116 protein-coding genes, 1 rRNA gene and 2 pseudogenes (1 of these 119 running past the window's edge) are annotated in these 114959 nt (G+C 54.7%); 37 read left to right on the forward strand and 82 right to left on the reverse strand.

Annotation, left to right across the window (positions count from 1 at the left end; all coding sequences use genetic code 11):
- Together G7Y44_RS02970 and G7Y44_RS02975 are read right to left on the reverse strand one after the other, a co-directional pair.
- Nucleotides 1–201, reverse strand: a 16S ribosomal RNA gene (locus tag G7Y44_RS02970); the annotation flags it as partial.
- A gap of 415 nt (nucleotides 202–616) precedes the next feature.
- Nucleotides 617–1711 (reverse strand): DNA/RNA non-specific endonuclease, encoded by a 1095-nt coding sequence (locus G7Y44_RS02975; protein WP_241159159.1) that lies wholly within the window; start codon nucleotides 1709–1711, stop codon nucleotides 617–619.
- Nucleotides 1712–1847: 136 nt separating this feature from the next.
- Here G7Y44_RS02975 and G7Y44_RS02980 point away from each other — a divergent pair, with 136 nt between their 5' ends.
- The 6 genes from G7Y44_RS02980 (at nucleotide 1848) to G7Y44_RS03005 (ending at nucleotide 10017) form a co-directional block, all read left to right on the forward strand.
- Nucleotides 1848–2285, forward strand: a complete 438-nt coding sequence (locus G7Y44_RS02980) for an acyl-CoA thioesterase (RefSeq protein WP_165046183.1) — start codon at nucleotides 1848–1850, stop codon at nucleotides 2283–2285.
- Nucleotides 2286–2517: 232 nt separating this feature from the next.
- Nucleotides 2518–3540, forward strand: a complete 1023-nt coding sequence (locus tag G7Y44_RS02985) for a helix-turn-helix transcriptional regulator (protein WP_165046182.1) — start codon at nucleotides 2518–2520, stop codon at nucleotides 3538–3540.
- Between the two features lie 236 nt (nucleotides 3541–3776).
- Complete coding sequence (locus G7Y44_RS02990; protein ID WP_241159160.1) at nucleotides 3777–5060, forward strand: carboxylate--amine ligase; 1284 nt, start codon at nucleotides 3777–3779, stop codon at nucleotides 5058–5060.
- Between the two features lie 164 nt (nucleotides 5061–5224).
- Nucleotides 5225–7075, forward strand: a complete 1851-nt coding sequence (gene asnB / locus G7Y44_RS02995; protein WP_165247437.1) for an asparagine synthase (glutamine-hydrolyzing) — start codon at nucleotides 5225–5227, stop codon at nucleotides 7073–7075.
- 12 nt (nucleotides 7076–7087) lie between these two features.
- Nucleotides 7088–8689, forward strand: coding sequence for a Mur ligase family protein (locus tag G7Y44_RS03000; RefSeq protein WP_206214388.1), 1602 nt, complete (start codon nucleotides 7088–7090; stop codon nucleotides 8687–8689).
- Nucleotides 8690–8760: 71 nt separating this feature from the next.
- Nucleotides 8761–10017 carry a glycosyltransferase gene (locus G7Y44_RS03005; protein WP_165247439.1) on the forward strand — a complete coding sequence of 419 codons (1257 nt, stop codon included), beginning with the start codon at nucleotides 8761–8763 and terminating at the stop codon, nucleotides 10015–10017.
- A 194-nt stretch (nucleotides 10018–10211) separates the two neighbouring features.
- On the opposite strand, the gene G7Y44_RS03010 is transcribed toward G7Y44_RS03005, so the two are convergent.
- Complete coding sequence (locus G7Y44_RS03010; RefSeq protein WP_165247441.1) at nucleotides 10212–11672, reverse strand: S1C family serine protease; 1461 nt, start codon at nucleotides 11670–11672, stop codon at nucleotides 10212–10214.
- 186 nt (nucleotides 11673–11858) lie between these two features.
- A complete protein-coding gene (gene ilvA / locus G7Y44_RS03015; protein ID WP_165247443.1) occupies nucleotides 11859–13070 on the reverse strand; it encodes a threonine ammonia-lyase in 1212 nt (403 codons plus the stop codon).
- 321 nt (nucleotides 13071–13391) lie between these two features.
- On the opposite strand from ilvA, the gene G7Y44_RS03020 reads away from it, so the two are divergent.
- Nucleotides 13392–14024 (forward strand): adenylate kinase, encoded by a 633-nt coding sequence (locus G7Y44_RS03020; protein ID WP_165046177.1) that lies wholly within the window; start codon nucleotides 13392–13394, stop codon nucleotides 14022–14024.
- Nucleotides 14025–14219: 195 nt separating this feature from the next.
- Here the strand turns inward: G7Y44_RS03020 and G7Y44_RS03025 are convergent, their stop codons facing one another.
- Nucleotides 14220–15677, reverse strand: a complete 1458-nt coding sequence (locus G7Y44_RS03025) for a sodium/proline symporter (RefSeq protein WP_165046176.1) — start codon at nucleotides 15675–15677, stop codon at nucleotides 14220–14222.
- Between the two features lie 121 nt (nucleotides 15678–15798).
- Here G7Y44_RS03025 and G7Y44_RS03030 point away from each other — a divergent pair, with 121 nt between their 5' ends.
- Nucleotides 15799–16707: a LysR family transcriptional regulator gene (locus tag G7Y44_RS03030; RefSeq protein WP_165046175.1), complete on the forward strand. Its 909-nt coding sequence runs from the start codon at nucleotides 15799–15801 to the stop codon at nucleotides 16705–16707.
- Nucleotides 16708–16884: 177 nt separating this feature from the next.
- Here the strand turns inward: G7Y44_RS03030 and G7Y44_RS03035 are convergent, their stop codons facing one another.
- The 3 genes from G7Y44_RS03035 to G7Y44_RS03045 form a co-directional block, all read right to left on the reverse strand.
- Complete coding sequence (locus tag G7Y44_RS03035) at nucleotides 16885–17304, reverse strand: amino acid-binding protein (protein WP_165046174.1); 420 nt, start codon at nucleotides 17302–17304, stop codon at nucleotides 16885–16887.
- A gap of 5 nt (nucleotides 17305–17309) precedes the next feature.
- A complete protein-coding gene (locus G7Y44_RS03040) occupies nucleotides 17310–18611 on the reverse strand; it encodes a phenylacetate--CoA ligase family protein (RefSeq protein WP_206214389.1) in 1302 nt (433 codons plus the stop codon).
- Between the two features lie 163 nt (nucleotides 18612–18774).
- The gene (locus tag G7Y44_RS03045) at nucleotides 18775–19995 is read right to left on the reverse strand and encodes an LL-diaminopimelate aminotransferase (RefSeq protein WP_165247447.1); all 1221 of its coding nucleotides are present in this window, start codon (nucleotides 19993–19995) and stop codon (nucleotides 18775–18777) included.
- Between the two features lie 581 nt (nucleotides 19996–20576).
- Between G7Y44_RS03045 and G7Y44_RS03050 the strand changes: the two genes are divergently transcribed.
- A complete protein-coding gene (locus tag G7Y44_RS03050) occupies nucleotides 20577–20759 on the forward strand; it encodes a hypothetical protein (RefSeq protein ID WP_165046172.1) in 183 nt (60 codons plus the stop codon).
- Between the two features lie 68 nt (nucleotides 20760–20827).
- On the opposite strand, the gene G7Y44_RS03055 is transcribed toward G7Y44_RS03050, so the two are convergent.
- The 44 genes from G7Y44_RS03055 to G7Y44_RS03265 form a co-directional block, all read right to left on the reverse strand.
- Nucleotides 20828–21877 (reverse strand): GH25 family lysozyme, encoded by a 1050-nt coding sequence (locus G7Y44_RS03055; RefSeq protein ID WP_165247449.1) that lies wholly within the window; start codon nucleotides 21875–21877, stop codon nucleotides 20828–20830.
- 5 nt (nucleotides 21878–21882) lie between these two features.
- Complete coding sequence (locus tag G7Y44_RS03060) at nucleotides 21883–22158, reverse strand: phage holin (protein WP_165247451.1); 276 nt, start codon at nucleotides 22156–22158, stop codon at nucleotides 21883–21885.
- Between the two features lie 21 nt (nucleotides 22159–22179).
- The gene (locus G7Y44_RS03065) at nucleotides 22180–22509 is read right to left on the reverse strand and encodes a hypothetical protein (protein WP_165247453.1); all 330 of its coding nucleotides are present in this window, start codon (nucleotides 22507–22509) and stop codon (nucleotides 22180–22182) included.
- Between the two features lie 58 nt (nucleotides 22510–22567).
- Complete coding sequence (locus G7Y44_RS10475) at nucleotides 22568–22681, reverse strand: CD1375 family protein (RefSeq protein WP_256367723.1); 114 nt, start codon at nucleotides 22679–22681, stop codon at nucleotides 22568–22570.
- Between the two features lie 2 nt (nucleotides 22682–22683).
- Nucleotides 22684–23010, reverse strand: coding sequence for a hypothetical protein (locus G7Y44_RS03070; RefSeq protein ID WP_165247455.1), 327 nt, complete (start codon nucleotides 23008–23010; stop codon nucleotides 22684–22686).
- Nucleotides 22982–24199 carry a reverse transcriptase domain-containing protein gene (locus G7Y44_RS03075; protein ID WP_165247457.1) on the reverse strand — a complete coding sequence of 406 codons (1218 nt, stop codon included), beginning with the start codon at nucleotides 24197–24199 and terminating at the stop codon, nucleotides 22982–22984. Before G7Y44_RS03075 ends, G7Y44_RS03070 begins: the two co-directional genes overlap by 29 nt.
- A 335-nt stretch (nucleotides 24200–24534) precedes the next feature.
- Nucleotides 24535–26238 carry a hypothetical protein gene (locus G7Y44_RS03080; protein ID WP_165247459.1) on the reverse strand — a complete coding sequence of 568 codons (1704 nt, stop codon included), beginning with the start codon at nucleotides 26236–26238 and terminating at the stop codon, nucleotides 24535–24537.
- A gap of 13 nt (nucleotides 26239–26251) precedes the next feature.
- On the reverse strand, nucleotides 26252–26902 hold the full coding sequence (locus G7Y44_RS03085) for a BppU family phage baseplate upper protein (RefSeq protein ID WP_165247461.1): 651 nt from the start codon (nucleotides 26900–26902) through the stop codon (nucleotides 26252–26254).
- Nucleotides 26902–27168, reverse strand: coding sequence for a hypothetical protein (locus tag G7Y44_RS03090; RefSeq protein ID WP_165247463.1), 267 nt, complete (start codon nucleotides 27166–27168; stop codon nucleotides 26902–26904). Before G7Y44_RS03090 ends, G7Y44_RS03085 begins: the two co-directional genes overlap by 1 nt.
- On the reverse strand, nucleotides 27161–28264 hold the full coding sequence (locus G7Y44_RS03095; protein WP_165247465.1) for a hypothetical protein: 1104 nt from the start codon (nucleotides 28262–28264) through the stop codon (nucleotides 27161–27163). Before G7Y44_RS03095 ends, G7Y44_RS03090 begins: the two co-directional genes overlap by 8 nt.
- Nucleotides 28264–30444: a hypothetical protein gene (locus tag G7Y44_RS03100; protein ID WP_165247467.1), complete on the reverse strand. Its 2181-nt coding sequence runs from the start codon at nucleotides 30442–30444 to the stop codon at nucleotides 28264–28266. The genes G7Y44_RS03095 and G7Y44_RS03100 overlap by 1 nt, the downstream gene beginning before the upstream one ends.
- A gap of 12 nt (nucleotides 30445–30456) precedes the next feature.
- Nucleotides 30457–33510 carry a tape measure protein gene (locus G7Y44_RS03105; RefSeq protein WP_165247469.1) on the reverse strand — a complete coding sequence of 1018 codons (3054 nt, stop codon included), beginning with the start codon at nucleotides 33508–33510 and terminating at the stop codon, nucleotides 30457–30459.
- Nucleotide 33511: 1 nt separating this feature from the next.
- Nucleotides 33512–33841 carry a hypothetical protein gene (locus G7Y44_RS03110; RefSeq protein ID WP_165247471.1) on the reverse strand — a complete coding sequence of 110 codons (330 nt, stop codon included), beginning with the start codon at nucleotides 33839–33841 and terminating at the stop codon, nucleotides 33512–33514.
- Nucleotides 33842–33867: 26 nt separating this feature from the next.
- A complete protein-coding gene (locus tag G7Y44_RS03115) occupies nucleotides 33868–34230 on the reverse strand; it encodes a hypothetical protein (protein WP_165247473.1) in 363 nt (120 codons plus the stop codon).
- A gap of 27 nt (nucleotides 34231–34257) precedes the next feature.
- Complete coding sequence (locus G7Y44_RS03120) at nucleotides 34258–34851, reverse strand: phage tail tube protein (RefSeq protein WP_165247475.1); 594 nt, start codon at nucleotides 34849–34851, stop codon at nucleotides 34258–34260.
- 31 nt (nucleotides 34852–34882) lie between these two features.
- Nucleotides 34883–35248: a hypothetical protein gene (locus G7Y44_RS03125; protein ID WP_165247477.1), complete on the reverse strand. Its 366-nt coding sequence runs from the start codon at nucleotides 35246–35248 to the stop codon at nucleotides 34883–34885.
- A 16-nt stretch (nucleotides 35249–35264) separates the two neighbouring features.
- Complete coding sequence (locus tag G7Y44_RS03130) at nucleotides 35265–35555, reverse strand: hypothetical protein (RefSeq protein ID WP_165247479.1); 291 nt, start codon at nucleotides 35553–35555, stop codon at nucleotides 35265–35267.
- Nucleotides 35548–35883, reverse strand: coding sequence for a hypothetical protein (locus tag G7Y44_RS03135; protein WP_165247481.1), 336 nt, complete (start codon nucleotides 35881–35883; stop codon nucleotides 35548–35550). The genes G7Y44_RS03130 and G7Y44_RS03135 overlap by 8 nt, the downstream gene beginning before the upstream one ends.
- Entirely contained in the window at nucleotides 35883–36278 is a 396-nt protein-coding gene (locus tag G7Y44_RS03140; RefSeq protein ID WP_165247483.1) for a Gp19/Gp15/Gp42 family protein, read from the reverse strand. Before G7Y44_RS03140 ends, G7Y44_RS03135 begins: the two co-directional genes overlap by 1 nt.
- 4 nt (nucleotides 36279–36282) lie before the next feature.
- A complete protein-coding gene (locus G7Y44_RS03145; protein ID WP_165247485.1) occupies nucleotides 36283–36495 on the reverse strand; it encodes a hypothetical protein in 213 nt (70 codons plus the stop codon).
- A 12-nt stretch (nucleotides 36496–36507) separates the two neighbouring features.
- Nucleotides 36508–37392, reverse strand: a complete 885-nt coding sequence (locus tag G7Y44_RS03150) for a phage major capsid family protein (protein WP_165247487.1) — start codon at nucleotides 37390–37392, stop codon at nucleotides 36508–36510.
- Nucleotides 37393–37406: 14 nt separating this feature from the next.
- Nucleotides 37407–37901 carry a hypothetical protein gene (locus tag G7Y44_RS03155; protein ID WP_165247489.1) on the reverse strand — a complete coding sequence of 165 codons (495 nt, stop codon included), beginning with the start codon at nucleotides 37899–37901 and terminating at the stop codon, nucleotides 37407–37409.
- 198 nt (nucleotides 37902–38099) lie between these two features.
- Entirely contained in the window at nucleotides 38100–38267 is a 168-nt protein-coding gene (locus G7Y44_RS03160) for a hypothetical protein (protein ID WP_165247491.1), read from the reverse strand.
- Between the two features lie 10 nt (nucleotides 38268–38277).
- Nucleotides 38278–39339, reverse strand: coding sequence for a VG15 protein (locus G7Y44_RS03165; protein WP_165247493.1), 1062 nt, complete (start codon nucleotides 39337–39339; stop codon nucleotides 38278–38280).
- Nucleotides 39314–40738: a phage portal protein gene (locus tag G7Y44_RS03170; RefSeq protein WP_165247495.1), complete on the reverse strand. Its 1425-nt coding sequence runs from the start codon at nucleotides 40736–40738 to the stop codon at nucleotides 39314–39316. Before G7Y44_RS03170 ends, G7Y44_RS03165 begins: the two co-directional genes overlap by 26 nt.
- The gene (locus tag G7Y44_RS03175; RefSeq protein WP_165247497.1) at nucleotides 40738–42231 is read right to left on the reverse strand and encodes a hypothetical protein; all 1494 of its coding nucleotides are present in this window, start codon (nucleotides 42229–42231) and stop codon (nucleotides 40738–40740) included. The genes G7Y44_RS03170 and G7Y44_RS03175 overlap by 1 nt, the downstream gene beginning before the upstream one ends.
- Complete coding sequence (locus G7Y44_RS03180; protein WP_165247499.1) at nucleotides 42170–42571, reverse strand: hypothetical protein; 402 nt, start codon at nucleotides 42569–42571, stop codon at nucleotides 42170–42172. The genes G7Y44_RS03175 and G7Y44_RS03180 overlap by 62 nt, the downstream gene beginning before the upstream one ends.
- Before the next feature lie 198 nt (nucleotides 42572–42769).
- Nucleotides 42770–43066: an HNH endonuclease gene (locus G7Y44_RS03185; protein ID WP_165247501.1), complete on the reverse strand. Its 297-nt coding sequence runs from the start codon at nucleotides 43064–43066 to the stop codon at nucleotides 42770–42772.
- A 344-nt stretch (nucleotides 43067–43410) separates the two neighbouring features.
- Nucleotides 43411–43884 carry a hypothetical protein gene (locus G7Y44_RS03190; protein ID WP_165247503.1) on the reverse strand — a complete coding sequence of 158 codons (474 nt, stop codon included), beginning with the start codon at nucleotides 43882–43884 and terminating at the stop codon, nucleotides 43411–43413.
- A 269-nt stretch (nucleotides 43885–44153) separates the two neighbouring features.
- Nucleotides 44154–44597 carry a dUTP diphosphatase gene (gene dut / locus G7Y44_RS03195; RefSeq protein WP_241159161.1) on the reverse strand — a complete coding sequence of 148 codons (444 nt, stop codon included), beginning with the start codon at nucleotides 44595–44597 and terminating at the stop codon, nucleotides 44154–44156.
- Nucleotides 44594–44869: a hypothetical protein gene (locus G7Y44_RS03200; protein ID WP_165247505.1), complete on the reverse strand. Its 276-nt coding sequence runs from the start codon at nucleotides 44867–44869 to the stop codon at nucleotides 44594–44596. The genes dut and G7Y44_RS03200 overlap by 4 nt, the downstream gene beginning before the upstream one ends.
- Entirely contained in the window at nucleotides 44869–45558 is a 690-nt protein-coding gene (locus G7Y44_RS03205; protein ID WP_165247507.1) for a hypothetical protein, read from the reverse strand. Before G7Y44_RS03205 ends, G7Y44_RS03200 begins: the two co-directional genes overlap by 1 nt.
- Entirely contained in the window at nucleotides 45555–46007 is a 453-nt protein-coding gene (locus tag G7Y44_RS03210) for a Lar family restriction alleviation protein (protein ID WP_206214390.1), read from the reverse strand. The genes G7Y44_RS03205 and G7Y44_RS03210 overlap by 4 nt, the downstream gene beginning before the upstream one ends.
- 241 nt (nucleotides 46008–46248) lie before the next feature.
- Nucleotides 46249–46677, reverse strand: a complete 429-nt coding sequence (locus G7Y44_RS03215) for a single-stranded DNA-binding protein (protein ID WP_165247509.1) — start codon at nucleotides 46675–46677, stop codon at nucleotides 46249–46251.
- The gene (mihF, locus tag G7Y44_RS03220; RefSeq protein WP_165247511.1) at nucleotides 46674–46997 is read right to left on the reverse strand and encodes an integration host factor, actinobacterial type; all 324 of its coding nucleotides are present in this window, start codon (nucleotides 46995–46997) and stop codon (nucleotides 46674–46676) included. Before mihF ends, G7Y44_RS03215 begins: the two co-directional genes overlap by 4 nt.
- 2 nt (nucleotides 46998–46999) lie before the next feature.
- Nucleotides 47000–47248 carry a hypothetical protein gene (locus G7Y44_RS03225; protein ID WP_165247513.1) on the reverse strand — a complete coding sequence of 83 codons (249 nt, stop codon included), beginning with the start codon at nucleotides 47246–47248 and terminating at the stop codon, nucleotides 47000–47002.
- A 136-nt stretch (nucleotides 47249–47384) separates the two neighbouring features.
- Complete coding sequence (locus tag G7Y44_RS03230; RefSeq protein ID WP_165247515.1) at nucleotides 47385–48584, reverse strand: tyrosine-type recombinase/integrase; 1200 nt, start codon at nucleotides 48582–48584, stop codon at nucleotides 47385–47387.
- Nucleotides 48585–49055, reverse strand: a complete 471-nt coding sequence (locus tag G7Y44_RS03235) for a DUF3310 domain-containing protein (protein WP_165247517.1) — start codon at nucleotides 49053–49055, stop codon at nucleotides 48585–48587. It abuts the gene before it with no gap.
- Between the two features lie 289 nt (nucleotides 49056–49344).
- Nucleotides 49345–49551 carry a hypothetical protein gene (locus G7Y44_RS03240; RefSeq protein ID WP_165247519.1) on the reverse strand — a complete coding sequence of 69 codons (207 nt, stop codon included), beginning with the start codon at nucleotides 49549–49551 and terminating at the stop codon, nucleotides 49345–49347.
- 311 nt (nucleotides 49552–49862) lie between these two features.
- On the reverse strand, nucleotides 49863–50309 hold the full coding sequence (locus G7Y44_RS03245) for a Lin1244/Lin1753 domain-containing protein (RefSeq protein WP_165247521.1): 447 nt from the start codon (nucleotides 50307–50309) through the stop codon (nucleotides 49863–49865).
- A complete protein-coding gene (locus G7Y44_RS03250; protein ID WP_165247523.1) occupies nucleotides 50293–50652 on the reverse strand; it encodes a hypothetical protein in 360 nt (119 codons plus the stop codon). Before G7Y44_RS03250 ends, G7Y44_RS03245 begins: the two co-directional genes overlap by 17 nt.
- Nucleotides 50649–51047, reverse strand: coding sequence for a hypothetical protein (locus G7Y44_RS03255; RefSeq protein ID WP_165247525.1), 399 nt, complete (start codon nucleotides 51045–51047; stop codon nucleotides 50649–50651). The genes G7Y44_RS03250 and G7Y44_RS03255 overlap by 4 nt, the downstream gene beginning before the upstream one ends.
- 39 nt (nucleotides 51048–51086) lie before the next feature.
- Complete coding sequence (locus tag G7Y44_RS03260) at nucleotides 51087–51254, reverse strand: hypothetical protein (RefSeq protein ID WP_165247527.1); 168 nt, start codon at nucleotides 51252–51254, stop codon at nucleotides 51087–51089.
- Nucleotides 51241–51468, reverse strand: coding sequence for a DNA-binding protein (locus G7Y44_RS03265; RefSeq protein WP_165247529.1), 228 nt, complete (start codon nucleotides 51466–51468; stop codon nucleotides 51241–51243). The genes G7Y44_RS03260 and G7Y44_RS03265 overlap by 14 nt, the downstream gene beginning before the upstream one ends.
- 183 nt (nucleotides 51469–51651) lie before the next feature.
- Between G7Y44_RS03265 and G7Y44_RS03270 the strand changes: the two genes are divergently transcribed.
- Nucleotides 51652–52107 (forward strand): hypothetical protein, encoded by a 456-nt coding sequence (locus G7Y44_RS03270; protein ID WP_165247531.1) that lies wholly within the window; start codon nucleotides 51652–51654, stop codon nucleotides 52105–52107.
- 360 nt (nucleotides 52108–52467) lie between these two features.
- Nucleotides 52468–52659 (forward strand): hypothetical protein, encoded by a 192-nt coding sequence (locus G7Y44_RS03275; RefSeq protein ID WP_165247533.1) that lies wholly within the window; start codon nucleotides 52468–52470, stop codon nucleotides 52657–52659.
- 212 nt (nucleotides 52660–52871) lie between these two features.
- On the opposite strand, the gene G7Y44_RS03280 is transcribed toward G7Y44_RS03275, so the two are convergent.
- Together G7Y44_RS03280 and G7Y44_RS03285 are read right to left on the reverse strand one after the other, a co-directional pair.
- Complete coding sequence (locus G7Y44_RS03280) at nucleotides 52872–53144, reverse strand: hypothetical protein (RefSeq protein WP_165247535.1); 273 nt, start codon at nucleotides 53142–53144, stop codon at nucleotides 52872–52874.
- Nucleotides 53145–53164: 20 nt separating this feature from the next.
- A complete protein-coding gene (locus G7Y44_RS03285; RefSeq protein ID WP_165247537.1) occupies nucleotides 53165–53371 on the reverse strand; it encodes a helix-turn-helix transcriptional regulator in 207 nt (68 codons plus the stop codon).
- Nucleotides 53372–53503: 132 nt separating this feature from the next.
- Here G7Y44_RS03285 and G7Y44_RS10530 point away from each other — a divergent pair.
- From G7Y44_RS10530 to G7Y44_RS03310, 6 genes and pseudogenes are all read left to right on the forward strand, one after another.
- Nucleotides 53504–53677: pseudogene (locus tag G7Y44_RS10530) on the forward strand (helix-turn-helix transcriptional regulator); the annotation flags it as partial.
- A 42-nt stretch (nucleotides 53678–53719) separates the two neighbouring features.
- Entirely contained in the window at nucleotides 53720–54145 is a 426-nt protein-coding gene (locus G7Y44_RS03290; RefSeq protein WP_241159162.1) for a LexA family protein, read from the forward strand.
- Between the two features lie 12 nt (nucleotides 54146–54157).
- Nucleotides 54158–54661, forward strand: coding sequence for an NYN domain-containing protein (locus G7Y44_RS03295; protein ID WP_165044614.1), 504 nt, complete (start codon nucleotides 54158–54160; stop codon nucleotides 54659–54661).
- A gap of 240 nt (nucleotides 54662–54901) precedes the next feature.
- Complete coding sequence (locus tag G7Y44_RS03300) at nucleotides 54902–56044, forward strand: tyrosine-type recombinase/integrase (protein WP_165247541.1); 1143 nt, start codon at nucleotides 54902–54904, stop codon at nucleotides 56042–56044.
- Between the two features lie 195 nt (nucleotides 56045–56239).
- Nucleotides 56240–57340 carry a branched-chain amino acid aminotransferase gene (locus G7Y44_RS03305; protein WP_256367726.1) on the forward strand — a complete coding sequence of 367 codons (1101 nt, stop codon included), beginning with the start codon at nucleotides 56240–56242 and terminating at the stop codon, nucleotides 57338–57340.
- A 41-nt stretch (nucleotides 57341–57381) separates the two neighbouring features.
- On the forward strand, nucleotides 57382–57747 hold the full coding sequence (locus G7Y44_RS03310; protein ID WP_165044610.1) for a histidine triad nucleotide-binding protein: 366 nt from the start codon (nucleotides 57382–57384) through the stop codon (nucleotides 57745–57747).
- 32 nt (nucleotides 57748–57779) lie between these two features.
- Here the strand turns inward: G7Y44_RS03310 and G7Y44_RS03315 are convergent, their stop codons facing one another.
- Nucleotides 57780–58760, reverse strand: a complete 981-nt coding sequence (locus tag G7Y44_RS03315) for a DMT family transporter (protein ID WP_165247543.1) — start codon at nucleotides 58758–58760, stop codon at nucleotides 57780–57782.
- A 163-nt stretch (nucleotides 58761–58923) separates the two neighbouring features.
- Here G7Y44_RS03315 and ybaK point away from each other — a divergent pair, with 163 nt between their 5' ends.
- Nucleotides 58924–59403: a Cys-tRNA(Pro) deacylase gene (gene ybaK, locus G7Y44_RS03320; protein ID WP_165247545.1), complete on the forward strand. Its 480-nt coding sequence runs from the start codon at nucleotides 58924–58926 to the stop codon at nucleotides 59401–59403.
- 89 nt (nucleotides 59404–59492) lie between these two features.
- Here the strand turns inward: ybaK and G7Y44_RS03325 are convergent, their stop codons facing one another.
- The gene (locus G7Y44_RS03325) at nucleotides 59493–59966 is read right to left on the reverse strand and encodes an RrF2 family transcriptional regulator (RefSeq protein ID WP_371807454.1); all 474 of its coding nucleotides are present in this window, start codon (nucleotides 59964–59966) and stop codon (nucleotides 59493–59495) included.
- Between the two features lie 40 nt (nucleotides 59967–60006).
- Nucleotides 60007–61092 (reverse strand): HipA protein, encoded by a 1086-nt coding sequence (locus tag G7Y44_RS03330; RefSeq protein WP_165247549.1) that lies wholly within the window; start codon nucleotides 61090–61092, stop codon nucleotides 60007–60009.
- A gap of 408 nt (nucleotides 61093–61500) precedes the next feature.
- Between G7Y44_RS03330 and nifS the strand changes: the two genes are divergently transcribed.
- Together nifS and nifU are read left to right on the forward strand one after the other, a co-directional pair.
- Entirely contained in the window at nucleotides 61501–62724 is a 1224-nt protein-coding gene (nifS, locus tag G7Y44_RS03335; RefSeq protein WP_165247551.1) for a cysteine desulfurase NifS, read from the forward strand.
- 86 nt (nucleotides 62725–62810) lie between these two features.
- Nucleotides 62811–63248 (forward strand): Fe-S cluster assembly scaffold protein NifU, encoded by a 438-nt coding sequence (gene nifU, locus G7Y44_RS03340; RefSeq protein ID WP_441299685.1) that lies wholly within the window; start codon nucleotides 62811–62813, stop codon nucleotides 63246–63248.
- Between the two features lie 324 nt (nucleotides 63249–63572).
- On the opposite strand, the gene cysK is transcribed toward nifU, so the two are convergent.
- The 5 genes from cysK to G7Y44_RS03365 form a co-directional block, all read right to left on the reverse strand.
- Nucleotides 63573–64502, reverse strand: a complete 930-nt coding sequence (cysK, locus tag G7Y44_RS03345; protein ID WP_165247553.1) for a cysteine synthase A — start codon at nucleotides 64500–64502, stop codon at nucleotides 63573–63575.
- Nucleotides 64503–64672: 170 nt separating this feature from the next.
- Complete coding sequence (locus G7Y44_RS03350; RefSeq protein ID WP_165247555.1) at nucleotides 64673–65383, reverse strand: thiamine phosphate synthase; 711 nt, start codon at nucleotides 65381–65383, stop codon at nucleotides 64673–64675.
- Between the two features lie 141 nt (nucleotides 65384–65524).
- Nucleotides 65525–65821, reverse strand: coding sequence for a thiamine-binding protein (locus G7Y44_RS03355; RefSeq protein WP_165044594.1), 297 nt, complete (start codon nucleotides 65819–65821; stop codon nucleotides 65525–65527).
- A 369-nt stretch (nucleotides 65822–66190) separates the two neighbouring features.
- Entirely contained in the window at nucleotides 66191–67237 is a 1047-nt protein-coding gene (locus G7Y44_RS03360) for a type II TA system antitoxin MqsA family protein (protein ID WP_165247557.1), read from the reverse strand.
- Complete coding sequence (locus tag G7Y44_RS03365; RefSeq protein WP_165247559.1) at nucleotides 67215–67613, reverse strand: type II toxin-antitoxin system MqsR family toxin; 399 nt, start codon at nucleotides 67611–67613, stop codon at nucleotides 67215–67217. Before G7Y44_RS03365 ends, G7Y44_RS03360 begins: the two co-directional genes overlap by 23 nt.
- Nucleotides 67614–67844: 231 nt before the next feature.
- On the opposite strand from G7Y44_RS03365, the gene G7Y44_RS03370 reads away from it, so the two are divergent.
- The 3 genes from G7Y44_RS03370 (at nucleotide 67845) to G7Y44_RS03380 (ending at nucleotide 69419) form a co-directional block, all read left to right on the forward strand.
- Nucleotides 67845–68252, forward strand: coding sequence for an argininosuccinate lyase (locus G7Y44_RS03370; RefSeq protein ID WP_165247561.1), 408 nt, complete (start codon nucleotides 67845–67847; stop codon nucleotides 68250–68252).
- Complete coding sequence (locus G7Y44_RS03375; RefSeq protein WP_165247563.1) at nucleotides 68239–68652, forward strand: type II toxin-antitoxin system VapC family toxin; 414 nt, start codon at nucleotides 68239–68241, stop codon at nucleotides 68650–68652. The genes G7Y44_RS03370 and G7Y44_RS03375 overlap by 14 nt, the downstream gene beginning before the upstream one ends.
- A 137-nt stretch (nucleotides 68653–68789) precedes the next feature.
- Nucleotides 68790–69419, forward strand: coding sequence for a TetR/AcrR family transcriptional regulator (locus G7Y44_RS03380; RefSeq protein WP_165247565.1), 630 nt, complete (start codon nucleotides 68790–68792; stop codon nucleotides 69417–69419).
- Between the two features lie 148 nt (nucleotides 69420–69567).
- Here G7Y44_RS03380 and G7Y44_RS03385 read toward each other — a convergent pair whose 3' ends face one another.
- The 3 genes from G7Y44_RS03385 to thiM form a co-directional block, all read right to left on the reverse strand.
- Nucleotides 69568–70365 carry an ABC transporter permease subunit gene (locus G7Y44_RS03385; protein WP_165247567.1) on the reverse strand — a complete coding sequence of 266 codons (798 nt, stop codon included), beginning with the start codon at nucleotides 70363–70365 and terminating at the stop codon, nucleotides 69568–69570.
- Between the two features lie 197 nt (nucleotides 70366–70562).
- On the reverse strand, nucleotides 70563–71285 hold the full coding sequence (locus G7Y44_RS03390) for an ABC transporter ATP-binding protein (protein ID WP_165247569.1): 723 nt from the start codon (nucleotides 71283–71285) through the stop codon (nucleotides 70563–70565).
- Nucleotides 71286–71743: 458 nt separating this feature from the next.
- Nucleotides 71744–72574 (reverse strand): hydroxyethylthiazole kinase, encoded by an 831-nt coding sequence (gene thiM / locus G7Y44_RS03395; protein WP_165247571.1) that lies wholly within the window; start codon nucleotides 72572–72574, stop codon nucleotides 71744–71746.
- Between the two features lie 300 nt (nucleotides 72575–72874).
- On the opposite strand from thiM, the gene G7Y44_RS03400 reads away from it, so the two are divergent.
- The 3 genes from G7Y44_RS03400 to G7Y44_RS03410 all read left to right on the forward strand — a co-directional run bounded on the left by G7Y44_RS03400 (nucleotide 72875) and on the right by G7Y44_RS03410 (nucleotide 77104).
- Nucleotides 72875–74302, forward strand: a complete 1428-nt coding sequence (locus tag G7Y44_RS03400; protein WP_165044580.1) for an amidophosphoribosyltransferase — start codon at nucleotides 72875–72877, stop codon at nucleotides 74300–74302.
- Nucleotides 74303–74430: 128 nt separating this feature from the next.
- Nucleotides 74431–76596: a HelD family protein gene (locus G7Y44_RS03405; protein ID WP_165247573.1), complete on the forward strand. Its 2166-nt coding sequence runs from the start codon at nucleotides 74431–74433 to the stop codon at nucleotides 76594–76596.
- A 4-nt stretch (nucleotides 76597–76600) separates the two neighbouring features.
- Nucleotides 76601–77104 (forward strand): phosphatase PAP2 family protein, encoded by a 504-nt coding sequence (locus G7Y44_RS03410; protein ID WP_165247575.1) that lies wholly within the window; start codon nucleotides 76601–76603, stop codon nucleotides 77102–77104.
- Nucleotides 77105–77417: 313 nt separating this feature from the next.
- Here G7Y44_RS03410 and G7Y44_RS03415 read toward each other — a convergent pair whose 3' ends face one another.
- The 10 genes from G7Y44_RS03415 to G7Y44_RS03460 form a co-directional block, all read right to left on the reverse strand.
- Complete coding sequence (locus tag G7Y44_RS03415; protein ID WP_165044576.1) at nucleotides 77418–78470, reverse strand: inorganic phosphate transporter; 1053 nt, start codon at nucleotides 78468–78470, stop codon at nucleotides 77418–77420.
- Nucleotides 78471–78594: 124 nt separating this feature from the next.
- A complete protein-coding gene (locus G7Y44_RS03420; protein WP_165247577.1) occupies nucleotides 78595–79269 on the reverse strand; it encodes a methionine ABC transporter permease in 675 nt (224 codons plus the stop codon).
- An 11-nt stretch (nucleotides 79270–79280) separates the two neighbouring features.
- On the reverse strand, nucleotides 79281–80063 hold the full coding sequence (locus G7Y44_RS03425) for a methionine ABC transporter ATP-binding protein (RefSeq protein WP_165044572.1): 783 nt from the start codon (nucleotides 80061–80063) through the stop codon (nucleotides 79281–79283).
- 139 nt (nucleotides 80064–80202) lie between these two features.
- Entirely contained in the window at nucleotides 80203–81060 is an 858-nt protein-coding gene (locus G7Y44_RS03430; protein ID WP_165247579.1) for a MetQ/NlpA family ABC transporter substrate-binding protein, read from the reverse strand.
- 357 nt (nucleotides 81061–81417) lie between these two features.
- The gene (locus G7Y44_RS03435) at nucleotides 81418–82308 is read right to left on the reverse strand and encodes a DegV family protein (RefSeq protein WP_165044568.1); all 891 of its coding nucleotides are present in this window, start codon (nucleotides 82306–82308) and stop codon (nucleotides 81418–81420) included.
- A gap of 171 nt (nucleotides 82309–82479) precedes the next feature.
- Nucleotides 82480–82905 (reverse strand): 6-pyruvoyl trahydropterin synthase family protein, encoded by a 426-nt coding sequence (locus tag G7Y44_RS03440; RefSeq protein WP_165247581.1) that lies wholly within the window; start codon nucleotides 82903–82905, stop codon nucleotides 82480–82482.
- Between the two features lie 79 nt (nucleotides 82906–82984).
- Nucleotides 82985–84217 carry an acetate/propionate family kinase gene (locus G7Y44_RS03445; protein WP_165247583.1) on the reverse strand — a complete coding sequence of 411 codons (1233 nt, stop codon included), beginning with the start codon at nucleotides 84215–84217 and terminating at the stop codon, nucleotides 82985–82987.
- On the reverse strand, nucleotides 84214–84600 hold the full coding sequence (locus tag G7Y44_RS03450) for a LytR/AlgR family response regulator transcription factor (RefSeq protein ID WP_165044561.1): 387 nt from the start codon (nucleotides 84598–84600) through the stop codon (nucleotides 84214–84216). The genes G7Y44_RS03445 and G7Y44_RS03450 overlap by 4 nt, the downstream gene beginning before the upstream one ends.
- A 292-nt stretch (nucleotides 84601–84892) precedes the next feature.
- Entirely contained in the window at nucleotides 84893–85030 is a 138-nt protein-coding gene (locus G7Y44_RS10535) for a hypothetical protein (protein WP_371807455.1), read from the reverse strand.
- Entirely contained in the window at nucleotides 85015–85305 is a 291-nt protein-coding gene (locus tag G7Y44_RS03460) for a hypothetical protein (protein ID WP_165247585.1), read from the reverse strand. The genes G7Y44_RS10535 and G7Y44_RS03460 overlap by 16 nt, the downstream gene beginning before the upstream one ends.
- A gap of 132 nt (nucleotides 85306–85437) precedes the next feature.
- On the opposite strand from G7Y44_RS03460, the gene G7Y44_RS03465 reads away from it, so the two are divergent.
- Genes G7Y44_RS03465 through G7Y44_RS03475 form a run of 3 tightly spaced genes read left to right on the forward strand, consistent with a single transcriptional unit; the run spans nucleotide 85438 to nucleotide 92305 of the window.
- Nucleotides 85438–87201: a site-specific DNA-methyltransferase gene (locus G7Y44_RS03465; RefSeq protein WP_165247587.1), complete on the forward strand. Its 1764-nt coding sequence runs from the start codon at nucleotides 85438–85440 to the stop codon at nucleotides 87199–87201.
- On the forward strand, nucleotides 87198–89039 hold the full coding sequence (locus tag G7Y44_RS03470) for an Eco57I restriction-modification methylase domain-containing protein (RefSeq protein WP_165247589.1): 1842 nt from the start codon (nucleotides 87198–87200) through the stop codon (nucleotides 89037–89039). Before G7Y44_RS03465 ends, G7Y44_RS03470 begins: the two co-directional genes overlap by 4 nt.
- 5 nt (nucleotides 89040–89044) lie before the next feature.
- Nucleotides 89045–92305, forward strand: coding sequence for an N-6 DNA methylase (locus G7Y44_RS03475; protein ID WP_165247591.1), 3261 nt, complete (start codon nucleotides 89045–89047; stop codon nucleotides 92303–92305).
- 136 nt (nucleotides 92306–92441) lie between these two features.
- On the opposite strand, the gene G7Y44_RS03480 is transcribed toward G7Y44_RS03475, so the two are convergent.
- From G7Y44_RS03480 to G7Y44_RS03485, 3 genes are all read right to left on the reverse strand, one after another.
- Nucleotides 92442–93320, reverse strand: coding sequence for an IS3 family transposase (locus G7Y44_RS03480; protein ID WP_241159164.1), 879 nt, complete (start codon nucleotides 93318–93320; stop codon nucleotides 92442–92444).
- 17 nt (nucleotides 93321–93337) lie between these two features.
- On the reverse strand, nucleotides 93338–93460 hold the full coding sequence (locus tag G7Y44_RS10480) for a hypothetical protein (RefSeq protein ID WP_256367729.1): 123 nt from the start codon (nucleotides 93458–93460) through the stop codon (nucleotides 93338–93340).
- Nucleotides 93461–93775: 315 nt separating this feature from the next.
- The gene (locus tag G7Y44_RS03485) at nucleotides 93776–94666 is read right to left on the reverse strand and encodes a methyltransferase domain-containing protein (protein ID WP_165247595.1); all 891 of its coding nucleotides are present in this window, start codon (nucleotides 94664–94666) and stop codon (nucleotides 93776–93778) included.
- Between the two features lie 88 nt (nucleotides 94667–94754).
- Here G7Y44_RS03485 and G7Y44_RS03490 point away from each other — a divergent pair, with 88 nt between their 5' ends.
- Nucleotides 94755–96785, forward strand: coding sequence for an elongator complex protein 3 (locus G7Y44_RS03490; protein ID WP_165247597.1), 2031 nt, complete (start codon nucleotides 94755–94757; stop codon nucleotides 96783–96785).
- An 84-nt stretch (nucleotides 96786–96869) separates the two neighbouring features.
- On the opposite strand, the gene G7Y44_RS03495 is transcribed toward G7Y44_RS03490, so the two are convergent.
- Nucleotides 96870–97724, reverse strand: a complete 855-nt coding sequence (locus tag G7Y44_RS03495) for a formate/nitrite transporter family protein (protein WP_241159165.1) — start codon at nucleotides 97722–97724, stop codon at nucleotides 96870–96872.
- A 33-nt stretch (nucleotides 97725–97757) separates the two neighbouring features.
- A complete protein-coding gene (fdhF, locus tag G7Y44_RS03500) occupies nucleotides 97758–100469 on the reverse strand; it encodes a formate dehydrogenase subunit alpha (protein ID WP_165247686.1) in 2712 nt (903 codons plus the stop codon).
- Nucleotides 100470–101052: 583 nt separating this feature from the next.
- Between fdhF and hydE the strand changes: the two genes are divergently transcribed.
- From hydE to G7Y44_RS03535, 7 genes and pseudogenes are all read left to right on the forward strand, one after another.
- Nucleotides 101053–102105, forward strand: coding sequence for a [FeFe] hydrogenase H-cluster radical SAM maturase HydE (gene hydE / locus G7Y44_RS03505; protein ID WP_165247599.1), 1053 nt, complete (start codon nucleotides 101053–101055; stop codon nucleotides 102103–102105).
- Nucleotides 102106–102290: 185 nt separating this feature from the next.
- On the forward strand, nucleotides 102291–103745 hold the full coding sequence (gene hydG, locus G7Y44_RS03510) for a [FeFe] hydrogenase H-cluster radical SAM maturase HydG (protein ID WP_165247601.1): 1455 nt from the start codon (nucleotides 102291–102293) through the stop codon (nucleotides 103743–103745).
- Nucleotides 103746–103894: 149 nt separating this feature from the next.
- Nucleotides 103895–105115 (forward strand): [FeFe] hydrogenase H-cluster maturation GTPase HydF, encoded by a 1221-nt coding sequence (hydF, locus tag G7Y44_RS03515; RefSeq protein ID WP_165247603.1) that lies wholly within the window; start codon nucleotides 103895–103897, stop codon nucleotides 105113–105115.
- A 234-nt stretch (nucleotides 105116–105349) separates the two neighbouring features.
- Nucleotides 105350–105595 (forward strand): TM1266 family iron-only hydrogenase system putative regulator, encoded by a 246-nt coding sequence (locus G7Y44_RS03520; protein WP_165044535.1) that lies wholly within the window; start codon nucleotides 105350–105352, stop codon nucleotides 105593–105595.
- Between the two features lie 170 nt (nucleotides 105596–105765).
- The gene (locus G7Y44_RS03525) at nucleotides 105766–106446 is read left to right on the forward strand and encodes a helix-turn-helix domain-containing protein (RefSeq protein WP_165247605.1); all 681 of its coding nucleotides are present in this window, start codon (nucleotides 105766–105768) and stop codon (nucleotides 106444–106446) included.
- A gap of 208 nt (nucleotides 106447–106654) precedes the next feature.
- Nucleotides 106655–106804, forward strand: a pseudogene (locus tag G7Y44_RS10380) (type II toxin-antitoxin system HicA family toxin); the annotation flags it as partial.
- A gap of 20 nt (nucleotides 106805–106824) precedes the next feature.
- On the forward strand, nucleotides 106825–107226 hold the full coding sequence (locus G7Y44_RS03535) for a type II toxin-antitoxin system HicB family antitoxin (protein ID WP_165247607.1): 402 nt from the start codon (nucleotides 106825–106827) through the stop codon (nucleotides 107224–107226).
- Between the two features lie 61 nt (nucleotides 107227–107287).
- Here the strand turns inward: G7Y44_RS03535 and G7Y44_RS03540 are convergent, their stop codons facing one another.
- Complete coding sequence (locus G7Y44_RS03540) at nucleotides 107288–108664, reverse strand: ATP-binding protein (protein WP_165247609.1); 1377 nt, start codon at nucleotides 108662–108664, stop codon at nucleotides 107288–107290.
- Nucleotides 108665–108869: 205 nt separating this feature from the next.
- Nucleotides 108870–114959, reverse strand: the 3' portion of a protein-coding gene (locus G7Y44_RS03545; RefSeq protein ID WP_165247611.1) for an InlB B-repeat-containing protein. The gene runs 8031 nt beyond the window's last position; the window shows 6090 of its 14121 coding nt (coding positions 8032–14121); its start codon lies beyond the right edge, outside the window — the gene reads right to left on this strand; it ends in the stop codon at nucleotides 108870–108872.

The following is a 114959-nucleotide window of genomic DNA, read 5'->3' on the forward strand; positions in this document are numbered from 1 at the left end:
CATAAAGCATGCGCTTTGCGTGGAGTATCCGGTATTAGCCTCGGTTTCCCGAGGTTGTCCCGAAGCAGAGGGTAGGTTGGCCACGTGTTACTCGCCCGTTCGCCACTCTATCAGCGCTAAAAAGCGCGTTTCCCGTTCGACTTGCATGTGTTAGGCACGCCGCCAGCGTTCATCCTGAGCCAGGATCAAACTCTCCGTTGAAAGAAAACGCATGAGTGTATGTGTATATATGCTCATGCGCCTGTTCATTTCTTTTCCCACGTACTGTTTGGTTGTATCCTTATATATCATCTGGCGTCCGCAAACGAAGAACTCATTTATCGTCTTCGAAATGTCTGCCTCACAGTATCCGGTTCTCAAGGTCCCTAACCTGCATAAGACCTGCTCTCTTTGGTCTTATCAGGGCTTGTGTTTGCTTTCGAGGTCTCCCCCGAAGCGCAAGGCGGTACTCTACCCCCTTAGCGAGGACAGGTCAAGGGGTTTGAGGGGAAAATTTTCGTATTGTCTTTCGCTTGAATTCAAAAAGAGGTTGTTAGCTGGTAAAACCTCTGTAACACAACTGATAAGTAATTATGAAGGAATTATGGTTGCTTCCGATCAATTCCCCATTAATGCCTTATGGCTTACACGTACCACAGGGTTCATACCCGAGAGCAACCACCTCTTCACGTGTACCACTGAATGCCTTTCTGTTTGATTCCTTAATGTCTACCACCGATGAACAGTTTGGTAGGTGGAACCGATTCGTGGAGGTATTCAGTACGTAAGAGCACTGCGAAATATCAGCAACGGCTTCTGGAGCACCTGTTTGAAGCGCGCCTTGCGTCGACCCGTGAGCGGCGGCATTCTCGTTGTTCTCATCTTCCCCGTTTGCGCTCACCGCAGCGAAGTTCGACGTATTGTCAGGCCAGCTATCGCCTGTTTTGTAATCGATGGCAACGCCTGGCTCCACGTTGTAGCACCAAACACAGAATTCTAGGCCCCAGCCGTCATCTTCCACCGAGCGCGCCTCCATGAGCACGCCTGAGGCAACTAAGTTGTCGCCTTCAAACACCGGCGTTACCCGATAGAGCACATGATTTCCCGTGGTGCGCACGTAGTCGGCAATGGATTCCTCATACGGGAGCATTCCCTGGGAATTCATACTTCTTGTTCCCGTTATGAGATTGAGTTCGTTGGCATTCTGCCCTGTTAGCTGATATGCAATAAGATGACTGCGGTTGTAGAGACTTTCGCCATCAACCCAATCGTATTGTTCCGAATGCCATCCGCTCGGGCGCACCTCCTGAATACTGCCCCGCTCTTCGGTCGGCATGGTTTCCTTGCCAACCACCGCCACCGCCGTGTTGCAGCGCCCCAATTCGTCCAAGGGGCTAAACGCCTCGAGCCCTTCAGGCGCATCTGTATCGTCAAAGTACGGCGCGCCTCCGTTGAGTTCAACCGAAAGCTCCCCTTCGTACTGGGGAACAGTGGCCATGTCGAAGCCCTCGACGGATAACAGCGGGCCAGCTTCTGCAGCGGAAACCTCCACGCTGTTAAAGGCCGCTTGCGAGCCACTATCATTTGAGCACGCCGTAAGTGGCAACGAGAACACAAGCGCGCATACGAGCGCGAGCGCTACCCGCATATGCAGGTTCCACGTTCTCGAAACCAGCAGCCAGAAACGCCGCTTATTCTGTAGTTCGCCGTGCGGCTCATGTTTGCAATCCATGACGGGAATTCTACAACGCCATGCACGACCACCCTGCGCAAAATAAGGAGATGAACGAAAACAACCTGAACAACCCGAACAGCCTGGCGAAATAAGGAACATAATAAGCAAGACGTAAAAGAGAATGGAGCACCTCATGCAGATTCGAACCCCTTTCAAAGTCCGTTACGCCGAAACTGACATGATGGGCGTTGTGTACCATGCCAACTACTTGTTGTACTTCGAAGACGCCCGCACCGATTTCTTAGAGCATGCCGGGTTCCCCTATACGAGTATCGAACAAGCTGGATACATGTGCCCTGTTTACCACGCCGACATACAATACGGTGCCCCGCTACGCTTCGGGGAGGAAGCGTTCGTGCTCACGCGCGTGGTGAAGAGTACTCCGACGAAGACCACCTACAAGCAAGAAGTGTTCCGTGCCGACATGAACCCCGCAACCGACAAGCCGCTTGTTACCGGTTACCTAACAGGATGCTTAGTTGAACGCAGCACCTTCAAGCCCGTCAGCATCAAACGAGCACTGCCCCAGCTGTACGCACTGTACGAAAAACTGGTCGAACCCGAACAATAATAAGATCGTGTGCTGGAAACACCACGCTGCCGATGTGGTGCGCACTGCCGGTCGCGAAACACGCTATTGACCAGGCACTTGCAACCGAAAGGCGCCATGAGTTTCCTCAAAATCGCGAGAAAAAGCAGCTCGAAGTTGGTAGATCGAAAACGCCCGTGATCCTAACGTAAGGAAACGTCAGGCACGTTTCAGTCGCATCACCAAGCGCGACACAAACAGAGAAAGGAAGCTCATGAGTTTTCGCGATAATCTTCAGCATATGCGAGCAACGAAAAACATGACACAGGAACAGCTGGCCATGCTGCTCGGTGTTAGCCGGCAATCGGTAACCAAATGGGAAGCCGAGCGCGCATACCCGGAAATGGACAAGCTCATCAAGATCTGTCAGATATTTGATTGTACGCTCGATGAACTGGTGCAGGGAGACTTAACGTCGCGAACACCTGACCCGACCTGCGCGGCAACTGAAAGCCTCGGCACATACACGCCGCAAGACATCTGCGGGTACGACGAGCACATGCGGTCGTTCGCCCGCTCCATTGCAACCGGCGTGGCGGCTATCATCGCAGGCGTGGCCATTGGCAGCGCATTCGAGGGAGCAGCACCGAGCACGTTCTCCGACCCCGACGCCATCACGCTTATCTTTGTCTTTCTCGGCGTTGTCATCGGTATGGCTCTTCTCGTGCCTGCTGGCATCAACCATACCCGGTTCGTCAAGGAGCATCCCTTCGTCGAAGATTTCTACACACCCGAAGATCACAGCCATACGAACCGCTTGACCTCGCGCTGTGTCGTTTTCGGAATTGCGTTCATCTTCTTGGGTGTTCTGGCTTCGCTGATGTCCGCATTCAGCGAAACGACACAAACGGTTATCTTTCTTGCATTCGTGGCAGCAGGCGTGTGGGCATTCATATACGGCGGCATCATGCATGGGCGACTCGACATAGCAAGCTACAACAAAGAAGCGGTGGAGGAATTATCTGACGCCGAGATAGCAAACCTGTACAGCGACGATGAACAGCGCAAACGAGCTTTCGCAGCGCGGCGTAAGAGTAAGCTAACTGGCACTGTTTGCGGCATCATCATGCTTGCGGCCACCATCATCATGCTTGTCTGGCTGTTTATTCCGACTGCAAACGCAGGCTTCTCCTGGAACTACGACTCTGGGATTGGCAGCCTCTTCTGGCTACCCTTACCTATCGGCGGCATCTGCTGCGGCATCGCGGCTATTGTCATCGGGAGCTTTAAAGAGTAGCAATGGGCGCTGCATCATTTTAGCCGCAGCGCCACTCGCTCGTCTGCACGATACACGAGCGCCTTCGCTTGGCCACTGTGCGACCACATGGTCGCACAGTGGCCACATGGTGGCGCCCCACTACACCCACTGCAGTTTGTGGTTATGGTCAGCTCCGCCCAGATGTGCAGGCGACGTGCCCCTTGGCTGGTATAATGGCGGTTCTCACGCATTCGTACGTTCAAGGAGCAATCAGCATGCCCGACACAGAAGCAGCGACGCGCACCGCGTCCGCGCAACGCCCCGCTACGCCGGCAACCGACTTCATTCCGGTACTTATCGGTGGCGACATGAACTGCTATTCGGTGGCCCGCGCCATTCACGAAGAATATGGCATCAAAAGCCAGGTGTTCGGCCGGTTCGCCGCAGGAGACACCAAATACAGCCGCATCGTGAACTGCACGTACGAACCGAACTTGCACGATGTTGACGTGCTGTTGAAGACCGTTAACGACTTCGCCGGGAAGCACGCCGACACCACCTGTCTGGTGTGGGGTTGCACCGACGGCTACGCAGCAATGCTCATGGAAATCCAGGATCGCCTGCGGGAGAATTGTGTCACGCTGTATATCGGTACCGAACTGCGCGACAAGTTGGCGTCGAAAGCCAGCTTCTACCAAATGTGCGAGCGCTACGGAATTCCCTACCCCAAAACATTCTACACCTCGGGTGAACTTGCGCCCGAAGAGCTGACCGAAGCGGCGATTGGCTTTCCCTACCCCATCATCGTGAAGCCTTCCATGAGCGACACATACTGGGAGCACCCCTTCGAGGGCATGAAGAAGGTGTACACCGCCGAATCACCCGAAGAAGCCTCGCGTATCTTGGGTCTCATCTACGGTGCGGGCTACCCCGACCAGGTGCTGTTGCAGGACATGATCCCTGGCGATGACAGCAACATGCGCGTGCTTACCGGGTATTCCGATCGTAACAGTAAGGTGAAAATGATGTGCTTTGGCCACGTGGGGCTCGAAGAGCACACAGCCACGGCACTTGGCAACCCGTGCGCCATCATCACCGAAGCGAACCCCGAGTTAGAAAACCCTATTAAGGAATGGCTCGAAGAAATTGGATTTACGGGCTTTTCGAACTTCGATATCAAATACGACATGCGCGACGGTTCCTACAAGGTATTCGAAATTAACCTGCGTCAGGGTAGATCGAACTACTACGTTACCGGATCGGGCAACAATATTGCCCGCTATGTGGTGGAAGACCGCGTGTATAAGCGCGACTTGGGCGAATGCCATCACAACAAAAACGTTCACTTCTGGCATTCCGTGCCGCGCGAAATCGTGTTCCACTACGTGAAAGACAAGGCGTTCGTGTCACGCGCGCGGCGGCTTTCCGAAACTGGCAACGAGTCAGTGACATTCGACTACGCCCCCGACCTGAAGGGCAACCTGCTGAGGTGGCTGTACGTGAAAATTCACATGCACCGCTACTTCGACAAGTTCGCCCACAGCGAGCGCTACAAGTAGAAACGAACGGGCGAGCTCCGAACGCAAACAAACAGGCAGAAAACAACAGGCGGACAGCGAGCGACACATCGCAGGATCGCAAACAGGTAAGCGACAGGCAGTCAAACACACGGCAGACGGGTGCAAACACAAACGCCTGTCTGCGAAAAGAAAGGACCGGTCATATGTGCGGATTCGTCGGCTTCACCGGCGAGGTGGAAAACCGGGAGGCAGTGCTTGAGACCATGATGCAGCGCATTGTGCATCGCGGCCCCGACATGGGCGGATCCCATTTCGACGAGGGCGTGGCCATGGGTTTTCGCCGCCTGTCTATTCTCGATTTGTCTGAAGCAGGTGCCCAGCCCATGGGCAACGACAACAGTTCTGTGGTGGTCACCTTCAACGGTGAGATTTACAACTTCCGCGAGCTAAGGACCGAACTTGAGGCAAAGGGCTACGTGTTCCACTGCGGTGCCGACACCGAATCGCTGCTGCATGGCTACGAGGAATGGGGCGAGCAGGTGGTTGACCACCTGCGTGGCATGTACGCGTTTGTAATCTACGACAAACGCGCGAACAAGCTTTTCGGTGCACGCGATATTTTCGGCATCAAGCCGTTCTACTACTACCAAACAGCCACGGGTGACCTCTTGTATGGCAGCGAGATCAAGGGCTTTCTCGACCACCCCGGTTTCGAGAAAGCTGTGAATAAGCGCGCACTGCGCCCGTATATGACACTACAGTTCCCCGCCACCGACGAGACGTTTTTCGCCGGTGTACACAAGCTGCCCGCCGCTCACTGCTTCACGTTTGACCTAAAAACGCACACCATGGACGTGCGCCGCTACTGGCAGTGCGATTTCTCCGACGACAACTCGAAGGATTTCGACGCCTACGTGGACGAATGCGACGCAATTGTGCGCGAGAGTGTGCAAGCTCACCGCATCGCCGACGTGAAGGTAGGGTCTTTTTTGTCGGGAGGCGTCGATTCCAGCTACATCACTGCGTGTCTCATGCCCGACAACACGTTTTCCGTAGGGTTTGACTACGAGAATTTCAACGAAACGAACTACGCTGCCGAGCTTTCCGAGAAACTGGGCGTGAAGAACTTCCGCAAAATGGTAACCGCCGAAGAATGCTTCGAGGCGCTGCCCACCATCCAGTACCACATGGACGAACCGCAATCGAACCTGTCGAGCATTCCGCTGTACTTCCTGGCACGCATGGCGTCAGAGCAGGTGACGGTCGTACTTTCTGGCGAAGGAGCCGATGAACTGTTCGCCGGCTACGAATGGTACGAGGACACACCCGAAATGGCGAAGTTTAAGCGCACCGTGCCGCTGGGGGTACGTCGCGCACTGGGCTCGCTCGTGCAGCACCTTCCCTACTTCAAGGGCCACAACTTCCTCACAAAATGCGCCGAAGTACCCGAGCGGTGGTACGTGGGTCAAGCGTTCGTATACTCCGCCGAGGAGGCTGACGAGGTGCTCACCGAACCGTACCGGCATGGCCCCGACGCCTTCCAAGTTGCCGCGCCCATCTATGAGCGCGTGCAAGACTTCTGCGAGCTATCGAAGAAGCAGTACCTTGACATGAACCTGTGGCTGCCCGGCGACATTCTGCTGAAAGCCGACAAGATGTGCATGGCGCACTCACTCGAGCTGCGCGTGCCGTTTCTGGACAAGCGCGTGATGGAGTTCGCCGAACATGTGCCGGCGCGCTATCGCGTGAACGAACAGGGCAACAAACAGGTGCTGCGTATGGCCGCAAACCGCGTGCTTCCTGATGAGTGGGCTACGCGCCCCAAGAAGGGTTTTCCCGTGCCTTTCCGCTACTGGCTGCGCGAGAAGCGCTACTACGACTACGTGAAGGAGTACTTCTGCGCACCATGGGCAGCGGAGTTCTTCGACTGTGACAAGCTGATGAAACTGCTTGACGACCACTACGAGGGACGAGCAGCGAACCAGCGTAAGATCTACACCGCGCTCACCTTCCTGGTATGGTACAAGCGCTTCTTCATCGACGAAGCAGCGTAAGGCGCACACCACATGAACGAGTATGAGTGCATGAGCAAACCTGTACAGGCGCCCAAAACGATAGGCTTTTTCGCCGAGCTTCTGCGCAATTGCGGCGTGCTGGCCGACGTCACAGATAACGAGGAAACCCCGCTTGACGAAGTGGCGGCATTTCTAGACGCGCCTGTTGAGTTCGCCACGTGCGACTCGCGCGACGTGCGCGCAAACACGCTGTTCGTATGTAAGGGAGCCGCATTCAAACGCGAGTATTTGGAAGCCGCCGTACAAGCTGGTGCTTGCGCCTACGTGTCAGAAACCCGCTACGACGGCATTCGTGCAGTGGCGCTGCGCGTGACCGACGTGCGTGCGGCCATGGGCACCATCGCCGACGCTGCATGGGACCACCCGTCGGCAGATATGGCTGTATGTGCGTTCACCGGCACGAAGGGCAAAACTACCAGTGCGTTTTACCTGCATGGTATCTTAAGCGAAGCGTCGAAGGTGGCGGGTACACCCCGTCCGGCGCTGCTTACTGGTATCTGTTTCGATGACGGCGTGGAGCAAGGATCCTCGAAGCTCACTACACCCGAGCCCTTCGACTTGCAACGCCATCTGGCAAACGCCCGGGCGGCAGGCGCGCCCGTATTCGTGATGGAAGCGTCGAGCCAAGCGCTAAAGTACGGACGTATGCGCGGCGTTGCCGTGGCTGTAGGAGCGTTCACCAACATAGGAATCGACCACATATCACCCATCGAACACCCCACGTTTGAGGATTACTTCGCTTCGAAGCTCGCGCTTTTCGACTTGGCCCACACGGCCGTGGTGAACCTCGATATCGAAGAACCCTATCGCACGTCCATCCTTAATGCGGCACGGGCCGCATGCGAGCGCGTGATTACCTATTCGTGCGACGCACGTGCGCATGCCGAGGCCGACGTGGCTCTCACCCACGCGACACGATGCGACGGCGGCGTACAAGTGAAGGTGTGCACGCCTCAAGGCAACGTGTGTGCCCACATTCCCACACCGGCGATGTTCAACGTAGCAAACGCCGTTTCCGCCATAGCATGCGCGAGCGCACTGGATATTCCAGCCAACGTGATGTCGCGCGGGTTGTCGGACGTGACGGTGCCCGGGCGCATGGAAACGTGCGCCACCGCCGACGGACGCGTGGTTACTATCGTCGATTACGCACACAACGGCATGAGCTTAACAGCCCTGCTTGAAAATGTGCGCGAGAGCTACCCCGACCGCGAATTGCGCGTGCTGTTCGGCGCAACAGGAAACAAGGGCGTCGAGCGTCGGGCTGATATGGGGGACGCCGCCGGTGCACTGGCTGACCGCGTAATTGTCACCGAAGATGACCCGGGAACCGAAGACCCCGCCGACATCGCGAGCGAGATCGTCGAACACCTTGAAGCGCAGGGACTGCATCAACATGAGATGATTCTCGACCGCGAACAGGCCATTCGTCATGCTATCTTCAGCGCCGAGCGCCCCTGCGTGGTGGCCGTAGCCGGCAAGGGCCACGAGTGCACCATGAAGCGCGCCGGACACGATGACCCCTGGCCCACCGACAGCGCCGTAGTACGTGCCGCCATCGCCGACTACGACGCCATGCATGCGGTACAATAAGGGCATTGTATGCGGCGCATGATGCGTCCGCCCGCCGTCGTTTTGCGCTTGCGCGCGTATTGGAGGTTCCCATGAAGATTCTCCTGGTTAATCATTTTCCGCTTGAAGGGTCGGGAAGCGGCACGTACACCATGAACACCGCACAGCACCTCGCTAAACGCGGGCATGACGTTTGTATTGTGTTTCCAGAAAACCGCGTACCGACTCCCCTTGATGGGGTTTCGCTGCGCCCGGTTTATTTCGACGCCGGCGACGAGCAGCACGCACTTGCCGACAATCCCATATACGATGGCAGTACGCATGACGGCAGCACACCAACGCGCCCACTGCCATTCAACTTCCCGTGCTTCACCACGCATCCGCGCAGCCTGATAACATTCGATGACCTGGACGACAACCAGATCGAGCGCTACCTGAAAGCGTTCAGTGCAGCCATCGACACAGCGGTGCGCGAGTTTAAGCCCGACATCATCCACGCCCAGCACGTGTGGCTGCTTGCTAACGTGGCCGCAAAGACCGGCGTGCCCACCATTGTCACAGCGCATGGAACCGACATGATGGGGTACCGCAAGTGGCCGCGCTTCCACACGCTCGCCAACGAAACAGTGCAGCTGTGCCACAGCATCATTGCCATCTCGAAAGACAACTACGACGACACCGTAACGACCATTCCCGCCGCAGCCGATAAGATGGTATTGCTGTTAAACGGTTACAACGAAGACATTTTCTACCGCGAAGACATTGACCGCACATCACTGCTTGCGCAACACGGCGTGCCCTACCAGGGGCAACGCATCGTGCTGTTCGCGGGGAAGCTTACCAACTTCAAGGGCGTCGACGTGCTACTACATGCCGCCGCGCGCTACGAACGTGAGCACCCCGACATCGTCACCTTGCTTGCTGGCAGTGGCGAAGAGCGTGTTATGCTCGAGCGCCTGCGCGTCGATTTAGGGCTTTCACGCACGTACTTCTTGGGTCATCAGCTGCAAGACAGCCTGCGCAGGCTCTACAACGCAGCTGACTTGTTCGCCATGCCGTCGCGACGCGAGCCGTTCGGTTTGGTGGCACTCGAAGCTATGGCGTGCGGATTGCCCGTTGTCGCAACGAACCAGGGGGGTTTACCCGAGTTCGTTACGCAGGAATGCGGCACGCTTATTGATGTTGATGACGAGATTGCCCTTGCGCGTGCTATTGTTGAAGAGCTCGACCGTACGGCCGCAACGCCCAACCGCAAAGAGCGCATTGCGGAAAACGTGTTCGAGCGCTATGCCCAGTCGAAATTCGTTGTACGTCTTGAAGCACTGTATCAGCAGGTTGTCTCAGTATAAGCGCGACTTTACAATGCGGGTGTATGCGGTGTTTACAACAACCCGTACATACCCGAAGCACTAGTAAAGGCGGTGGGGGTTTCATCTAAGCTCCCACCGCCTTTCAATTCGGCGAATTATAGTCCGCCTTTGATCGTGTCTGCGCGATACGCTACAAACAAGCAGCGCAGACACTTCGTTTCATTCAACCAATCTTATGCGGCATCCTGCAACTGGTTGGAGTCGAGGTTACGCAGCAGGTCGAAGATCGACTCACCGCTCTGCTGGCGCTGTTGCTGCTGTTGTTGCTGCTGTTGCGTTTCCTCGTCGGAACCCAGCGTCACTTGAACCTCCTGTGTTTCGCCACCGCGATTGATCTCAAGCGTTACCGTATCACCGGGGTTCTTCGAGCGAACATCGAGCATCAAATCACTCGCCGACTCCACTGCCTTACCGTCGAACTTGGTTACGATGTCGCCCTCTTGCAAACCCGCCTCAGCGGCACCAGAACCAGCGGCAACCGCAGCAATATAAGCGCCCGATTCAACTGACAAACCGTAACGCTGAGCGTTCTGGGCGGTGACATTCGACAACGACACGCCAAGCTGTGCATGAGTGGGTGTTTTTCCATCGATGATCTGCTGTGCGATGTTTACCGCATAGTTTACCGGAATGGCAAAACCAACGCCGGAATAGTTGCCGGAATACGACGTGATCAGCGTGTTGATACCAATAAGCTTGCCGTCGGCGTCAACCAGCGCACCACCAGAGTTGCCCGGATTAATGGCGGCGTCGGTCTGAATCAGGTTCGCGTAGATGGTAGTGGTGCCAGAACCCTGACCCATGCCGTAGGGATCTTGCGCACTGCTGTCCATGATCTGCGAGCGGCTGGTGGCTGACACGATGCCGGTTGCCACCGATTGCTCCAAGCCGAACGGGCTACCAATGCTCATCACCCATTCACCGATGGTCAGGTTATCGGAATCGCCCAACTCGATCGCCCGCAAGCCGCTCGCGTTCGCCGCTTTCACCACAGCTAGGTCGGAGCTGGGATCACTACCAACCACCTCGGCGTCGTACTGAGCACCCTCAACGGTAACCTTCAGCGCTTCGGCACCTTGGACCACATGGTAGTTCGTAAGGATATAACCATCCTCGGACAAAACCACACCGCTACCCAACGAGGACTGCGCGAGCTCGCCAGTGGATGCCCCAAACCCGTACATGTCAGACTGAGTTGTGTACACATCGATAGCAGCAACGGAAGGCAGCGCTTTCTGGGCGACCGCTTCAGCGAGTGTTGCATCTTCATCCGCCGCAGTGACATCACTCGATCCAGACGAGCCAAGCTGCACCGGCGAGCCCGACCCCTCGTCGGATGGACCGAACATCTGCCAAGCGGCAAATCCACCGAGACCGAGTACGCATGCCAATGCCGCACCAGCAAATCCCAGGAGGAAGGTCTTTCCAGCATTCGACTCGCGCTTGACTGTAGTGGTTCCATTCACCGGGCTGTATGGGGCACCGTATGCATACGGCTGCTGGCCGACCGGAGCCGTATACCCCTGATGTGATTGATAGGGCCGTGTCGGGTTCGTGCCGTGCGTCGGTGCCTGATGGCTCGCACTCTGCTGCGAAGACGGTTGTTGCGGCTGATAAGGCTGCTGTTCTCTCATATCCTCACGCTCCTTACATACGAGACGCTTACTCGCTGAATCGGCGGCGGCACAACGCCAGCACACCGGTGATCGATGCATCGTTTGCAGCGTACCAAACCGAAAAACGCGCTGTACACCGGCATTCCTAAGCGTCATCTTCCCGTCAAAGAACGACAACAGTTAGGACACATAAGAAAGCACCCATTAAAGCGACGCTTCCACCTCGCGTACGTTAAGGCCTGCCTCTTTCAAAGCTGCAACGATGCTTTCCTTGTGGCGCACGTCAAACGCCTCGATGGTCACGCGCAGTTCCACCGCCGCATTGCGGTTTACCGTGGCGAACTGATTATGGTTGAGGCGAATCACGTTGCCCGAATGCTCGGCCACAATCCGTGACACTTGCACCAGACCACCCGGACGATCGGGCAGCATGATAGACACCGTGAAGATACGCCCACGCGCAATAAGCCCCAGCTGCACCACATTCGACATTGTGATTACGTCCATATTACCGCCAGAGAGAATTGCCACCACATTCTTCCCTTCGGCCGGCAGGTGCGATAGCGCCGCCACCGTAAGCAAACCGGAATTCTCCACTACCATCTTATGATTCTCAACCATATCAAGGAAGGCAGGGATGAGTTCCTCGTCGGGTATCACAATGATATCGTCAAGGTATTTCTGAATGTAGGGGAACACCTTGTGCCCCGGTTCAAGTACCGCCGTGCCGTCGGCAATCGTACTCGCATGCGATAAGCACACTACCTCACCAGCATCAAGCGACGCTTTCATACACGCCGCGCCCGCCGGTTCCACGCCGATAACGCACACCTCTGGGTTCACGAGCTTGGCTGCCGTAGCCACACCCGATGCGAGACCACCACCCCCAATGGGCACCAAAATGACATCGACTTCGGGCAGCTCGTCGAAAATCTCCATCGCCACCGAGCCTTGACCCGTGGCAACGTCTAAATCGTCGAAGGGATGCACCATCGTAAGACCCTCGTCAGACGCCAACTGTTGAGCGTAGGCAAATGCTTCGTCGAACACCGAACCGTGCAGCACTACTTCCGCACCCAGCGCCTCGGTACGCGAAATCTTGATGGGCGGGGTTGTTTCCGGCATGACTACCACCGCACGCACACCGTACTGTTCCGCCGCGCGTGCCACACCCTGCGCGTGATTACCTGCCGATGCCGTAATAAGCCCGCGCTCGCGTTCGTCGTCGGTGAGCGTGGAAATCTTATAGTAGGCTCCGCGAACCTTATATGCCCCTGTACGCTGCATGTTCTCGGGTTTCAGATACACGTGGTTGCCCGTACTGCGCCCGAAAGCGGGGCTTTCTATCAGCGGCGTTGGAAGCGTAACCTCTTTCACCTTACGAGCAGCACGTTGAAAATCGTTCAAGTTATCCATGGAGTCTTCTAATCTCTTTCGCTTTTTGAGGGAATCTCTGACTGGTATCATCTTACCCCGAACCCGCAGGATAGACGCCTGCAGTTACGGACTCTCAGGAAACACTGGTTAAATCTGCCGATCTTGCGAACAAACGAGCTTTCGGGCAGCCTCCGTCTTAAGCTCCGTCACAACACACAACCTCGGCCCTGCCTGTGTCTTTACACCGCCTTTACCCCAATTCAAGGATGTCAATCGGTGCGGATGTTGGTATGATGATCATGGTCAGAAGCTGCCGTTCACGAAGGCAGGTGGCTTCATTTTCCCGAAAGAAGGTACATCATGAAGATCGTTTTGCTGGGAGCACCGGGTGCCGGCAAAGGCACGCAGGCCAAAAGGCTCGTCGAGGACTTCGGCATGACGCACATCTCCACCGGAGACATGTTGCGTGAAGCTGTGGCCGCCGGCACGGAGCTGGGCCAGAAGGCGAAAACCTACATGGACGCCGGTAACCTGGTGCCCGATGACGTGATCATCGGGTTGGTATCTGAGCGCCTGCAGAACCTGGAGAACAAGTGGGCCGGCTTCATTCTCGATGGCTTCCCCCGCACGCCTGCCCAGGCGGTTGCTCTTGACAAAGAGCTTGCCAAGTTGGCCATGCCGCTTGATGCCGCTCTGCTCATCGACGTGAACTACGACCTTATCGTTGAGCGGCTCACCTCGCGCCGCATGTGCAAAGATTGCGGCTATATTGGTTCGGTAGCCGACGCAGCTTGCCCGAAGTGTGGCGGCGAGATGTACCAGCGCGACGACGACAACGAAGCAACCGTGCGCAACCGTCTTGGCGTGTACGAAACCACCATGGCACCGCTTATCGACCACTATCGCCGCAGCATGCTGCTGACCACCGTCGATGGTGCACAAGACGCCGACGAGGTGTACGCCGACGTGAAAAAGGCGCTGTACCTGGGCTAAGCGCGCGCAGGTAATATGCGTTTCACGGATGGCGCAGACTCGATGCGCTTGTCTCACCTGTAAACCGCGTCTCAATAATTTAGAAACGTCCGGAACCATGCGGCTCCGGACGTTTCTCTGTTTTGCGAGAATGTTTGCCACATCCTTGCGATGCGGCTTTAGCATTCGAGAAACTGCGCGTTTAAAACTGCTCGTTTAGTCTTCGTATGCCGAAGCGCGGTCGAACAGATCTTCCACTTCCTGCGACGGCTCCTTCGTGGCAAGCGTCACCGCCACAGCAACAGCAAGGCCAGCAAGGAAGCCAGGCAACAGCTCATAGAGCCCCGTCGACGACAAGAACGTCAGCCACGCAATGTCGACCACAGCACCCGTCACGATGCCCGCAACTGCACCCGCAAAGTTGAAGCGCTTCCAGAACAAACTCAGCAAAATGGCCGGACCGAATGCTGCGCCAAAAATACCCCAGGCGTTCGACACCAAGCTCATGATGGAACCAGAGTTCGGGTTCGACGCAATGAGCACCGCAACGAACGCGATAGCCAGCACCACGAAGCGGCTCAACCACAGCATCTCTTTCTCACTGGCCTTATTCTTGCGGATGACCGGCTTGTATACGTCGGCAGAAAACGCCGAAGCCGCCGCCAACAGCTGACTGTCGGCCGTACTCATGGACGCGCTCAGCACCGCCGCCAGCAAAATGCCCGAAATAACCGCCGGGAACAGCGAGCGCACCATGACGATAAATACGAGCGAATCGGCCTCAATGGCGCTGTCATACCCCAAAAACATGCGTCCGACAATGCCGATGAGCGCAGCAAAAATGACGATGAGCACGGTCCAGGTAATGCCAATCTTTGCCGATTTGCGCATTTCCTTCTGAGAGCGCAGCGACATGAAACGCACGATAATGTGTGGCATGCCGAAATAACCCAAGCCCCACGCCAAGCCTGACAGCACGTCCTGCCAGCTGGTCAGTGGCTGCCAGTAGCCCGGATCGACCGGAGCTGTGGTAACGCTATTCAGCGCGAACAGCGCAAAGATGGGAGCGATCATCATAGCTGCCAGCACGAGCATTCCTTGGAAGAAGTCGGTCCAGCACACGGCTTTGAAACCGCCCAAAAACACATAGCCCACAATGACAAGAGCCGCCACATACATGGCAACCTCAGCATCGATGCCCACCACGGTGTGGAACAGTGTGCCACACGCCAGCACGCTCGACGACGCGTAGATGGTGTAGGCAACCAAGAAGATGACAGCGCAGATGATCTGCAACGCCTTCGATTTCGCCAAGAAGCGGTTCGACAGATACTGTGGGATGGTAATAGAGTCATTCGCCACAATAGAGAACTTACGCAGGCGCGGTGCCATGGTCAGCCAGCTGATAGTGTAACCGATAGCCAAGCCAACGGGAATCCACACCTGCCCCAAACCAGCAGCGTAAATGGCCGTAGGCAAACCCATCAGCACCCACGCGCTCATGTCGGAGGCCCCAGCGGAAAGCGCCGTCACCCACGGACCCATCTGGCGACCGCCCAGGAAGTAGTCTTTGTCGCCGCCCGACCTGGTTTTGATGAAGAAGTAGATGCCGACCCCCAGCATACATGCCAGGTAAATGAGGAAAATAATAAGCTCGATCGTGTTCCGTTCCATACAAATGCCTTTCAAAAGACGTGAAAACCCTTCGCGAAAAATGCGTGCGACTTATTGAACCACGACTGATACAATTCTAAAAGCGAATATTTAACATTTCTGATATGAAGGATACGCATAGATGGAAGCGAGCCTACAAAAATACATCGCATTCGTGGCCGCCGTTGAGGCGGGGTCGTTCTCGGGAGCGGCGGCGAAACTCACCTATTCGCAAAGTGCCGTGAGTCGCATGATTGCCGATTTGGAATCGGAATGGGGCATTCCCCTGTTCAAGCGGCAAAAAGGAGGCGTGCGCTTGACTGACGACGGCGCAAAGGTGTTGCCCTACGTAAAAAGCATCTGCAAGGAGTACGAGAACTTGCAGATGCAGGTTGATGAGATTAACGGGCTACAGTCGGGGCTTATCCGCATTGGCACGTTCTCGAGCGGCGCGTCGCTGTGGCTGCCCGATATTATCAAGGAATTCCAGCGCGACTACCCCAACATCGACTACGAGGTGATGATCGGCGACTACACCGACATCGAGCGCTGGATCTTGGACGGCACCGTCGACTGCGGCTTTTTGTCGCTTCCCGTGAGCGCCAAACTTCGCACGGTGTTTCTCGAGCGCGATCAGCTGCTCGTAGTCATGCCGCCCGACCATCCCTTGGCACATGCCGAAACATTTCCCGCACAAGCTCTGGCCGATGAGCCGCTCATGCTGCTAGAGAAGGGAAATGGCGCCGAAGTGCGCAAGAAGGTGCTTGAAAAGCACGGGATCAAACCGCGTATCAACTTCACCACCTGGGACGACTACGCCATTATGGCCATGATCGAAAAGGGGCTTGGCATCAGCGTGCTCACTGAGATGATCATGAAGCGCTGCCCGTATAATGTGGTGTCGAAAAGCTTCGATGAGCCCGTTTATCGCGACGTAGTACTGGCATTTCGAAGCGAGGGAACCGCATCGCTCGCATTGCAGCGATTCATGGACTACCTGCCGTTCCGAGAGAAGAACACCACCGCAGAACAACCAGCACAGCACAACTAAAGCAACCGCGCCCGCACGCTCAGCCCTCCCGTTGTATCAACGCTGCAAGCGTACAAGAAAACGAAGTTCTAGCGTGTCCCCTATAGCACGCGAGCGCTGCCGGTAGCAAACCGGCAGCGCTCGCAATCGTAACAACTTCAGCGCATGAGTCGCATTAGCTCGTAGCGTTCGACATCCTTACGCCAGATCGGCGGCCTTCACCACTTTAAACCCGGCAGCGGCCAGCTTCACGGCAGCCTGCTCGGCGTCGGCAACCTTAAACACGTCAACAGCCTGCTCGCCCTTAAAGGCAAAACAATAGCCGTACTCGATGTTCACGCCCATGTCGTCAAGCTTCTCCAACAGCTCGGAAAGCGAGCCGGGGCGATTCTCAAGCGCGATCGCAACCACGTTAGTGCTGATGGCGCGATAGTCGGCAGCATGCAGTGCCGCAAGCGCCGCCTCGGGATCGTCCGCGATCAGACGCACCAAGCCGTACTCGGCAGTTTCTGCAATGGTGAGGGCCTTCATGTCGATGCCCGCCTCGCTGAGCACGCGGCACATAGCAGACAGGCGGCCTTCTTTGTTCTCCAGAAAAACGGTGATCTGCTGAATCATGGCGATTACCCCTCCCTCTTGTCGATGACGCGCTTTGCTTTGCCCTCGGAGCGGGCGATGGTCTTCGGCTCAACGAGCCGCACCCTGATGCCGACGGACAGCGCCGCCTTCATCTTCTCCTGGATATCCTTCTGCAGACGGTCGATGGATGCGATGTTGTCGAAGTTGAAGTCGGGATTAAGCTCGGCCTTCAGGGTAACAACGTCGAGATGGTTCTCGGTGGTCAGCTCGATAACGTACCACGACGACACATCGGGGAAGGTCTTCATGACATCTTCGATCTGGCTCGGGAACACGTTCACGCCACGAACGATGAGCATGTCGTCGGTACGGCCACGCAAGCGGTCGATACGACGATGAGTGCGCCCGCACGCGCATTCGCCCGGCAGGATGCGGGTGATGTCGCGTGTACGGTAGCGAACAACCGGCGACGCCTCGCGGTCGACCGTGGTCAGCACCAACTCGCCCCATTCGCCGTCGGGCAAGTTCTCACCGGTGGTCGGGTCGATGATCTCAGCGATGAAGTGATCCTCGGCCAAGTGCAGACCGTCCTGCTCCATACACTCGATGGCAACACCCGGACCCATCGTTTCGGTCAGGCCGTACACGTCGAGCACCTTGTAGTTCAGCTTCTCTTCCAGATCGCGGCGGAAGTTGTCAGAGAACGGCTCAGCACCGTGGATGCCAGCGCGCAGCGAGAACTCGGTCTTTGGATCGATACCCATCTCGATAGCAGTGTCGGCGATATGCATGGCATACGACGGCGTGCAGCAAATGATGGACGAACCCATGGTCTTGAGCACGCGGATCTGACGCTCAGTATTGCCAGCCGACATGGGGATAGTGGTGCAGCCAGCAGACAAGCCGCCGTAGTGTGCGCCAAGACCACCTGTGAACAGGCCGTAGCCGTAGCATACGTGACACACGTCGTTCTCGTCGCCATCGGCGTACTCGATGCCGCGGGCGAAGCAGTCGCCCCAAATCTCCAGGTCGTGCTCGGTGTAAGCGCCAACCGTGGCAACACCCATCGTGCCCGAAGACATATGGATTTCGCGCACATCAGAAAGCGGCACCGCCAGCATGCCATAAGGATACGCATCACGAAGGTCTTGCTTGGTGACGAAGGGGGCCTTCTTCAAGTCATCCAGCGTTTCGACAGCATACGGATCAAACCCTGCAGCGTCAAAGCTCTCCTTGTAGAAGGGAATGTTCTCGTAGACATTCACGACGGTTTTCTTGAGCCCCTCGAGCTGAACCCTCTCCAGCTCGTCATGAGGCATGTGCAAAATCTCGGTTTGCTTGCTCATCATCTTGCCTTTCATTACCTTCCTCCTTGACAGGACCGCTTTCCTGCCAGGAGCACTCACGCGGCATATTCTAAAACTGCACAAAACTATCCGAGGGCACAGGTTGAAAAAAATATGGCCCATGCGAAAAAACGTTCAGGAACCGAACGCGAACAACCTGACCTTACGCCATCATGCGCCCGATGCGGGCCATGGCCTCCTTCGTGGCTTCAGCATCGCCGAATGCGGTCAAACGCACGTAGCCCTCACCCGACGGACCAAAGCCAGCGCCCGGAGTGGTGACCACGTTGCAGTCGACAAGCAACCGATCGAAGAATTCCCATGATCCAACACCATCAGGGGTCTTACACCACACATACGGGCTGTTCACCGCACCGAACACGGTAAAGCCAGCAGCTTCGAGCCCCTGCTTAATAACTCGGGCATTTTCACGGTAGTAGTCAAGCGTTTCCTCAACCTGACGCGCGCCTTCCTCGGTATACACTGCCGCCGCACCGCGCTGGATTACATACGACGCGCCGTTGAACTTCGTGCACTGACGGCGATTCCACATGGCGTTCAAGCTTTGCCCGTTGCGCACGAGCTGCTTGGGAACCACGGTGTAGCCGCAGCGCGCGCCCGTAAAGCCAGCGGTTTTGGAAAACGAACGGAACTCGATGGCGCAGGTTTTCGCACCCTCGACCTCGAAGATGGAGTGTGGCACACCCTCTTCCACGATAAAGCGCTCATACGCCGCATCAAACATGATGACTGAGCCGTTTTCGTTCGCGTAGTCGACCCACGCCTTCAGCTGCTCGTAATTGAGCACTGTGCCCGTGGGATTGTTGGGGCTACACAGGTAGATGATGTCCACCGGCACCTCGGGCAATGCCGGCGAGAAGCTGTTTTCGGCAGTGGTGGGCATATAGTAGATGTTCGTCCAACCCTGCACGGCCTCGTCATAGTCGCCGGCGCGGCCCGCCATGGCGTTCGTGTCAACGTACACGGGATACACCGGATCACACACGGCTATCTTGTTGTTTATGTCGAAGATGTCGCCGATGTTGCCACAGTCCGATTTCGCGCCATCGGACACGAATATCTCGTCAACGGCAATGTCAACGCCGCGCGCTGCGAAGTCGTGTTTGGCGATAGCTTCACGTAAGAAGTCGTAACCCTGCTCGGGACCGTACCCATGAAACGTCTCGGCGCGGGCAAGGTCGTCCACTGCGGCATGCATGGCCGCAACCACGGCCGGCACGAGCGGGCGTGTGACGTCACCGATGCCCATCTTAATGAGCTGCGCGTCGGGATGCGCTTCGGCGTAGGCGGCGGTGCGACGCGCGATCTCCGAGAACAGATAGCTTCCCGGGAGCTTCTGATAGTTTTCGTTGACGTTAGCCATGCGATTCTCCTTCATCATGCGAGTTCGGTCGCTTGCGCAAACAGTTCACGCGCAAGCGCCCTGCGAGCGATCCCGCATATACTACCCCACTCGCACCCCACAAAGCATGACCGCGACGTTAAATGTCTGAGGGAACACTGGTTAAAAGTGGATGAACTCTAACTGCATCATATGTTTTTTACAAGCCCGTGAACTGGCTCTACATATGCGAGAGTTACGAGAAACACGCTAATAGCGTCGACTTAGGATATAGTTAGGATATGAAAAGCTTACAACCTTCGGCACGTAAAACGCACAAAGAGCGGGGCATTCCGAAGGACGCCACCACAGATTATTAAGCTACTTTTTTCAAAATTCCTCTTGCATTATTATGTGGTATACCATATAATATCAAGTGTCGGAAAACGAAAGGAGGTGAAGCGATGAAAAGGGTTAGCGTGGAGCTGGCTCTGGGTGACTGGGTTATTCGTTTTAGCGTTTGGCGTCGCAAGAATAACCGGAAAGCCACCCGATAGCCAAAAGGTGCCGCTTGCAAAAGCGGGCGGCACCGCTTCACCGCCCATCATACCATCGCTCTAGATATGAAAACAGATGCACAGAGAAAGGCAGAGAACACCTACAGGAAAAAGAGCGTCAAGCAGCTTGTACTACGGTTCTATCCGAATGCCGAAGATGAAGCCATGTACGATTGGCTGAAATCGCAAGAAAACGTCACCGAGTATCTGAAAACACTTGTTGCCGACGATATGCAAAAGATCAGATAGACAACTTTCGTAATCGCTCTCTAACGCACGAATTTGGGGCACCGATTCCATGGTGCCCCAAATTGTCGCTAGACTATAAGCCTTTGCCCCGTATAGATTCTGTTCGGGTCAGCAATGCCGTTCTTTGCTGCAATGTCTACGTAAGTTGTACCGTACTTTGCAGCGATACGAGAAAGCGTATCACCAGGCTTGACGGTGTATGTACGCCCTGCTGACACATTACTGTTAATCACGGACATAACCTCATCATAACGATGCGCGAGTACTGCCTTTCGCTCTGACCCGTTGCGGTACTTACCCGCCCATGTTTCCCTTGCCAACTCTTCTGCCGATGCGCTGCATATATGGTTGACCATGGATTGCACGGCGTTATAGCGCCCGCCAAGCTTTGCACGACGGCTATCGCCATCACCATAGTCGCCACGGAACACACCGGCAACAAGGTCGAGTAAGTCCATGCTCTCAACGCCGGTAGCGGGCTTTGATGTCGTGGGCACAGGCTGCACTTGCTCACCGTTTACAGCGGCATATCTCTGCCATTGTTCGGCGTCCATATAGGCTTTATTCAGGTCTAAGTTACCGACCCACCCGTCAAGACGTCCGGTGCTTGCGTATTGCCGGATAGCGCAGCTATACGCGCCTTCATTCCATGGGCTATTTTGAAGCCCTGTTGGATTCATGTTTGCGTACTGCGCTACCCAATTGCCACAGTTATGTTTCCTAGAAACATCCCATGGGAAAACGCTTGCACTGGAATATACAAGTGGTGTTACGCCGGTAATCTGCTTTACCTTGGCGATAATGGCGTCAAGATACGCGGTATTGCCCCAAGCGTTGTTTTGGTAATCTTCCCAGTCAAGCGCAATGATGGCTCTACCAATGTAACCTTTGATACTACGTGCGAAGTGCTGTGCTTCGGCATCCACGCCCGCACCGTCAATGTAGTGATATACACCTACTAAGAGTCCACGTCTCATGGCTTGTTGCATTTGACGGTCGCATTCAGGCGACACATAGCCTGTGCCCTGCGTGGCCTTGCATATCACGAAGTCAATGTTCAAAACATCAAGATTAATCCCAGCTTGCCAATTGCTGATATCGATTCCTTGCAAAGTCATAGGTCCTAAGCACTTTCATAGTCGGTTTTTTTGGGCTCGGTGTAGGTCATCGCCTGCGTACTGTCACCCACACCATCAGTAGTTGGGTCAATAACAACACCAAGAATAGTTAGAACGGAGAAGACTGTGCCTACAATGGCAATAATCTGATCTTGCAGCACTGCAAAGGTAAACGTCACGCCAAAAACCGCGCCTACCTGTTGCACAAGCAGCAGTACCGCAGGAATGATCGCAACCCAAAACGCCTTATTCTTAAGTCGCACGCTCCAATTGATATTCATTACGTCACCTCTCTTACACGGTTATTCGGGGAAACACCCACGAACCTCTAAATCCTCATTTGCGTGTCGCACCACCGCATGAATATAGTGGTTGCCACCTAGCTTGAAATAGCTGTCAGCGCGCCGGTTAAGCGTGTCAAGCTCCATGGGTGTAATGTATCCTCGTCCCTCGCACTCTTCGTACTCACGTACGATCGACGCCTTGAGCTGGCACCGTTGGCTTTCCATGAGTGCATCGTGCTGCTCCTGGAATTCCTTGAGAAACGTTGTTACTTTTCGTGCGAGAAATCCAGCTACGCCAAGTGTCGCTGCGCTGATGACGGCGGGAAGCGCCTGAATGAGCACGTTCATATACCACCACCTTTCGGGTATAAAAAAGCACCGTATCGGTGCTTCGTTAAAACCTCTGTCATGCTTGCTGTTTGGGTGCGATAAGAGCTGCGGTTGCATCCCTCCAACGCTGCGGAACGTCATCAAGCGTCATCTTACCGCGGCGAATGCGGCCCGCGTAGTATTTCGCCATACTTACTCACCTCCCACCATCATAAGCGCAAGTTCTTCGATTGCACCGGCTTGCTCTTCAACCTGTAGCTCAAGGTCGCGAACACGGTCATCAACTGTCGGAATAGGAGCGGCCACTTGTTCGGCGCTATCGAACAACTCATCAAACATTGCGACAACGTCATCGCGCGACAATGTGGTGCGAAGGTAAACCTCTTCGCACTCCCAACAAACAGAACCTTCGTCATCTTCGCTTTCGGAAACACCCTTGCGAAGCCATACGTCAGCGCGCCCATCAGGCAGCGGCATATACGCCACAGCATCAGGCAGCATGTAATAGATTGCCTTCATGTTTTGTCCTCTCATATCTGCTTACTTTGCGTGCAGCACGCTTTGAAACCTGGTGGTACTTGTAGCGCCTGCATATAAGCCCCGAATCAGAATGCACAACCCACCCTTTGTAGGAACAGATGCGCTTTGCCTGTGATAGCGCAAGCGTGCATTGCCCGCGGCAACGCATGGCCATGCGGCGCACACGAACAAACACACGCGGGCGAATGGAAACCTTGCCCGATGCATGAATGCGGTAACCCATCATGTCGATCGGCGTTTTGTCATGACGGCATATCTGCCAGTTCGGCTTGATGGTAAGGCCACGCTGCGCAAACCAACGCACTACTTCGCGTGATGCGATAAGCAGATCGCGTCGTGATGGTGATGTAAGCAAAATATCATCCATATACATTAAGCAGTGCGAAACAAGTCGCTTACGCTTTCCACGCCTTGTTTTGTGTAAGGTTGTTATGTGGCGGTATGCAAAACTCATCACGTACTGCGCTGCATATTGGCTCACAAGCGAACCGATCATGAAGCCTTCGTAGCCGTCAACCCGGTGACTATCGAGCAGTGCCCACCACAGCCAAATGATGTCGTCGTTTGCGACATCACGTACAAACAGCTCCAAAAAGATATCAAGCCGCATCGACTGATAGCACTTAGTGGTATCTAGAATCACCCAATAGGCGCATGCACGGTGATATCGCGCACCATGGGCGCACGCCCATCTGTATGCTCTCAAGTCATGTTGTACCCATTTGCGTATCATCTGCATACCGTAGACTTGACCACGGCCCGGAATTGACGATGCTTGCTGCGGTACTATCCGGCGCGCCCACACAGCATCACATGACGCAACAGCTATCGCATCTAATACCTGCTGCATTGCCGATTGGCAGCCTATGAGTCTCACCTTGCCGCTTGACTTATCAACACGCTCGCGCATGCTGACTTTTGGTTCGTTGAGCTTTCGTGAACTTATAATGCTCACCGCATGCTTTGCTATCCGTTCAATAGCTGGTTTAAGTAGTGTCTTGTCACAGCTATTGAGAGCTTTTATGTAGTCATCATTGCTCACACCTCCCACACTAGTTGCGAGACGAGCGAACCTGCGCTTGCGACGGTGCTTCCATACGCACGCTTCCACCCATGGGTAGAGTGTTCGCCAATCTCGCATATCTATATCTTTACAGCTGCGTTTCATACAGCGAGTTTCCTTTCCCTGACAGACGTGCGCTTTCGCCGTTACCTACTAACGCACGGGTGTTACCTGCCAATTTCGCCTACCGGCATGGGACGCAAAAGCGCCTGCACCAGTCTTTAAGGTGCCGCCGCATGGTGTATAGATGTGATTCAGGGATTGCCGGGAAACGATGTTCCAGTTCGCGTTACCGAGCCCGTTGTTGCCGTTACCGCAAGACAAGCCAGCTTGCGCCGCACCGTTGTTCAAGTTGCCGAAGAGCACGAAAGAGGCCATCGCCGTTCACCATACGACCCATTATGCAGTTAACTCACTTAGTTCTAAGGGGCAAAGCCCCTCTACGCTGCTAGCGCATCGTATTCACCCCGGTTTCCATTGGGGGAAAGCCGGGAAACGATGTACCAGTGCGCGTTACCGAGCCCGTAGAGGCCGGAACCGCAAGACAAGCCAGCTGGCGCCGCACCGAGGAACAAGGAGCCGAAGAGCAGTACCTCACGAAGCCCCGTTGTTGCAGCAGCGTCCGAATAGAATGCGTCTCGCGTGTAGGTGCTCGATGAGCCGCCCGTAACGGTCGGCATTGTCACGCCGCAAGAAAAGCCCTGCTTCTTTATATAGGCCCATCCTGCGGTAGCAGCCTTCGGAAGACGCAGCCCTGCATCGACGTAATCAGCAGTGACAGACGATGCCTGTTTGGTTGCGTCAGAACATGTATACGCCGAATAGGCTTGCGTATCTTCAGAGAAAATAGCATCTCCTATAACCTCATATGCTCCCACCATGTACTCGACGCCCTGAAGCTTGGCCGGATACTTGCCCGAGGTGCAGGATTTCGGTGAGCCGTCGTTTCCTCGCACGCCGTCCGTTGTTCCCGTAGCCCAATGAAAGCTAGAGATGTAAGTGGTACCCGCTGTAGCAGCTCCATTCGCGGCTGTGTCAAACGCTTCCGGTACATCAACGTATACCGCTGTGTAATCAACGCCGCCAACAGTCACGGGCTCCACGGCAGTAACAATAGCGCCACCCGTGCCTGTAATCGAGTACAAGTAGCTTCTATCAACGTTCGTTGTGTAGTTGCCTATAAGTACACCCATACCAGGCTCAAATACGGCACCCTGCGCAGCGGTGAGCAGCACGCGCTTAACGCCTGTTTCTGCAAGCGCTGCGGGGTACTGATAGTTGTTCTGGCAGCATCCTTGCAAAATACCATCAAGCGTGAGTGATGCATACTTAATGTTTGCCATCAGAATAAGCCACGAAGCATCACAAGCGCACTCGCCGCTATATCGTGCACCGTTAACATTTGCGGCCGAGCGCACCGCATTGTGCGACATCCAGGCCGACGGAACAACGCCCGCACAGCTTGTTAGCGCACCGCTTGTTAGCTTGTGGGCGGCATACTTGGGATGCAGTACAAACTCCGATAGTGTGCCGTCGGGCTGCACTGCTTCAACAAGCGGATGCACGTCATAGTCAACCGACTGCTGCGCGGCAATACCGCGCGCATAAACATTGTTGTCAGCGTACTCAAAATACCATGGAGCCATCTGCATCACGCCGACGTATACCGACGTATCACGACGTCGAAAGTTGCTGGTAATGCCATCAATTGCCGTAATCAAGCGCTTGCCAGTTGCATCAAGCGTCCAGTTAACATCGGTAGGAACAAACAGCGGTTCGCCCGCGTAGTCATCTGTATTCGCTACGGTATCGGTCGATGGCACACACGTCATGCCCACGTTGTCTCCGAAGCGCTCGCCCGTGGAAACAGCGGAAACAGTAGGCTGATAAAACTCCACGCCGCCGCACCACGTGGTAATCGTGCGAGTGGCCGCATACCATTCGTTGCACAGTTCGGTCAGCTCACGTGGTGTAGCTCGAGCGGCACCACGGTACAAAAACCAGTCGCGCATACACTTGCGATACGTTGTAACCGTGCCGTCAAGCTGCGCGAGCACCTGCTGTGTGTGATTTCTTTCCAGCGCATCAGCAATTCGTACCAACGTGCTCTCACGTGGGAAGTTAGTTACTTCGGTTGTTGCCATGTTTCGTTTCCTCCTAATACGAATAGGTTATGTCGAGTCCGCCATCATCAGGGTTTACGCTGAAACTAACAGCGGAATACTTAGCCATTTCAGATGCAACAGCATTCGCTACCTCATCCGGCACAATCTCTGTCACTGCCTTATCAATAGCCGAATTCGCCGATGCAGCTGCCGTGTTAGCTGACTGCGCAGCGGCGTTGGCGTTGGCCGTTGCTTGTTCCATTGCACGCATGTGTTCGTCGTACTTTGGTAGGTAGTCTGTCGCACCGGCATCCGATATATCGACACCGCGTGCGACGTCGAAGAAAAACGGCTGCGCGCAGGCAATCTCAACCCCGTTACACTTAATCTTGAAGTGAGCACGCACACGACCAACAACCGCGCCAAGCACACCCGGCACAAGATAGTCAACACGTCCGTAGAGTGCTTTGGTTATCGTTGCCGCATCAATTACCGACGTCCCATTAGGTCGTGCCGCACACAGCTCTACAGAACACCCAGTCAAATTAAAGGGGCTTCCGTGGTCAGTTATGGATACCTCTAACTTGAGTGTGTCGGCTTCACCTTGCACGACAGCTATTGGTTCGCCGCCATTCGGTCGCCCAAACGTATCTCTGTCCTTGCGCAGGTCACACACAATACGTATTGCTTTCCTGTCCACCATTAACTCCTAACCCGCGCTATCACTGCGCTTTCACCGCTTGCCATCGTCAAAACGATCACCCTGTCGCCATTCGAAACGTCACAGCACAGCACACAGTCGACGTCAACCGTCGCTCCATCGAGCCTAACCTTGCAACGCCCGCCAGAAGGCAAACCGCCAACCGTTCCCCATGAGTGCGACTCATCGCGTACGGGTGCAGTTATGCGCATCGACTTCGCGAATTCATCGAGCGAGATCATGCCATTTGTCGTTTCGCTATCAACCACAAATAACCCTCCCTCCCGACTCGGTTTTAAATGCTGTACGAACGAATCGCCGCGCTTCGGTTGTGCATATAGGCGAGCCTGCAAGCGGTATGCGAATCGATGTAACGCACCCACGCCACGACAGTCCAGCCGCCGTATACTCAATCGCTATTGCATCATCAGGCCACACTGGCACCCAGGGGCTTTTGATCTTTACCTTTTCAACCCTTGCAGAAGATGCAACCAGCTTACGTTCAGCAAGCGCCACAAGGCTTGCGAGTCGCTCTTGCGGGCTATCACCTGCTAGCTCTGACACGGCTTCGTATTTTGTAACCTCAAATCCAAGTGAAGGCACCGACGATGGGCTATCGGGGTCCACGTTAATACACCATGCTTCTAAACACTCGTCTGCTGTCGAGTGACATAACCTCACGGCGTTTGGTACCGAAAGGTCTCGCTTAACCTCAACCTCGCCGACAAGAATCGAGCCGTCACCGTCACGAAACTCCCATACCGGCGAACGTTCCATTGGCTCCACGTAAGGCGCGGCAACAATGGTGCCGTATGGGTCGGCGCGAAGCGAAGCAAATCCGGCCTTGTCGAGCAGTTCGTTACACACCGACAGCCACGTTACTCCCGCTTTCGACGTCCAATCAGATGAAAGTACGTAGGCACTTGGCGTGATAGATGCAGCCAAACCACACTCGGCGCACATGTTAGCCACAAGCTCCGTAGGGCGCGACCCGGCAGGCGCGGTGTATGGGGCGGCAAAGCGTCTGCCAGATAGTATCGAAAGCATTCCCGACAGCTCAAGCTTACCCGATGTGCGCCCGCCAAGCAGCGTCGGCGATTCACAAGCAGCACGCATGGTTGCCACAACGCGATCGTCATGCTCACCGTACTCATCAACAAACGCATACGACACGCGCACTAGCCCGCCATTCCTGGGCTCATCGCCGTCGAAGCTCACATTGCCTGAACCTTTAATTTCTGAAAGCGCCGAAAGATCAAGCGTTCCGCCGGTTGCGCACGCAATCTCTCCCGCTTCATCCATCGACGGCCACTCAACGCGACGAAACGTGCGTGTCTGTAGCCTTCTTGTTGTCCAGTCAACCATCACAGCACCCTTCCGTCGATCTGTTGCCAGCTCGCTCGCACGGTGCCCCACCAGCCACGTTCAACGTCTGCCGGGTCAAGTGACACATCAACAGCAGCGTGCATTACATCGCCATCAGCTGTCTTCATCACACAGAAGCCACCTGTCTGCACAAGATGCTCGAATGCCATACGCTCCGACCGAGCCGTGAGCGCCAAAGACACATCACCCGTACGTTTTATGTGTCCATCGTCATAGAGCACTGGCAAGCTGCGTCCAGCAAACCATTCAAGGGCTCGAGACGGTCGCTCTGATGCCCAGCTTGAATCGGGATTCCATTTGCCGCGCGCGATCTGTGTGTCACCATCGCCAAAGTAAAAGAACCACCATGGCGTGCAAACCTTGCCAGGAAACGACGTCGCATTTGCAGCACCAGCACCCGAATAAGTTACGCATTCATACGAGTAAACGACATTAAGCGGGGCATAGCGGTCAGTAAGTGCATGACCAGCGTCAACACCTTTCGCAAGTTCCACTCGCCCTGTCTCGCTCACACGGAATACATCCACGTGGTAAACCTCTGCAAGTTCCGGGTCATCAAGCACCGAGACCTCCAAAGACACAAGTCCTGTTTCAGGGTCAGGGTCAATATCAAGGTGTGCAGGACACGGCAGCACGTAGTTCACAGCAACTGCGCGTGATGCACTTGCCGATAGCGTTGATGTTGACCGAGCTGTCACGGCCATAACATAGCGCTCTCCGTTGGTAGGAAACCATTCAACCGGTGCAATATCGCTCACGGTTGCAGTGCCCATGTCAATGCGACACACTTCCGCGCCACGCGAATCTTTTACGGTAAGCACTGCCGAAGCAAGCTTTCCAGACGGGTCCGAATACTGAAGCCGCACACGAACGGGCAAATCGCGAATCACATATCCTTCCGATGGCTCGGCGAATACAACAGAAGGCACCTGGCACACCCGAAACGCAGAATTCGCACTCCATGGGCCCCATTCAGCGTGCGCACCCTTAGTACGTACCCTCCACGTAACAGTTGAGTTGATGTCCCATAAGTTTGCCACCTCAACTCGCTGTGCAGAGCCACTCACCTCTACAGACGTCCACGTTGCGCCACCGTCAACTGAATATTGAAGCTGTGCAGCAGTTTGAGCCGAGCCATCAGCAGGATTATGCAACCATCCGAAAACAACGCGCGCATGTGCCTTCGATACCGTTGCCGATGACACAGGAGAAGTGAGTGTCGGCGCTGCTGGCGGGCACATGGTAATTACGGCCGACGACCACGGCGACCAAGCAGATGCCAAGCTACCGCGCACATTACGCGCACGATAATAGAACGTACCACCGCCAGGGTTATCTGATGCAGACGTAGCCATGCCATCAATTGTTATCGTGGTAATAACAGTTGATTTGTCGGCTGATCTTTGTATTTCAGTGGCCGTGGCCGTACGCGACTCATTGGTAAGAGCAAGCGCAACACCAGTCTCGCCGGTACGCGACGCTTCTACCTTGGAAGGTGCAGCAGGTGTGTTGTAGGTGTAGTTTGTCTCTGACCATGTACCAAAATGTACACCGTTATACGGGCGTATGCGATAGCGGTAGAAGCAGTCGGCGGCCGTGGTGGAGTCAGCATATGAGGTAGCACCTGCATTCAGGCTCACCAGTGCCGACCACTCACCACCGTTTATACTGCGCTCTACGTATAGCCCGCTATAGGGCTTTGATGCACTCGACGCAAGCGTCCACGAAACCGTGTTCTGGTTGTCAGAAACGCGCCTGGCGGCCGCACCGGTAACAGCGTCAGGAGTTCCCGCACCCGCAACCGCAACAACGCCGGATGCAGTAGTCGTAGAGCCAACACCACCGTATCCGTTTACCGTCGCAGAATAACTCGAAGCGGAAAACGACACTTGTCTTCCAGTAGCTCCCTTAGCTACTGTCACCGACCCCGAACATGCACAAACGGTCTGATACCTCGACGTACACGCCCCCTCAATGGCGCGTACATGCGTGCCATTGACATAAACGTTAAGACCAACGCCCCACAAATACCAGTCACCAAAGCTAATACTTGCCGACCACGAAATGATCGCATGGGTATCAGTTTCAGAAGACACCCAGGCAGAAACATCGACGGAATAAAACTTTACGCCGTTGCGGTAAACGGTCGAACTTGCCATTGTGTCGCCCCCTTACCTTCCGTACTCCGCATTCGCGCGGTTTGCGTAGTCAACTATCAGCCGCAGCGCATCGGCCGCAGCACTTTCTGGTGGCACACTCACGTTGCCAACGCTGTAGTAGTTATTTGTTACCGTCTGCGCTTTGTTTCGTACGCCCTCGGCAATAAGATCAACAAAGGGCTGCGAATAACGTCTATTTGTAAGCGGAACAATGGCCTCGGCACCGTCTTCTCCCACAATGTCAAGCGGAACAGCACGCGTTGCGATTGCGCCATCGGCGTGCATGCGGTAGCCACCTTCGGCGTTAAGCCGAATACCGCCCGCGGCATTTCGGCTCACGCCGCCGCTCATGGTCTGGCTTATGGCAAGACTTACCCGTGCACTAAACGAACGGAACCAGCCGCCATTCCAAATATCACGAAGACGAATCGATTCAGCGATATTGCCATTAACGTGTGCACTACCATTGAGCTTTGCAAGATGTGATCCGTTCCACGTATACACACGGCCCTGGGCGTCTTGCAGCTGCTGATCTGCGACAGCAACATTTCCATCCTGGTCAACAAGGTCTGTTCCATTCCATGTGTACACACGGCCCTGGGCGTCGATAAGCTGGCCGCGCTCGACTACGATGTTGCCATCTTTGTCAACGATAGATGTGTCGTTGTAGTGCTGCACGCTCCACACCATCGCATCCATGTTGCCCTGGCAATTCGCGGCGAGCTGCATCAGGTTATCCGAACCAATAGCGTTTAATTGTTCCGACGAAACACCCGCTTCACCTAATTTCCCGGCAAAGTCTGTCACGCTTACGCCGGCAACCTCAAGTATTTCACCCACGCCGTCCATGCCAGTAAGCGTTTCGGTAATATCCGCAACCATCCTGGCGGTGTCTGCCACCGCGTCATCCATCCCAACGCCCATGTTGTCAAGTGTGCCAACAATTGATGCTGCGGTACCGTCGTATGAATCGGCAAGGGTAAGTAGTTGCTCATCGGTAAGCGCCGAGAGGTCGGATGTTTCAACTCCAAGTTCACGCAGATCGTCTTTGAGCATAGAAAGCGACGTACCGCCTTCGGAAAGCACCGCCGAAAACATGGCCGGAAGTGATGCGCCCCACTGGTCAAACTCATCAGCAGAGTCACTTGCAGCCCTGGCTGCATCTCCGAGCTCGCCTTCAAGCTGTGCAACCGCACCGTCGGCTACTTCGGCGGCCGCCTTTGCGTCCAAATACTCGCCGTTAAGCCCCTGCATGGCAAGGGTGTTTTCAGCACATGCTCTCGCGTCTTCGTACGTGCGCCCTTCGTGAATCATCAGACGCTGCGTTTCTTCCTCTAAAGCATCGTTGTATTCGCGACGCTCTGCTGCATAAGTAGCAGCCGCATCGGCCTGCATCTTGTATGCTTCCGATAAATTCTCGGTAAGCGCACTTATGCGAATTTCTTCTTTCTTCGCTTCAATAAGGTTGTTTACCGTGTCAGTAAGGTCTTGTGCATTGCCATCAGCATCAACATACGCATCAGCGGCAACGTCTGCTGCGGTAGCCGATAACCCAAACTGCTCGTTCACCAGTTGCAGCGCCCACTCAAGCCGCCCTTGTGCTTCGGCGCTTAGGTCGGTTTTCCCGGCGTAGTCATTTATGATCTGCTGTGCAGCTGAAAGCTCCGAAATCTGTGCCTGGGCACTCGCTGTTGTCTCATTCATGCGCCCAACACCTTGCGCCATTGACTCTGCAAGCTCTGAAACACTCTTAGCAGCGGGTCCCGCGGCTGATGCAATACCATCAAGTTGCACCGAGTAGCCATCGAGTGCCGCAGCATTACTCACCGCATCAGCAAGCCCTTCGGTCGATTCAACAAAATTCTTGTGTTCGGCGTACGCCGCCGCCGCAGCAGATGCCACAAGTCCGAAAGCTGCCGCCCCAGCTGCAAGCCCAAGCGACGCTGGTGTCATCGACGTGCCAAGCAGCTTATTCGCGCCCGCCAAAAGCGTCGTTTCCTTCTTCGCATCCTTCACCCTGTCGGCAAACCCCTGTATATGGGTTCCCGCCGACCGGGCAACACTAAACCCAGCAAACGCCGTAACAGCAGAGGGCCCGATATCTCGCAGCCAAGAAGCAAGCATCTTAACAGGGGGCATTACCACCCGCACGCCATCAGATAGCGCATCAAACGTTTTGTTTATGGCTCCCTTCATGCCGTCAAACACACCGGCAATATTCTCCGAGCCAACAGCATCCATCACATCGGCGATTCCGCGCGTAACGGCGTTTCCCATGTTGGCAACCGACGTCTGCACGCCACCAGATGCGGTTTCTGCTTGCTCACGGAAGCTCGCAAAGCTCTCGCCGCCTTCATTGTCAAGCCGCACCATGGCGCGCAACAGGTCATCCATCGACAGAATAGCTTCACCACCGCCGCCACCCAGTGCGGCGTAAAGATCGTTTGCTGTAGCCGTCGGGCCTAGCATCGACTTTGCGAGCTGATCCATCTGTCCAGGCATTGCTGCCGTGAAGCTCTTCCAATCCTCAAGTTCGGGCTTGCCCTTCGCCAGCATCTGCCGGAACTGCTCCATGGCAGCTGTTGTAAGCTGTGTCGAGCTACCAGACGCCACCAGCATGTCGTTGAGTGCCAAACCAGCATCAGTTGCTAAATCAAGGTCGCGCGTAACAACAGCAAGCCCCTGCACGGTCGATACCATGTCATCAAGCCTTGTGGGCAACCCTTGCAGCCTGCTGCTCATCTTTTCAATGGATGCTTCTGCCGACTGCGCACCAAAGCCTAAGTTTTCCATGGTGCGCGGGTAGTTATTCAGCGTGTCGAAGCGAGCAGCAGCGTCCCCCACATGGCTCGCAATGCTTTCCATGGCCATGTTTGTCATTGCAGAAAACGCACCAATAGCAGCGCCAGACTTAACGAGTCCGCCACCCATTCCGCGCCCGTACTCGCCACCGGCGCGCTCTCCTGCTTCGCTCGCATCTACTTTCGCGAATTCGGCCTTCACGGCAGCAGATAACCCCGGGAACTTTGGAACAACATTCAGTGTTGCCTTCCCAATAACTGCCATTTCACACCTCTTCCCACTCTGTTGACCCTATGACGTCTACCGCCTTGCGTACCGACGCTCTCGCACGGGCGTTTTCCACGATGTCAGCGGGTCTAAACGTCTGTGGAGGGTTACTCTTTACGCCTGCCTGCGCATAGGCAATCCTCCACAGTTCGTCTTGGATGTCGGCCGCAGCATGTCTCCATTCAGGCCAAGAATCTTGAGGGCGCGTTACCCTCACGTAGAGCGAACCTGGCGGCAGCGTTAGCACAAGGTCGATAGCTTCGTCGGTAGGAACTTCGTCGTACGACACGCCATAAACGCGCCTAAAGTCGTGACGCAGCTCGCGCACATGACCCGCCTCCAGGTGCGCGAGCGTTAGAAGTTTTTTAGTTCTGGCGAGGTAAGAATCTTAGTGAACGCAACACCTATAGCGCCCACATCAACCGTGCCATCTTCGTCGGTACACGCCGCGGTAAGTTCAGCCATCTGATCGGCACCCAAAAGCAGGAGCAACGCCTGTTCGGCATCTTCATCACGAAGCTGACCAGACAAAAGGTCGCTTACCCGCTTATCGTGTGCGCGTTTTACGGGCACCTCAAAGTCGATACCAAGCGCCCGGATAGTCGCTACGCGCGAACGCCGTGATTCAATGAGCTTCATTTTCGCGTCAATGCCTTTGGCGTGTCCCGTTTCAATACCAATACCACGCGCATACTCGTCAAGATCGGCGGCGCTCATGCGCGCCATTGCTTCCCGGTTCATGCGCTACACCGAAGCAGGCGCGGCGGGCTTTGCGCGATAAATATCGAACATGCGCCCATCATCTTCAATGGCGGTAAACGTCATGCCATAAACCATGAGCGAGCCGCGCTGGTGGGGAACATCATCAAACGACGTGATAGATGCCTTGCGCACAACCGTACGGCGCAGATACCCGTTCGATTCCAGCTCGTCAATAACAAGCGGCACCGTGGTAATAGAACCAGCCACCCCTTTGATGTGAGTAACAGAGCCATCTGATGCCGACTCGACGTTACCCGCGCCGTAGCGCAGCTTTGCCACCGCAGCACGGTTTGGCTCAATGAACTCCATCTTGTAAGTGTTCTGCTCTCCGGTAGCTTCGGTTAAAACCGTGCTTCCGTGCCACCCCTTAAACTCGCTGGTGTCAACCGTCTTGCCTTCGGTAAACCCGTTCTCGCTCAATTCACCAAGCGATTCAAAGCCCTCAACGGTACTCATCTTCGTTGTCGCGTCGGTGGGCAGCGTCGGGTTGTCATCGAAGCTTGTCCAGCAGCACCCTCCCTCAACCGGCTTACCAACCGTTACAAGAGAGCTATCAATTTCCTTTATAGCAGTCATAGCTGTTCCCTTCTGTAATTCTCTTCATCTCTTATTTGGGCGGCACGTACGTCGCCACGGTGTAGCTTGCAGTCCATCTCGGCAAGCGCGAGTCTGGGTCGGGGTCGCTATAAAACGACTCTTGAAACACATCCGCATAACCGCCAGAAAATGGCAGCGCGTCGATAACATCGCACGCCGCATCGGCAAGTTCGAAAGCTTCCTGCTCGGTTTTTGCCCAGCAGTAAATACGAATGCCCGCGCGGTCAACAAGTGTGTTTTCTCTGGCTCCGCCTTCACGGTACACAACAACAAGCGGAACCGAGCAGTCGGCAGGTGCTCGCACTCTCACCTCAACAGGCGAAAGCGCATCTTCTAAGCGTTTGCGCACGTCGGCCTGCACGTTAAGCGTTGGCATAGCGTCCCCCTATCCCTTAATGACACTGTTTTCCCAAGCTCTTATACTTCGCTTCGTTGATACGCCCAAGCTTTGTGCGCGTATGTGCCGCGCCAACAGCCGTGCGTGATAACACGTCAACGTGCGCGCCGTATGGCTCGTGTTCAAACCCTTTTGAGCCAACCCACTTAGCTTCGTGTGAGTGCGCGTCTGCATTGGCGGCGTCGGCGAGCTTGAATGCCTGACGAAGCAGTTCCGACTTCATGCCCGCCGACTTGCATATTTCTTGCAAACCGTCATGGTCAATCTCAAACTCGATATCAGCCATCGCACACCACCGCCAACACAGCTCGGTTCCAGGGGCCAGGGACATCAGGGCCGTAAGGCTGCGGGTCGCCAACAATGCGATAACGCCTGTCTAAGCGTTCAATCTCGCAGCCCTGAAGAGGTGAATCGTAAGCCTTCGGTATATGAAACGTCGCATCACAGCGTGCCCCGTTCGGGCGCGCTGCTGCAAGCTCGCGCCATACACCCGGCTCGAACAGCACGCCCGTTACGGTTTCGCCTTCAAAGGTCACAGACGGTTCACCCATTTCATCAGGCTCGCCCTCAATCGGGTGCCACACCTTAACCGTTTCTCCCGTAATAAGGCTCATCAGCTCACCTCATTGCGTTCAATAGGGTGCATCGATCGCACAATCTGGCCATCAAGCCCAAGCGAAGCCCGCATTGACTTACTAACGTACATGCTGCCAAGCGCGCTTCCGTACGTCACCGATGCCGTGTATCCGCCTGCACCCTGGCTATACTGTGTCGCACCAGCCATCTGTGCGGGAGCTGCCAGCACCTGATTAACCAGCAAGCAACAAGCCGCCTCTACACCTCGGTCAAATGCGGCGTGTACACCGGGCTCATACGCCACACCCCAGAAACTCTCGTATTCCGAAAGCAGCTTGGCCGTCGCATCAGCAAGTAACTTATCCATGCGGGCAGTATCACCTACCTCGCCGTATCGCGCCGCATAGTCAGCCGCGCTAGCAAAAGGCTCCACGGCTCTACTCCGATGCAAGACCTGCGGCCACCAGTGCATCAACAAGCGCGTTATATGCCGCTGCTGTCGCCTTTACGGTGGCACCATCTGGCAGCTTATCCAGCTTGCCAAGTACGGCATTTCCTTCTTCGTCGGTCAGCGCAACGTGCTGCGGCATAATCGGAGACGCATCAGCAGGCTTACCAAGAATGTAGCGTTGCATAAGTATTGCAGACATACATACACCCCCTTACGCGCCTGCGGTCTTAAGCACCGCAAAGCCCTTGGGGTCAAGCACGGCATAGGCGAGCACTGCTTCGGTGCGGTATGCAACCTGGTTAGAACCCTTCAAGTCATTGCCAGTGTTATCGGGATCGCCAAACTCAATCAGTTCGGAATACATATCGCGAACCATGCCCCACTTAATGAGCCCGAAATCGCCCATGATCGCCTTGACGTTAGTCGGAGTCGTAGCCAAGCGTCCGTTGACGGTGCCCGACGCAGCCGCTGCAATACCATCAACACTACCCACATTCAAAGACAGCGGGATTTCCGGGTACAGGCGCATGCCCGTAGACGGAACGCGAATCTTGCGCAGTTCGCTCGCAAAGCGGCGAGACAACGCAAAACCGTTAATGTTGTAGTCGATAAGGGCGTCGGTCAGCGCATCAATATCAGCCGTGGGGTCATTGGTTGCCGTAACGGCAGTAGCACCCGTAGTAAGCGCGGTGTACCCATCAAGAGCAGCTCCCGTCTTGGGGTTGATCGCGTGGTAAACAATATAGTCAAGCGCACGACCAAGTGCCGCCGTCTGATCGGCGATGATGTTCGACACAATCTCAAGGCGGTTGTCCTCGTCTGCCCACTTCAACTCGTCAGATACGCGCGTAGTTGTAACAATCTTGGCACGCTTCGCAACAATCGGCGTGGTGTTAATGTCGTAGCTTGTCTTCTTTGCGCCCTCTGCCACAACCTCGGCTTCGGCGGTCGGATTAAACACCAAATAGGTGGTATCCGCAAATTTCTGCGGCGTGCTCGGGGAGAGCGCCGCAATGGTGGAGGTGTCCTTCACCTTGCCAAGAAGCTCGGTGACAACACTCTTGGGTAAGGTTACTTTCTCGGTTCCGTTTGCCATTTCTTCCAACCTTTCTAGTTGTTACCGGTGAGCTTTCGCGCGAATTCGCGAAGCTCGTCATTTCCACCCGTCCCCTTATCAAAAGAGCCGGGGTCGGAGACTTTCGGGGCAGGCTTGGTCTTGAAATGGGCGAGCATCTTGTCAGCCCATGCACCCATTTCCTCTTCGGTTTCCCCGTTTAGTAGGTCAACCGGAACACCCTTCTCGCGTGCCACCTTTGCAGCTATCGACGCCCTTTGTTCGGCCTTTTCCTTCTCGTCAAGTTTGGCCTTAAGCTCTGCAATCTGCTGCTCAACGCTCTTTCCTCCGTTGCCTTGCAGTTTTGCAAGCTCTTCGGCGGCTTCCTTGTTTGACTTCGCCCGCGTTTCCCACTTGCGCGAGTTTGCCTTCGCCTGCTCGTAGAGCGCCTTGTAGTCGGGCTCCTGTTGCTGTCCGCCACCGTTTTGTTCGGCACCTTGCGCTGTGGCCTGTGCTCCGTCTTGTCCGGTGGTCTGCGTTCCGTCTGCCATTTCGTCTCCCTTCCGCGCCGTGCGGCGCGAGTCGTGCCCTTACGGGCGATGAAAAATAAATGCCCGCGTGCGCGGGCATGAAAAAAGCGCCGTTCGGCGCTTAATCCCAAAAAGTACGGTACTATCATCTGCGAAGGAGCCACCCCCCGCCTGAACAAGGAGGGCAATGGCTAGCTCTTTTTTTTCTGATTCTTGAAGCTAATCAATATCAGCAAGTTTCACCTGGTTCGCTTTGAAAAACTCGTCTTCGTATGCATCGGGGCCATCTGGTGTTCTAAACTCAACAAGACAGTCACCGTTGTCGAAAAGTTCTATGATGTGGCCGATTCGTCCATCGGGCACGATAACCTCGTCGTATTCCTTCATATCGCACCGCCTACTTATTAACGTAGATTGAAGTCAATCTAAGTTTACCCTTTTTCTTATCCGTAATCCATCCTGCTTTGACTAATGCGCTTCTACCATCCTTACCATCCATCGTCATATGGGTCGTAAAGCGGTCGCCATATTCGTCCGTGTTTCTGCGTTCGGGCTCGTGTTCGGCAACATGGGCGTACATCCGCGCGGCAACCTCTGCGGCGTCTTTCGCGGTGTAGCCGAGGTATCCTGCAAAAGCTTTTGCCTTGTTTGCGTCGCCATCGGGTGAAAGGGCGTATCGCTCGAGTTTCGCCGACGTAATTTCGTAATCATCAAGCGCTTTCATCACACGATCGTATGGCTCACGCCCCTGAACAAACGCAGCCTTGAGTACTCTTTTGTCGAAGTCACTAACGCCCTGCATCTTGTCTATCTTATCGAACCCTTTCCATTTTCGATACAGTTCGTCGGGGTCATAGCCTTCGACCTCCATGCCGGAAAACCCTGGCACAACCTTGCACCGGCAGCCGCGGTGAAAGTGGTTTCCTTCGCCCGCGGCGCTTGCCGACAGGTAAACAAACCCCCTACTTGCAAGCATGATGCAAAACGTGCACGTCTCGCTACCCATGGGCACACGCGCATAACGTATCCCGTCGCGTTTCGCATTAATACGCATGGTCTGGTTTGCCCTGCGGCCAACTTGCTCGCTTGCTTGGTTCCCGCAGGCATCAGAAAACCCCGCGGTGTCGCCATCAAGATACTTGCGTATCTGATAGCGAACTTCACGCTCCACGTATGCAGAAACATCTGATGTGTCTATTACCGCTGAATCTATCGTAACGCCCGCTGATTCGGCCATTTCATCGTACAAATCAGCTGCAAGAGACGATGCACCGTCACCATAGGTAAGCACTGCATCGTTTACTTGCTCTATAGCGAATTCGCGCACCGATTCAGCTGAAACGCGAGGAAAAGCAGCCAAATATGCTTCAATGCGTTTTCTCACATGGTCATACGCTGCCCCCTCAAGTTTCGCAAGACGTGCGTCGTATTCACTAAGCGCCTTCCTGGACAGCCGCATTGCTATCCTCCGTTCCGCCTGCGATCAGCTGCTCAACAACCGCACGACCTTGCGCTCGTCGGCTGTCGGAATTGATGCGCTTAATCTGATCTGCCGTATACCCCAACATCTCAAGCGAAACATCAGAGTTTGCTATCTTCGGAATGCTCTGCACTTGCTTCAAGAGCGCATCAGACTGACTTACCACAGAAGGGTAGGCCGCTGGTAAGAAGTTAGCAGTAACGTTGTAACCAGCGTCTCGCTCTGTGGCAAAGTCGGTGCCATGCAGTACCGCAAGCGCCATGTAAGCCACGTTGCGAAGCGCACTTCCGTTGTCGCGGTTCATGTTTCGCGCATCTATAACAAGCGGCTCAAGAGACGCCGCTATAGCATCCGACGAACTCGGGTTATCATTTGACACTCCAAAGAACGAAACGGGCACATTGGTTACTGCCGACATCTGACACGCAAGCTGCCGCAAGTACTCCGTCAGTGGCGCCATTTGAAGTTGTGCCGACTGCCACACGGTCGGCCTGTCACCGTCGGCGTCTTTGGTGATCTCGTTTACCGCTCCCATGCTTGCGTCAAACTTGTTGCCACCGTCGGTAACACGCTTATACGTTCCAAGTAGCCAAATCTGCGGAAGCGTTGACGACTCTGCGGCTACCTCCATACGGGCTCGCTGGCGAATTGCGTCGTCGGTGATACTCATCACCGAGCGTGTGATTCGAGACGTGCCGAACGGACGCTCAAGCGTAGGGCCATAAGGCATGTGCTCCATAAGCGGGCGCCCCATGGAGTGCTCCAAGTATTCAGCCCTCCATGCTCCACCACGAAAACGCAGCGAGATAATCGCGTCTGCGGTGTAAACGTCAATGGCCATAGGAACACGCTCGCCACCACGCGCCTTCGACTCGACCATGACAAGCCCCGCGCGAATTGTCTTGCTAGAGTCATCCCAAACAGCACTCGCAGCAGTCGCTGGATAAGCACTAATAACCGGCCTGGCGTCATCGCCGCTTGTCACCGTCCAGAAACCGCAACAATGCTTAAGAGCACCAATGAGATTCTTCCGATAGAGTTCGTTTAATCCATTCGCGGCGCATATCTCCATAAGTTCGGCCTGCACAACCTCATCCGATGCGGTAAAGCCGTCAAGCACGCTGCGGTCAGCCAGGGCATGAACCGCCTTGCGCGGCCAGTCAACACGTGGATCAATCTTTTTTGCCAAGCTATCTGGCATTGAGATTCCTAAGTCCTTCACGCGAACATGGCAAAGGTAGTAATCTTCACGCAGCAGGTTACGCCTGCGCTTCTTACGCCACACATCTACCAGTTCTTTTACCAGATCACGATCTTCGGGAAGAAGCCCCGAAGCGTTTGAAACGCCTGTTGCGAGATTCAAGTTGATGTCGTTCATCAAAAGCTCGCCTCCTGTACTCTTCCTGGGTCACGCTTTGTTGTTCGTGCTGCGTAAAGCGCAAGTGATACCGACTCAATGGGGGCAGACACACTATCTGGGCCATCACCAAAGCCCCAGCCCCCGTTCTTTCCTATGTCACGCTTGATCGATCTTGTAGCCGATTCATCAAGCGCAGGGGATGCGATATGCGTAAGCGTTTTCGAACAAATTTCGTCGCGAAGCATCGTTGCTGCTGCCTGCACAACCGCAGACGAACCTTGCATGATCGCCTTCTTTGGAAACCCACCATCATTCAGGCGCTGAATCAATGCATCCGCGCCAGATTTGCCGTCAATACACACAGCCGCTATCTCGGCGGCGTTGCGTAGCAACATGTCCGATACACCGGCGGTTCCGCCACTCGCTCCTTGTACGTCGTACAGCTCTACGTATGAGCCTGCGCCCCTTTCGGCGCGCGCCCACGATATAGCAACTATTGCGCCGTCGGGGCTGAACTTAACGCCGAAGGCAAGCTTGCCGCCTGCCATGGGAGCATCTGTCTCGCACGCTTTCCACGCGGCGGCATCAATCGCCGAAGCCGCCGTTGTTCCTGGCAACCAATAGCCGAAATACTCCTGGGCTGCCGCAAGATCATCAGGCAGCATTGCGCGAATACCGGCGCTGATTGCATTAATGTCGGCATGGCCCGACGCAAGCGAAGGGTTAACCTCATACAATCGCGCTTCATCGCGCACGTCCCCAATTTCTGGCGCACCCCATTCAACCCACGACAGATCATCGCCGCATGCATCCCCAAGCGCTTCTGTCCGCATCTGCATGAAGTTCGTTGCCGGGCTTCCAGCTCGCGTTGGTGTGCCCAGATAAATTGCCTGGAAGTTATGCTTTGCCCCAGACGAAGTGGTGGGCATAATTGCCTGCACGTGTTCTGGCATAAGCTCCTGCGCTTCGTCATACACAACAACATCGAAGCTATAACCAAGACCAGCAGATTTCGTACGCGTAGAAAACGCAATTACGCCGCCGCCTTTAAATTCGTATGACTCCTGGGCAGTTTTCGAACACGCAGCGGTAACAAGCCGATTGAACGCTTTAATACCGTAGTTGTCATCCGGTCTTCGCCCGAGAATCTTTCTAAACCTGTCAAGCATCTCGCAGGTAGTCGAGTAGTTATGATCTGTCCAAAGCACCTTGTAACCCATCATGCAGGCAAGAAAAATAACCCACACAATGCCGTTGACTGATTTTCCGGCCTGGCGCGGAACAGATGCGCCGTTTCTGCGGTGAACCCATTGTCCGAGCGCATCAAATGCCGACCAGACAGCAATAACGTCTACTTGCCAGTCAAGCAAGCTATACCCCGCAAGCCTTGCTGTTTCTCTAACCTCTTCCACAAGGTTACCCGCGCCGAACCCTTGTGTTACCCAGTGCCTAGGATGGCATCCGTCGCGCGATTGATTCGGCAACGGCATCGAGCGCGATTGCTGCTTCATCTTGCGGGTCACCCTCCATTCTCTCAACTGACTCTACCGTTGCTCGATACTCGCGAGCGAGCGAAGCCATCTCTTTTGGGCCCGCCTCTTTGAGCGATTCTCTAAGCATGTCGCGAAGCTCTTTTAAGCGCGAAAGCGAGTCCTGTGGGTCGTTTACAGCAATGCTGTTTTTTACCTCCTGTCGTTTACACTTTTCACGCAGCCCTTCTTTGTTCACAATGCCGCTCACGCACGTACGTGATCGACCAATGTTTCTCGCGATTTCAGATATGCTCATCTGCGGAAACTTTGAGCGCACATATTCGCGCTCCATTTCCGTAACTGCTCCTTTTGTCCGCATGCAAACCCCCTTTCCGTTTACACCCTAAAAGGCGTGAGAAAAAAAGGCCGTATGGCTCCGGGGTGGCCGGTAGGTACGGGGAGAGGGTAAGCCCCCCGGTTGTTCTCTATTTTTCTCGTTCTGAATCAGGCACTCTTCAAAAAAAGAAAGTGCTGCTTGCTTATCCTGGAGAAGTGTCGTCAATAACGCTTCTCTTATTCAGAACAGGCGCGTCCGAACTATTGGCAGGGCTGTTGCGCTGGCGTCACCCGGCATTCGGCAACCTTTGCGTTGGTTACAAATGCGGTGTGCGGCGTCAACGTTGGTGTAATCGTACGGGTCACCACCACGCGCGATCGGAACCACATGGTCAAGCTCGAAGCTCCACGGGTCACCCGGTGGCAGTGAGTAATCAATAGGCTGTTTGCACAAATGGCACGGCCTGCCTTCTGCACGCAAACGCGCTCGCATCTTGCGGGTGGCGTTACCGTTTGAGCTCCAGCGTTGGCGACTCATGATTCGCCCCTCATATACTCATCCATGGGCGCATGCTTAATCTTATTGTGCTCCCTGATGTCGCGCATAAAACTTGGCGACGGGCCGAGACAATCAAACTGTTGGCATGAGCGCGGCGCTGGTTCACCACATGCGCGCAGCATGGCGCAACTCATTGAGGTGTCAAAGCGCAACGCTGAACTAATCATGTAGTCAATCGTTACCATAGCCACCTCCTGACGTTCTATTCAGTAAGGGCAAAATAAAAGCCGCCCACCCGGACGGCCTTACTTGAACTTCTCGACGATAGCAAAATAGCACGGAACATACGGACATTTACGGACATCTTTTCATACACATTTCCATCACATAGTCACAGCATCGGGAAATAACCCCGATTTGAACTGCTCGGGGATCATCGGGTACAGTTCACGCACGCCACCATCTGCAATACGACAAGCCTGCTTTGCGCTGTAGCCGATCTCATCTCCCACAGCATTCCATGTAAGCCCATCTACCTCATGCAACCACATTGCACGCCGCCCTAGAAAACCAGCCGAGCACATGCGCTTTGCTGCGGCAACCTCGGCATGATTTGCTCGTACAAGTTCTGACCACTCTCTTTCAAGGTCGACAAGCTGCACAACCATATCAGCTGTCGAGCAGCCTTGACCACCTGATGTTATATCGTCGAAACTCACGCCTGCCACACCTTCGGCACGCTCACGAATGGTACGGATACGACGCTCGGCGTCACGGATATCGGCGTCAAGTGCGCGAATATGATGCATCCAAGCTCTCACGCACTCCCGCATAACGTATATATCGTGTTCTTCCATGAGCACCCCCAACATGTTGCGGTACAATTCCCGTACTTGCTCGGGACCCTCAATATGTTGGGGGTTCTTTTTTTTGTCGTTACGTCGCAGCAACTCCAAGGCAGGCGCAGGCCGCAGAGAAAAGAATGCCAATCCACCTGGCTATCTGGAAAGCAGCAAGGAATAACCCAGCAGCCATAAGTATGAACAGCACAGCGCACCTCCAATTACATGGCTCACGATCGGGAAGATGAGATCGCATCATTCACTCACAACCTTCATGGTTATACCTAACCAATACCCGTGCTACCGAAGCCACCAGTGCCGCGCTCGGTTTCACTCAATGAATCAACCGGCACCAACTCGCACGGCACGTATGGCATAACAACCAACTGGCAAACACGGGTGCCAGCATCAAGCGTTATGGTTTCATCGGACGTGTTAACAAGACTTGCACCGATCTCGCCACGGTAGCCCGAATCAATAACGCCCACGCTATTTGAAAGCGTGATGCCGTGTTTTGTCGCAAGGCCGCTGCGCGGAAACACAAGCCCCACGCACCCCTGCGGAATCTCAACAGCAACACCGGTGCCGATGTTAACACGCTGCCCGGGCTCCAATGTCACATCATGCTTAATGCGCAAGTCAAGACCTGCGTCACCTTCATGCGCGTAGCTTGGCGGCTCCATGCCATCAGTTATACGAACATTCATCTTCCGCTCTTTGAGTTTCATTGTCGTATCACCTTTACATCCTTGACTGCTTCAAGTATCTGCCGCTCTACAGCTTGTGCTCGCTTGATTGCTTGCGGCAAATCGTACGTTCCCTCAAGAAACCGAAGCTCCCGCTCATACACGTCTTTCAAGGCAGAAGCGAAGTTTTGGTAATAACGCCCCGTGGATTTCCATTTATAGTTTCCGTCTTTGCCTTTAGAAAGCATCCAGAGCTGCCAGTTGAGCGAATCCATCGGACGTAGCTCATAGGTGTCTAAGATTCTCACGACCATTACATATCACCCTCTAAGAGCTTACGCTGACGCGCCAAAAGATCAAACGCTTTCGCGGTGTCGCACGAATTAACGCCGTAATACCCCCTCGGTTTTTTGCCGTCGATTTTTGAAGGACATTCTTCGCAGGAAAACGCTATGCAGCCCCAATACTGAAACATTGATTTTCTCGCATCTTCGTCAATGCGATCCTGCGAGTCTGGTTCCTTATGGGTAAATACCGACGGCGTGTAAATATGACATTCGGTTCCGTGATTATCCACCACAAGCGGGCTAACACTGATGACCGTATACTGCTTGCCGTTGCGCTTATGGTACAAAGTATCGCCGACGTTTATTTCAGCTCCGTCGCCGTCAAGTACAGTCTTTCTAGGAACGTCTCCGTATCCGTGACGCTCACGCAAACTATCGTAGATTGTCCATGAACCAGTATTGCTAACCTCATACCCTATGATCGCGCCGTCCAATCCATCGGCGTAATCACCGACCTGTACCAGTGCCCCATCTTCAAAGCAAGGTCGAGGAATAAAACACCGATTGATGTAATCGGAAAAACTCTCGTCATCGTCTAACCGTTTCGGCCAACCTTCACCGCTTTCGCGTGTGTACACTGGCGTAAACTGAACATCGTAGTTGTACTCAATGTCAGCAATTGTGTCAGCAGTAGTCCTTATCGTCCAGATTGTCATTTCTTCACCACCTTAGCGCCGCAATACGGGCAAAAGCTAAACCGCGGCTTGTAGTTCCAGCCACCGTACTTGCCCCTTGTCTCATCAAACCACCCCAATTCACCGCCAAGCATCATGCCCCCGCACTCCGAGCACGCATAATCGCATCCGTCTGGGTGCGTCTCGCCCGTCTCGACCTCGTTATCATCATCGTCGTACACAACATGCACTACGTCCGGGGAGTAGTAGCATGTGCGCTCGATTCGGTCGTTCCAATCCTGCACAGCCCTGTCGCCAATCAGGTTGTAATCTCCGGGCACATTCGCACCACATTCGCGGCACTCTACTGCCACGAACTCGCCCCCGTCGCTATCCGTCTTCATAGATCGCCGAACATGATCGCTGCCGCAGAATGGGCACGGTTTCAAACCTTCGCTAATCTTTTCGCCCATCATGACCTCCGAATCCATGACCCGCAGTTCGGGCAAAAGTTGAACGAATCCGCCGAATCAAACTGCGCTAAACACGTATCACACACGTCAAAGATCATCCCGTCATCGTGTTCCTTTTCAACCATCGTGCATTCACGCACGGGGCAATACCTGATAGTGTGCCCGTCTTTTTCGTGATTGACCGCAATGTAATCCGGCCATTCCCATGTCTCCCAAAAGCCGTCAAGCGTTAAGTTATCGTGTAACATCCTCTGTCCCCCTAAAACAGCACGTCAGTGTCATAGATGTCCGATACGCCAACGGGTTGTTGCGGTTCAACCGAAACGGGTTGTTGCACCTCTTCGGACGCAGCTTGTAGCTCGCGCCGGGTGTTCATCAGATCAATATCGTCAACGATGATTTCAATCTTGCTTCGACGGTGCCCGTCTCTTTCATACGTTGACTGATGCAGGTGCCCGGCCAACGTGAGCTTGGAGCCCTTAGCAAGGTACGGATGCAGCGCTTCGGCACGCGAACCAAACATCACGCAATCAAGCCAACTTACTTCGTCTTGATAGCTGCCGTCCGCTTGTCTGCGTCGCTCATTGACAGCCACCGAAAAGCTCACAACAGCAAGTCCGCTCGCTGTATAACGAAGCTCTGCCGCCTTGCCAAGGTTGCCCGATACAGCACAGGTATTCAGGCTCATAGCGCCACCCCGTCAAGCTTCTCAATGAGCGAACGGGCTTGCCTAACACTTAGGCCACCAACGCGCCTATTGTCAGCAATGCCTATCATATCCATGAGCTCGCGCGTCTTTACAGTCCCGTATCCCGGATGCGCGCTTATCAGATGTTTCACGCGCATGCCGCTCGCTGCTTGGTCACCACGATCGGCAAGCATGATGACGTCATAAGCATTCATGATGCCGTTGCCAAGGTCTTTACGTATTTCGGCGCGGCGGTGGCGCAGCTTAAGCCCCTTCTCAAGGTTTTGCCTGCGGTCTGCGCTCGACAATACTGGAATCATTTTCAGCATCCTTTCTTTGATGACCGGTACGTGCCGGTAATCCCTAAACCCTTCAACGTGCGAATGGTGAATCTGACACTTTCTTCGCCATAGATAGTGAGAGTCTGTGCCGGAACGTCTATCTGATAGACCGTTTCCTCGCAAGCCTTGTCGAGCTTCCACTTGTCTTGCAAGGCTGCATAGGCGCGCTGCATCGACCCCGTAAGGTCGGGTCCTAGCGGCTCGCTGTATGGTTCACATTCAGCCGTCATTCGCACCCCTTTTCACGCTGTTTCTGATAATTACTTCTTATCTGATACCGTCTGTTTCCCGAGCCGTGCTTTTCTGCGTCGCACCTGCTGTTTTCAGGCGATGCGCAACCGGCTATCGAAAAGTGCCATTGCAACATCATTGCAACACCGCGCTAAGCTTCGTTGAAGCATCCTGTGCCGCTTGCTCAAAGACGCTTGCAGCGTATGCATCGCGCCCTGGCAGCACGTGTGCATAGATGCGAAGCGTGGTTGCTTCATCGGCATGTCCTAAGCGCTCACTCACCGTTTTCAGATCAACACCGTGCGTGAGAAGCCATGTGGCATGCGTATGGCGCAGATCATGGAAGGTGAAGCCTTGTGGCATAGCTAAGTTGCTAGCAAGCGTGGTGAAAGCGCGTGAGACAACGCACGGGCGCTCAAAGCCACCGTCATACGTGACAAGTGGTGAAGCGGCGCCAAGCGCCCCGCAAAACCGCTCACGCAGCTCAACAAACGCATCAATGGTGTGAATGTCGGTATCGGTAATGGCGATGTTTCTGCACTTGCGGCCTTTAGTCACATCACGCCTATAAGGCCGCTTTCCTTTTTCCTCAATGACGTTACCGCCAACGTGAATGTATTTTGCCGCCCGGTACACATCACGATCGCGCACTGCACAAACCTCGCCAACTCTCATACCGGTGCGAAGCGCCAGCCAGGCGGCGAAGGAATCAAGCGCTTTTCGGTACGAATCAGCATCAAGCTCCTGCGGGCTCAAAAGCGTTTTCAGTTGCGCATCGAGCACCTGAAAGTCACCAACAGCAAGCGCCTGGGCTTCGTGTCTTTCAGGCGTTGGCTTGTCAACGTTAATAAGCGGGTTGCTCTCACATATGCCAGCACGAACAAAGAACCTATAAGCACCGCGCAAGAAATCATGAACGTTGCGCACACTGTTGCGGGAAAGCCCCTGGCCACCCATTTCTTTTGGCATCATCAAGCGTTGCTCAAAGCGGTTAAAGTCATAAACTCGCAAATCGCGAGCATTGGCGGTTGTGAGGTACTTGCGTACATAGCGCGTGAACGTACCATAGCTTCGCGTGCTGTTCGGGCTTGCACCATTGCGGCGTCGCATGGCCGCATAATCGTCCAACAAGTCAGCAAGCAAGGCGCTGCGCACCAACCCATCAGCAGTAAGGTTTGCCGCCCAAGCGTCGGCCATGTCCTGCGCTTCTGCTTCGGTTTTGGCCGTATCAAACTGCTTGTAGGGCTGAATCGGTTTGCCGTCAGGTGTGCGCCCAAGATAAGGCCGCGCATACCAAACCCCGTCTTTGCCCTGTTTGACCTTACAGACGGTCATCTATTCCTCTAGTTCGTCAATCAGAAGATCAATACACTGCTTGCACTTTTGCAAATCCTGAATGCCGTTTTTCTTGTTCCAGCGCCACAGGTATTTGAAGGCACATCCCCACCAATAGAACACCATTGCTGGCAATCCATGATCGCCGAATCCGCTTGCGCCGCCAAAAGCCGCTTTGAGAGCGTCTTTGCACTCAACGCCACCGCTTGTGTAGTGAGACGGATACGTAACGTCGTTGCTTTGCAGCTGCGACGTTTCATCGTGTGATGCATTACTTGTGCAATACATAATATCGCCTTCAAACAGCACTTCGTAGGCGCAAACGCATTCGTACGGGTTGACGTGCCTGCACGGCATCAGATCATCAAGGCCGCACCCGCATTCAGAATCCGGGTTTGAAAGCCCGTCATACTGGTTTTCCTGCAACCACTGCTCAACCATATCGCGCACACAGGTGCCGTCTTTTCTCATAGAACCACCCCCAGTTTTCTTAGCCGATCGCCATACATCCGGCGCGCATCGCTCGATGGCGGGATTTCGTCCGGGTGCTTTTCGTCATGCTCAATGATTTCCTGGTACATATCGAATGCGATCTTCTCTAAGCTGTCAGAGCCTGTGCTGTGGCCCCGTTTTAGGTTCTCGTGGGTATCGCTACCACTTTGAGCACAAACGGCGCTGCTATGCTGTCTGTATGCCTTTGTAAGGCGCTTTGAAAGATTCGCAAGGTGCGTCATTACCGTCATACCTGCATCACATCCTTTCACAAATCGTCTTCGGCAAGCCCTTGCCGAATCTGTTCGACCTCTGCTTTGAATGAAGCGTCTGCTGACGTTTTCTTCACCGGCACGCGACTCTTGCACTTCCAGCACGGAGCGTCATCGGCGGTAAACCAGTCAATCGGATGAACTACGCCGCATGATGGACAGCGCCTTCGATCGATCTTGTTTTCGTAGTCACTGAACCACACTCCCAAACCTCCGATCTGTCCGATTGTGGAAAACTCTGTTGAAAACTTGCGGCAGCGAAAAACATGGCGCCGAATTCGAGCGAAAGCGATTTGCGTCGCAAAAGAAGAGGCAAGAAAAGAAAACTTACTTGTTAGTACATGCCACAAGTAACAATGTTTTGGTTTTGGTTTTGGTTTTGGTGTAACCAAAACCAAAACATTAGACCTAGACCTAGACATAGACCTAGATATTGTTAAAAGGTCAATTTCACTTTTATAAAACCTTAGGTTTAAGCATAGGTTTAAGCCCTGGTTTTTTTGCTTCCCGAAATTCATTGTTTGTTAGGCATTTCTTGTGCCGGTTTCGTTTTGCGTGGTCTGCCGCCCTTGTGCCCTCCTGCACGCTTTTTGCCAAAGGAAAGCGCGTTAGCGTGCATGCGTGGGTTTTCTAAACACCCGTTTTTGTCGGTCTGCAACAGCCCAATATCAAGCAATTCAGAAACGAAATCGGTTACTTCTTCAATGCACAAAAGGTCATCGAAACTGGCACCGTTTCCAAACTTCAGCACTGCGCCTAATATCAACTTGTCTTCGTCGGTTTCAAACGGAATCGTGTGGCCCCGAACCGATGCCAGATGCTCGCATAATCGCCACCAGCGCCCGTATCCGGCAAAGCCGCGCCGGATAATCAAACGCTGGCACTTGATGTCGCTTGCGGCGTTAGAATCGTGCGGGAAATACGCCATGCTTTCCGCTGCAAGATCACTCGCGCTCGGCATTGCCGCACCTAGTCTCATCATCTGTAGCACACACTTCTTCGTGGCTCACAACGTCTGTAGTCACGTCATACTGATATGAATTGAGCTTGCGACGAAGACAGTCCTCTGTCGCTTTTCTCATAGCTGCGCGAATCATGCTGTGATCGCGTGGAAGAGCAGGGTCACCAATAATCACGTATGCAAGCGCCAATCCTGTTTGTATGCCGGAAAGCAACGTGTCCCCATCGATCTTAATACTCTCACCTGTTACCTTGTTATAAGCATCGACATCAGCGCCGACGCTACCGAACATCTCTAGTGCTTGATAGATGTTCGTTTTTGCCTTCTCAGTTGTTGTAATCATTTCGTACCCTCTTTTCTGTCAAACATCGACCTGCGTGTTTCTATGCGCAAATCGGGGTGTTGCTCCAAGAGCCAACGCGATAGCAGCGGCGTTATGGTGTTGTTGATGATGTAGTGGTGCGCTTCTCCGTACTGGTCAACGTAGGGCACCGCCACAAGCGTGTAAGAGCTCTCATAGCGGGTGCGCTCGATCAGATACTTAGCAGACACCCGCAAACCGCGCCGGTGAATCGAGAGCGCCGTTAGCTCAATCTCATGCATCACCTTCGGGTTAGCGCGTCGCCATGCGTCGAACAACGCGCGGTAGCTTGCAGCCTTAAGCGGCACCGGTAACACAAACGCCCGCTCTTGCGCTATAACGGCTTCGACCGGCTGCGTGTAGTCATCAACGTTCATCGCCGCACCGTCCAGGCACCAAAACGGGCACGACACCCATCAGATCACACCCATCTCGGTAAGCATCACAAACAGCCCGAAGGCAACCATCAACACCGCCATACCGCGCCCCGCGCGCTCAATCTCAACATGCGTGCAATCATCGTTGCAACGGGCCCGCGGGCAGGTTTTCGCCCCGCGGCATTCCTGCACATCAAACCTTTCCACTGATTCCCTCCTGCATCCATTCGTCCACCCACTCCGGGCGAACAAGCTTTCCGCGCTTGCGACCCGGCGGCATAAACGAGCGCAGCCGAGACGATGCCGCTTCCTCGTAGAGCGTTGTCATCGGTACGCCGGTCACGGCGGACACATCGCCGAGCGTATACATGCACTTCTTGCGGATACCCGCTTCATCAACCATTTCCGCAAACGTCACCATGAACGTATCCTCTCCTCCGTTGGTTTCTTCTTCCGATAGCCCCGGTGTTCCCCGCTTGGCACCCATACAGGCGAGCGGGTATTAAGCGGAACCCTAAGTTTTCAAAGTGCAACCGAATACCTAGAAACGTGACGGCCTGTTAGAATTTGTCCTACACAACACGCCTTGTAGAAAGTGACGGTCATGGAAGAGCTGAACAAAGAAGAAGAAGTTGCTCTTCGAGAATTGCTTGAGGTATATCAAGACGGCGCTGACATTGACACCTTCATTAGTGACAAGCTGTTCCATGAACTCGCAGAGTATGGCGAACCTGACGAGATGGGCGAGCGCCAGATGATAGAGCTTCCTGGCCATGCCAAACAAAAGAGTATCTACGTCAGCCTTATCGAAAAGGGAATGCTTCGAGGATTCAGGCCATCCCGCTTCTCTTGGTACTTCGATGTCGAACTTACGAGCAATGGACGCTGCTACTTCGAAAACCAAAAGAAGCGTAAGAGCGAAGAACGCAAAAGGAAGTGGTCTGATCGCCGGTTTGCCATTTTTATGGCGCTTTTGTCATTTGCGCTTAGCGTTCTAGCGTCTTGGATCATCACGAACCGAGAAATCGATTCAGCATTGATGTCGCTGTTAGGTGGCTAACTACTGCTGACATCACAAACACAAAAGCGAAGTAGAGCACGATGTGATACCAGCGAAGCCCCCTCTTTTCACATTCCTCGGCGAACCACTTACAGAAACTTCTCATAGTAACCGCCTTTCCGGTCGCCACGTTTCCAGGTATTCAGTTTTCAAAGTGCGTGCCGAGCAGACACAGGCGCGGCATCGGGAGCAGCTTGGCCGTTGAGGGTTAGTCAGCTTTAACGCTTTCGCGCAGCCGCTCCACCGCTAAGGAGTCTCACGGCTGATGCCGCGCCTGTGTCTGCTAGACAGGAGTGCATCGTCAATTGGTAAAATCACCGGCATGACAACCGCATACAGCGCAACGGAAAAGAGGTGGATATGAACAGTGAAATAAGAGTTGTGTCAGATGAAGAAGCTATTGCTGCTGTCGTACAAAATATTTCGGAAGGGCATGTGCAAAGCGGCGAAATGGAGTACGAATGCCCAGAGTGCGGAAAGCCCATCAAGATAACTGGGTTTACGAACGTCTGCGAGTGTGGCTTCATTCTCGATGTAACGATTGGTGAATAACTACGTTGATAGAAAGGCCCTCGATCTTTTGAATAAGCTCGTTGACCTCATTAATCTTCGTTTCGAGTTCACCGGCAAGCCTTGTTAGCTCTTCAATGCCTTCATGGTCTACAACCGGGGTAAGTTTCAAGGTAGCTCTGTTTCCCATAGAGGCTCCTAAATGTTGCGCTGTATGCGGTTGTCAAAGTCCCCTCGCTACTTGGCTTAAGAATCTACGATGCGCACACGGTGGCGCACCGCTCCTGGCGCTGCTTAATAACGCGATCGATGTCATCCATCACGCGCTTACCTGACACGCCGAACAAGTTTTCTATGAACTCTTGCTGTGTACACGCATGCACAGCTTGTGGCTTAACGCACAGCTTGAAGTGCTTCTCGCGGCAGTATTCCGGCATCACCTTGTTCGCGTTATTAATGCTGCGGAACAACTCTTCGGCATCGGCGGCAATGTCGATTGCCTTGCGGTAGAGCTTCTCGTTCTTCATGGGGGTTCTCCTTTACGGTGTTAGCTAACGGTTTTTCTCTCGTTCGAAACACCAATAAGCCAGTCGATATCACATCCGAATAGACCGCGCATCTTGATCATTTTTTCTTGAGGGATGCTGCCACCTGCTTCCCAGCGAACAACGGTTGACTTATCAACGCCGACTCTTTCTGCAAGTTCTGCTTGAGTCCAACCTCTGTTGTTGCGTTCCGAGCAGACACGGTTCATTACTTACCTCCTTACAAGCAATACTTGTTATTTACGAAGATTAACAAGTAGTGCTTGTAAATTCAAGTCCGTATATTGCATTGGTTCAAGAAATTCTTGTAATCTTACAAATATTCAGTGTTAGGAGTTGAAATGAGATACAAGAACCGCTTGTTTGAATTGCGTGGTGATCTCTCGCAAAAGGAGTTCGCGGAGAGAATAGGTCTAACCCAACAGAATTACGCTAATTATGAAAACGGGAAACAGGGCCTTAAATCTGACCTCATTACAAGAATATGTGAGACTTTCGGTTGTTCTGCAGAATGGCTTTTAGAGCTGGACGGAGCGAGACCAACCAGAGCGTACTCAATGCCCGTTTCTGGCATGGCCATGGGGCACGTTCCTCTTCTGGGGAGGGTTCATGCAGGAAAACCAAACGACCCTGACGAATTCGACGGAGAAACAGCTCTTATTCCCCAGTTTCTTATTGATGAAGACCCCGACACCTATGCTTGCTTATCGGAAGGCGATTGCATGAATAGGGTATATCCAGAAGGGTGCCTAATCGCCATATCGCCCAATCGTGAGCCACAAAACGGCTCGGTAGCTGTTGTAACCATAGACGGGCGCGACGCTGTAATGCGCAGAATGTATCGCACCACGCAAACCCTGGTTCTCTCGCCCGACAGTTTCAACCCCGAACACGAAGACATCGTCATACGAGCAACCGACGATCACATCATAGAATTCGGCGGCCGGGTTGTCTGGTTCCAATCAAAAGACGAGATGGAATGAAGAGATGACATCATGAGCAATATTGCGTACATAGACGGCCAGAATCTCTACATGGCAACTACCATGGGAATCGACCCGTGGCATATGGACATGCGACGGTTTAGAGTGTACTTGCAACAAAAATACCACGTAGACGAAGCGTACTATTTCATTGGCGCATTCGACGATTCCAAGATCGACCTGTACAGTTCACTTCAAAAAGCAGGCTATATCGTCATATGGCGCTTGCACGGCATTAAGCTCAAAAGCAACAAGAAGGGAAACGTGGACGTTGATATCACGTTTCAGATGATGCGAGACCTATACGAGCGCGGGAGCGAGTACGATAAGGTGCTGCTCGTTTCCGGAGATGGCGACTACTACAGAGTCGTGGAGTACTTCGATGAGAAAGACAAGCTAGAAAAGGTGCTTTTGCCCAATAGGCAGTTCGCTTCGTCGCTGTACAAGCGGCTAACACGCAGCAAGTGGGCCTACGTCGACACGCCAGATATGCGTGAGAGATTGAAAAACAGATGAGACGGGGAGCTAAGGTATTAACCGTCGCGGCCCGCCTCGTGTTGATACCTTTATGCTAGCAGACCTGCGCAATAAGTCAAACTCTTTTCTCCGTCTGTTTTAGAAAACTTGACAAGCGAAGGCGATGCTGGCTTAAGGACGATTCGAACGCAAGAATCCCCGCGCATATGGACGGCAACCCTGCGCGGGGAACAGCAAACACCCCTGCCGACGAATCGGAAAGGCACGGTGAATTGTAACATGGCTAATAAGAAACGCCGTCGTTCATGGGGAAGCGTCACAACTATTACCCGCGATAAGCATGTGTTACGGTGGATGGAAAACACCGAAAACGGCCGCAAACGCCGATCGCGCACAGTTCGCTGTAGCTATCGCGAAGCGTGCCAGGAACTCGCGCGTTTGCAAGTGGCACACGCCGACGATCGCCCGGTGCCAACTGTCGGAGAATGCCATGACGTCTGGTGGCTGCCCTGGATGCAACGTCGCATAGCCGATGGCCTGACAAAGCAAAAGACATTCGACAACTACGAGCTTAACTGGAAAACCCACGCGAAACAGCGCTGGGAAAATGTACCGGTCGATTCGGTAAAGCCGGTTGAAGTGCAAAAGTGGCTGCTCGAGTTGCCGCATGCTACAGCGAATGTTTCTCTAACCATACTCCGACGCATCTGCGACTTTGCCGTACAGTACGAGGTAGTTGAGTCAAACAAGTTCCGTATTTCATACGAGATACCTAAACAAAGCGCATACAAGAAACGTGGTGGCCTTCTTACGCTTGAACAAGCCGATGCAGCGCTTTCCGAGCTGCGCGGCTCCTTAGTGGAAGCACCTTTCATCCTGGCTTGCTTCGGCGGAACACGAACAGGTGAAGCGTGCGGGGTTCGTGCCGACGAAGTCACCTTGATAGAGCTTCATGGTGTGCGTATGGCGTTAGTTCCCATTGTTCGCATGGTGGGCGAAAAAGGATGCGATGCGACACCAGACGGCGTGCTTAAGAACGCGCAAAGCGTAAGAACTGCTGCTATACCCGAGCCGTACGGCACGCGGCTTCATGAGATAACGTGCGCCCTTCTATCCGACGGGCGCGAGTGGCTTGCCGACCGTGGCGACGGGCTCCCGCTGAACACGCATGCACTCAATCGCTTGTGGGAGCCTTACTCTTTGGCAGCCGACGTTCCATTCGCCAACTTGCGCAAATCATGGCGCACTTTCGCGCAATACGATTGGGGCATCGACTACGACACTTTGGAGCTTTTAATGGGTCATAAGCTTCCCGGAGTAACCGGCACACATTACCTAAAACCATCGCCAGAAAAGCTCGCCGAAGCCCTCGCGAAGGCGTACGCAAAATCAGGCTTCCATCGCAAAGTTCAAGCAACTTAGGATAAGTTAGGATATTTTACATTCAAGAATTACAAAATACCTGGTCAGAATAGGGTTAATATTACACGAAGTTAAAAGTGGATGAAATTCGCCGTGCTTGCGCTTCGCTTCGGTAAAGCAGGAGTAAGATGAGCGCGGCAACAAAGCGGCGGGAAAGACTCGACGGACGCTGCTCTGCGCCGCCTACACGGTGCATTGCTCTACCCATGCCCTTCCCACCCATGCAAGCACAAAGGTTTTCATAAGGAGACGATACCCATGGAAAAGAAGAATCTGGACTGGGGCAACCTCGGATTCGCCTACATGCCCGCCGATTACAGCTACGTGTGCAACTACCGCAACGGTGTCTGGGAAGAAGGTGGGCTAACTACCGAGCACTCCCTCACGCTGAGTGAATGCGCTGGTATTTTCCATTACTGCCAGGAAATCTTTGAGGGCTTGAAGGCTTATACCGCCGAGAACGGTGACATTGTTTGCTTCCGCCCCGACCTAAACGCCCAGCGCATGGGCGATTCGGCGCAGCGTTTGTGCATGCCCCCCTTCCCCGAAGACCGCTTCGTGGAAGCCGTGAAAGAGGTCGTCCGCGCAAACGCCGCATGGGTGCCACCCTTCGGTTCGGGCGCCACGCTGTACATCCGTCCCTTCATGATTGCAACCGGCAACGTTATCGGCGTGAAGCCCGCTGACGAATACCAGTTCCGCATCTTCGTTACGCCGGTGGGCCCTTACTTCAAGGGTGGCGATACCGCCATCACCATCACCGTGGCCGACTACGACCGTGCTGCACCGCACGGCACCGGCAACATCAAAGCCGGCTTGAACTACGCCATGAGCCTATACCCGGGCGAGAAGGCGCATGCTGCCGGCTATTCTGAGAACCTGTACCTCGACTCGCAGACCCGCACCTACGTGGAAGAAACGGGCGGCGCGAACGTGCTGTTCGTGGATAAGCAAGGCGATCTGATCGTGCCGCAGTCGGCAACCGATTCTATTCTTCCCTCCATCACGCGCCGTTCGCTGGTTACGGTTGCCAAAGACTACCTGGGACTTACCGTCATCGAGCGCCCCGTGAAATTCGAAGAAGTGTTAAACGGCGACTTTGTGGAATGTGGATTGTGCGGCACCGCTGCGGTTATCTCGCCAGTGGGCCATATCGAAGCCGAAGGCGTTGATGTCACGTTCCCCGACGGCACAGAGACGTCCGGCCCCGTGATGAAGAAGCTGCGCGCCACGCTCACCGACATCCAAGCCGGCAAAATCGAAGGACCCGACGGCTGGGTCGTGAAGATCCTGTAACATCATACGCCCGCAACGCGCACGCATCGAAAGGACACCTTATGAGCAACGACTGCCTGTTCTGCAAGATCGTGGCCGGAGACATCCCGTCGGCCAAAGTGTACGAAGACGACCTGTGCTACGCCTTTGACGATATCGAACCCGAAGCGCCGGTGCACACCTTGGTGGTTCCCAAACAGCACTTCGACAACCTGCAAGACGGCGTTCCCACCGACCTTTTGGGACATCTGCTGTCCGTTGTGCCCGAAATAGCAAAGATTAAGGGCGTGAGTGAGTCGGGCTACCGTACTGTCATCAACACCGGCCCCGATTCCGCCGCCACCGTGGGCCATTTGCACCTGCACATTCTCGGCGGCACGAAGATGGGGCGTTTCACGTTCGAGAATTCCCAACGCGTGGAGGGTTAGGAAAACAATAGAGAAGACGATCGTGTGCAGGCTTATTGTGTGGCCTGCACACGATCGTCTAACCACGCAGGCACGCACTCACTCACCACAATGGCGGCGAACACGAGCACAAAGCCTGCCACCATAGAAGCAGTGAGCACTTCACCGAGCAACGCCACGCCGAACACCGTGCCGAATATCGACTCGGTCGCCAAGAACAGCGACGCCGACGAAGCGGGTATGTTCGCCACAGCGATATTTTGAAGACCAAGCGTGATGATGCTCGCCGGAATAGCCAGATACGCCAGCCCACCGATCATCCGCGCATCGAATGCCTGTGGGTCAAGCGGCACCCCAAACACCACGGCCCCGATAACTCCCATGACCCCGGCCACCAGGAATTGCAGCCCTGTTATCACCATGATGTCACATCCTGGCGCATATTTCGCCGTTGCCACCAGATGAAGTGCGCAGAAGAGCGCCGACACCAACGTGATGGCATCACCCCACCCAAACCTCGCGCCCTCCGTTGGCTGTAACGCAATAAGCCCTACACCGACAATACAGAGTACCGCCGCCAGAAGGCTTGTCGACGACGGCTGGATACGCTGCATAGCCCACGCCACAAACGGAACCATCACGCAGTACGTGGCAGTGAGAAACACGCTTTTCGACGCCGTCGTGTCCAGCAGCCCTGAGGTGTTACACAAATACGTTGCTCCCGTGAGTACACCGAGGATTATGCTGACGCGAACATGCTTCGCGTCGAAGTTCGCCTTCATGCGGCGAGCCATCACTGCACACAGCACACCGCCCGCAACCAGAAAGCGAATGCCTACCAGCCACGCTGGAGCAAGCGCATCTACGGAGTCTTTGATGACAATAGTTCCCATACCCCAGATAGCCGCAGCAAGCAGCAGCATGCAACCGTATCCCCAGTAAGGAATGCGGCTCTGCTTGGAAGGCGTGGCGGACCTGGGGCTCACGTCGTATGAAGAATGCGTCGCGCGGACGCTGTCAGATGTGTGCTTCATAGCAAACGATTGTATCAGACGCCGTGCAAGGTTTCGTTACTCCACCATCTACCCACGGCTCAATACCAGTGGTAAATACCGGTACGCAACGACAAAGCACAACAAGCCACGTCCGGCACGTTTTCCACCCCATACGGCACTTATGCGCTAAGATATTGGCACTATGACGAAACCAGATGGAAAAACCAACGCCATCCGCACACTCGATGCAGCGCACGTTGCCTACACCTTCCTTACCTTCGAATGCGACGGCGCGCTTGCGGGCACCGAGGTGGCAGCTAAACTCGGACAAGACCCCGACTGCGTGTTCAAAACCTTAGTCACGCAAGGGAAATCGGGGGAGTTTTACGTATTCATGATCCCCGTTGCTGCAGAACTCGACTTGAAGAAAGCCGCTGCGGCAGCTGGTGAGAAGGCTATTCATATGATCAAGTCACGAGATCTGTTACCGCTCACCGGGTACATTCACGGAGGATGCTCGCCTATCGGCATGAAAAAGCGCTTCCCCACGTTCGTCGACGAAACTGCCCAGCTGTTCGATCGCATCATGTTCTCGGGAGGGCGCATCGGTTGTCAGATCCAGCTTGCCCCCGATGATCTGGCAGTAGTGGTGCCGTTCTCATACGCCGATCTGACTGTTTAGAAAAACACGAAGACGAGAAAACACTGGTAAATTCCGCCAACCCTGCATTTACAGGGAGACTTTAATCAGTGTCTCCTTGCGAAGAACCGTCAGATCACATACATGTTCACATCGGCACCGCGTTCGAGCACGTCTTGCAACGTGATGCTCGCAAGATAGTCGGCCATAACGCGTTCGAGTCCGAGCCAGATGTCCTTCGACAGGCAAAAGCTATCGCGCGGACATGCGAGCGCGCCATTCGCGCAATCGAGAAGCCCCAGGCCGTCTTCGGTGGCTGTCATAATATCGGCGCAGGTGATTTGACGAGGATCGCGCGCAAGCTCGTAGCCACCTTGGTTGCCCCGTGTCACATGCAGCAGCCCTGCCGATACCAGCGGTGCCACCACCTGCTCCATATACTTCTTCGATATCTCCTGCCGCTCAGCAATGTCGCGAAGCGCCACACGACCTGCTCCCCAATGCTGGGCGAGATCGATCATGAGCCTCATTCCGTATCGAGTTTTTGTCGAGATCCTCATTCGAGCTCCCTCCTCGCTCACCACCCCGCCCCTCTTCTCGAGCATATCTTTGAGGCGAAGTGCGTTGTGGAAATGCGTACTTCGTCTACGCCAAAATATCAGTGATCATGCGGTCTTTCAGGCGGTTAACGGCGGCGAGCTTCCATGCGGGGTAGCCAAGGCCCGGATCGGTGTACTCGAAGTCCTTGAGCGCTATCAACTTCGCGCGAATACTGGGCGTAAGCAGCGCACGGGCTATGCTTACGAACGTTGTGCCGATCTTTGGCCCAATCATGCTCAGGTAAGTGTCGAAGTCATCGTACTCCATCATCATAGGCAGACATGCCATGTTCTGATCGAACAGCGGCGCCATATGCAAAATTTCGCCCGTGTCGTTGTCGACCAAAAAACCGTAGTTGCCCGCATGACGGTCGACATTGGCCGTGACGGCATCCATGACAACCATCTCACGAAAGCGCTCTTCTGAGTTATTGCGCTTACAAAACGCAAGCATATCCTCGATGTCAAAAGGTCCCTCAAAGAAGCGATGAGCCGACACGAATCCGACTTTTTCCGAGGTAAATAGGGGGCACTTGCTAGCAAGCTTGCCATGATAGTTCACAATGGTATAGGGAACATGATCGATGCTTGCTGCATCGAGTACATTGGATGCGAGCACCTCCGAATAGGGCTCAAACCCAGCGTTTGCATAACCCGACGATCCGCGCTTGAGGAGCGAGATTTCATTTCCTTCGCGAACCCAGCATTTCGCAAAGGAACCAGAGGTGGCGTACTCGGGCGAAGTGGGAGAATTCTGTCGGCCGTACATGCCGGTTCCGTCGAAAGCAATGCGTGCAATCACGTCGTCAAACGGATTGTGATACAGCGATACCTCGTTCCAAGAGATGTTCTCGTCTGCCCGCTTCATCCAGAACGTGTCAGTGAGCGAGAGACAACGTGCCATCGCAATAAAGTCGTGTCGCGTGGTAAGTCCTAACTCGCGCATGAGTTTTTCGATTGATGTGCGATGCTTGGCTATTTGACGCCCATCAATCCAGTCATTGATGTTCACAAACCCGTAAGGAAGATATGCGTCAAAACGCTCAATTACGCTGTATCGATAATCGTCGAGCTGTTTCTCTTCCCGATACGTTGCCACAACCACATCTTTGTTCATCAGCTGGTAGAGCATCAAGCACCTCCTCCACGTTCATCGGTCGACTTCTCATTATACTACCAGGCTTTCGTGTTTCGATTTCCTTGCTGAGGGATTGAGGAAGGGGTCATATGTCGGTCATGCATCCGTTGAGTGCGTAAGAGGCTGCTCTTGATGCTTAGAAAACCGAGCACGTTACTCAGAGAAGAGGGGGCAGGCATGCCGTGCTCACACAGTGCTCGCTTCGCTGCGCAACTGCGCGCGGCACACCTGCCCCCTCTTCTCGAGCGTTGCTTTAAGGCGAGGTGCATTGTGGGCATTGGGCTTGGTTTCACGTCCGTTCATCTAAAACCTACCATTTCACTTGACTATCGTTTCGGTCGAACGGTAATATTCCTAGTATTCTACTAGGAATACGAACTTGCATCTGAGAGGACCAAGCACATGAGAACTATATACCTCGACAACGCAGCCACCACGCGCGTTCGCGACGACGTACTGGCGGCTATGCTTCCCTTCTTCACCGAAGAATACGGCAACCCGTCATCCATCTACCAGTTGGGACAGAACGCCTCCGATGCCGTGGCCGATGCGCGCGAGACTATCGCGCACGCTATCGGAGCGAAGCCGAAACAGGTGTTTTTCACCAGCGGTGGGTCGGAGTCGGATAACTGGGCTATCAAGGGCACAGCGTGGGCAGCGCGAGATCGTGGCAACCACATCATTACGAGTACGGTTGAGCATCATGCTGTGTTGCACGCCTGTCAGGCACTCGAGCGCGAGGGCTTCGAAGTCACTTACTTGCCTGTTGACGCTGATGGCCTGGTGAGTGTACACGATTTCGAAGCTGCCATCAGGCCCGATACCGTACTCGCTTCCATCATGTTCGCGAACAACGAAATAGGCACGCTGCAACCCATACGAAAGCTTGCCGCCATCGCTCACAAACATGGCGTCATTTTCCACACCGATGCCGTGCAGGCACTCGGTCACGAACACATTGATGTGCGCGAACTTGGCGTCGATTTGCTGTCGGCATCAGCGCACAAGCTGTACGGCCCAAAGGGTGTGGGGCTGCTCTACATCGGCGCGAACGTGAAGCCGCGCAACTTGATCGACGGCGGACAGCAAGAACGCGGCCGACGCGCTTCCACCGAAAACGTGCCTGGCATCGTGGGTTTCGCGAAGGCAGTCGAACTTGCCTGCGCTGAACGCGAAGCTGAGCATAAGCGTCAAACCACGCTGCGCGACCATGCCATACGCCGCATCTTGGACGAGATTCCCTACAGCAAGCTGAATGGGCATCCCACGAAGCGTTTGGCGAATAACGTAAACATTAGTTTCGAATTCATCGAAGGCGAAGGTATGCTGCTGCAGCTATCGTTTCGGGGAATATGTGTCTCCAGCGGCAGCGCTTGTACGTCTGGCTCGCTCGATCCCAGCCATGTGCTGCTGGCCATTGGGCTTCCCCACGAGATCGCCCATGGATCGATGCGCCTCACTATCGGACGCGACACCACACGCGATGACATCGACTATACGGTTGACGCCCTCGTGCAAACCATCGCGAACCTGCGCGCGATGAGTCCGCTTTGGGAAGACTTCCAGGCGGGAAACGCAATCTCGATTATCGAAGAGCGCTTCTCTGGTATGGCTGCGCAGGAATAACGAACGACTCGCTTGCGGCTGCGTACTGCGTTCGCAAGCACGCTCAAATACAACGTAAACTCTCCCAGTGAACAGGAACACCTATCATGGCAATGAATTACTCCGAGAAGGTTATCGATCACTTCACCAACCCCCGAAATGTCGGCGAGATCAGTTGCGCATCTGGTTGCGGTACCGTCGGTAACGCGGTGTGCGGCGACATCATGCGTGTGTATTTGGATATCGACGACAACCAAGTGATTCGCGACGCGAAGTTCAAGACGTTCGGCTGCGGCGCGGCCATAGCCACCAGCTCTATGGCAACGCTGCTCATCAAAGGCAAAACCGTACAGGAAGCACTTGAGGTTACCAACAAGGCAGTCATGGAAGCACTCGACGGCTTGCCGCCCGTGAAAGTACACTGCTCTCTTCTGGCTGAAGAAGCCATCCATGCGGCACTGTGGGACTACGCCGAAAAGCACAACCTAACCATTGAGGGGCTGGAAAAGCCCGTAGATGACATCGAAGAGCTCGAGCATCACTAGCGCCAAGATCGCGAAAGACGCACGAAACAACAACGCCCTTACCTTCGCACAATCAGCGGAGATAAGGGCGCTTGTGTTACTTCGCACACGGTACGCGCGGTGCGCACAGGGATGAGCGAGGTGTACCGTATTCAAACAGTGCTCGCCATTCCCACAATACGCCTCACTTCAAAACTACGCTCCGAGAAGAGGGGCGGGGCACGCCGTGCTCACACAGTGCTCGCTTTGCTGCGCAACTGCGCGCGGCACGCCCCGCCCCTCTTCTCGGGAATGCGCAACTGCGCGCGGCACGCCCCGCCCCTCTTCTCGGAGCTGAACGTGTATTTAGAACCCGAACATCGCCGTGGTCAGGTAGCGCTCACCGGTGTCGGGTAATATGACCACGATCATCTTGCCCTTGTTTTCAGGACGCCGCGCGAGCTTCGCCGCAGCCGCTACGGCAGCACCCGACGATATGCCTACGAGCAGCCCCTCTTTGCCAGCCAACTCGCGTCCGACGGTAAACGCTTCTTCGTCTTCGATAGTAAGCACCTCGTCATAAACGCTGGTGTCGAGTGTGTCCGGCACGAAACCCGCACCAATACCCTGGATTTTATGCGCTCCCGCACGCCCCTGCGACAGCACCGGAGAGGACGCCGGCTCCACGGCAACCACCTTGATATCGGGGTTTTTCGACTTCAGGAAACGGCCCGCGCCAGACAACGTACCGCCGGTTCCCACGCCCGAAACGAAAATATCGACCTTGCCGTCGGTCGCTTCCCAGATTTCCGGACCGGTGGTTGCTTCATGGACAGCAGGGTTCGCAGGATTGGTGAACTGACCTGGAATGAACGAGTTCGGAATCTGCTCGGCCAGTTCGTTTGCCTTCTCGATGGCTCCCGTCATACCCCGCGCCCCGTCGGTAAGCACAAGTTCGGCACCGTATGCCTTCATGAGATTGCGGCGTTCAACCGACATGGTTTCAGGCATGGTGATGATGATACGGTTGCCACGCGCAGCAGCCAACGCGCACAGCCCGATGCCGGTATTTCCCGACGTGGGCTCGATGAGCACGGTGTCGTCGTTGACCAGACCAGCACGCACTGCTTCCTCGATCATGTTCTTGGCAACGCGATCCTTCACCGATCCAGCGGGGTTTACCAGCTCAACCTTGCCGATGATGGTTGCCTCAAGTCCGTTGTTGTGCTCAAAGTTGCGCAGCTCCAACAGCGGGGTGTTGCCAATCAGGTCGGCAACGCTTTGATACACGGTCATTGTGAATCCTCTCTTTCGTTTCAACAGCGAATACCAAATGTGCAAGCGAGTCCGATATTTGACCATCAAGCTAGCGATGAGATCAACAGCAACGTCCACACAGAGCACTCGTAACGAACGAAACCTGTTTAATAGCTGTTATCCTACTAGTTACCTAGGTTTTGTCAACTTTAATTGTCGCCTTCACGCGAATCTTCCGCACGCCATGCGTCTACCAGGCTTTTCGCTGCTTCATATGGGTCGGTGGCACCGCATACTGCCGACACCACGAAAAAGCCCGCCGCACCCGTGTTGCGCACAAGCGGCACATCGGCCAGCTTCACGCCGCCGCCAACCACAATAGGAACGGGACTTGCCTGCGCGAGCTGCCGGAGGTCATCGAAGTCTTTCGTGATGACGTTGCCTTGCGCATCCATGCCGCAATCAGGCTTCGTGGCAGTTTCGTGCAATGGCCCCACACCCAAGTAGTCGACCACACTCATGTCGGCAGTCTTCACGTACTCGAGCATCTCAGCCGTCCGAGCCGACAGTCCCACGATAGCATCCGGCCCCAACAGCTCACGACACACGTCAACGGGTATGTCAGATTGCCCCACATGCACGCCATCGACCTTCGCTCCTCGCGCCCGCGCGGCCAATGCCACGTCAACGCGGTCGTCCACCAAAAGCGCCACCTGTTCGCCCATACCCCGCCGAGCAATGACATCGGCAACAGCAACCGTGCAGTCGATAAGCTCGCGCGCCGAGCACTCCTTCGAGCGCACCTGCACACACGTAAAACCCGCGTCGATAGCCTGCCCCACCACGTCGGCCACAGCACGACCGTTTGTATTCTCGGGGCCTATCACCAGATAGGCAGAAATATCCAACGAACCTCTCATAGGTAAACCTCCCCTTCCCTTCTCTTCAATCCTGCGGCTTTGTGAGAGTGCATTACGGAAACGCTGATTAAAGAGTGAGAAATGTGCCAAAGGTCACACCTCATAGCACGCTCTCACCCTTTAACACTATAGAACACTCCGTTACTTCAGAATCGCGTCGACTTTCGCCACTTTCTCTTCCATCATATTCTCGAAGCCCGGGCGCACGTCGGCCTTTAGCACCACCTCGGTGCGAATACCCTTCTCTGCCAGCACGAACGTGGCATCGCGAACCACGCGAAACACCTCGTCCCATTCGCCCTCGATCTCGGTGAACATAGAATTCGTGCGATTCGGCAAACCTGATTCGCGAATAACGCGCACCACCTCGGCAACCTCAGCGGCAAGCTCGTCTCCCACACCTAATGGTGCAATAGCAACAGCAACAAGCGTATTCATAACATCTGACTCCTTTCATCATACCTTCATTTCCCCAAAGAAAGCTCGTACGCGAACGGCATACGAGCTTGGACGTCAACACTCTTCACAAGACTGCAGCTACTCTGTTGCAGAACTTCTCCATGTCACTGTCTTTTCATCCAGCTCATCAGATGAATTGCTGACTCGCTCAATAATACCCTCTTATCCTCCCCCTAGCTTGCTTAGCAGCTTATTATCCACTTCCATTTAGCTCCGAAACGATCAGCCGGAAACATAGACGAACTGTATATTCAAGTTCTTCTCGCACCCGCACAGACGCAGGACTTCCGAGACCACGAGGCACCCGCAGGAGCGAACGAGGAAGAACCTTGGCGCTCGATGCCCGCGCTAGGTTCCGACGAATTGCTCGAGACTGTTGAGCTCATATGCATCAAGGTAGGAAAGCAGCATGCCGTCACCGCTTTCCGTCCAAAGCTTCTCCTGGTGGCTGTATTCGCTGAGCTCTTTCGCCGTGTCGAAGCCATTCACAAATTCAGCGACCCTCTCAAGGATGCGAAGCTCCTGGTTCGTAAACAGGCAAGAATCGAACTCCTCCCCCGTATTGAACACCGTCGCTTCATACGGACCGCACGAAGCCGACCCTTCGAGAAGATGTCCTTGCCTGACCAGCTGTCCGAAAACCACGTCATACTGATCCACGATTGGCCCATGCGTGGCATGTGCGTATACGAGCCCCGACATAGAGCAGGCCGTATCCGCGAAGCACGAGAAATCCGCATAGAACAGGGCCTTGTTCAGCTTCGTGCGACCGAGGTTGGCGCAATGCTGCGCCATGTAGACAGCCATCTGCACGACACGGCCCCAGTCAAGCTTCCTGAACCCGTTGCGTTCGGAAGGAGGCTCTTCCGACAGCAGCAGGCGGAAGTTGCCAACCGAGTTTCCCACAAAGGCATGATCGTCAGCCTCGTCCGCCAGGAGGGCGAGGGCCTTTTGGCGAGCGGATTCAGCTTGGCTCACCGGGATCTTGCCGTCGTGCTCATTGAGCAATGCAAGCATGTTCTCGGGCTGGCTCGCCTGCCTTATCGCCATGTCAATCTGCTTCGTCTGCAACGCGCCATGCTCGTACCGGCTCAAGGTCGCGCCGCCGAGGTTCAAAAGTGCGGCGAACGTCTTCTGGGTCAAACCGTATTTCGCGTAGGATTCCCTTATCTCATGAGGGGACAGCAGCTTTTCCTCTGCGCGGTAGGAGGCAAAAGCAGACTCCAGATTCGAACGGGAAATCTCCTCGTCAGCGATTGCCTCACCGCAATGCGGGCAAACCGCCCGAAGCTGGCAAGCGCGCACGTTGACTTTTCTCACGGTAAGGGGAACTACCGCTTCGGTCACCTCAGCATCAACCCTGCGGTCGCACCTAGGGCAGTAGATAGACCTCATGCTGCTCACCTCCAAATTCATAAACCAACGGTCGCTCGCTTTCATGGAACGAAATGCATAGGCATCCGAGTCCGCCTGCGGTTTTCAAATGGGTGACCTTAATGTAGGTTTCGACGTCCTGCCCATCGCATCGAAGCGTCTTCCCAAATACCCACACGTCATTTCTGCCGGGCAGATGCTTGTCATCGACGCAAGGCCCGTCTACGTAATCGCAAGTCTTCAACCCCAGCACAATGTCCTTAGCCGTCTCAAAGTCGATGCCCCAATCAAGCATAAACTGCATATTCTTGCTACGTGGAGAGATGACGAACTCGTTCTGCGCGAAGGACTTGGCAAGCGCTAAATACTGGCTGACCTTTTTCCTGTCCGTCGCCATGGCTTCCTTTCGTTTTTATCAAATGATAAAACCTAGCCGCAAGAAGCGCAAGGGACATTTTGAGTGTCCAGCATCCAGCAGTACGGCATGCGAAACACAAAAAACAGGAGAGGCGGCCGAGCACTGCTGTCCGCAGCAGTGCTTTTCATTCCGACACCTCGTTGAACTTGTGTTCATTCGCATGCATATCTATAATGCATGATAAATAGGTGTGAAATGGAGGAATAAAGCATGCCTGCATTGCAAGTAAAGGATTTTCCCGACGACCTCTATGAAGAATTGCGCGAGTGTGCAGCCAAAGAGTGTCGGAGTGTTTCCCAACAAACCGTCTATGGTCTCAGGGAATTCCTCCGCATGTACAAAGCTCATCAATCCGTAAAGAATGCGCTCTGGGCTGAACCCTATGTAACCGATCTTTTCAATGAGAATGAGGACCGCGAGCGCCGCAAACGCGCAAACCGAAGACAGGTTCTAAACGACCGAATTGATAAACTCGGGTCAGCCGATGTTCCTATTGGTTTTCCCGATGCTGCGAAGCTCATTCGTTCAATGCGTGAAGAGCGCACAGACCAGATTCTGGAAGCGGTTGGGGATTTGGATGCAAGTCTGAACATGGAGGCCCAACGTGATCGTGCTTGATGCCAGCGCCGCTGTCGAAATCGCAAACGGTACGACGAAAGGCCGGGCGCTTTGCACCCTGCTCGAAGAAGGAGAACAGCTGATAAGCTGCGATTTATTTCGCGTTGAAGTGCGCAATTCATTTTGGAAGTACGTTATCGCTCAAATAATGTCTGAGGAATGTGCACAAAAACGAGCAGCTATCGCCATCGACTATGTTGATACATACATTCCTATTGAAGAACTCAGCGACGAAGCGTTCCTTGAAGCAATCCGACACAAGCACCCCGTATACGATATGCTCTACTTTTGTTTAGCTCGGCGTAAGGGTGCAACCTTAATGACGCTCGACAAAAAACTCGCGAAGCTCTGCCAAGACACCGGCGTGAACTGCATCGAAGAAGTGGCGCTTTACGCTTAAGCCCCTCGGCGGGGCACTGGGAACGAACAGAGACACTGGGGATCTGTTGTTCTTCATATACTTACCGTGGCAGAGACTATCCATGCGCTACTATGGTGTGCAGTTGCTGACCGATGAGTCAACAAAGGAGAGCCGCCATGGCAAAACATGGAGATTTCGACCGCCTTCCAAAAGATCGTCAAGAAGCCCTGATCGCAGCTGGCGTGGAAACGTTCGGGCGTGTGGGCTACAAAGATGCCCGCACCGATGACATAGCGCATAGGGCCGGCATTTCCAAGGGGCTGCTGTTCTTCTATTTCCACAACAAGCGCGACTTCTATTTTTACTTAATACAGTGCATGCGAGAAAGAGCGGTGGCTGCAGTTGTTGGACCGCAGTATTGGGAAATTGACGATTACTTTGATTTGATGCGGTATTGCGCCGAGACGAAGATGGATATGTTCGCGCAGTTTCCCTATTTGATCGAATTTTGTCTGCGTGCGTTCTACCCGCAGCACAAGGATGTAAGCGACACGGCAATGCGCTGGATGTATGGGCAGGTGGACGAGCTGCTTGAGCAGTATTTTTACCATGTGCGCACCGATAAGTTTCGCGACGGCGTTACCATGAAGCAGGTGACCGACCTGCTCATTTGGTTAGCTGACGGCTATATGCATCAGCAACAAAGCCTGGGACGCGCCATTGTGTGGGACGAGATGATGGTCGAGTTCAAGTTGTGGTGTGAGATGGTGCGCGCGTGGGCTTATCGCCCGGAATATCTGGGATAGGAAGCGAAACAATCGGATGCAATAAGCGAAAGCAACAGACGCGGTGAGTGACGCCGACAGATGGCGCTGACTTTGGATCGCGTGCCGCTAGCTTTAGATCGCGTAAAACAGCTCGACGCTTGTGCGGAACAGCCAACAACGTTTGCGCCTATACGCTTAAATCGCGGCGTGTGAAGGCCAGCACCCCCAAGGCGAACAGCCCGCAGCCGATAGCGCCCAGCAGCAGAGCATCCGTCACGGCACCGGCGGTATTCGATACCAGATCGGTTGCTTGATACAGCTCATAAGGGTTCGCTACTTTCAGAATGTCCCAGTCTTTTTGCAGGTCAGCAAGCATTCCCATAAGATAGAACAAAAGGCACACCCCGGCTCCCGCAAAGAACCCTCTGTCGGGGCGAGGCAGCACACACACGCCAAGAAAGACGAGTCCGCCCATAAAAAGCCAAAGTCCCAGCAGTCCCGCATTGGCCCGCAGCAGAGCAGATGCATCCAAGTCGCCGGGGAACAGCAGTGCTGCGCACGCTATTTCGCACAAGGTAGTGGCCACAAGTAGGCCAATCAGCAAAGCCGCGAATGCACCGATAAAAGAAAGTACAATGCAGCGACGCGTCAACGGAAGTGCTAGCGTGAAAGCAAGCGATCCGCTTTCGAGGGGCTTGACCAGCATCTTGTGCACCGCCATCAGCATAAACGCCAAGGGGAACAGCACCAAAAGAAACTTCTGAAGATAGTTCACCATGAAATCAACTAACGTGGTTGTAGGGGAAGCCATGCCGAAAGCGGCAAACAGTTCCGGCATGGCTTCTTGCATGGTGCTCAGGCTGGCTTCCAGCGAGGGGTCATACATGATCACGATGCAAACTACGTACAGCGCTATCACGCCGAAAAACATCAGTGCGGAAAACAGGTTCGATTTGATTTCACGTCTCACAAGAATCAGGTTCATAGGGGTTCCTTTCGTCGCCTACGTTAACTGGCGTTATGCTGTGCGTTGGTGAGCGTTGTGTCAGCCGGCCGGTGAACGAGTGCCACACTACGTGGTGACCAACTGGCGAAGGGGTGTCGCGCCTTGTTGCCAGCCCGCGTTCTTGCTAGTCGGCGTCGTTCCACGTGCTAGCTAGTCGGCGTCGTTCCACGTGCTAGCTAGTCGGCGTCGTGCCACGTGCCGACCAGCGCGTCTTCTCCGTACAAATTAACCAGCGCGCCATCCATGGTTAGCTCGGCCGGCTTGCATTCCATGATGCGTCGCCCATGGCGAATGAACAGAACGCGATCACACAGCCGTTCCACCTCTCCCAACAAATGCGACGACATGAGCACCGTAGCACCCCGCGCGCGCTCAGCTTGCACAAGCTCGACAAAACGCCGTTGCATAAGCAGATCAAGACCGGTTGTGGGCTCATCAAGCAGCAGCACGTCGGGTGTGTGGAAAAACGCGCAGACAATTCCAACTTTCTGCTTATTACCTTTCGACATGGACCCTATGCGCATGCTGGGGTCAAGCTCGAAGAATTCGATGAGACGCTGCATGCGCCCCAGATCGTGCAGTTCGCGCACCTGCGCCTGAAAGCGCAAGAAGGCGTCGGCGGTCATGTGGGGTGGCAGGGCCAATTCTCCGGGCAGGTAGCCAAGCGTGCGCTGGATGCGATCGCGATGCGCAAAGCAGTCAAGGCCCGCAATGCGGGCGCATCCCTGGTCTGCGCGGATGAAACCCATAAGGGTGCGCAGCGTCACGGTCTTTCCAGCGCCGTTTGCCCCCAGAAAACCCAGCACTTCACCGGGCGCAACGGAAAACGTCAGGTCAAACACGCCTCGGTTGTGCCCGTAGTCTTTGGTGAGCCCCTCTACGTGAACGATGTCAGCCATGGGCGTTTCCCTCCTGTCGCGCCGAAGAGCCGGCGGTTGAGTACCTGATAGCCACAACCTTAGTGTGTTGACTCGATTTAGGAAGCCCCCAAAGAGAAATGCGCTGCCGTGCTCCACGAGAAACGCGAAGTACAGCGACAACGAAGGGGACAGCATGCTCAATGCCACTGGTTGACCCGTGAGTAACATAAGAGTTGCTGAGGGCTACCCCCGGCTCTTGGAGATAGCTTGTTCAGCCACCAAGCACTTTAGGCCAAACTATTACACCAGCAACCAAGCGGCATGTTCGGCGCACTAACAGAAAGCCCCATCCGAAGATGAGGCTTGCATGATTCAAAGCGTAAACGCGCCTTCACATCTGTATCAGATGTACACTATGAACTGGTAGAACATGCCAGTCTGAATCGTAGTGTTTTGAAGGCCTTATTCTTTTGAAGGTCTTATCTTTCGAATTACGCCTACTCGACCGTAAGCTCGCAGTGTGCAATACCGGCTGGCTGGATGCGGTAGAGCTCGTCGAGAAACGCCTGCTTAAACGACGCCGGCGCCGCATGAGCAGCGGCCGCACGCAGCCCCGCGACGTTGTAATGCGCTGTTGCCGCAAGCGCCGCTGTAAACGGATCGACTACGGCAGCATACACGGCGCAGACACCGCCCAGCGAGCAACCGAAGCCTGTCACACGCTCCATCAGCTCAGAGCCGCCCTGCACATGAACGATCGTCGTACCGTCGGTCACCAGGTCAACCTCGCCCGACACCGCAACCGCACCACCCGTATAGCGAGCCAGCGCGCAAGCAGCACCTCGTGCTGCGTCAACCGCATCAGTCGTATCAACGCCATGAGCACGCCCTAACTCCGATGCGTCGCCTTCAAGCTCCCATAAACCCGCAAGCGCAATGATCTCCGACGCATTGCCACGAACGATTCGCGGCTTGAACGGCTTGAGGGCGCTTAAGATATCGGTGCGCAGCTGTCCGATGCCAATACCCACCGGATCGAGCACGCATGTCTTGCCCGCAGCGTGCGCGGCTTTCACAACTGCGGGGATTGTCTGCTCGTGTACCGGCAGTAGCGTTCCCATGTTCACGTACACGGCGTCACCCGCTGCCACCAGCGCTTCGCCCTCGTCAGGCAAATACACCATGGCCGCCGATCCGCCGACGGCAAGCTGGGCGTTTGCCACGAAGTCCGTGGTTACACCGTTGGTTACCGAACCCGCTAACGGTCGCCGCTCGCGCACGGCAAGCACGGCTTCCTCAATGCCCTTTCTCAATTGTTCCGCATTCATTCCACTCCCCTTTCTCATTCGCTGGCTCAACACCCATCCCAACGCCGTGTGCCTTCGTTTGGGTGCAAACCAGCATCCAATGACTCAACCGGGAAGTATATACAGGAGCCGCACGGCACAGACACACCGTGCAGCGCAATGAGTCAAATTTTTCGACGGATGTTTTCCTCTACTCCTACAGAAAAACAAACAGCGTACGGAAATCGTGACGTTTTTCACTCCTGTAACACACAGTTCACGCCGTTCGGCTATGCTTGCATCTTCACTGGGCGGCAGAACATGAAAGGTGCGCGAACAGCAATGGGTGGATTCTTTGGGGCAACGGCAAAGCACGACGTGGTACTGGACGTCTTCTTCGGCGTCGATTATCATTCCCACCTCGGCACACGCCGCGCCGGCATGATCTTCCACGACGATGAGAAGGGCTTCCAGCGACAGATCCACTCCATCGAGAACACGCCATTCCGTACCCGCTTCGAAGAGGATCTGCCGCACTTTTGCGGCACTGCGGGCATCGGCTGCATTAGCGACACCGATCCGCAGCCGCTGCTGGTGCGTTCACATTTGGGCGTGTACGCTATCGCCACAGTGTGCGCCATCAACAACGCCGAACAGCTGGTGGAAGACTACTTCACCGACGGTTGCAGCCAATTCATGGCAATGAGCTCAGGGCGAGTGAACTCAACCGAGCTGGTGGCGGCGCTCATCAACCAAAAGCAGGACTTCGTGTCGGGCATCAAGCACGCGCAGAAGCTCATCGACGGCTCGCTCACCCTTACTATTATGACCGCAGACGGGTCTATTATCGCTGCACGCGACGCGCTCGGCCGCCTGCCCGTGGTTGTAGCCAAAGCGGAAGACGGCTACTGCGTGTCGTTCGAGAACTTCGTGTACCAGAAGCTCGGTTACGTGAGCGATTACGAACTTGGCCCCGGCGAGATTGTCCGCGTAACGCCCGACGGCTACGAAACGTTAGCGCCCGCCGGCAACGACATGAAAATCTGTGCCTTTTTGTGGGTGTACTACGGGTACCCTAACAGCACCTACGAAGGCGAAAACGTGGAGGTCATGCGCTACCGCAACGGTGCTATCATGGCGCGCGATGAACGCAAGCGCAACGGACACCTTCCCGACGTTGATTTCGTGGCGGGCGTGCCCGATTCCGGCCTGCCGCACGCCATCGGCTACTCTGCGGAAAGCGGCGCGCCGTTCGGTCGCCCCTTCATCAAGTACACCCCCACCTGGTCGCGATCGTTCATGCCCCAAAACCAGACCATGCGCAACCATGTGGCGAAGATGAAGCAGCTGCCCGTGCCCGAGCTTATCGAAAACAAAAAGCTGCTGTTCGTTGACGACTCCATTGTTCGCGGCACGCAGCTGCGTGAAACGGTTCGATTCCTGTACGAATCGGGTGCCGCGGAAGTGCACATGCGCAGTGCCTGTCCGCCCATCATGTACGGATGCAAGTACCTAACCTTCTCTAGCAACAAGTCGGATATGGATCTTATCGCCCGCCGCACCGTGCAGGAACTCGAAGGTGACGAAGGCCAGAAGCACCTTGACGAATACGCCGATGCCACCACCGAACGCGGCAAGTGCATGCTGCGCACTATCTGCGAACAGCTGGGCTTCGACTCGCTGGAGTTTCAGTCGCTTGATGGCATGATCGAAGCTATTGGCATTGATCCGGCGAAGGTGTGCACCTACTGCTGGACCGGCAAGGAATAGGTGAAGAATTAACACGAAACAGAAATGACGATAAGCTCACGCTGTCACAAGTGCGCGCTTCTGGAAAAATCGAATGTGCTACCATAGTACATTCGATTTTTCAGTTTGAGACATCGCAAGGAGGCAACGTGAGCACAAGCGTCACCGCACCGCAGCCAACCGAGCAGACCGACCCCGTATTCGAACACGAGCAGCGGCACCTGACGAAAACCTACGAAAAGCTAAAAGCTATCGCCCGCGATGCGCAACGCAAGCTCGAGGAAACGGCGCGCGCCGCAGCGGCCGATAAAGAGTCGATGACCGCCGACATTGCGCACAACTTCACCACCGACGATGAAGCCATGGAAACCTACGCAGCCATTGCCGCCGTAAACCGCATCATCGAGGGGTACAACATCTCACAAGAAGTGAACTCTCAGCGCTTGGCCGATGCGCAGCTGCTGCTACGCCAGCCGTACTTCGCAAAGATTTCGCTGCAGTTCAAGCCCGATGAGGACCCCAAAGAGCTCTACATCGGCAACGCGGGCATGTCGGACGAGAACTGTAAGCGGCTCGTTGTCGACTGGCGCTCGCCGGTTGCTGAGGTGTACTACAACCAAGAAAACGGTGCCACCTCATACGTGGCGAACGGGCGCACTATCAACGTTGATTTGCTGCTTCGTCGACAATTCGACATTTCTGAAAACGTGCTTGCCGCCTACTTCGACACGAACGTGGCTATCCAAGACTCGCTGCTGCTTGCGTCGCTTTCCAAACAGCGAACCGCGCAGATGCAGGCCATTACCGCGACTATCCAAAAAGAGCAGAACGTTATCGTGCGTCACGATGACGTTGACGCGTTGCTGGTACATGGCATTGCCGGCAGCGGCAAAACTTCGGTGCTGCTGCAGCGCATCGCGTATTTGTTCTATCAAAACCGCGACACCCTGCGCCCCGACGAGGTGCACTTAATCACGCCGAATCCCGTGTTCGGACACTACATCGACAACGTGCTGCCCGACATGGGCGAACAAAACCCACACATCGAAACATGGGCTGATCTCGCAGAAAGCCTAATGCCTCAAGGCCGCGGCCACGAGCGTAGCCATGCCACCACAGCTGACCTAGCCGCACTTGATCGCGGCATGCGCGAGCTTGTACTCGACCACGGTGACTTCAAGGAAATCACCTGCGAAGGCACACGTTTTGTGTCGGTCGGGCAAATCCAACAGGCAATTGGCAAATTCAAGAACGTGCCAATTGGGCCTCATCGCATTACGCTTGCGCGCGAAGAGCTGCTCAAACGTGTCCGCTCGCGCATCGCACAGCTTGCCGCAACCGAACGCGCCCAAGATGAGCTGCTGGAATTAAGTACCGACGAGCAGCTTGAGCTGTTCCGCGAAACCATTGAACCGCAAACCGAAGCGGAACTGAAATCGTACACGCTGCGTTACCTGAACACGAAGTACGCAGGAGCCATCGAAGCCGTCGAGCGCGATGAATGGCTGCGCATCGACCGCATTGGCATGCGCATATTGGACGCACAAGGGCTCGATCCCGTCACGTGGCTTTACACGAAAATCTGCCTAACTGGATTGGGGGACACCAGTGCGAAGTACGTGATGATCGACGAGGTGCAGGATTATACCGCCGCACAGCTCGCCGTGTTCGCCCGCTACTTCAGATACGCCCATTTCTTGCTACTCGGCGACGCCCATCAGGCGATTAAGGAAGAAACCGCCACCTTTGACGAGATACGACAGGTGTTTGAACGCGAACGTGGCTCAGTCACATCCTGTAGCTTGATGACCAGCTACCGATCATCACCCGAGATCACCAACTTGTTCGCAAGCCTGCTGCCGCAAGATGAGCAAGCGCACGTGTCATCGGTCCAGCCCGAACACACCTCACCGAGCATTGAGGTGTGCACCACCGAAAACGAACGCATCGCACGAATTGCCGCTATCATTATCGAAGCCGGCGACCAGGCGGGGCTTGCCGCCATCATAACACCCGACTCCAATCAAGCCCGCCTACTACATGCCGCCCTACTGCCTGCGCTGGGAGAGAAAACACCTCGTGTTATGGACACCACGATGACGCTTCCCGACGACGGCGTTGTTATCGTGCCGCTCAAGTTGGCGAAGGGCCTCGAGTTCGACTGCGTGATCGTGCCTGACGCATCGGCTCGCGTGTTCGGCGAAGACGAGCTATCGCGCAACCGCCTGTACACTACCATCAGCCGTGCTACTCACCACCTTCACATCGTGTCGAGCGAGCCGCTGACCCCGCTGCTGCAACGCTGTGGTGCGTAAAACTATGAAGCAGAAAAGCTACTTTCGGCTGCATACGTTTTTGCGCGGCCACCCACGCTTACTACGGGTGGCCGCCGGCGCAAACACTGCCATCACAGGGGCCATCTACCTGGCGTATCCCTGCCTTATTGTGTGGCTGTTCGCACACGACGGCCTACTGGCGGCTTTTCGCGCTGTGGTTGTTCCAGCGATTGGATTTGTTGCGGTCACGCTGCTGCGCCAGGTCATCAATGCACCACGACCTTACGAGGTGTTCGGCATTGAAGCATCCGTACCAAAAGACACTCGCGGAAAGTCGTTTCCCAGTAAGCATACGTTTTCTATCTTCGTTATCGCAACCGCGTTCCTGGAATGCCTCGCTACGCCGGTACCTGCCATTATCGTGTTCGCGCTCGGCGTCGCACTCGCCACGCTACGCGTAATCATTGGCGTGCATTTCCCCCGCGACGTAATAGCAGGTGCGCTCGCAGGCACGCTCACCGGACTCATTGGGTTTGCGCTGATCTAACATGACAAAGAAACAAATGGGTGCTACAATTGGGCCATGCCGGCAAGGCCCGTGTTGTGTTAAAGGGTTACGGGCGGCGCGGGTTGTATTTCTAAGAGGTCAGTGTCCTACCACTGACCTCTAGTTTTTACTTCCCCTCGTCATCCGTTTGCGTTTTCCATTCCCTCCATGCATCGAGGATAAACTCCGCGATGGTAGCCAATGCGGCCAACATGAAAAGAACTTTCTCGATCATAGGCGATCACTCCTTTCAAAAAAGAAGCGCCGCCCGCATACGGACCTTGCCGACCTTCTGATTTTACCACCCGGAATGCTACATAAACGCGAGGAACACGTGCGTGAACGCGAACGCCAACAGGCCACATCCGGGAAACGTGAGCACCCAGGTGAGTATCATGGATCCAACAAGGTTCCACTTCACCGAGCGAATGCTTTTCTCGGCACCCACACCCATGATGGCAGTGGTTTTCGTATGCGTGGTGGAAACGGGCAGGCCGGTAAACGTAGCAAGACCAATGCAGAAGCATGCGGCAACACACGCCGAGAACCCCTGTGCTTGATCCATGCGCACCATGTTCATACCCACCGACTTGATGATCTTACGACCGCCAACTGCCGTACCCAATGCCATGGTCATCGACACGAGAACGATTACCCACAAAGGGAAATTGACGTCGGAATATGCCACGCCGTCAACACCTAACATGATGCCGAGCATGCACAGCGACAAGAACTTCTGACCATCTTGCGCGCCATGAAGCACGGCAACACCTGCGCCCGATATAATCTGCAGCCATCGAAATGCCTTGTTCGCCGCAGCACGCTGAACATCGCGACACACGATTTTCAACAGGCGCATGAACAGCCAGCCGCTCCCGAAACCTAAGCATGTTGACACAAGCAGACCGTAGATAACCTTCACCCATTCGGCACCATTCACGCCTGCAAGCCCACCTTGCAACGCGATAGCCGCACCTGTAATGCCGGCGATCAGCGAATGGCTTTGGCTCGTGGGTATGCCGAAATACCACGCCGCAACACCCCATACAATGATAGCTACCATGGCAGCTGCCAGCGCAACCAGAGCCGCATGGTTGTCGCCTCCGAAATCGACCATGCCGAAGATGGTCTTCGCCACCGCCGATGAGATCATGGTGATGCCCACCAAGCCTATGAAGTTACACACCGCGGCCATCGCAATAGCGGCGTTCGGGCCCATCGCACGAGTCCCCACAACAGTAGCGATGGCGTTCGGCGCATCGGTTGCACCGTTCACTACCGTTGCCCCCAGCGTCAACACGACAATGAGCGCCAAAGCGGGATCACCCATCATGGCCTGAGCAACTGTGACGAGACCAAAATCCATTCCCTACCCCTACCTTCCGTCATCGGGCATACACGTTCTTTATAATCGTGCATGCGTGTATGATGACAGATAAGTGAGTGTAAAGGTCAGGTAAAGTTAGACAAAGCAGTGCAAATTAGGTTTTTTACCGCCGTTTGTCAATGCGGTTAACCAGAAAATCGCCGCCAGCCTGAAACAGAATAACAATAATCACGCACAACGTAACGGACACCAGCATCACGTCGCTTTGGAAACGCTGGTAACCATAACGAATGGCGATGTCACCCAAACCGCCGGCACCAACGGTACCTGCAATGGTAACGTACCCGAAAAGCGTAACAAACGTAATAGATACGCCGCGCACCAGCGAAGGCAACCCTTCGCGTAAGAACACCTTCGACACCACCTGCGGCACGCTTGCGCCAAACGACAGCGACGCTTCAATGAGCCCGCCGTCAACCTCGGCTAAGCTCTGCTCAACGATGCGAGCAACAAACGGGGCTGCTGTAACCACCAGGGGCACCATCGCGCCCCGCACACCAAGTGAGGTTCCCACGATCAAGCGCGTGATAGGAATTAATGCCACCAGCAAGATTACAAACGGTACAGAACGCCCAATGCTCACCACCCAGCTGAGCACCGTGTTGAGCACTCGATGGGGACGCAGACCCCCTGGTGCAGTAACCACCAGGGCAACACCTAACGGTATACCAATAAGATAGGCAATGAACGTGGCACCAAACGTCATGACCAGCGTGTCGATTGTGCCTTCGAACAGCAGCTCGCCATATTCAGCGAAAAAAGCAGCTACGGACTCCATTGTCAGATCACCTATCTTCCAAACCGATTAGCCGAAGCAAGACCATCGAACTCCAAGAGCTCGCGCGTTACCGGACTTTTGGGATTCGACAGCACCTCGGTTGTCGTTCCCTGTTCGACGATGCGCCCTTCATCAAGCACCACAATGCGGTTACAAATACGGCGCGCCACGGCTAGCGAATGGGTGATAAGAACCAACGTGACACCTAGCTCTCGATTGATCTGCTCGAGCAGGCTTAAGATGGAAACCGTCGTGCGCGTGTCAAGCGCACTTGTTGCCTCATCGCACAAAATGATGCGCGGGTTGTTCGCCAAGGCGCGAGCAATAGCCACCCGTTGCTGCTGCCCACCCGAAAGTTCACTGGGATACGAGGTAGCCTTCGCCGATAACCCCACGATGTCGAGCAGTTCCATGGCGCGGGCACGCATGGCTTCCGCCGAACGCGGCTTACCCTTTGCCACCCCGCCAATTTCCAAGGGAAACGTAACGTTTTGTACTACGGTGCGCTGCTGAAACAAGCTGAAGTTCTGAAACACCATACCAATGCCCTTGCGCAGCTCGCGCAGTTGAGCCCCAGAATAATCCGTCACGTCAACCCCGTCCACCAGCACGCGCCCCGATGTCGGTCGTTCAAGCAGATTGATGCAGCGCACCAATGTCGACTTGCCCGCACCCGATTGTCCGATAATACCGAACACATCACCTGCGTTAACATGCAGGCTTACATCACAGAGTGCATGGTGTTCTCCTCTGCGGGCGTCGTAAGTTTTACTCACATGGTCAAACGTGATCATCGATTAATCGCTCCTTTTCACGGTAGGCGCAGCGCACTCACGCCCAGCCTTATGAGCGGCTGGGCGTGAGCAGCAAGGTCATCGCAGGGCTATCGTAACACCCTTGAACCGTAAGGGCGCAGACAGGATACCTTATGGTTTAAAACACCGGCACAACCGCGCCGTCATAAGTGATGCCAATGTAGTCGCGCACCTGGTCAGACACGAGCGCTTCCCGCAGCGCCTGAACAGCCTCGGAATCCTCGTTGCCTTCCTTCACTACCAGCACGTTGGCGTAGGTTTCGGCTCCCAGCGAGTCGGCACCCTCGGCAGCAAGCGCGTCGGCAAGCGAAAGACCAGCCTGTGAAGCATAGTTACCGTTCAGGCAAGCGATGTCAACATCGGCAAGCGTGTTGGCGATAGTTGCCGCTTCGAGCTCTTTGATCTCAAGGTTAAGTGGGTTTTCCTCGATGTCCTTCGGTGTTGCCTCAAGACCCACGCCTTCCTTCAGCTTAATGAGACCCTCCTGCTCGAGCAGCAGCAATGCGCGCGCCTCGTTGGTGGTGTCGTTGGGCACTGCCACAATGGCGCCTTCCTTCAGATCCTTAAGGCTTTCGATCTTCTCGGAGTAGATGCCAAACGGCTCATAGTGCACTGCCGCCACCGACACCAGATGCGTTCCTTGGTCGGCATTGAAGTCGTCCAGGTACGGCTGATGCTGGAAGTAGTTTGCGTCAACCTCGCCAGCCTCCGTTGCTGTGTTCGGCAGCACGTAGTCGGTGAATTCCTTCACCTCAAGCGTGTAGCCCTGCGCTTCAAGCAGCGGAGCAACTGCGTCGTTGAGAATCTCGGCGTGGGGCGTGGGGCTTGCCGCTACGGTGATCACTTTGTTCTCGCTCGCACCACCGGCGGTATCGGAAGACGAGCCGCAGCCCACCAAACCAAGCGAGGTAACCAGCGCTGCAGAGGCGCCCAGCGCCAGAAACTTCCTACGGGTAACGCGTGCATTCAGATTCATCTGTTTCATCCTTTCACAGAAGAAGGGGCCGCATGAGACCTCCCAGTTTTCAATCGTTCGCCAAGCCGCAACCGTCTCATCAGCCCCGTTCCGGATCAAGGTGATGCTTACAGGCGATTGCAGGCCTTGAGGAAACACTGACCAAATTCGTGTTTCTTCAAGCGATGGATTCGATTCTAAAGGCAACAGCGAAGTTTGGGAATTTCGAAAACCCGATGCGACGCCATCAGAGAAAGCGATGACGATACTACCGATGCGTAGCTATCGAACGAAGCGATAGGAAACATATACGCGAAACGGCAGCCTCGAAGATGGGCTGCCGTTTCGCGTATACATGAGCAACGTGAGATATGTTTGCTAATCGGCCCAGCGCACCGACGGCATATGCGCTAACCCCACACCCAACGCGTCGGGGCCGATATGACAGCAGATAGCGAGCGGCAGGTCGCCATAAAGCACCTTCATGCCAGGGAACGCCTCTTCGAGCTGGGCGATCCACTTCGCCGTTTTTGTCTCAGACGAGCTTCCGGCTGCAAGAAGTGCGATGCTTTTTGCTGGCAGGCCGCCTGCCAGCAGCTTCTCGAGGTCTTTGCGAACAGTATCGATCATCGACAAGCGCGCCTTTGCCATACCGCGCGCGGTCTTCGCCAGCTGCAGGCCCTTAGCCGTAAATTCTACGATGGGCTTCACGTTTAACGCCTCGCCAATTACCGACACGGCCTTCGGAATGCGACCGCCGCGCTGAAGGTATTCAAGCGTGTCAAGGGCCACATACGTGCATGACTTCATGCACGTAGCCTCGAGTGTCTTGCGAATTGTTTTGGCGGGAAGGCCGTCTTCAATAAGTTCGCACGCATCCATGACCGAACGCAGCTGCGGAGCCGACACGCGCTTGGTGTCGACCACGGTCACGCGCCCTTTATACTTGGAATCGCGCGCCAACTGACATGCGGTGTCGTACGACCCCGACAGCATGCTGCCAATGGGCACGTACACGATCTCGTCGGCTGTACGCAACGCAGCGTCCCATGTTTCCATCAGCTCACCTGGTGCGGGCTGGAATGTGTTCACAAGAGCGCCATCACGCAACATCTGCATGAATTCCTCGCGCGAAATGCTTCCGTCCTCGCGAAAAATCCGCCCGAACACGCCATACGACGCCGGAAGAACAGTTACACCTAACTGCTCGGCAAGTTCTCCGCTGATTCCACAGTGGCTATCGGTCACAACACCTATTCGGTTTGACATGGGCTCCCCCTCAATCGTTTCTCCTCTCAAGTATCGCCGAAGCGAATCGATGACACCCACACCGCACGTGCATAAGCATAAAGAATCAACAGGATGTGATGTGATGCATTAAGGGGTCATGTGCCAAAGGGTCACACCAAATGACACATGTTACGACCCTTTGGCACGCGACTACGAGGAAGCAGTCCAATACGCGCAGTTGTTGGGCGTTTCGTACACTTCCACCCGCGACACGGGATAGCCTGCATCCTGCAAGCGACGTGCAAAATGAGCTGCGAGGTTTTCCGCCGTTGTTCGCCAGGGCACCACCGTAAGCGAAAAACCCTCGGCATGCAGGCATTCCATAGTCTGAGGGGCAAGCGAGCCCTCTTCCACTAGGAAGGTGTGGTCGAACTCATCGACAATAGCGCGAAAATCGCGTTTGAACACGCCAAAGTCAACTACCATGTCACGCATCGTGCCTTCGGTCTGAAGTGCCGCTTGTTCGATAAAAGCAACCACGCGCCAGCGGTGCCCATGCAGGTTCTCGCATTTTCCGTAGTACTCGGTGAGGAAATGTGCCGCATCGAAACAGTACTCAGTCTTCAGTCCGTACATTTCCGCGCCCCTTTCTCAAGCCTTCCCATCGCTCACGCGCCAGCGGTACCTTCGGATGCTACCGCGCGCTACCCTGCCGTTAATCGCTGTACGGATCGGATATGTCCACGCCCGCAGCAATAAGCGACACATCACGCGCGATTTCGGCCTCTTCATCGGTTGGCACCACCAGCACCTCAACCGTGGAGTCGTCGGTGGATATGCGCCGATCGGCTTTGCCCACCTCCATGTTGCGTTCCTGGTCGATACGGATACCGAACGGCTCAAGCCCGCGGAAAATCAGACGTCGCGCATACGGGTCGTTCTCCCCCACCCCAGCGGTACACACGATGACGTCCACGCCGGCCAGCTCGAAGAAGTACGCGCCAATCATGCGACGAATCGAGGTAAGGAAAATGTCGTAGGCAAGCTCGGCTCGTTCGTTGCCAACTGCTACCGCCTCTTTGAGCTCGCGCAAGTCGCCCGACACGCCCGACACGCCCAGCATGCCCGACTCGCGGTTTAACACCGCATCCATTTGTGCGGGCGTAAGGTTTTCGCGCTCCATGATGGTGGTGATGATGGCCGGATCAACCGACCCCGACCTCGTGCCCATCACGATGCCGTCAAGCGGTGTGAAGCCCATTGAGGTATCCATAGAAACGCCGTGATCGATGGCACACACACTGGCACCTGCGCCCAAATGGCACGTGATCATCTTCAAGTCGCGGCGGCTCTTGCCCAGAAACTCCGCCGCACGGCGGCTCACATACTTGTGTGACGTGCCGTGGAAGCCGTAGCGTCGAATGCCCATGTCGGCGTAGTAGCGGTACGGAATGGGATACACGTAGTTGCGCGCGGGCATGGTTTGATGAAACGCCGTGTCGAATGCGGCAACTTGCAATTTGCTCGGCCCGAACAAGCGGCGGCAGTGGTCGATAACCGCAAGCGCCGGTGGGTTGTGCAAAGGTGCCAGCTCAGCGAACCGCTCGATGGTGGCAACCACATCGTCATCAATGGCAACCGAGCAGGTGAACACGTCGCCGCCGTGCGCGATGCGATGCCCCACCGCCTGCACGTCATCCAAGCTGGCCAGCGGCGCACCGTCGCCTTCCACCAAGCTTGCAAGCACATGCTCGAGCGCGCCGGCGTACCCCTCGCCCGCAACGTCTTGCACTACTGCCCCGCGTTTATCGGTACACACAAAACGTGCAGGAGCACTTGAACTGCCAATACGCTCCACCACACCGCGCGAGAGTACACATTCGCTTTCTGATTCGAGCAGCTTGAACTTCAGCGAGCTTGAACCCGCATTCAATACCAAAACGATCACGGACGCACCACCTCTCGCTGGTAGCTTTCCTCAATGAGCGCCACAATCTCATCGAGCTTTCGGTTATCCACTGGCTTCACCAGAAAGCCCAGCGGCTCCATGCCAAATGGGTCATCCATCACGTCGCTGTACGCCGTCATATAAATAAACATGGGAACCTTCGGAAAATCGGGCAGTGCGTCGGGCAGCATCGTAGTACCCGCGCCAGCAATGTTGTGGTCGACAAACACCACATCAATGCCGCCCTTCCTTAATTTGGCGATGCCCTCTTGCAGGCACACGGCCTCGGACACCACATGAACGCGACCCGTACGTTCGAGCTGATTGGTTAGCTCAACACGCGCCGGAGCCTCGTCGTCAACAATCATCGCTTCAAAAATCATAGTCTTTCGCCTTTGCAAACAACGTAAACGTGCAGCTTTTCATTACACCACATTCCAGCACACCGGCGAGCAGATTATTTGAAAACTGCGAACACGCAAGTAGGCGACACTGCGACGCAGCGTGACAATAGGGCCAGGGCCTATTGTATGTTGGGATTGTAACTGAATCCCGCTTGTAAGGATGCAGGTAGACGGCTTGTTTTTGGGTTGGGGTGTCTGCCTGCATCCTTTCGGTAAAGAAAAAGTCAAGAATCGTGCCCGCGCAACGCTCGCATCACTTCGCACCGTTTTACTACCCGGCGAGCATGTATGCTTTCTGTATGACATCCATGGCCTCGCGCTTGGACTTCATGTTGACGTGTGTGTAGATCTTGAGCGTGGTGTCTGGGCTCTTGTGGCCGGCGAGGTACATCATCACCGACGGGTGCACGCCCTGGGCGGCAGCAAGACATAAAAACGAGTGGCGCAGGCTGTGAAGCGTCCAGCCTCACAGCCGTACTTCTTGCAGTGACGGCTCCACCATTTGCTGAGAGCCTGGGGCTGCGGGCGCTTTCCGTCGTCGTTGCAGCAGACGGCCACCTTGCCCTCAACCTCGTAGAGCTTGCCGTCAACCTCGACACACCCCGCCGCGCGCACGCCAGCGCACAAATCAAGCGCGTAGGTTGAATTACTAAACGCAACACTGGGGGGGTGTTGCATTAACATTTGCAACCAACCCCTTATGTTTTTACGTCGCCAAAAACAAGGACCTAGACTTGAGAGAACCGTTTAGATAGTAAAATGAATCGGTTGTACTGTACGCAACTATCTAGCCTGATTTGGAGCAACATCCGAGCTATGCAAAACAACCTTTTGACACTATACCGACAGGCGTTGCCGTCGTTCCGCTCGGGTGTCTTCTTCAATACCTACGCGTATCCAACTAAGATAGCGCCAGAATCGATTGCCGTCTACATCGCCACGCATACTGACCCTGGAGAAACGGTCCTCGATTTGTTCTCAGGGAGCGGGGCGACGGGACTAGCCGCCCAGATGTGTGAGCACCCAACTCAAAGCATGTTGAGCATTGCTGAGAAACTCGGCGTAGATCCCAAATGGGGTCCTAGAAACGCCATTCTCTACGACATAAGCACTTACGGCACCTTTGCAACTCGTGTGATGACGAACCCCCCCTCTTCGGATCTCTTCGTCAAGTCAGCAGAGAAACTAATTCGTGACGTGGACGTCGAACTAGGCCATCTGTATCAGGCTAAGGATGACCAAGGGCATGTCGGCACTATTCGCCATATTATTTGGTCAAGCGTCCTAACATGCAGGCAATGCGGTCGTGACTTCACGTTCTATGAAGGCATGGTCAGTTGGAACCCCCTTAGAATCGATTCAAATGGCAAGTGCCCTCACTGCGGTGCGAGAGTGACGACAGGCGATAACGCGTTTTCAATGGAGACGAAATACGATGCCTTGCTCGGCAAGAGCATAAGTAGCCGTCGTAGGATTCCGGTTCTGGTCTATGGCGAAACCAATGGGCGAAACTGGCGACGTACCGCAAATGCAGCGGATCTCGATGGTGTAACCAGAATCGAAGCTCTTGCCTATCCGGAGGACACAAAGCCACAGCCAATTGAATGGGGTGAGCTGTATAGGGCTGGGTATCACAGCGGGATTTCTCACCTGCACCACTTCTACACGAAGCGCAATTTTCTCATTATCGAAGCACTCTGGAGAAAGGCTGCAGATTACGAAAACGACGTTCGGGACGCGCTGCGCCTCCTAATACTCAGCTACAACGCCACGCACGCAACCCTCATGACGAGAGTGGTCGCCAAGCACAATTCGTCAGATTTCGTGCTGACAGGTGCCCAAAGCGGCGTGCTGTACGTTAGCAACCTACCTGTCGAGAAGAACATCTTTAAGGGTCTACAACGTAAAATAAAGCCCTTCGCAAGGGCCTTCTCCTACATAAATGGGTGCACTGGACATGTCAAGGTTATCAACCAAAGCAGCGACAGGCTTCAAGAGGACGACAGGACGATTTCATACGTCTTCACCGATCCACCGTTTGGAGACTTCATCCCCTATGCGGAGGTTAATCAAATCAACGAGCTTTGGCTGGACGCGACCACTGATCGCACAGATGAGGCCATCATCAGCCCCTCTCAAGATAAGGATGCCAATAAGTACAGCCATATGATTATGGCTTCACTGGCTGAGGCCAAACGTGTTTTAAAAGACGACGGGCTCATGACGCTGGTGTTTCACTCATCAAAAGCGGATGTGTGGCAAGCGCTCGCTTCGGCAATAGAAGACGCGGGCCTCGATGTGGTTACCACCACGCACCTTGCGAAGTCACAAGAAAGCTTCAAACAGGTGGTTTCAACGGGAAGCGTGAAAGGTGACTCTCTTATACTGCTGGGCAAGACGGAGCATAAGTCAGGCGCATCTATCGGCACAGAAGCAGAGCCTGTTTTTTACGAATGCCCAAACGACCCGTATGAGGCATATGCCTCATACGTAAACCATTGCCTCGAAAACGGATTGCGGGTAGAGCTGGACGCCCGCGATGCCTACGAGAGATTTACATCATTCGGGGCAATAACATGAGCAACAAGGAAATTGGCCAATTCTTTTCAGGACCCAGAGTCTCCAATCTTCTTGTGCTCGCTGCAGAGATCACCGATATCGAATCTGCTTACGCCATCGATCCTATGGTCGGGCAGGCAGACATGCTCGTAGCCCTGCAGCAACACGGAGCGCACACAGAAAGGCTATACGGGATTGACATCGACGGCGAGGCCGTTGAGGCTGCAAAGGCGAGGCTAGGAAACAGCAACCTTCTTGAGTGCGATGCATTGAGCCCATCGGCTACTGACTTGTATAGCTCACATGAGTGGGACTTGGTCATAACGAACCCGCCCTATGTCAGGTATCAGACCCTCGACACCTTTTACGGTGAGAATTCGGTAGAGACCATACGCAAACGTCTCATCGGGACCCTTGAGGCGCTCGATGCTTCGAGATCAAAGCGACCGTATCTCGAAGCGGCTAGATCGTACTCTGGGCTATCCGACCTCGCTGTGCCTTGCTGGATTCTTTGCGCATGCCTAGTAAAACCCGGCGGCAAGCTCGCAATGGTGCTGCCTGATGCCTGGCTGAAGAGAGAGTACGCCAGCGTCATCTATGACGTTTTGAACACTGATTTCACAATTGACCGGATTGTCATCGACGAAGGCCGCACCTGGTTCCCGGATGCGCAGGTCAAGACAAACCTCCTTATTGCCACCAAACGCAATGACGGCAGAACGACACCAGATAACACGCATGTGCATCATATAGGCTTGTCGAAGTGGGCAGTTAGCGAGCATTCACTTTCCGGCGCATTAGCGTACAAGGGACATGCTGGCGACGAGGCGTTTATTGATCTATGCCGAAACGGAGCGAATATCTCGAACAGCTTCGTATGGGCACGACGTGAAGACCTCAGCCGTGTTTCATATGCATCGTGTCCAGAAGCCGAAACGAGAACGGTGTCTCTTCGCGACTGGAGGCTTAACGTTGGCCAAGGCTTGCGCACAGGTGCAAACGGGTTCTTCTACCTGATGGAGGACGAGGACGGACGGGTCAGCAACAGTATTTGGGAGAATTGTGCAGGGTTGGAGCCTGCCAACGCTTGTCGCCTTCCGCTTATGCCGGCACTGCGCTATCAGGACGAAATCAGAGATGCGTACACTGTAGCAGCACGCGAAACTGGATACCGGCTATTGCTCATCAGCAAGCCCATCGAGAACAGCCCCGCTCTTGCAGAGCGAGAATTGACAAGCTTGAGGAAATATATCGATTACTGCGAAGAGCATGATGTTGTCCAGGATGGACGACGCCAGTATATACCAAGCCTTTCGGCTGTTAGGACAAACGGACCACTCAGTAGTACGCCCGACGTAGATCGATATTGGTACATGCTGCCCGCGCTCAAAGACAGGCACCTGCCAGACTTGGTGATCCCCCGCATCAATGGAGGCGTCGTGCGCGCCTATCTCCTTGCTGGTGACAGACAGGTTGTGGCAGATGCCAACTTCTCCACGATTTGGGTTAGTGGCAAGGACTGCAAAATGGCACACGCCGCGCTCGCGCTGCTGAACTCGACTTACGTCAGGCTCGAGCTTGAGCGCCACTGCAGCATACTGGGCGGCGGGGCTTTGAAGTGCGAAGCCGTGTCGTTACGCAAGTTGAAGCTACCTGAACCAAAGAGTGAACTGATAGAGGCACTGAGCCGGTGCGGAGCCGAGCTTGCGATAGCTCGCACCATCGATGAGGCAACGGCCATCCAGACAAGTATCGACAGCGATATTGCGCACGTGATGGCCGTGAACGAACAAGCCAGTGTCCTGCTTGCGCGATGGAGGGAAGAGCTTAACATTAGGGTGAAGCTAAGGAGCGAGTGACTACTATGGATATGAAAGACTACGAGCTTCGCGCGGAGCTCGACTACGAGGCCGCCAGAGACTTCTTCACGCAGGCAAGTCACGACATTCAGGACAGGTCAAAGGAAGACCCCTTACGCTACCTCTTCTGTACACGGTTGCCGATAATGTTCCCCAGCAAGCCTTGGTGGATTGACGAGCATGCCAGAAGAGCAGAAGCGAATGAAACATACAGCGTCAACAATACGCAAAGGAGCGGATTTGCCGACGTGTTAATTGGCCACACCGCCGTCGAATACGAAAAGAACCTAGCGCAAAGCAGCATATTCGATCACGGATACGAGCAGGTCGAAGACTATTGCGCAGGCCTCCTTAACAAAAACGTCGATCGTGACAACATCGTCGGAATCCTTTCCGACACCGTACACTGGTACGCCTATCGAGTTGACATCGAATATGACGGACGGCCCATGGCCGAAAACGGCCTCTGGGGCCGGGATGACCTAAAGCTTTGTGAAATCGATCAACTCGACATGACAGACACTTCCGACGAGAACCTGGGGAGATTCGAGAGATTCATCAACAAGTATTACGGACGCATCGGTTCGAAAGAGCTCACCCCGAAAGCGCTTGTGTCTGACTTCGGCCTGTACAGCGGAAGCACTAAGACCAGGACTGATGCCATACGAGATTTAGTCGCTACCGCCTGTAAAAAGAATCCTGGGTACGCGAAGCTCATTGAGGGTCTATGGTCAAACTTCGTCGAAGGTGTAACCGGGGTAGGCTCGGGGTTCACGGAAGACTACTCGCATGAGCTTTACATTATCACCCTCGCAAAGCTTATAGCGGCAAACATACTCGACGGCGGTGCACCAGAGAGAAGCGCAGGGCAGATACGAGAGATTCTTGAAGGTAGCTACTTCGTGAGTTTGGGCATCGAAAACCTTGTTGAATACGATTATTTCGGCTGGCTGAACGCAGACCCGTACATTGACGGTCTTATCGACTGTGCAATCGAGCTGCAGCGAGACCTAATGGTCTACGACTTCGCAAACGTGGCAACAACGGACCTGTTTGGTGGACTCATCTCTCAGATGGCAGGAGTTGATAAGAAAATACTTCTCGGCCAGGCGCCAACCCCTCAGCCCATCGCTGCAAGAATGGTCAGTAAGGTTATAGAAAACCTCGACGGGCGAGCGCCCCATCTAGTTGACATGTGTTGCGGATCGGGGATCTTCATTGTCGAAACGCTGTCACGGCTCATCGACAACATGGGCAATCCGGCAAGCCTAGAAGGCACTGAACTCATTATGCTCAGCGAATCCATATATGGCTTCGACGTTGACCCGCTTGCCGTCATCCTTTCGAAAGTCAACTGGGTGCTCGTGATGAAGAAGTACCTTAGCTTTTTCGCGGGACCCGTACATATTCCAGTGTACCATGCCGACTCCCTATTCACGCGCACACCCGTTAGCACGCACGATGACACAAGTGGCAACGAACTTGTTGCCCACCTTCACGATAGATCGGTTTCGATTCCGCAGTTCCTCATAAGCAGGCCTTATAGGCAACTGTTCGACGAGATGTTGGTCAAAGCCGACGTCGTCGCTGCCGACTACTCAGAAAAGGAGCAAGAGGTCGACGACGCAGACACGGATGGGATTTTCGCCAGCTTGGTAACGCATATGGGAACGGAGCTCGATGAGAACAGCCATCACTCTGCCGCAGCTACGTTTGCCGATCTTATCCGAGTGCTGAGTGACTTGCGCAACCGAGACAGAAATGGCATCTGGCCTTTTGTTCTGAGCAACTCGTTCAAGCCCGCATTTGCCACATCGTTCTTCAACGGCATCATATCCAATCCACCTTGGCTTGCGCTCAGCAGGCTGCGCGGGAACCCATATCATGACGCGCTGATTAAGCTGGCGAATTCGCATGGCATAATGCCACACGGCAGCTCCTTCCCCCACGTTGAACTTGCAACCATTTTCTTGGTGGCATCTATACGAAGATACGTGTCAGATGGCGGCGTGATAGCATGCATCATGCCTCACTCGATGCTTAACGGTAGGCATGAAGAGTCTTTCAGGACAGGGGGCTACCTTCGTTCAGGGCTAGCAACCGAATTTAAGTTAACCGAAATCTGGGAACTACCAAAGGAAGCCTTCAATAATCGCGCTGCAGTCATCTTTGCCAAAAAGGAGCACACCGATACTGCGAGCAGAGAAGTTGCAGGCATTGTGTTCGATAGCAGCCTCGATGAGACTCAAGTCACATACAAGCTTATAACTAACGGAAGGGCAACGGCCTTTTCCTACAGCACCCAAAATGTTGAGAAAGCCCTGGACGTCGTTAACTTCAATCAGGGCTTTGATGGAATGCCTCGAACGGCTGTTATCTTTAAATGCGAGCAGCAGCAGAATCGCCTCTGGACGGTTAGCTCGATTCCAACAAACGGCGACTCACTATCTTTTGCCATAAAGGACGGTAAGAAATGTAAGAATTTCAGCATCGGTACGGTCACAAATATTGACGGCAGTTTGATATATGAAATGATTACATCTAACCAGGTCATGCCCTTTGCGCCTGTCCATCCTGTAAGAGCTTTTCTGCCTGTGAAGTACGTCCCCGGGCAAGGAGCCGTCGAGCTATCCGATCGAGACCTTGCTTTGCTTGGAAGAAGCAACAAAGTACTTGCTGACAAGGTCAAACATTGCACGGAAGGCGGTGTTGAGTTCTACCAGGAAAAGGGCGGCTATCTCGCATATCTGGACACGAGAAACAAGCTTTCGCATACACTGCACGACACTTCAAAATGGCGTGTCTTGTACGGCGCCGGCGGCAGCAACATTAGTGCGTCGGCCATTAATTGCGAGGAAATCAGCAGGGCACATAAGCTGGCTATTGACCAGACTCTCTACTGGCGAGGGGCAAACAGCGAGGATGAAGCCCTCTATTATGTCGGCCTTCTCAACAGCGACGCCATTAACGACGCAATAAAAGAATTTCAGCCCGAAGGCAACTTCGGGAAACGTCATATCCACACGCTACCCCTTAGCCTTATTAGCGAATACGACCCGAATGATGAGAGACACGCCAAAGTCGTTGAAGCAACGAAGCTATTGCAAGCCAGGATTAAGAGGGCTTGTGCCGAGGATCCGCGTCTTGCTTCATGTCTAGATCCTGCAAACGGTGCTCTCAGCGGTCGACGGAGGAGATTTCAGCAGTTTTATAGAACCCTTCAGGAATTCGAGCGCCTTAACGCGACGTGTATGGAAGCTATTTAAGGCAGGGTGATCGAATGTTGCAGGATGTACGATGATTACAAGCATACGACTGCCTTTAAGAACGCCCTTCGACCACGAACAAGTAACGATTGATGACTGACCTGTGTCAATATTTCGGACACAAAAACTTGAGATTCTATGCCACCTTCAACACCCTTTCATCCATAGGTCTCGTTCGTTCAAAGAATGCATCCATCACTTGCGCCGGGATCTTGTAGTCAATCGTTGAATGCGGTCTTTTGCGGTTGTAATAGACTTCGATGAACTCAATCACAGCCATCTTGGCCTGGGCGCGTGTGGCGAAGCTTTTCCGGTAGTACATCTCGTTTTTGAGTGTGGCAAAAAATGATTCGGCAACTGCGTTATCGTGGCAGTTTCCGGTACGACTGCACGATAGTCGTACGTCATTGTCACGTGCCCACTCGGCAAGAAGGCATGAGGTGTACTGAGCACCCTTATCTGAGTGGAAAATAGCGTTTTCTGCCACATAGCCACGTGCTTTTGCATTGTCTAGTGCACTCACTACGATATCTGCCGTCATGCGCTCAGAAAGCGCCCAGCCCACAACCATGCGGGTGCACAGATCAATAACGGTTGCTAGATAAAGCCAGCCTTGTCCTGTGCGCAGGTAGGTAATGTCTCCTGCAAGCTTGTAGGTGGGAACAGGGCTTGTGAAGTCGCGCCGGATAAGATCAGGTCGGGGTTTTGCACTCTTGTCAGGGATAGTTGTGCGTTTTGATCTGTAGGGAGTACATCCCTTGATTCCCAGCTCACGCATGCATTTCCGCACACGATAGAGGGTGGTATTCCCGAAGTCGTTAGGCAAAAAGCACTTGATAAACCTTGCACCGAAGCGTCTGTCTGATTCTTCCCAGATGCGCTTTGCTGTCTGCCGTGTCTCATTCCAGTTATCAATCGATCCTCCTCGACCTAACCAGGCGTAAAAACCAGAACGTGACACTTCTAAGATGCGCGCCATCATCTTCACAGGATAGTTTTCCTTCTCCGCTAACATCAGTTGATAACGCGGCTTTACCCCTGCTCTTTCGCGAAGAAGGCTGCGGCTTTTTTTCTGGCACCTTTGCCAAAGCAGCACCGCACCCCGGAAACCTTGGTTGAAACCGCCAGACCGCGTTCGCGGAAAGCGATCATCATGCTCGTGGCATTTTCTGATTTCTGTTTGCCTCGCCGGTCACAAGAACCCGGACATAACGCTCAAGATCTACACACACGTCAACATGAAGTCCAAGCGCGAGACCATGGATGTCATACAGGAAGCATACATGCTTGCCGAGTAGTAAAACGGTGCGAAGTGATGCGAGCGTTGCGCGGGCACGATTCTTGACTTTTTCTTTACCGAAAGGATGCAGGCAGACACCCCAACCCAAAAACAAGCCGTCTACCTGCATCCTTACAAGCGGGATTCAGTTACAATCCCAACATACAATGGAACCTGACCCTATTGTCACGCTACCGTGCGATGTGGCGCAGCACCAGGTATTCGTTCAGGTTGCCCGTGCGGCCGTCGGCGAAGAAGCGCGCTTGCACCTGCGCACAGTCGGACACCTCGCGCGCCAGCTCGTCCACGTCACGCGAAGTGAAACTGTGGCAGTAGCGATACGCAGCGCGCTCGTGCTGCCACCCTAAAATGAAATCGCCCTCGTCAAATTCTTCGGGCGTGAGGCTCAGGTCGGCGAGCGCACGCTCATGCGACAGCAGCGCTTTCTCGCGAAGGCGGTCATCGCGCAGAAAACCCCAGAACGACACGATGACGTATCCACCTGGACGCACGCTTTGCACCAGCTCGCGCAGCAGACGCACGCGAAGGTGTGCCGTGGGAACGTGGTGTAGAAAGCCAAACGCCACTGCAACATCGAAGAGGGAAGCGGAGCTGCGAACAGCAGGGTCACAGATAGCGGAATCGCGGGTAGCACAACGGGCAGCAGCAAGATCGCAGATAGCGCCGCAGACAGCGCTACCTATGCGCAGTGCACCGATGACATCGAGCTCGCAAAATCGCACGTCAAATGGCACTGTACCAGCAGCCTCGCCAGGGTCATCCACGTGTGCGATGGCGAACTCGCCCGCAAGTGGCGCACAACTGTCAACCGCACACACATCAAAGGACACCTGCGGCACCTGCTCGCGCAGAAACGCTTCGAAACGTAAGTTTCCACACGCCACATCCAACAAACGGCACCAACGCTGCGACTCTTGCTGGTGCGCCGCATTCTGCACGTACGGCAGGCAGTGTTCCCATCCGGGCCATGAGGTGCGCCGCGTTTCAGAAAACGACTTCGCCTGCGCAGCGTAGAACCGCTCGTTCAGCGCAACCAGCGCGTCAATTGTCGCTTCATTCATGCGCCCCACCTGCCTTTCGCCTTCGCCACTTCAAAATAGATGCGCCACGCGCTCCGTTTTCTCATTCTAGTATAGAATTCCCCTTGCTATGGAATCGCTTCTCTTGGACATACTTGCTCGCCTGAATGCTGGCGAACAGCTCGACGCCAAACGGCTCGAAGCGCTCGTGCGCTCACACAGCGGACAGGCAGACGCCGAACACACCCGCTATTCAAAGAAGATGATTCTCCCCTTCTACCTGAACGTAAAGGCAAACGACCCTGCCCGGTGGCAGCGCTGGCAGATAAGCACTGAAACCGAACGGCAGTTGTTTGAGCTGCTGCGAATGAAACCGCGCCGCACGGCGTCGGGCGTGGCCACCATCACCGTAATCACGAAACCGTGGAAATGCGGCAGCAACTGCCTGTACTGCCCAAACGACCTGCGCATGCCGAAAAGCTACCTATCGGAAGAGCCCGCCTGCCAACGCGCAGAGCGTGTGTGTTTCGACCCGTACCTGCAAGTGGTATCGCGCTTGCAGGCGCTCATGCACATGGGACACGTCACCGACAAGGTTGAGCTTATTGTGCTTGGCGGCACCTGGAGCGACTACCCGCACGCATACCAAATTTGGTTTGCAACCGAGCTCTTCCGCGCCCTGAACGACTGCGGCGCGCACGAAGCAACGCAGCCAGATGACATCGCGCGCTTTTGTATCGCCGAGGTTGCCCAACAGCACGCCGAGATGCGCCGCGCGTTCTACCGCGCCTGCGGCGTGCCAACCGAAAAGGACGACGCACGCGCTTTTGTGGCCGAGGCACAAGCGCAGGTGAATGTGGGTAAACTCACCTACAACCAGGCCGCCGAGCAACTCTACGAGCACGGCGAAGCATGGAGAAATGTCGCGCGCATGCAAGTGTCCACGCTCGATGACCTGAAGATGCAGCAACGGAAAAACGAAGCCGCACGCCACCGCGCCGTTGGCTTCGTCATCGAAACGCGGCCCGACACCATTACCCCCGATAGCCTTTTCCTTATCCGACAGCTCGGCTGCACGAAGATTCAAATGGGCATCCAAAGCCTTGATGCACGCATTTTGAAAGCAAACCGGCGCGGCATCGGCCCCGAGCGCATCGCCCGCGCATTCGAGCTCGCTCGTCTGTATGGTTTTAAGCTGCACGCGCACTTTATGGTTAACCTTTTGGGTGCCACGCCCGACGCCGACAAGCGCGACTACCTCAAACTCGTAAGCGATACCGCCTACTTGCCCGACGAGGTGAAACTCTACCCGTGCGCCCTGGTGGCAGGCACGGGGCTGTGCGAGCACTACAAGCGGGGCACGTGGCGCCCCTACTCCGAAGACGAGCTTGTCGACGTGCTGGCAGCCGACATGCTGGCTACGCCTGCCTACCTGCGTATCTCTCGCATGATTCGCGATATTTCGGCAGGCGACATCGTGGCGGGTAACAAGAAAACGAACCTTCGACAGCTTGTCGAACAGCACATCGAGCAACAAGCCGAAGAAAACGCCACACGTCCCCTATCTGCGAGCACGGCGCAGGAAGAAGCACTTTCGGGCACCACACAGGAAGAAACACCTGCAGACGCTGCTCACAAAGAAGCATTCGCGGACACCACACGCAAAGAAGCACCTTCTGTTCGCGCTCCCCTGCACGAGATCCGCTACCGCGAACTGGGCTCAAGTGTGGCCGGTGCGTCCGATCTCACGCTCGACGTTATTGCATATGACACCTCGGTTACCTCAGAGCGGTTTTTGCAGTGGGTCACACCAGAAAACCGGATCGCAGGGTTTTTGCGGCTGTCGCTTCCCAACCAACGCGTGGTGCGCGAACGCGCCACCGATCTGGCAATAGGCGAACGTGAAGCCATGATCCGCGAGGTGCATGTGTACGGCAAGGTGGCCGGCATCGGCGGGCCGGGACAAAATGCGCAGCATTTGGGGCTTGGTCGCACGCTCATCGAACGTGCTTGTGCCATCGCCCGCGAGCACGGCTACACCACCATAAACGTGATCAGCGCCGTAGGAACCCGCGAATACTACCGCCACCTTGGCTTCCACGACAACGAAAACGGGCTCTACCAGCAACGTCTCCTGGTAGAGCCCGACAGCGCCCACTGACAACTCCCGCTAACAGCGCGAAGCACAGCAGATTGGCAGTATGGGGTTTAAGCGCAACCCTGCCCTCGAGCTCAATAGCGCCCGCTACGCCTTCTGACGCCCGTAGGCAGCCCAGTACAGAAGCCCAATGAGCACCGCGCCGCCCACGATGTTACCCAGCGTAACAGCCGAGATGTTGCTCAGCAGCCCCATCATGGTAAGCGCCGACACGTCAGCCGCACCACTGTACGCAAACCCACTTGCCTGTGTGATCATTCCCATGGGAATAAGGAACATGTTGGCGACACAGTGCTCAAACCCGCAGGCCACAAACGCAAAGATGGGGAAGATGGACGTAAACATCTTGTCCACAACGGTGCGTCCCGCAAAGCCCATCCACACAGCAGCGCACACAAGCGCGTTACACATGATGCCGCGGAAAAACGCTACACCCCACGGCAGCGCTGCCTTGCCAGCGGCAACTGATATCATCGCATCGCCCACGCCGCCGCCATTCATGCCGGCAAAGTTCGCGAACAGCAAGATAACTACCACCAAAAGTGAACCAACCAAGTTGCCCACATACACGATGCCCCAGTTTTTCAGCATCGCACCCCACGACACCTTCTTGTCAGCCACGGCAGCAACCATCAGGTTGTTTCCGGTGAAAAGCTCAGCGCCGGCAATAATCACACATACCAGGCCCACCGAGAACACAAAGCCGCCCAAAAGCTGCGACGCGGCAAATCCCAGCTCGGCGTCGCCTTTCACCAGCAGCATAAACGTGCCGCCAAACGCGATGAACACGCCTGCCAGCACCGAAAGCGCAAAGCAGCGCAGCGGTGCCGTGCCAGCCGTGCTGGCCTTGCCAACCGCAATGCCCTGGGCCTTCTGAAGCAGAGCAGCCCCCGACACACAGTCGGGATTGGCCGCCAACACATCCTCTTTCTCGATCGTCATATTCCTCGCTCCTTCCCGTAGCGATTCTTTAGGTTAAGCCTTCTCCACCGACACGGCGCACACCTTGTATTCGGGCGCCTTCGCAACGCCATCCAGCGCAGCATTGGTGAGCCAGTTCGAATTTCCGTCCTGGAAATGGAACGGCATCCACGTTTCTCCCTCATTCGTCTTGCCGCTCACTCGTGCGGTCGATTCAATGCTCCCGCGGCGGCTCGACACCTTCACGCGATCGCCGTCGGCAATGCCTAAACGCGCGGCATCCGCATCGTTGATTTCGATAAACGACTCGCTGGCGATCTCGTTTAAACCTGCGGTTTTATCAGTCAAAGCACAGGCGTTGTACTGGTACAAAATGCGACCCGTCGACAACATCAGTGGGAACTCATCGTCGGGCAGCTCAACCGACGGACGATATTCGGCCAGCGAGTAGCCACCCTTGCCGCGTGCGAATCCACCTACATGCAGAATGGGCGTGCCCGGATGATCGGGCGCGGTGCATGGCCACTGCAAGCCCCGGCCGGCAATCTCGGCGCTGTCAAGGCGAGCATGGCTAATACCCGCAAAGCTGGGCGTGAGACTGGCGATCTCGTCCATAATCTGCGCAGCGGTCAAACGAGGTTGCTCATACCCCATCAAGTTCATAATGTCGATAAAGATGTCGGTATCAAGCCTCGTGTCGCCCGACACCTCCACCGCCTTACGCACGCGTTGCACACGCCGTTCGGTGTTGGAGAACGTGCCTTCCTTTTCCGCATAAGAACGGCCCGGAAGCACCACATCGGCGTACTTCGCCGTTTCGGTCATGAAGAGGTCGTCCACCACCAAGAACTCGAGCGATGAGAGCGCTTTGATAACGTGATGCGTGTCGGGGTCGGTGCGAACCGGGTCTTCACCGCAGATAAACAGGCCGCGAATCTCGCCTTCGATCATTTTGGGGAAACACTCGGTTGCCTTGGTGCCCACCTTAGGGTTAAGAGAAACTCCCCACGCTTGCTCGAACTTGCGCAGCACATCGGGGTTTTCCACCTTCTGATACCCTGTAAAATCGGTAGGCAGCGCGCCCATGTCGCACGCACCCTGCACGTTGTTCTGACCGCGAATGGGGTTCACGCCGCAACCGGCGCGCCCAATTTTGCCGCATACCATGGCGATGTTCGACAAGCTCATAACGCCATCGGTACCCGTGGAATGCTCAGTCACACCCAAGCAGTACAGAATGGGTGCACGGTCGGCCTGCCCATACAGCAGCGCTGCGGCGATTAGGTCGTCTTCTGGAATGCGGCAGATCTCGGCCACGCGCGCAGGTGTGTAGCTAGCCACCATAGCGGCCAGCGCGTCAAAGCCCTCGGTGTAGCGGTCGATGAAATCACGGTCGATAAGCCCACGCTCTATCAGGATATGCACCATGCCATTCGCAAACGCCACGTTGGTGCCGGGACGCAGCTTCAAATGGATGTCGGCACGGGCAGCCAGCCCAATGTCGCGCGGGTCGACCACGATGAGCTTCGTTCCGCGCTCAACGGCAGCGCGTATCTGCATGCCAAACACCGGATGAGCTTCTTCGGGGTTTGTTCCCACTAGCATTATTACGTCGGAATTGCGCGTGACGTCGTAGATCGGATTCGTCATAGCTCCCGAGCCAAGTGTCGTTGCCAGACCGGCAACCGTGGGAGCGTGTCAAACACGTGCGCAGTTATCAACGTTGTTCGTCCCGAACGCACAACGCGCCATCTTCTGCAGCATGTACACGTCTTCGTTCGTCGATCGCGAGCAAGCGAACGCGGCGAGCGCATCAGGCCCTACCTGCTGCTTAATGCGCGTGAAGTTGCTTGCCACGTAGTGAAGCGCTTCATCCCACGACGCTTCCTCAAATTCGCCAGTTTGCTTGTTCTTGATGAGCGGTGTGCGCAGACGTTCGGGGCTGTGAACGAAGTCGAAGCTGGCCGAACGGCCTTTCACACACAGCATCGAATGATTCGATGGACCAGCTACTCCCTCGGTGTCAACGATGCGGTTATCCTTCACCACCAAGTTCAGCTGACATCCCACAGCGCAATGCGGGCACGTGGTTTGAACCTTTCGCGTTTCCCATTCGCGGTAGCTGGCACGACGCTTTTCGGTGATGGCTCCCGTGGGGCACGCCTGAGCGCAGTTGCCGCAGTTTTCGCAGTCGGTCGCGCGCCAATTCTCGCCGAACGGTGCCTCAATCGCTGTTCGCACACCCCGCTTGCTGGTATGCAGCGTGTGGTTGCGCGCCGCCCGGTTGCATGCCCCCACGCACCGCTGGCACGCGATGCACAAGTTTGGATCGAACCGCAGAAACGGGTTGCTGTCGAGCACGGCCTTTCGCGGCTGAGCCACGTAGTACGGCGATTCAACGACCCCCTGCTCACGACAGACCGTTTGCAGCTCGCACGCGCCATTCTTCACGCAGCTAAAGCAATAGTTCGTGGAATCAAGACCATGACGTGCAAGTATCAGCTCGAGCGCTGTCTTCCGCGACGATCGGACGCGCTCGGAATCCGTTGTCACAACCATGCCTTCGGCAACAGGCGTGTTGCACGCCGTTACTAGTTCGCTTCGTCCCTCAACTTCAATTGCGCAAACACGACACGACCCGATGTTACTTACATGCTTCAGGTAACACAGCGTGGGAATACTCACGCCAGCCTGGCGTGCAGCTCCCAAAATGGTCGTGCCCTCCCTCACGCTTATCGCACGGCCATCAATGGTCACATTCAGCATCTTTACCTCACCCCATTTCTCGCTCGCTTCGCCTTCGCCGCTTTTGAAACGCACTACTTACGCACCGTTCACAACAAAGGCTTACCGCGATCAATATTCACATCTGTCGTGTTTCGCCAGCGTTTCAAATTCGATCAAGTTCGGTCAAACGCCGCTTTGTTGTTTTGAGCGGCGCGGCGAAAAGAAGCGTGAAAGAGACAGGGGGAAAGCCGGGGGGAACCGAAAAGAAGGCGGGGAAGGAGGCATGAAGAAGGCGACGAACCACCCGCTCGCCACACCGCGCCACCCGCCCGGCGCATCGCATCCGTTGCGCCACCCGCCCGGCGCATCGCATCCGTTGCGCCACCCGCCCGCCACACCGCGCCACCCGCCTGCTGAAACAATTCGGTGATGCGACCCATGTATACTTATGTGCATGCAAGCGACACCACAGCAGGGGCACACCCTTTCTGAGGTGCCGCGCGCGATACGCACCTGATATGAAGGCGAGTCGTCAAAGCGGGCTCCATTTTGCAGGAAAGGCCTTTAAGCCCCCTTCGAAGAGACTCTTGGCAACTCGTGCTGAAGGAAAGGTCGGACTACTATGAGCAGCACACGCTACCTTGTGGACAAGCTCGCCGAAGAGCGACGCCTGTCCGTCGAGCAGTACGAGCAGATCATCCTCAACCGCTCACCCGAGCTTGCCGCTCATGCACGCGAGCTGGCCTGCGCGCAACGCAAAGCCGCATACGGCACCAGCGTGTTCATACGTGGACTCATTGAGGTGAGCAACTACTGCAAAAATGACTGCTACTATTGCGGCATCCGCAAAAGCAATGCTTCATGCAGCAGGTACCGCCTAAGCGCCGATGACATCTTCGACTGCGCACAAACGGCCTACGATCTGGGGTGCCGCACGTTCGTGTTGCAAGGGGGCGAAGACCCCTGGTTTACCGACCAGCGGGTTGCAGAAATTATCGGCCAGCTGAAGCACCGCTACCCCGATTGCGCCATCACGCTTTCCTTAGGCGAGCGGAGCTTTGAGAGCTACCAAGCGCTGCGGCAAGCCGGTGCCGACCGCTACCTGTTGCGACACGAAACAGCTTCGGCACGCCACTACCAAATGCTGCACCCAGCCGATCTGGCGCTGCAAAATCGCCTGCGCTGCTTGTCCGACCTGCGCGACCTTGGGTTTGCCGTGGGTAGCGGGTTTATGGTAGGAACGCCCGGGCAAACAGCCTACGAGCTTGCATGCGACCTAAAGCTCATCGAAGAGTTACAGCCCGCTATGTGCGGCATCGGCCCGTTCGTGCCGCACCACGCAACCCCCTTCGCAAACGAGCCGCAAGGGTCGGCCGAGCTCACCTGCTTTCTGCTGTCGCTTCTGCGCATCATGCGACCCAGCCTGCTTTTGCCCTCCACCACCGCCTTGAATTCCATTCAGACGGCTGGCATGGAGCAAGGAATTTTGGCCGGCGCGAACGTGATCATGCCGAACTTGTCGCCGTTTTCGTGTCGCAGCAAGTACGAAATTTACGACAACAAGGTTTTCGGCATCGAAGACGCCGCCGCGCAGTTGGAAAGCCTGCGGAAGCGCATCCGCGCAATTGGCTACGAAATTGTCACCGACCGGGGCGACCCCCAAGCACCCGCGTAGTGCGCACGGCACGCGACCGAGCACACCGCACAACGCTACGAACCCGGCACGCGGGTACGTAGCACGCACGGCACGCAGAAGCGCAACGCGAACCGAAGCTACACGCCTGTCACGTAAGCAAACCGAAACGGACCGAACCGCCACCAAACCACCGCCGAGCGGTGCCAACGAGAAAGAAGGACCTCATGACTACCTGCACGTATGACCCGAAATCGCCTCACGCCGACGAATTCATCAATCATCAGGAAATTCTCGACACGCTTGAGTACGCACAACAGCACAAAAACGATCTCGAGCTCATCGAGCGCATTCTGGAGAAAGCCCGCCCGAACCTGCATCCCGCGCGCGACCACTGCTCGGTTATCACCCACCGCGAAGCCGCAGTGCTTATGGCCTGCGACGACCCAAAGGTCAACGCCGCCATCAAGCAGCTCGCGCACGACATTAAGCTGGCCTACTACGGCAACCGCATCGTGCTGTTCGCGCCGCTGTACCTGTCGAACTACTGCGTGAACGGCTGCTTGTACTGCCCGTATCACGCCAAGAACAAGCAAATTCCCCGCCGCAAGCTCACGCAGGACGAAATCCGCGCCGAAGTAATAGCGCTGCAGGATATGGGACACAAGCGCTTGGCCATCGAAGCGGGTGAAGACCCGAAGAACAACCCGCTCGACTACATTCTGGAAAGCATGGAAACCATCTATTCCATCAAGCACCGTAACGGCGCCATCCGCCGCGTGAATGTGAACATCGCCGCAACCACGGTTGACGACTACCGTCGGCTCAAAGAGGCCGAAATCGGCACCTACATTCTCTTCCAAGAAACCTACAACCGCGAAAACTACGAGCGACTTCATCCCACAGGCCCCAAGCACAACTACGCGTGGCACACCGAAGCCATGGACCGCGCCATGGAAGGCGGCATCGACGACGTAGGATTAGGCGTGCTGTTCGGCCTGGACAACTACTTGTACGAGTTCGTCGGCCTACTCATGCACGCCGAACACCTGGAAGCCGTTCATGGCGTGGGCCCGCACACCATCAGCGTGCCGCGCTTGAAGCCTGCAAGTGACATCAACCCCGACGACTTCGATAACGGCGTGCCCGACGACATGTTCGAGAAAATTATCGCGTGCATCCGCGTTGCCGTGCCCTACACAGGCATGATCATTTCCACCCGCGAAAGCGAAGTCGTGCGCGAACGCGCGCTGCGTTACGGCATATCGCAGATATCGGGTGGCAGCCGCACAAGCGTAGGTGGCTATACCGAAGAAGCCCGCCCGCACGACACCGAGCAGTTCGACGTGTCGGATCAGCGTACCTTAGATGACGTGATCAGCTGGCTTATTTCGTGTGACCACATACCCAGCTTCTGCACGGCATGCTACCGCGCGGGGCGCACCGGCGACCGCTTCATGAGCTTCTGCAAAAGCGGCGAAATACTGAACTACTGCCATCCCAACGCGCTCATGACGCTGCAAGAGTATCTGACCGACTACGCAACGCCTGAAACCAAACGGGCAGGTGAAGCCATTATCGAGCGTGAGCTTAATAAGATCACGAACGAGAAGACCCGCAGCATTTGTGAGGCCCGCATTCGAGACATTAAGGAAACCTCGCTGCGCGACTTCCGCTTCTAGCGCAGCGTGCACTACGGGCGCGCACGTTGCTGCACGTGACGCGCCCACCACGTACACCCACACCGCAGCGGCGCCCACCACGTGCGCCTGCCACGCGCACGCGCCGTACCGCCCCACACCCGTCCCGCGACCAAGTTAGGAGGCCGGCAATGGGACTGAACGACACCCCCGCAAGCGAGCGGGCGACCATTGGCTTTTTCGGCATCTGCAACGCCGGCAAGTCGAGCGTTGTTAACGCCGTCACCTCGCAAGACCTATCCATCGTGTCGGGCACACCTGGCACCACCACCGACCCAGTGCGCAAGACCATGGAGCTTTTACCTTTAGGGCCCGTGGTGATTGTTGACGCCCCCGGCATCGACGACGCAGGCGAGCTTGGCCAACTGCGTGTGCGCAAGGCGAAGCAAGCGCTTACCACGTGCGATATTGCCGTGCTGGTAATCGACGCCGCGCGCGGCGAGGAAGAAGCCGATTGCGAGTTGGCTCGTGCCGTGCGCGAGCGCGGCATTCCGCTCGTGCGAGCATGGAACAAGGCTGATTTGCTGTCACCAAGCGAGCGGCAGCGCATGCAGCACCGCGAAGGCGACGTGCTCGTAAGCGCCGTCACAGGCGAAGGCATCAACGAGCTGAAAGAAACGATAGCTCGCAGCGCCCGCACAAGGGAGAAGCAGAAGCGCCTGATTGCCGACCTTATTCAGGAAGGTGATACGGTGGTGCTGGTTGTGCCTATTGACTCGTCGGCGCCGAAAGGCCGGATTATTCTTCCCCAGCAAATGGTACTGCGCGACGTGCTTGACTCACACGCCCAGGCGCTCGTGTGCCAACCCTCGCAGCTGGCAGGTGCGCTTACGTCGCTTCGCCAACCGCCGCGCCTTGTGGTTACCGATTCGCAAGCGTTTGAGCAAGTGGCACGCATTGTTCCGGACGATGTACCCCTTACGTCGTTTTCCATCCTCATGGCGCGCTACCGGGGCGACCTGTCGTCGTTTACAGATGGCGCGCGCGCACTTGCCGGGCTGCGCGACGGCGACCGCGTGCTCGTATCGGAAGCGTGCACGCACCACCGCCAGTGCGAAGACATTGGAACGGTGAAGATACCGCGCATGATTCGGGAATGTACCGGAAGCAATCCGACGTTTGAGTTCTCATCGGGCGCGCATTTCCCCGATTCGCTTGCCGGCGTATCACTTGTTGTTCACTGCGGCGGCTGCATGATCAGCGACGCGCAGATGAAGGCTCACACCGACGCAGCGCGAAGCGAAGGCGTGCCGCTTATCAACTACGGCATGGCGCTCGCGTACATGACCGGCGTGCTGAAGCGGAGCTTACAACCGCTCCCTGAAGCGAAAACGCTGCTTGAAAACTTGTGAGGAAACGGCAGCGAGCATGACGGCACGGCAGGCAACGGCACGGCGTGCGCCAAAGGGTTACGCAACCCGATACACGGCAGCAGGTTACCCTTCGTGTCTTGCTGCCGCAGCCTTTCGTGACGCTTTGTCACCCTGCTCCGTCACCCAACCGGCGACGAAGCTAATCTGTCGCCCCCGGCGGGGCGGCGACACGATACAATAAGGCAAGTGGAACCGAAGCCAAAGGAGGCTGCCATGGACACCAGGGTTGCTGCAATATCGATCATCGTCAAGAACACCGAGTCGGTCAACCAGCTCAACGAGCTGTTGCATGAGTACCGCGACTACATTATCGGCCGCATGGGCATTCCCTACCGCGAGCACAACATGAACGTGATCATGATCGCCCTTGACGCGCCACACGACGTTATTTCGGCACTGTCGGGCAAAATCGGCGCACTCGACGGCGTCACCTCAAAAAGCGTGTGCTCCGCGCTCTAACGCTTTAACGACCTAACGGTCTAACGGTCTAACGGTCTAACGCTCCAACAATCCAAGCTCGTAAAAACGCCCCTGTCACCCGCGCAGGGGCTCCGCCGCGTTCTCTACCGAGTCCGACACAGATAGTCTTTACATCAGTGATCTTATGCGCCTGAACTGGGAGGATACTTATGCCCGCCTACGCTGAAAGCTACCTTATGGACGCAATGGAAAACCTCGGCGAAATGGCTGATTGTGTCGCGGCAGCCCCGGATGTCAGTCTTACTGAGTTCTGGCACGTTTTCGTGTCAAGCACCGTCGCGCGCGAAATCGCCAAGGGATCACCCTTTACCATTGTGGGGAAATCGGGGCTTGAGTTGGCAAACGAAGTCTGCGAGCAGGGAGGCCTCGCCTTTCCCGACGACCCAGGCACCCTTTCGGTCAGTGACAGCTTCAACCTTTCGCCCTCGTATTGGTGCGGCTGGATTCTTGCTTTCTATCAATGGAGCACAAGCCTTACCTTTGCGGAAATTAATCGTCACCTTCCCATTAGCACCGTGTTCAACATGTACAGAACATATCATGAGCAATCCGAAGACCGATTTCGGGAAGCCGCCGATGAGATAATCGCCGCCAGCAGTTACCCGCAGGGGCTGAAACACCAGCGCACCCTTATGGGGCTTTCCCAATCGCAACTGGCACAACGCTCTGGCGTGGGAATTCGCGCAATACAGCAATATGAGCAGGGCTCGAAAGACATCTCGCGAGCGTCGTTTGACAACGTGTGGAAACTCGCCAAAGCGCTGCATTGCCAACCACAAGACCTCATGCCGCCAGCACGTCGATTCGAATACGGAGTAGTGGCACTGTAAAAGGCTTCAATGAAACTGAACTTACAACAGGATTACGACCCCCTTTGCAGCTTAGCCGTAGCGGGGAATACCTTGAAGGTATGACAATAACAAATATTCTTCTATGTGTTATATACACTTGTTATTCTATTCGTTATACTGATTTGCAGGAGAGATAGGGTTGAAAAGCTATTCGTCACGAGAGATCATCGCATAGCTCAAGGCTGATGGGTGGTACGAGGTCGCAGTAGTTGGAAGCCACCACCAATTAAAACATCCGACAAAACACGGACGAGTCACAGTGAAGCATCCAACAAAAGACATACCACCAAAGACGCTCAAGAGCATCGAGGCACAATCGGGGCTGCGATTCGAGTAACCCCCTCAAAAGGAGCATACATGAAAAAAGCCGACCGGTACTTCTATCCAGCAATTTTTACTTACGAACAGGGGCAGGAAATCGCTGTGGAATTCCCTGATTTAGGAGTAGCAACAAGCGGCGTAGACGACAATGACGCGCTGCTATCCGCACGCGAACTTCTGGGCTGTGTACTGTTCGGATTAGAAGAAGACGGTGAAGAAATACCAGCTCCCACACCTTTAAGCCAACTAACCGTCGAATCGAATGAGCGAACCGTACTCATTGACGCATATATGCCCTCGGTGCGGCAGGCTCTATCATCTCGAGCAGTAAACCGCACCGTAACGCTTCCCGCATGGCTGAATGCTTTGGCCGTCGAACATGGTGTCAATTTCTCGCAGACCTTACAAACAGCCCTGCGTCAGCAGCTGCGCGTGTAGCAGACCTCCGAAATGGTTGCGATTACAACCATAAGGGAAAGGGTTTTACTTTGTCGAGCGTTTAACCGAGCTTGGGTAGCGTGATGGTAAACGAATCTTCAGTGTCGACACCTTTTCTCAATCCAAGCGCTTCGGGAAGGCAAAGGGCTGCATACCACGGCAGATACACCACCTTGTCACGAACCTCTACATTAAGACGCGAGAACACAAAACCACGCTTGATATCGTAATCGCTCGTTGCCAGCAACTTATTCAGCGCTTCGTGAGCCCGGGGAGAACGGCCAGACTTGATTTCAATGGGAACTACTTCCCCACGGGCACCCTCAACAAGGAAATCAACTTCGCCGCGCTTGCGATTCATGTAATAGTACAGAGAGCAACCACACGATACGAGCGCTTGAGCAAAAACGTTTTCAAACATAAAGCCCAGGTTAACCGTACGATCATCAGTGTAGAGTGCGCGCGCAACTGAAATGTCGTAACGGCTTGTCAGCATGCCCGTATCCGACTCGTACAGTTTAAAGTTACCTGAATCCTCCGTTGCCTTAAGCGGGCTTTTCGGATTGCGTACCACATTACACTTGAGCCCAACATGAGCCGATACAAGCCAATTGAAATCGAGACTAAACTTGTCGTAGCGGGCCTTAGAATCCAATGAATTCAAGCGGAAACGCTGAGATTTCGCATCAAGCTGCACGGGGAGCTGCTCAAAAATAGCGCACACATTCGGAGCGGCGTTTTTCGCGTATTTTGTAATATCGTGAACGTAAGACACAACCAGTTCGCTTTGCACCGTTCTCACCGACCGCATGTTGCCGCCGTCATCCACAAACGCCTGCACAGCAGCAGGCATGCCGCCCACCACCATGTACGTGCGAAAGTAGCTAAGGAGCGATTCGTGCAGGTAGTCGGGCACAGGCGTAAGCGCAGCGCAGCACTTGTCTACCACGCCCAACACATCTGGCTTCAGGGCGTTTGCCCAGCAGAACTCTTCGAAATCCATGGGGTACATGGTTACTTCTGTTACGAATCCCACCGGATATGAACGCACATGCCGCAATTCGGTACCAAGCATCGAACCAGAAAACGCATAGCAGAAGCGACCGTCCTGAACGAGTGCCTTTACCAACGTCATAAGATCGGGAAGCTCTTGAATCTCATCTATAAATACCAACGTTTTACCTACAATGAGTTCGGCATCCGAAAGCAACGACAACCGCACAATAAAATCTTCAACACTCGAAACATCCGAGAGAACACGCTTCGCATCTTTATTGAGAACAAGATTGACTTCCGCAAGAGACTGAAATCGCTGCCGACCGAGATGTTCGATCAAGTAGCTCTTGCCGATTTGCCGCGCACCAGTAACAAGGAGAGCCGTCTGACCCAGCCTGTCTGCCCAACGCTCGAGCTGATTATAGGCTTTCCTTTGAAACACGTTGCTACCTCGTCAATCTAGAAGAGTATTTGCAAGTACCAGGAAGTTTGCAATTTTGCTAATCTTTACTGCTTGATATTTTACAATTTTGCTAGTCTTTGTTTCAACCTATTCTGCAATTTATAGATTCTTTAATAAGCAATAATGCTGAATTTCCTACCGCACAAAGCAGGCGACCCCTGGTTGAGAGGCCGCCTGCTTACCACTAGCGCACGATGAAGGTGTAGAACACGTCGTCGTTTTCGCTGGTGCCGGCGATGGAGAACCGCACGCGATACGTTCCTTTGGTGGCTGGGATTGCTGCGGTCGCAGTACCCTTTCCATTGGAAATACTTATCGTCGGAGACACTTTCGTTTCAATTGTTTCAAACGTAGCAAGAGGACTCTTTTGCTTCTCTACCGTAACTGTTACTTGACTCGCATTCGTATCACAACCAAACGAAACACTATATGACTCGTCCGTTCCGCTGAGAGCGTTATAGGTGCGCGGCGCATCGCACGCCACCGACAAGCTCGGCTGTGCGGCGTCAGTTGCTTTATACGTACTGCTCTGGTCAACATTACTGCACGTTCCATTGAGTACATTTGGTGCATCACCAGCACAAAGCTTCCATGTGATGTGGTATGAATCTGCGGGCAATCCGCCGAAGAAGAAGGTGTACGTTTTTTGCAGCGCATTAGCTCCGTAATCTCCCAGCTTGAATGCCACGGTGTTGCCATTTACCCATGTGCCGTTGATCTGGCTGCCGCCAGACTTCAGGGTTGCTGTCGCTTCAAGAGGGACCGTGAACGATGAAGCGTCCGTCTTGCTCAATGTGCCAACCAGATACACCTTCGAACCCTTGAGGCGTTCATCACCTGCAGGCGCAGTATTCACCTTAACGTCAGTCGAGGTCGCCCCAATTGCACCAAACACCACCGAGGTTACCGTGTAATTCACTGATGAACCCAAAGTGTACGAACCTGCGCCCGCGCTCGGAATCAGTGAGAAGGAAACTGTACTGGCCTCCGGGTTAACGCCCGAGCCAAGCTCACCGAAGTCGGCACTGAGCAGGAATGTCTCGTTGGTCCCTATCGGGCGGTCAGCAAGCACGGGCGGGGCTGCCGCCGTGGCCCCCATCTCGGTGAACTGCGAGAACTTCACCGTATTCGCGCCTCCGACAGGAACCGTGTAGTGGTAATACGCGTTTGGTGCAGCATTGGTATTGGACTCAGCCTTTTCCGCGGCAAGTACCGTGAGGGTAAGATCGGTGCCAGCAGGCAGAGACTGGCTAAACGTAACCTGATAGTCGCGCCCAGTTACATTTGCGCCATCGCTTACCAGCTGTGCCGTCCATGCGCCGCGTTGCGAAACCGAAACTTGTTTGCCCGTGTAGCCGCTTTCGAAGCTCGTAAACACCCTGCCGCTCTTGATAAGCGCTGTTCCCGTCGGGTTCACCCAAGCATGCACGGTGAGCGTCTTTGTACCATCAGCATCAGCAGCGCTCATATCCTGGGATGCGGTATTCGCCGAGAGTTGCGTCTTACCATGCAAGCCACTCGGCACGGCCTCAGCATCGAGCAAGCCAAGACGCGTCGTGCCATCGCCGTTCGAAATATACCAGCAATTGAATTTATCCTTGTTATCACCCGTCGGGTTTGCCGGTATACCATTAAGAGGATCAACGGGCTCGGCTGCACCATCGGTTTGAGTGCGCAGCACGGTGGGTAGCGAATTGCCGTCAGCATCTTTAAGATCAAGCTTCAAGGTGCCCACATCATAGGCAATACGGTAATGATCCTGCACCAGGTTGCCAGCTATGGTCGGTGTGCCATCCGTCTTCACAAACGTAAAGGTGCTGTTCTGAGCCCCACAGGCACCAATGGTGACCGCCGTAACATTACCGCCATTAATGGTAACCGTGGAAGCAGTGCTCGGAACAACTGTACCGTCGGTCCCTGTAGTCGCAGCGCTGCCACCATTGCTGCCAATAGCGTGGCTCGCACAGTTTGCCTCCACGCCAGCTAAGGTCATGTTGCCCTTGACTATCACATCGGCATTTCCAGTAAGCTTGCCACCTGTTTGCGCATAGCTGCCCTCGCCAGACAGACCCTTCTGGTACGTTACGCCATAACCGTTTTCGCAGCCTGCATCGCCTGTGCCTGAGATGGGCCTGCTCTCAGCTACTAATTCACAATTCGCCGCAACAGAAGCCGCCTCCGTTACCACCAAGTTGCCATCCAATACCACCTTCGCATTGGAATTGATGGTCAGCGCCCCGATGGTCACACCAGTACTGTTCGTAGGCTCCATCGGTTGCTGCACGGTGATTGTCTTATTCGCGCCGAGGCTTTTCACTGTTAAACTCGCCGGTGTTGAATTAGGGTCGGTGGCCGATGACACCTTCTCCTTCAGTAGCAGATAATTCAGGGACAAGTTGCCGTGGTCGTGAGATACCCCGCCCTGGGTAATCTTAGATTCCTCAATGGCCATATTGCCATTGCCAACCTCAACGATCTGGGTACCGTTGATGGTCACATCGGACTTAGCATTGTCGATCACCAGTTTTCCGGTAAAGAGCTTATTGGTTTTACCACTGTTGACGTAGGCAACCTGTATGGTGCTGTTCTTGCTCGGGTCGGTTTTGATACACGAGACTGTAGTGGTTCCACCATCCGTGCCGATCATGGATACATCGCCAAGATCAGATTCGTTCTGCAGATATATATTGCAGCCTGTGATGTTCAACGTTTCTGCTGCGTGAATCGGCTCTTTTACCGGGCGACCTGTGGTGCCAATCGTGCAGTTCTCCAAAGACACCGAAGTGCCATCTATCGCTTTCGCATTATGGTTTGAGCTTCCTTCAGCTTCTGCAACGATCATATTAGTCACGCTGACATTCCCCACACCAGCGCCACCAATCCATGCACCTTTGTATTGACTGGATGCACTCGTGCTTTCCTTTACGGCTATTCGGCTGTTGGTTATTGACACATTGCCGTATGAGTTTGCCCCTTCAGCGGGCGCTTGATTCCCAGAACCAATGCCCGAAGAGCTCGACGGAGCATTCAATTCCATCGACACATCAACCTTATCCAAGGTGATGCCACCGTTCGCGGGATTCGCCTCAGTGGCGCCGATAGCAGCTCGACCTGACTCCGGTGCAAGCTTGATGGTCTTGTTTTGCGAGGCATCGCTTGCGTTATAACCACCCGTCAACGTTAGACTCGTATTTGACGGCACCAGGATGTTTTTCGCTTTGATGTTGCCCTCTTGGGTTAGGTTGACAACCGTTGGGCCAGGCGTAACCTCAGGCGTCACCTGAGCTGCGTCGATCAGCTCGATGGAGTTATTGCTCTCGATGTTCAAATTACCAAGGGTAATTGTGCGTCCTACAGATTTTCCTTCGCTATCAACTTTATTATCGACACGCGTGGTCATGTCGCCTGAAATCTTCAGCGTGTTCTCCGTTGGATGGAAGTCAGTATTGTTGCCCTCACACTGCAAGATCCTGTAGTCGCCGTGCCACGTAACTTTCGATTCGTATTTGCCCGCCTGCGTAAACCCATCAGGGGACAACTCGATGGAGCCTTCATCTAAATACAGCTCCATGACGTCGTTGTAACTGATGGTCACGTTGCGCGCAGGCATTGCGAACGTATAGTTACCGTCCTTCTTCTGCGCATACTCATCAAGGCGCTTCGTTTCCACTATCGTATTGTTGGCTGGATCCCCAAACGTCAACGTGATGAACTCTGCAGGCTGGGTTGTGGGATTTGGCTTAAATGTAACCGTTGAATGATAGCTCACGGTACTTTGACCATTGTTTAGATGAATATCATTGCTCGGATCTATATCGGTTGCACCATCTCCATAGGTAATAGCCCATTTGTCACCAACGGTCGTATCTTTTCCGAGAGCGTACTTTTTCGGCGTATAGCCAGCAGAAACTGTTATCTTGCCGTCTTGCAGTTCTGTCGCCCTCGCGGCCGGATCCAAATCGCCCAGCGTCAACTGTGTCAACGACAACGACGACAAAGCAGCACCAGGCGCACCTGGAGGCGTATAACTCCAATTTGCTGCTCGGTCGTAGCCTTCAAGCCCGAGCGTAGCATTTGCCACCAGCAAATCAGATCCGTATTTCTGTGTGTCAATGCGGCGATAAACCTGCGCACCGGCATCGGCCCCTGAGCCGACACTCTCGCCTGCGCCCAGCAACTCAAAAGCTTTGGATTCCGACTGCGGCTGAATCAACTTGAGGTCTTCCTCTGGTTCTGGCAAATTCACCTGATAATCAACCTTATATTGAGAAGGCTGAAGCTTCACGGTGAGGTTCTGTTTCAACCACTGGCTAGAGAGAATGTTCGTATCGTTTTCAGTTTTTACAAAAGTGTATTTGATGGTAATCGGAAACCTATTTGTCTCGGTCATCACCTTAGAGTGATGCAGTGTCAGCTTTAGAGTCCAATCCTTACCTATCGCTTGGCTGGCAACTTCCGCCGGCTGGTCACCGGCGTCCTTAACAATAGATACTGGAGACAGATTAGAGTTCAAGCCCGTTTTTTCCAGCTTCAGCTCCAAAGCAACGGTGTCGTTAGCCGTGTACGTTTTGCTGCCATCGGTTGTCCACGAACTGTCGTACAAGTGATCATCCATATCGGCGACGTCAACAAGATTCAAACCCTCCGACTTGCTTTCCACATGATAGAAGAGCTGGCCCTCTTGCATACTGCCTGGTAGAACGTACGATGCAAAGGGGAAAGAGAATTCGCCAAAGGTGTTAGCCGTTGCGTCCAGATCTTGACTGATAGAATCTTGTGCTACATAGGCGGTGTACACATTGATGTCAACAGTACCAGTAATACTAGCGTTTGTCAGCCACTGATTAACCGTATTCGTAAAGCCATTGCCATTATCCGGATACGCGCGACCAGAATCAACGGTGCGGGAGAGGGCATACCACCCTGCCAAAGCATAGCCACCATTATTCTCCGTCAGAGAACTATAGTTCCCTTCTTTGTTTTTGATATACGTTTGGGGATAATCTGAGTATTGCGTCCAAGGGCATGAATGCATGATTGTGCTTTGCGTCTGGCCATTTCCATCCACGTACTCTTCAATAAACACCAAGGAACGCTCGCGATAGACACCATACAAGGGAATAGTGCAGCCCGAAGGATAGTCGGGCACCTGGAATCTCGGGTTACTGCCCGAGACAGTAGGATTCGCAATAACAGCATCCGCCAAGTCGTTGCTGTATTTTGTATCATCCGGCAGGAAGAATGTGCCACCGTCGCTAAACATGGTCTTGCTGTTTTGCATGTTGACGACTGCTTTCGCGTACTTCGTGTAGGTGCTTTCAGAAGTCGTATTAGTGCTATCGCCAGGGTCAAGTGCGGCAAACGTGGCTCCCAGCATGAAACGCTTATTATTATCAGTATCAGCTTCGCTGCCCTTGTTGAAAGCGTACCAATTCGCTTTATCGGGCCATGTACTGCTAGCACTAATGGGCCGGCCGACCGTGACACCATCAATCAACACCGTAGATTGATTCGGATTATAAAAGTCCGACACATAGCTCGTTCCATAGGCATCATTTTTTACATGAAGCTTAAGGCTGTAGGTGTTCGGCGTCCAGTCTGCCACTAAGCTGAGGTCACTGAATCGCGGAGCGCAACCATAATGCGCGTTAGCTACGCTCTCTTCTCCCGCCTTTTTCCAACCTTGAAAGGTATAGCCCTTACGCGCGAGTGTGTAGCGATAGTCAGTATTATCAAAAGTGTTGGTGCTAGCGAAATGATCTTTCGTTGTACTATGGACGGAATAGTTCTTAGTGCTATCAGCACTGGTCACCTTGCCAAGCTTTTCATAGCCAGTTGGCTCGGAGCCAACTGGCACATCCACAGAGTACCCAGCAAGCGGTTGCCCATATTCCGGGGAGTCTTTGTCGCCTACGATCTCAGTACTCGCCCACACGCCACCATTCAGGTTATAGGTAACCTCCACCGGACGATAGGAGGCATACAGTGTCAATGCAGGTGTGGGGCTCGACTCATTCGTGCCATCGTAGGCTTTGTTCACGTCGAGTGCATCAATAATTAACTGATCCAGCTCGCTTTCACTGGTGACTTCGCAATCCTTGTTCTCTTTCTTACTATGATAGAACCAACCCTTAAAGACATATCCTTCCCGCCATGCAACAGGAAGTGTCCCGATCTTTTCAGAGCCATCGCCAAGCAGTGTTATGTTGTCTTTATCCGGCACGGTATCGTATACCCAGGTATAGTTCAGCTCATGCTTGGGACCCTGATTGGC

It is taken from the genome of Adlercreutzia sp. ZJ141 (assembly GCF_011038965.1).
GTDB lineage: Bacteria > Actinomycetota > Coriobacteriia > Coriobacteriales > Eggerthellaceae > ZJ141.

Bases quoted from the DNA above. Each gene is read 5' to 3' on its own strand.
- G7Y44_RS02975 (WP_241159159.1), bottom strand. From the start codon at position 1,711: ATGGATTGCAAACATGAGCCGCACGGCGAACTACAGAATAAGCGGCGT.
- G7Y44_RS02980 (WP_165046183.1), top strand. From the start codon at position 1,848: ATGCAGATTCGAACCCCTTTCAAAGTCCGTTACGCCGAAACTGACATG.
- G7Y44_RS02985 (WP_165046182.1), top strand. From the start codon at position 2,518: ATGAGTTTTCGCGATAATCTTCAGCATATGCGAGCAACGAAAAACATG.
- G7Y44_RS02990 (WP_241159160.1), top strand. From the start codon at position 3,777: ATGCCCGACACAGAAGCAGCGACGCGCACCGCGTCCGCGCAACGCCCC.
- asnB (WP_165247437.1), top strand. From the start codon at position 5,225: ATGTGCGGATTCGTCGGCTTCACCGGCGAGGTGGAAAACCGGGAGGCA.
- G7Y44_RS03000 (WP_206214388.1), top strand. From the start codon at position 7,088: ATGAACGAGTATGAGTGCATGAGCAAACCTGTACAGGCGCCCAAAACG.
- G7Y44_RS03005 (WP_165247439.1), top strand. From the start codon at position 8,761: ATGAAGATTCTCCTGGTTAATCATTTTCCGCTTGAAGGGTCGGGAAGC.
- G7Y44_RS03010 (WP_165247441.1), bottom strand. From the start codon at position 11,672: ATGAGAGAACAGCAGCCTTATCAGCCGCAACAACCGTCTTCGCAGCAG.
- ilvA (WP_165247443.1), bottom strand. From the start codon at position 13,070: ATGGATAACTTGAACGATTTTCAACGTGCTGCTCGTAAGGTGAAAGAG.
- G7Y44_RS03020 (WP_165046177.1), top strand. From the start codon at position 13,392: ATGAAGATCGTTTTGCTGGGAGCACCGGGTGCCGGCAAAGGCACGCAG.
- G7Y44_RS03025 (WP_165046176.1), bottom strand. From the start codon at position 15,677: ATGGAACGGAACACGATCGAGCTTATTATTTTCCTCATTTACCTGGCA.
- G7Y44_RS03030 (WP_165046175.1), top strand. From the start codon at position 15,799: ATGGAAGCGAGCCTACAAAAATACATCGCATTCGTGGCCGCCGTTGAG.
- G7Y44_RS03035 (WP_165046174.1), bottom strand. From the start codon at position 17,304: ATGATTCAGCAGATCACCGTTTTTCTGGAGAACAAAGAAGGCCGCCTG.
- G7Y44_RS03040 (WP_206214389.1), bottom strand. From the start codon at position 18,611: ATGAGCAAGCAAACCGAGATTTTGCACATGCCTCATGACGAGCTGGAG.
- G7Y44_RS03045 (WP_165247447.1), bottom strand. From the start codon at position 19,995: ATGGCTAACGTCAACGAAAACTATCAGAAGCTCCCGGGAAGCTATCTG.
- G7Y44_RS03050 (WP_165046172.1), top strand. From the start codon at position 20,577: ATGAAAACAGATGCACAGAGAAAGGCAGAGAACACCTACAGGAAAAAG.
- G7Y44_RS03055 (WP_165247449.1), bottom strand. From the start codon at position 21,877: ATGACTTTGCAAGGAATCGATATCAGCAATTGGCAAGCTGGGATTAAT.
- G7Y44_RS03060 (WP_165247451.1), bottom strand. From the start codon at position 22,158: ATGAATATCAATTGGAGCGTGCGACTTAAGAATAAGGCGTTTTGGGTT.
- G7Y44_RS03065 (WP_165247453.1), bottom strand. From the start codon at position 22,509: ATGAACGTGCTCATTCAGGCGCTTCCCGCCGTCATCAGCGCAGCGACA.
- G7Y44_RS10475 (WP_256367723.1), bottom strand. From the start codon at position 22,681: ATGGCGAAATACTACGCGGGCCGCATTCGCCGCGGTAAGATGACGCTT.
- G7Y44_RS03070 (WP_165247455.1), bottom strand. From the start codon at position 23,010: ATGAAGGCAATCTATTACATGCTGCCTGATGCTGTGGCGTATATGCCG.
- G7Y44_RS03075 (WP_165247457.1), bottom strand. From the start codon at position 24,199: ATGAAACGCAGCTGTAAAGATATAGATATGCGAGATTGGCGAACACTC.
- G7Y44_RS03080 (WP_165247459.1), bottom strand. From the start codon at position 26,238: ATGGCAACAACCGAAGTAACTAACTTCCCACGTGAGAGCACGTTGGTA.
- G7Y44_RS03085 (WP_165247461.1), bottom strand. From the start codon at position 26,902: ATGGTGGACAGGAAAGCAATACGTATTGTGTGTGACCTGCGCAAGGAC.
- G7Y44_RS03095 (WP_165247465.1), bottom strand. From the start codon at position 28,264: ATGGTTGACTGGACAACAAGAAGGCTACAGACACGCACGTTTCGTCGC.
- G7Y44_RS03100 (WP_165247467.1), bottom strand. From the start codon at position 30,444: ATGGCAAGTTCGACCGTTTACCGCAACGGCGTAAAGTTTTATTCCGTC.
- G7Y44_RS03105 (WP_165247469.1), bottom strand. From the start codon at position 33,510: ATGGCAGTTATTGGGAAGGCAACACTGAATGTTGTTCCAAAGTTCCCG.
- G7Y44_RS03115 (WP_165247473.1), bottom strand. From the start codon at position 34,230: ATGAGCGCCGCCGATCTTGACGAGTATGCGCGTGGTATTGGTATTGAA.
- G7Y44_RS03120 (WP_165247475.1), bottom strand. From the start codon at position 34,851: ATGACTGCTATAAAGGAAATTGATAGCTCTCTTGTAACGGTTGGTAAG.
- G7Y44_RS03125 (WP_165247477.1), bottom strand. From the start codon at position 35,248: ATGCCAACGCTTAACGTGCAGGCCGACGTGCGCAAACGCTTAGAAGAT.
- G7Y44_RS03130 (WP_165247479.1), bottom strand. From the start codon at position 35,555: ATGGCTGATATCGAGTTTGAGATTGACCATGACGGTTTGCAAGAAATA.
- G7Y44_RS03135 (WP_165247481.1), bottom strand. From the start codon at position 35,883: ATGAGCCTTATTACGGGAGAAACGGTTAAGGTGTGGCACCCGATTGAG.
- G7Y44_RS03145 (WP_165247485.1), bottom strand. From the start codon at position 36,495: ATGTCTGCAATACTTATGCAACGCTACATTCTTGGTAAGCCTGCTGAT.
- G7Y44_RS03150 (WP_165247487.1), bottom strand. From the start codon at position 37,392: ATGGCAAACGGAACCGAGAAAGTAACCTTACCCAAGAGTGTTGTCACC.
- G7Y44_RS03155 (WP_165247489.1), bottom strand. From the start codon at position 37,901: ATGGCAGACGGAACGCAGACCACCGGACAAGACGGAGCACAGGCCACA.
- G7Y44_RS03160 (WP_165247491.1), bottom strand. From the start codon at position 38,267: ATGAAGGAATACGACGAGGTTATCGTGCCCGATGGACGAATCGGCCAC.
- G7Y44_RS03165 (WP_165247493.1), bottom strand. From the start codon at position 39,339: ATGCGGCTGTCCAGGAAGGCGCTTAGTGAATACGACGCACGTCTTGCG.
- G7Y44_RS03170 (WP_165247495.1), bottom strand. From the start codon at position 40,738: ATGAACGACATCAACTTGAATCTCGCAACAGGCGTTTCAAACGCTTCG.
- G7Y44_RS03175 (WP_165247497.1), bottom strand. From the start codon at position 42,231: ATGAAGCAGCAATCGCGCTCGATGCCGTTGCCGAATCAATCGCGCGAC.
- G7Y44_RS03180 (WP_165247499.1), bottom strand. From the start codon at position 42,571: ATGCGGACAAAAGGAGCAGTTACGGAAATGGAGCGCGAATATGTGCGC.
- G7Y44_RS03185 (WP_165247501.1), bottom strand. From the start codon at position 43,066: ATGAGTCGCCAACGCTGGAGCTCAAACGGTAACGCCACCCGCAAGATG.
- G7Y44_RS03190 (WP_165247503.1), bottom strand. From the start codon at position 43,884: ATGGAAGAACACGATATATACGTTATGCGGGAGTGCGTGAGAGCTTGG.
- dut (WP_241159161.1), bottom strand. From the start codon at position 44,597: ATGAAACTCAAAGAGCGGAAGATGAATGTTCGTATAACTGATGGCATG.
- G7Y44_RS03200 (WP_165247505.1), bottom strand. From the start codon at position 44,869: ATGGTCGTGAGAATCTTAGACACCTATGAGCTACGTCCGATGGATTCG.
- G7Y44_RS03205 (WP_165247507.1), bottom strand. From the start codon at position 45,558: ATGACAATCTGGACGATAAGGACTACTGCTGACACAATTGCTGACATT.
- G7Y44_RS03210 (WP_206214390.1), bottom strand. From the start codon at position 46,007: ATGGATTCGGAGGTCATGATGGGCGAAAAGATTAGCGAAGGTTTGAAA.
- G7Y44_RS03215 (WP_165247509.1), bottom strand. From the start codon at position 46,677: ATGAGCCTGAATACCTGTGCTGTATCGGGCAACCTTGGCAAGGCGGCA.
- mihF (WP_165247511.1), bottom strand. From the start codon at position 46,997: ATGATTCCAGTATTGTCGAGCGCAGACCGCAGGCAAAACCTTGAGAAG.
- G7Y44_RS03225 (WP_165247513.1), bottom strand. From the start codon at position 47,248: ATGACGGCTGAATGTGAACCATACAGCGAGCCGCTAGGACCCGACCTT.
- G7Y44_RS03230 (WP_165247515.1), bottom strand. From the start codon at position 48,584: ATGACCGTCTGTAAGGTCAAACAGGGCAAAGACGGGGTTTGGTATGCG.
- G7Y44_RS03235 (WP_165247517.1), bottom strand. From the start codon at position 49,055: ATGAGAAAAGACGGCACCTGTGTGCGCGATATGGTTGAGCAGTGGTTG.
- G7Y44_RS03245 (WP_165247521.1), bottom strand. From the start codon at position 50,309: ATGCCGAGCGCGAGTGATCTTGCAGCGGAAAGCATGGCGTATTTCCCG.
- G7Y44_RS03250 (WP_165247523.1), bottom strand. From the start codon at position 50,652: ATGATTACAACAACTGAGAAGGCAAAAACGAACATCTATCAAGCACTA.
- G7Y44_RS03255 (WP_165247525.1), bottom strand. From the start codon at position 51,047: ATGAACGTTGATGACTACACGCAGCCGGTCGAAGCCGTTATAGCGCAA.
- G7Y44_RS03265 (WP_165247529.1), bottom strand. From the start codon at position 51,468: ATGGTGACGTTTGCGGAAATGGTTGATGAAGCGGGTATCCGCAAGAAG.
- G7Y44_RS03270 (WP_165247531.1), top strand. From the start codon at position 51,652: ATGGAAGAGCTGAACAAAGAAGAAGAAGTTGCTCTTCGAGAATTGCTT.
- G7Y44_RS03275 (WP_165247533.1), top strand. From the start codon at position 52,468: ATGAACAGTGAAATAAGAGTTGTGTCAGATGAAGAAGCTATTGCTGCT.
- G7Y44_RS03280 (WP_165247535.1), bottom strand. From the start codon at position 53,144: ATGAAGAACGAGAAGCTCTACCGCAAGGCAATCGACATTGCCGCCGAT.
- G7Y44_RS03285 (WP_165247537.1), bottom strand. From the start codon at position 53,371: ATGAACCGTGTCTGCTCGGAACGCAACAACAGAGGTTGGACTCAAGCA.
- G7Y44_RS03290 (WP_241159162.1), top strand. From the start codon at position 53,720: ATGCCCGTTTCTGGCATGGCCATGGGGCACGTTCCTCTTCTGGGGAGG.
- G7Y44_RS03295 (WP_165044614.1), top strand. From the start codon at position 54,158: ATGAGCAATATTGCGTACATAGACGGCCAGAATCTCTACATGGCAACT.
- G7Y44_RS03300 (WP_165247541.1), top strand. From the start codon at position 54,902: ATGGCTAATAAGAAACGCCGTCGTTCATGGGGAAGCGTCACAACTATT.
- G7Y44_RS03310 (WP_165044610.1), top strand. From the start codon at position 57,382: ATGAGCAACGACTGCCTGTTCTGCAAGATCGTGGCCGGAGACATCCCG.
- G7Y44_RS03315 (WP_165247543.1), bottom strand. From the start codon at position 58,760: ATGAAGCACACATCTGACAGCGTCCGCGCGACGCATTCTTCATACGAC.
- ybaK (WP_165247545.1), top strand. From the start codon at position 58,924: ATGACGAAACCAGATGGAAAAACCAACGCCATCCGCACACTCGATGCA.
- G7Y44_RS03325 (WP_371807454.1), bottom strand. From the start codon at position 59,966: ATGCTCGAGAAGAGGGGCGGGGTGGTGAGCGAGGAGGGAGCTCGAATG.
- G7Y44_RS03330 (WP_165247549.1), bottom strand. From the start codon at position 61,092: ATGCTCTACCAGCTGATGAACAAAGATGTGGTTGTGGCAACGTATCGG.
- nifS (WP_165247551.1), top strand. From the start codon at position 61,501: ATGAGAACTATATACCTCGACAACGCAGCCACCACGCGCGTTCGCGAC.
- nifU (WP_441299685.1), top strand. From the start codon at position 62,811: ATGGCAATGAATTACTCCGAGAAGGTTATCGATCACTTCACCAACCCC.
- cysK (WP_165247553.1), bottom strand. From the start codon at position 64,502: ATGACCGTGTATCAAAGCGTTGCCGACCTGATTGGCAACACCCCGCTG.
- G7Y44_RS03350 (WP_165247555.1), bottom strand. From the start codon at position 65,383: ATGAGAGGTTCGTTGGATATTTCTGCCTATCTGGTGATAGGCCCCGAG.
- G7Y44_RS03355 (WP_165044594.1), bottom strand. From the start codon at position 65,821: ATGAATACGCTTGTTGCTGTTGCTATTGCACCATTAGGTGTGGGAGAC.
- G7Y44_RS03360 (WP_165247557.1), bottom strand. From the start codon at position 67,237: ATGAGGTCTATCTACTGCCCTAGGTGCGACCGCAGGGTTGATGCTGAG.
- G7Y44_RS03365 (WP_165247559.1), bottom strand. From the start codon at position 67,613: ATGGCGACGGACAGGAAAAAGGTCAGCCAGTATTTAGCGCTTGCCAAG.
- G7Y44_RS03370 (WP_165247561.1), top strand. From the start codon at position 67,845: ATGCCTGCATTGCAAGTAAAGGATTTTCCCGACGACCTCTATGAAGAA.
- G7Y44_RS03380 (WP_165247565.1), top strand. From the start codon at position 68,790: ATGGCAAAACATGGAGATTTCGACCGCCTTCCAAAAGATCGTCAAGAA.
- G7Y44_RS03385 (WP_165247567.1), bottom strand. From the start codon at position 70,365: ATGAACCTGATTCTTGTGAGACGTGAAATCAAATCGAACCTGTTTTCC.
- G7Y44_RS03390 (WP_165247569.1), bottom strand. From the start codon at position 71,285: ATGGCTGACATCGTTCACGTAGAGGGGCTCACCAAAGACTACGGGCAC.
- thiM (WP_165247571.1), bottom strand. From the start codon at position 72,574: ATGAATGCGGAACAATTGAGAAAGGGCATTGAGGAAGCCGTGCTTGCC.
- G7Y44_RS03400 (WP_165044580.1), top strand. From the start codon at position 72,875: ATGGGTGGATTCTTTGGGGCAACGGCAAAGCACGACGTGGTACTGGAC.
- G7Y44_RS03410 (WP_165247575.1), top strand. From the start codon at position 76,601: ATGAAGCAGAAAAGCTACTTTCGGCTGCATACGTTTTTGCGCGGCCAC.
- G7Y44_RS03415 (WP_165044576.1), bottom strand. From the start codon at position 78,470: ATGGATTTTGGTCTCGTCACAGTTGCTCAGGCCATGATGGGTGATCCC.
- G7Y44_RS03420 (WP_165247577.1), bottom strand. From the start codon at position 79,269: ATGGAGTCCGTAGCTGCTTTTTTCGCTGAATATGGCGAGCTGCTGTTC.
- G7Y44_RS03425 (WP_165044572.1), bottom strand. From the start codon at position 80,063: ATGATCACGTTTGACCATGTGAGTAAAACTTACGACGCCCGCAGAGGA.
- G7Y44_RS03430 (WP_165247579.1), bottom strand. From the start codon at position 81,060: ATGAATCTGAATGCACGCGTTACCCGTAGGAAGTTTCTGGCGCTGGGC.
- G7Y44_RS03435 (WP_165044568.1), bottom strand. From the start codon at position 82,308: ATGTCAAACCGAATAGGTGTTGTGACCGATAGCCACTGTGGAATCAGC.
- G7Y44_RS03440 (WP_165247581.1), bottom strand. From the start codon at position 82,905: ATGTACGGACTGAAGACTGAGTACTGTTTCGATGCGGCACATTTCCTC.
- G7Y44_RS03450 (WP_165044561.1), bottom strand. From the start codon at position 84,600: ATGATTTTTGAAGCGATGATTGTTGACGACGAGGCTCCGGCGCGTGTT.
- G7Y44_RS03460 (WP_165247585.1), bottom strand. From the start codon at position 85,305: ATGTTAATGCAACACCCCCCCAGTGTTGCGTTTAGTAATTCAACCTAC.
- G7Y44_RS03465 (WP_165247587.1), top strand. From the start codon at position 85,438: ATGCAAAACAACCTTTTGACACTATACCGACAGGCGTTGCCGTCGTTC.
- G7Y44_RS03470 (WP_165247589.1), top strand. From the start codon at position 87,198: ATGAGCAACAAGGAAATTGGCCAATTCTTTTCAGGACCCAGAGTCTCC.
- G7Y44_RS03475 (WP_165247591.1), top strand. From the start codon at position 89,045: ATGGATATGAAAGACTACGAGCTTCGCGCGGAGCTCGACTACGAGGCC.
- G7Y44_RS03480 (WP_241159164.1), bottom strand. From the start codon at position 93,320: ATGTTAGCGGAGAAGGAAAACTATCCTGTGAAGATGATGGCGCGCATC.
- G7Y44_RS10480 (WP_256367729.1), bottom strand. From the start codon at position 93,460: ATGATGATCGCTTTCCGCGAACGCGGTCTGGCGGTTTCAACCAAGGTT.
- G7Y44_RS03485 (WP_165247595.1), bottom strand. From the start codon at position 94,666: ATGAATGAAGCGACAATTGACGCGCTGGTTGCGCTGAACGAGCGGTTC.
- G7Y44_RS03490 (WP_165247597.1), top strand. From the start codon at position 94,755: ATGGAATCGCTTCTCTTGGACATACTTGCTCGCCTGAATGCTGGCGAA.
- G7Y44_RS03495 (WP_241159165.1), bottom strand. From the start codon at position 97,724: ATGACGATCGAGAAAGAGGATGTGTTGGCGGCCAATCCCGACTGTGTG.
- hydE (WP_165247599.1), top strand. From the start codon at position 101,053: ATGAGCAGCACACGCTACCTTGTGGACAAGCTCGCCGAAGAGCGACGC.
- hydG (WP_165247601.1), top strand. From the start codon at position 102,291: ATGACTACCTGCACGTATGACCCGAAATCGCCTCACGCCGACGAATTC.
- hydF (WP_165247603.1), top strand. From the start codon at position 103,895: ATGGGACTGAACGACACCCCCGCAAGCGAGCGGGCGACCATTGGCTTT.
- G7Y44_RS03520 (WP_165044535.1), top strand. From the start codon at position 105,350: ATGGACACCAGGGTTGCTGCAATATCGATCATCGTCAAGAACACCGAG.
- G7Y44_RS03525 (WP_165247605.1), top strand. From the start codon at position 105,766: ATGCCCGCCTACGCTGAAAGCTACCTTATGGACGCAATGGAAAACCTC.
- G7Y44_RS03535 (WP_165247607.1), top strand. From the start codon at position 106,825: ATGAAAAAAGCCGACCGGTACTTCTATCCAGCAATTTTTACTTACGAA.